This window comes from Bradyrhizobium sp. SZCCHNRI1009, assembly GCF_032487575.1.
Taxonomy (GTDB): Bacteria; Pseudomonadota; Alphaproteobacteria; order Rhizobiales; family Xanthobacteraceae; genus Bradyrhizobium.
The window spans coordinates 113,690-225,877 of the sequence record NZ_JAUEUL010000011.1; the positions used below are offsets into that span (position 1 = coordinate 113,690).

Below are 112,188 nucleotides of genomic sequence, written 5' to 3' on the forward strand. Positions count from 1 at the left end.
TTTGCCCGACCGGTACTGATCCGTACCAGCCCAGATATACGGCGAAGGCACACCGCGCCTGAAGTAGCCGAGCCCGTTGTACTGTTCGAGCAGCGTCAAGGTGCCGCCGATCGACCAGTCTTTCCAACGCGCCGCATACGGCGCGCAGTTAGCCAGTGAATCGACCGCGGCATCCTCCCAGCTCTTGAACGGGCCACGCCCGGCCGGAACGTGGATCGACACGCGGTCCCACAGATCGCCCTGGGCCAGCGACGCAGACCAGGACTGGCTACTCTCGCGCTCATGGATGACGGCGATGACGTACCAAGGGACGCCGGTCTGCGCCGAGACGACCTGATAGCGTGCCTCACTGGCGGCTAGGCGACGAACGACGGCAGAGAAATCGCGCGTCAACTTCACTTGCTGCCAACGCGCAAGATTGTGCGCCGTCAAGGCGGCGAGATCGATGGTCATGGGAGGCACCAAAAGAAAGAGCCGCCCTGGAGGGCGGCTATGATGAGGAAGAGACGAAAATCAGATGCGGAGTGACGCCCAAAAGCCCAGTCTAGACGGCCAACAAGACAGGCACTATGTTCAATTACAGATTGATTCGGTACTTGATTGCACCCGTGGGGCCCTGCATGCCCAGCGTTCTTGCGCCATGAGCCCGGTCGACAATAGCTATCTCGTGCGAGCAGCGCAGTACCTGCGCATGTCGTCGGAGAACCAACGCTACTCAACTCAAAACCAGCAAGATGCTATTGCACAATATGCCGAGCACCACGGTTACGAAGTAATCGCATCGTACGTTGACGCCGGCAAGAGCGGTCTCTCGCTTAAAGGCAGAGACGCTCTCAAGCAGTTGCTCAGCGACGCGCTTTCTACAAGCCGACCATTTGACGCGGTTCTAGTATTCGATGTGAGCCGGTGGGGGCGTTTTCAAAATCCCGATCAGGCCGCTCATTATGAATATCTATGCAGGCAGGCCGGTGTGCGTGTCGTCTATGTAACCGAACCCTTTGGAGAAGATGTCGCGCCCATAACGACCATCGTCAAGCACTTGAAGCGGGTGATGGCCAGCGAATACAGCCGCGAGCTCTCCGCAAGAGTCGTACGCGCCAAGCGCCAGCAGGCCGGGCTCGGATTCCGCCAGGGTGGATCGATCATCTACGGCTTTCGCAGGTTGCTAGTCGACCGTTCGCGCAATCCGAGGCAGATCCTGAATGCGGGCGAGGCAAAAGCTCTGGATTCTGACAAAGTGATTGTGGTGCCGGGTCCCGCAGAGGAATTGGTAGTCATCCGCCGCATATTCAGGCTCTATGTGCAGCATCACCTGACCTTCAGGGAGATAGCGGGGGACCTTTCGAAGTCAGGCGTCAAGGGCTACGGAGCGAAGCCGCTTTCAATCGGCACCATCCGCAACATCGTTTCCAATGGGCTCTGCATCGGGCAGATGACCTACTGCAAGACGACTGTTACGCTGCAGAGCCCGCCTCTGAAAACTCCTGAGGAATCGTGGATTCGGTTTCCGGCCTTTGCGCCCATTGTGCCTCTGGCACAATTCCAAAAAGCCCAAGAACTGCGTTCACGCTGTAAGAAGGGTTATTGGAGTGACGAGAAGATCATCAAGTCTTTGGAGAGTTTACTAGCGGAGAAAGGGCGCCTCTCCCAGGCGGTGATCAGTGGCCAAAAAGGCGGTCCATCTGCCGATACTGTTGTCAATCACTTCGGATCACTCGCCAAGGCTTATATGCTCGCCGGCTACGTCCCGCCGGAAAGACCTGCCTTCGGCATGAACGGAAGGCACTGGAGCGAGAAGGCGCTTCTCGAAGGCCTGCAGAAGATTTATGCTCGGTGCGGTGTTATTTCCATTCGCCTGATCGATGAACATCCCCAACTTCCGACGGCCGCCTATGTCCGCAAGTATTTCGGCTCATTGGCTGAGGCGACTAGGCGGGCGGGTCTGCCGGTACCCGATCATAGCGAACAACTCCGCCGAGCATGGCGAGTTCGCAAGGCGGCCGGTACCGACAATTATTTCGCGGGGGTGTGCTGGACGGATGCTGAGCTTCTCCAAGCGTTACGGCAACTGCATGAACAGCACGGCTATACTACCGCCAATCTAATCGATCAGAACGGCGCAACGCCAAGTGCCTACTATTATGCAAAGCGGTTCGGCTCGTTATCTAAGGCAAGAGCGTTGGCGCGGCTGCCTCTTCTGACAAAGTCGCAAATGGTGAGTGCAGGCCTCAAGAGGAAAAAGGAAGGAAAGCTGATCACGCGGGGTCAGCGTCATGCTGGACAGAGACCTAACCTCGGATACCGCTCAGATGAGATCCTGCGCGGATTAAAGGGCCTTGCGGAGAAATGGGGGGTGATCTCGTCCCGGCTCATCAACGAAGATCCCAATCTGCCTCATGCGGCGACCGTTGCCCATCACTTCGGAAAACTCTCCACCGCCTACCGGTTAGCAGGAATTGTCCGGCTAGAGGGAAAGCCCCTGCGGTTTGGGATGCCGCGCACCTGACTCGAACGTCTGAAATTATCCCGACTCGGATTGTGGCGAGGTTGGTTATTCGAGCGCCGTCGGTGGAACAGCCGACCTCCAATTCTCTATGGTCTACTCCTATCGACGCAACCACCGGCTGGTGTCGCGGCCGATCCAGCCTGAGCCTCGTGGCGCGTCCTGCGATTGATCCGCCAGTGGACCGGAGCTGGCATCTGCGGGCGGCACCGTTGGCTCGACCGGCGGCGGCCCAGACGCCGGCACCTCACTCGCGAGGGATGCAGCCTCATGCGGCGCTGCTCTTGCGGATGCGGGACTGGCGCCAATCTGAACGGCAATCGGACGTGGCGCGAAGAGATCACCTTGGGTGATCGCAGGCGCGCGTTCGCGTGCCAGAGCCCTCCATTCCTCCTCCGTCATCGACGACAAGCCGAGGTGGTCGGCAATCGCCATGTTGTAGACCCGGCAGTCGAGGAAATGGTTGTCCTGCGTCCCGCGCGGGCGCCATCCCCGGGTCATCCGGCCGCGCGAGCGGATTTCCGCGAGATATTCCGCCGTCACCTGCTTGAAATAGACCTCATCGAGAAACTTGCCGAAATGGCAGTAGCCGGGCGGATCGACCTCGCGCCCGGCCGATTTGCCCTCGCGTCGCAGATCTTCGTACCAGTGCCCTTTCAGCGACCAGGTGCCGACCGGCCAGAGCTTCACAAAGCCAAGCTTGCGGCCGTTGAGATCGATGTCCTTGACGCTCGGCGTGCCGATCGCCGGCAGGTGCCAGCCGTCGCGGCCGTCGACCGCATAGGCGTTGTGGCGCGTGGTGCACCAGAGATAGACGACATGCGAGCGGAAGCCGGAGTCGACGGCGAAGCCGTCAACCCGCCGCTTGCCACCGAAGGCATCGGGCCACTCGCGGTCATAGAGCTCCGCCAGCTTTAGGAAGGCGCCGGCATTGGCGTTGGTGGTGTCGCCTTCCAGCACATCGACGTAGACCACCCAGGACTCGCGGTTCGGCGCCCAGGCGACGACCTCGACATAGATGCCGTTCATCTGCACGTCGGCCGCGGCCGTCAGCATCAGGCCGCGCGGCGGGATGCGCCCGCGCGGATAGTCCTCGCGCCGCTCCATCAGGCGCACGTGATCGGGCGCATCGCCCTTGATCTCGAAGGCCTCGCCGAGCGTGAGGTTGTAGAAGGCCTTGAGCTTCGCCGGATCGCCCTGCGCGTTGAGCCAGCGCTCGGCGATCTTGTCCCAGGGCACGAAGGGGGAGGACATCGCGTCGATATGGTACGACGGAAACCGCCCCGGCCCCGGCGCGGTCGCGACCCACGCACCTGATCGCACCAGCTCGTTCTTCTCGTGTGCCTCGACGATCACCCCGCAGCACGGCGCAACATAGTGCGCCTGATAGGGATAGGCCTCGTTGAAGCGGAATTGCGGCCCGAACCGAAACGGAAACTGGCCGCCACAATGCCGGCAGGTTATGTGCCAATAGCGCTGATCGCCGGCATTGAACTGCTCGTCGATGTAGCAGGCGCCCTTGACCGTCGGCGTCGAGATGTTGACCTCTTTCCAGTCGCCGGTCGCGAGGAACGACTCGTAGCGCGCCTCGATCATGGTGTGCGGCGAGCCCTGGCCGTCGAGATCGGCGGGATATTCGCTCGCCTCGTCCTTGATGATCTTGCGCTTGGTCTTGGAGCGCAGATCAGCGGTCGAGTTGGCGATCGCCAGCGCCATCGAGCCGCCCGGATAGCGCTTCAGGTAGGTGGTCGAGCCCTCGCCCGACCGCGACACCTGCGGTTTGACCTTGGCCTTCAGCGCCGTCGACTGCTCGATCGCCGGATTGAGCTTGTCGGCGATGAAATCGGCCAGCGCGCCGTCCGTCGGCTGCACCAGCAGGATGCCGCCGCTCGGATCGGTGTCGATCGACGAGCCGACGATCGCGATCGCCATCACCGTGAAGCCGGTCTGCGCGCTCTTGCGAATCACCTCTTTGTTGACGGCTGAGTCCGGGCCGCTGTTGTTCAGCGGCTCGACCACGTAAGGCGTCAGCGCCGGGTCCCATTTCTCGTTGGCGCGCGGCCCGTCCGGCACGATTAGGTTCTGCGCGGCCCACTCCGCCGGCAGGACCTTGCGCGGCGGCGCGACGAGGGATCTGATCTCGGCGATGAACAGTGCGACGCCGGAGTTTTTGAAGTGCAGCATCGTCCGGCCTGGTTATGCCGGCTCGCCCGCCTCTCCCGGCTCGATCATTGATGGCTGCGCGGTCGCCTCGATCGCGCCCATCGCCTCGGCGATCGCCGCGCGCATGTCCCGCGCGACGTCCTTGAGCGCGGCACGCGCGCCCTGCGGTCCGTCCTTGACGACGGCAGCCGCCAGCACCTCGGCCGATGTCGGCAGCCGATCAACGATCCGGATAATGGCCTCGGCGGCCTGCATGCCGGCATCCCTCACCTCTGCGACCGGCACCAGCCGGCCGAGACGTTCCTCAAGGTCGAGGAATTTCAGATCGGCCGCATATTGCGCCGCGCGCGCCTGGTGATCGCGCAGCACCGGGGAAGCCGGTATCTCCCAAGCGTCGATTTCCGCGCGCGTCTCGGCGGCGCCTTCCTTGATCGCGTCGCCAACCTCGCCGACCGCCCGATCGAACTGCGCGAGGTTCACGAGCTTGGTGCCGTTCGGCCCCGGCCGCGCGTCGAGCCGGCCCTCGCCGACCAACGCATCGACCCGCTTGGCGATCGCCTGCCGCGACTTGCCCTTCTGCCGCGCGATCTCCGAGACGGACAGCCACAGCCCGGCATCAAGAGCGAGGAGCCCATCCATGCGTGTCAACCTGTCAACCGTGTCAACCCAGATTCCGACTTTTGCGGCTGGCGAAATTCCGGGGCGCGCTTGGGCCGTGCGCGGCCGGGGGGTGGGGAAGGACCCGCGCCCCCCTACGCATGACCGCCGAGGATCGCCGCGATCTCATGCTGCAGCCTGGCCGGCAGGATGGTCGCGACCGACTGCAGGAAGGTTTGCTTGGTCACGCCCGAGATCATCTCAGTCGGGATGAACAGGCCCGATCGCTGTCTCGCGATCGGAACACGGCCTGCGCCCGTGCGCTTGAAGACCTGGCCGCCGAGGTCGAGGGCGACCCGATGCGGAAAGCGTCCGCCCTTGATGAATGCGCCTGCAAACACCCGGCGATGATTCCACGGCGCGGCGGAGACGCCCTTGCGCGTCTCGCGCGCGCCGAAATACTTCAGCGACACATCGCCGCCGCGCGACTTGAGCGCGTAGGTCGAGCCGCTTGGCTTCTTCTTGACGGCTCGCACGATCACCGGGCGCTTCAATCCGGTCTGCGCCGTCAACGATCGCACGACGCGGGTTGCCGTCATGTCGCCGGTCCGGCGCACGGCACGGCCGATCGCCGCCGGCGCCTGCTGCTTGGCCAGCTTGAACAGTTCGGCCAGGTGCTCAACCTGCGAAGCGTCGATTTCGAGCGTCGAGAACGCCATCGCTATGACCTCTTGAGGCTTGCCCGCAGGCTTGCCAGCCGCTCGGCCGCCGCCGTGCGTAGCGCGCCCGAGCGGACGTCCTCGACCAACGTGCGCGACACAAAGGCGGCCGACTGAGCAGCGCCCTTGGCATCTCCACGCACGACAGCGGACACGCCGCGCACGATCGCTTGCTTGCGTTCATTGCAGCGGCAACCCATGGCATCCCCGGAATAGTAATCGCCACACCAGCGCCGGCTTAGCTCGCGGGTGATCACAAACGCTGTTGCTCGGTGCGAGAGCGCGCGGTGTGGCGATGTTCGAATTTGGTGGCGGCAGACTTGCGCAAAGCAAAAGCCCGATCTCATTGCGAGACCGGGCTTACAAAGCTCCGCTTCAGGCCGAGATATCGGCCTTGCGCATCGGATGTTCCGACTTGATCCCGTTGTCGCGGCAGAGTCCGCTATACCGGTTCAACCTGGTTCGCCGTCACGTGGACGCGAACCGTGCGCTGCATGATTTCAGTCAGTATGGTGAGTCGACCTTTGTCGTCAACATCCGCCACCCTGCCCCCGAAGCCGCCGAGCACGTCATCGAGCAGGAATTTCACATCCTGCCCAATCGTGGGCAACCACGACGGGGCCTCGCTCTTGCGCCTCCGCGCGAAAAACTTCTCACGCTCCCGCGTCTCGATCGCCTGGATCACCTGCATGCCGAGCGGCCGAACGACGGCAGCACGCTCTCCGAAGATCAAGAACGGGCTCGACTGCATGCCCGGCGCAGTTCGGATCAGCGGCAGCATGCGCCCGACGACATCCTCGGCGACGAACAGCATGCGCGGAAACAGCGGGAGCGCAACATCCGGCCGATCGAGCCGTTGCCCATAGGCTTTTGCCGAGACGCGCGCCGCACGAAAGATCGTCGGCAGATAGAACGGCACACGGCGGATGCGGAGATTGGCCTGCGCCGTCAACTCGCGCTTCGGCTCCGCGAGCAACACGAAATAGCACTGGTCTGGTCTCGGTTCGACACTGTCCGATTGCGCGCGCATCGCCATCCCCTATCTGAAATCCGCCAAGCCCTGATCGTCGACATCAGGCGACGCAGGAGGCCCGGTCGCGATGCGGCAAAGCTCGCCATTGACCTTCGGCGGCCACGGCCATGGCGCGCGAGAGCCCGCCCGGAAATGCCGGCGCACGACGCGCTCGGCGAAGAACGCCTTGACGAAGCCCTCCCAGGCGCCAGCCTGCTGGTGGTTCAGATCAATCCATTCCGCCGGCTTCGGCGCGCTGGCGAGCGCCAGCAACTGCGCCGTCACGCCGTGTGGAAAGCTGACCGACCCATCGCCGGCCCTGCGGTAGATCTTGCGAAACGCCTCGCTGCGTCCGACCAGGTCGTGCAGCGCCTGGATCGCCTTGGCCTCGGCGCTGTCACCGGGGTGAACCTTCGCAATCGGGGTGGCCTCAGCCTGCGTCAGCAGCTCCCATCGGCGCTCTTCGAGGTAGCGCCATCCCGCCGGAATCGTCTTGCGCCCGAGCCGCTGCAGATGGTCGAGGAACGGCCCGACGCCATCCAGCGCGGCTTTCTGGTGCGGCTCGCTCAGCGCAGCCGCGGCATAGGCGATGCGATGGCGATCGTCAGCGAACGCGGACGGCCAGCGCTGCTCGAATGCGGCGATGAACTTCGCGTTCCGGTCGCGTGCGCGCGCGTCTCTCTCCCGTTCAATAAGGGGACGTTCTAAGGGGTCGTTCTTGGTGCCCACGTATGTGTGGGCACCCGTGCCCACGCATGGCTGGGCACCCGGGTGCCCGCCTGGCTGGGCACCCCCCTGCCCACCCGTGGGCACCCCTGCCGCGTCGGATGCGCTGTCGGCCTCGCTGTCGTCATCGTCGACATCGGGTTCATCGTTCGGTTGGGATTGGTGATCGTCGCGATCGAGCACCACGCGATACATGTAGCTGTTCGACGGCTGGCCCGCTTCGTTGCTCCACGGAGGCCGCTTCTTCTCGACCCAGCCCGCGTCGACGAGCCGTTCGAGCGAACGCTGCACCGAGGCGCGCCCGCAGCCGAGCTGCGCCGCCATCTTGACCTGGCTGCGCCGGCACCATCCGGCTTTGTCGATGTGGCAACCGAGCAGAGCAAGCACCTGCAGGTCGCGCGGCTCCAGCGATCGATCGAAGATCGCGCCGGCCGGCATGATGGAAAGGCGAGGATGGCTCACTGCAGCTTGTCCTGCGTCCTGGAGAGAAGAAAACTCATGAGTGCCGGCCACTCATCTGTTCGAGTGCCGAAAACCCCGGCGGCGGATCGCCGAGCAGCGCGGAGACCGCGTCTTGCCTGGCGCGCGCGGCCGCGAGCTGGACGGACTCCGCCGACGGCACGAAAGGCTTCATCCGATCAGCAGGACGAGTGTTCGCCGAGAAGCCGGCGCCGTAATCACGCCAGCGCATCTTGACCGCTGTTTCAGTCCGGCCGATCGCAGCAGCGATCATGCGAAAGACTTGCGCTCGCGCGCTGCTGCACACGGCGCCATTGCTGCCCGGGCGGATCTCAGCATTCCAGATGCTCGCGGCTCGCGCGGCCTCGACTTCCGTCCAGGGCCGCGATGTGTGAGTAGCGTTCGGCTTGCGTTTGGTCATCATCATCGCCCTTGCAGGGCGGTTGGCGAGACGCATCACCCCCTGCTCCCACCTGATCATTCCGTGCATCGCAGGACGGCGTTCTGCCGTCCTGATCGATGCGCTCCTCGTCGCGCCAGTATTCCGTCCAGTAGACCGAGCGGCCGGCTTCCCATTCCTGCCGCGCGACCTTCACGATGTCGCAGCGGGCACATTGCTGCTCGGTCTTGTGGATGAAGCGGACCTTGTCGCCCCAGCGATGGCGCGGCGAATTCATGAGGCGATCCCGCGGCGATATTCGATGGGCAGGCCGATGAACTCAGCCATGCGAATGCCGGCGGCCATCCCTTCCGAGATGCCGCGATCGACATAGACGACCACGGCGTCGGCGAGATGCAGCCAGGCATGCCCGGCGTTGATGCCGTGCGCGCGTTCGCGAGCGTCGTTGTCGTCGAGTACGGCAGGTTGCGTGTAGAGCAGATGCGAGGCGAGCGGCGCCTCTCCGCGCAGCAGCGCATCCCGCACACAGGTCCGCGCATAGGCGACATTGTCCGCGACGTCGCCGGCATAGGGCGACTCGAGAATGACGCGGCGCATCTGGCGCGGCGTGAGCGTTTGATGGCGTGGAATTTCGGTCATGTCTCAAAGCCCGGCACGTTGCGCGGTGCGCCGCAGGAACGGCGGAATGTCCAGCGGGTGCGGCGCCGGAGGCATCCGGTCCTCATCGCGCGCTCGCGACGAGGCTTCGGACCGCGCCGGGACTTCTGCTGACACGTGCACCGGCACGTCTCCCGACGGCATCGGCTGCACCGTCATTGCCGGCGCCTGGTTGCCCCAAAGTGCCCAGCCCGGCCGCGCGCGACGGGCGTTGAACTCGACCTTCGGCACGTTCGGCCAGTGGAATTCGATGATCTCGTGCAGATTGTCGGGCTTCTCGCTGTGCGCTCCGACAGGCGCCGAGAAGGTGCTGCGGAAATGCGCCACAGCGGGCGGCACCACCTTGCCGCGCACGCCGACCAGGACGAGCTCATGTTCGCCGGTGAACCAGTAGCCGGGACCGCGCGCATTGCCGGCGCGTTGCTTGTTCCAGGCGAGATTGGTGACGTAGCGGAAGCCCTGCAGCTCCATCACCTTGATCGCGATCGCCAGATGCGGCCCCGTGGTCCATTTGAACAGGATGCAGTCATCGGCCAAACAAGCGAAGCGCTCGGCGCAGCGCGCGACGATCTCCTCCGGCGTGTGCGCATCCTCGGCGGTCTCGTAGTGCATCGAGGGATGGCGCTCGATCCCGGTCTCGCGCGACCAGGCCTCATGGTCCCATTCGAAGTCCTCGATCGCGACGCCGTATCTGTCCGGCAGCGCCTGGATCTTGCGGCCGAGATTCGTCTCGCGTTCGGCGCGCCGCTCCTTCTTGGCGTCGATCTTTTCCTTGCGGATCTCGCGGATGACCGGCGCCAGCGCTTTCTTGGTCTCCGGCGTCAACCTGCCCTCGGCATCCCGCGGCAGTGATGCGATGATCTCGGCTTGACGCTCGACCGGCTGCGCTGCAATTTCGGCCGCAGCGGCGACGGACACCCTGCCCTGTTCGACAGCCTGCGAGATCTCCGGCGCCGCATGCGCAATGACCGCACGGGCGCGGTCGATGCCGGCGACGTCCGATTGCGTCATCCTGGCCGCCTGCTCGCGGCTAATGTTCGCAATTTGCGAAGTTTCCGCCCCAGGCCGCCCCTGCCTCAGCGTGACCAGTCGGGCGCCGATCATGCGGCGCTGGTCGTCGGTCAGATGTCGGCGCCGAAAATTCTTGGACAGGACGTAGTCGAGCGGATTGCCGTCATTCTCGGGACGAAACTGCCTGAAAAGGACGCTGGTCTCCGGGTCGAGCTGCGTCAGCGGCAGCGGCTTGCCGTGCAAGTCGATCGCCCCCCAGCCGTCGCCGAGCGGCTCGCCGGTGGACATGATCCAGACCAGCGCGCGATAGCGGTTGCGGCCGTCGAGGATCGCGCCGTCGAGAATATCGATCCGATCGGCCAGCCCCGCGCTGCGGATGTCCTCCGCGAAGTCATAGAATTCCTGCCCCTCGATCAGCGGGAACAGGTCGGCATAGGGGTGAACGGACAACGTCACGGCTGCGCCTCCACCTGATCGATATGCAGCGTGATCGCGTCCGCCGTGACGGCCGTGAGCTTCTCGCCATGCGCCAGGCAAAAGGCGGCAAGCGTCGCGGCGACATGCGCCGGCACGAACACCGCGACACCCTGATGACCGAAGCCGGAGAGCGGGCCGCCCGGCGTCATCGCGCTCAACTCGCCACGCTCAATCAACGCATGGATCAGGCGGTTGGCATTGTTCGGATTGCAGCCGAGCTTGGCCGCAAGCAAGCGCCGGGACGGCATCACGCCATGCAAGGCCACGTGCTCGGTGATCGCTCGCAACGCTTCGGCCATCCGCGATGTCAAGTCGATGCCTGAGGGAATGACGATGTCGGTCAAAACGGCACCTCCTCCAATTGCCGCACCGGGCCGAGCGCCGCGACCAGATCGCGAACGATGCCGTCGAGCGGCGGGATCTCATCGCGCCGGAAACGATTGCTGCAATTCTGCTTGTGGGTGGCCCAGCGCAGATTGGCGCGGCGATTGTCGAGTGTCTGGCCGTTGATGTGGTCGACGTAGTGCGTCGCCATGAAGCGGTCTGAGCGCGGCTCGGACTCGATCATGATCTCGCGATGCATCCTCAACGTTGCGCGCGATGGCCCGACGTTGCGCTTGGCATATTTCTGCCAGGGCGTGCGCGAGCCCCAGGACACGTTCCAAATCGTTTCCGAAAGCCAGCGATGATCTTCGGCATCGACCAGGCACCAGATGTTGTCGCGCGCCGACAGCATGATCCGCCGCCACGGCGTCCAGCTCAGGTCGATCCGATCCGTCGTCTCGATCTCGATCCGCTGGCGCGCCTCGGCGATATCAGCGCGGATCATGAGGCTTTCCGCTTGTTCATGAAGTCCTGGAACAGCGGTGGCACATAGTCCTCAGCGAAGGATTGGCCGTCGGCCGTGCGCCACAGCCGCATCGATTGCCCGCCGACGCTGGCGATGATCTCGCCATTGACCGGGATCAGGAGTTGCAGCGCTTCGATCACCTGCTCGCGGCCGACACCATCCTGCGTCAGCCGCCGCACCTGCACGTGCAGCGGATGCTCGGCCGTCATGCCGAGCGCATGCATGTAGATGTCGTCGACCGACTCGGCCTCGGCCAGCTCGCTTGGATCCTTCTGCCGCCGCTTGATAATGCGGCGCATCGACTTGGTATCGTAGCCCTTGGCCTTTGCTTCGGCGAACAGCACCTTCTGCTCGTCCCTGAGATCGACGATTTCCTGCACCAGGCGCTCGATGCGCTCGATGTAGGATTTGAGCTCTTCTCGGGTTTCGGTGGTGGCGAGGTTGCTCATGCCGGCGCCTTCACCAGCAATGGGTCGGCGCGTTCGGCCGCCAGTTTGAACAAGCCGGCAATCCTCAGCGCGCGCTTCGGCGTCGTGGCGATGTCCGCCAACGTCCGGCCGTCGGCGCCGCGAATGCGGACCCGCACCGAAAGGTCGTCGCAGACCGACAGCTCCAACACATGTTGCAACGAACAGATCTGCTCGCGGTCGATTTCGGCTTCTGCGGCCCGCATGCCTCACCCTTCCCTGAGATTGCTTTCGAGCGCGGCCAGCCGCCGCGCCGTGTCGTTCTGCTGCTGACGGAGCCGCGCGATCTCGCGCACGCTGCGGACGCTCCTGGCCCAGGGCGCCTGCACGCCCTCGATCAAGGCGTCATGCACGCGGTCGCCGATGTCGGAGCGCAGCAGCCGCGCCAAAGCCTCGCCGCTCGGCGAGGTGTGGCCGCCGAGCCAACGCTCGGCCGTTGAGATGTCGCATCCGGTCCGCGCTACGATTTCGCGTGGACACTTGCGGCCGAAAATCCGCTTCAGCTCCAGCGCGACCGGCAAGAACCACCCGCATTCCTGCGGGATTCGACCCGCATCGGCGCGGTTTCGCCTTTTTGAGGCCGGCTCCAATGCTAGGCTATTGGCCATCGCGCTTCTCCTGCTCGGAGGGAGCGGGCTTGATGCCCCAGAGAGCCGGGGATGCCGCGAGGCCACGTTCTGCTAGCGCACGGGAGAAAATCAGGAACGTCGAATGGGGAAGGTTTCCTCGAGCGCGGGCGTTCGTAATCGGATTTTGGCGGCGATAGCCCGCAAGGAGCGCCGCTTTGCGGGTACCTCCCAGGGCATCGATAACTTCGGTCGCCGTCTGGAGCTGTTTGGGGGGCGAATCAAGCATGCCCTCAAAATAATACACACCACGTGTAAATTTCAAATCGTACGAACGGTTGTTATGCAATGTCGGGCATTTTGAGCATCTTCCCCAGCAAGATGGCAGACGAAATCGTTGAAATCGGCAGGCGGCTACGCCGCACACGCGAGGCCATGAAGCTCAACCAAGCGATGTTCTGTCGCTTGGTTGGCATTCAGCAGCAGGCCTGGAACAATTATGAACGGGGCACGCGACGGATCTCCCTCGACCAAGCCCTTCGTGTCTGCAAGGTTACTGGCGTCTCGCTCGATTGGATCTATCGCGGTCTCGCCGCAGGCCTTCCGGTCAACATCATCAACGGCCTGCAGGAACAGCTAGACGAAAAGAACTAATCCAACGCCGGAGGGCCTCCACACTGCGCACGAGTGGCGGGAGGGCCAGAGCGAGGCCAAAAAAGCCCGCCGTTGCAATAATTTCTTTCGCGCTTGGAAAGCTGAATCCAACGGATAAGACCGCAAGGATGTAGCTGTGCGCGATAGCAGCGCATACCGCGAAGAAGGCGCCGCAACCGGACCCAAATACCAGCGCCGTCAAAATGATGCCCGCCGAAAGAATCCATCCAGAAACGGATTCCAGCCCCGTGAGCCGGCCGAGACCAATGGCCGCCGGCACAAAGACAAATATCAGCGCGACCGTCGCCAATGCGGCCCTTCCTGCTGCTAAGGGAGGCGGCCCCCCGCGACGGCTTGCGCCAGAGGCAAAGGCTCCTGTCGCGGTAAGCGGCGCGTCCTGATCGCCCTCCCCAAACTGCACGGCCTCCATCCGGTCACGCACCAGGAAGTTCTCCAGAAGGTCTTGCGCCTGCGCAAGGGTTGCGCGCGCTTCATCAACGTTTTCAGGCAGTTGTACCGCAATCTGCATCGCAGATCGGCGCACATTGTCAGTTGTAGCAACCAACTTTTTCAGCATTTCCATATCCTCAAGCACAAATACACCTTGCGTGTAATTATCTAACCTTGTTACACACACCGTGTAATCCACAAGCAAGCGGCTTGAGATGAAAATTTTGACTACGTCGGGGCCTAATTTCATTTTTGATCGTGTCGACCTCGAACAACATCGATCACACGGGGATTGCGGGGATAGTTCGCAACAATCTAGGACTGGATTAATCAATTTGCGCTCGGCGGAATTTTTTCCTGCCGACGACCGCGCGAGTACGGCCGTCCGCGGCAAAGTTACCTTCCTGATCAACGGCCCATTGATGGGCACCGAGGCGCGGCGCCGCGCCGTACTCGAGAACATGGCCCGTGACCTCTACTCGGCGCGCGAATGTCGCGACGCAGGAGATTCACGGCGGCTGTTGCTGGCGAAAGGGCACAACCTCATCGACGTCCTTGTGCTGCACGCAGAGGCGATCGCTCTCGCGAGCACATGTCTTGCCAACCCGCACGCCGAGGTCACGGCGACCGACGTGGAGCAAGCCAGCACGCGCGGACGATAAGTCAATCCCACCCACCACATCGAGAGACAGCGATGCCGAAAAGCGCCTCCATCAAGAAGCCACGCTCAACAACCGAGACTGATGCGAAGATCGGCAGGCGCATTCGCATGCGCCGCCTCGAACTCGGCATGAGCCAGACCGATCTGGCGAACGCCGTCGGCGTCACGTTTCAGCAGATCCAGAAGTACGAGAAGGGCACCAACGGCATCCGCGGATCGCGGCTCGCCGCCATCGCCGCCGCGCTGCAGGTCGATCTTCCCTTCCTGTTCGCGGCCAAGGACGCCGCGCCGGACGATACCGTCGTCGACAAGTTCATCACCTCGCCGGAAGGCGTGCGCGTCGCCAAGGCGTTTGCTCAGATCCCCGAGAGCATCTGTTTGACGATCGTCAAGCTCGCGGAGTCGCTGGCGCAGGAACTCGTTCGATGAGGCGACGCTCTTTCGTCGCAGCCCAAGGCTGAGGTCGATGTCATCCACCCCCTACACTCAGCGTGCCATCGAGCGGGCCATCCGGGCTGCTCAGGCCTGTGGCTTACGCGTAGTGGGAGTTCGGACGGATGGAACGATCCTGACGGAAGGGCCGGAGGCGTTCACGGCTACACCGCCACACTTGACGGTAGTGGCCAAGCCCCGTGATGCTCGGGTGAAGTTGGGCGTCGGGTAAGCGCCTAGGCCGGATGCTTGATTGAGGGTGTGCCGGTGGGCAGGGATAGGATTCGGTATTTCCTTTACCTCAACGGCCGCTGGCGCTGGCGGCCGACCGCAGCCATGCGCAGGCTGGGGTTTGGCCTTGTGACCATGAGCCGCGGCGGCCCAGGTCGAGACGCTGAGGGCAACCCCGAGGCCAGCCTGGAGGACCGCCAGCGCGCGATCGAGCTCAATGCCGCCTGGGACCGCACGCGACGCGGAGAGGCGCCGGCGCCCGTCAGAGCCACGCTCACGACCTATCCCGAAGGCAGCGTAGGCGACGGCTACCAGCGCGCCATGGCGCTGCGGAAGGCCGAGCGGCTGAAAAAGGGCATCATCTGGACCAGCGAGCAGGAGAGCCGCGACGACTGGCCACGGGCTTGGAAATGGCTGGGACCGGCCTTCGGGGACTGCGACCCCAGGACCATCATTCCCGAGCACTTCCTGAGGATCGATCCCAGGACCGCCAAGGCAGCGGGGCTGGTCCCGGACATCGAGCGCGCCGTGTCTACAACCGAGCGACATCGTGCAGTCAAAGTCTGGCGCGCGCTGTGGAAGCGGATGGCCGCGATGCGCTATTGCGATCCGGGTGCCGATCCGTCGCTATCCTTTTCCAACACGGCACCGAATCCGCGTGATGCAATCTGGCATCGGCGCGAGGTGTTGATCGGCGTCCAGCGAGCCTGGCGCATGGGCTATTTCGGCCTAGCCGCCTGCATGGCGACCGCCTGGGATTCCATGTTGTCCCCCGTCGACGTGCGCCGAATCACGCCGGCCCAGGTGCGCAGTGACGTCGGAGGCGTCTGGTTTGCCCTGCCGCGCGCCAAGACCGGCAAGGCCGCCGCCGCAACGCTTTCGCCCTGGTCGGAGGCCGTTCTGCGCGCCTACCTCGCCAAGCTCGGCGAAGGCGTCGAACTCGCTCCCAACTCCCCGATCTTCAGGAACAGGTCCGGCGCGCCCTACTCCAAGGACACGCTCGGCGACGACTTCCGTAGCGTACGAGCGGCCCTCGATCCGGCCGACATGCGCCAGCTAGCCGACATGCGCCGATCAGGCGCCGTCGAGGGCGACGCCGGAGGCGGCTCGATCGCCGACCAGTCGAACAAGATGGCGAATACGGTCGGAGCCAACAACCGGCTGCGGAAGACCTACAACCCCACCAACATCGCCAGCGTGCGCCGCTTCGATGAAGCGCGGGCGATCGGGGCGAAGTTACTCCAGGAAAAGAGCGGCCGACCTAGCAAGAGGCTTTCTCTACCTGATCTTCTTCGACGCCAGCGCGAAAAATGATTCAACGAATCAGGGCGATGACGCCCCCGCGCTCTTCTGGGGCTCTGCGGCTTCGATTTGAGTCAACTTTCTCTTCAATCGGCTCAGCGAGCCAGCCAATTGATGCTTCCTCCAGCGCTCATCGAGACGCGTGTCGGTAAGATACTTTTCGAATATCCAAAGTGGGTCAATTCCATATTTCAAATGGGCCGTCGTTCCGTAGCACCTCTTCAGCGTCACGTATCCTAGCGTATGAAGAGTGTCCTGCGCTTCTTTCAACCACCCCATCGAGAGAAAATCGTCGATTAGAGCATCAAGGACCAGAATCGATGCTTTGGCGGTACTGATGGAATGAACGTCACTTCTTTTGAGATCGTTGATGTTCGAAAGTCGACTTCGAAAGCAGTCGAGGGGATGAAGCAACGCGATTGTCAGAGAGGCACCGTTGTCGGTACGAGGACCGGTAAGCGTAATGACATTGTTCTCCAACCGCGCGTGATCGACGCCCATTATTGAATGGAGAAAGTCCACGCGAATTTTTCGCTCACCGACAAACCCGATAACTTGTGCCGAGTTGGGCCCATGATCATCTGCATCGGGGAAATAAATCTTCGCGCTTCCAAGCTTTGCGGCGAAGTCTTCCGCTGTCCTGCGGGTCCCATAAAAGTCGACGTCCTCACTGGACATCGTATATATTTTCGCAATTTCTGGATTGTATTCGGAGTAATGCCGCGCCCAAAGAGCCATTGATTGGCCCCCGACAACAACGGCATTCGACTCCTTCACGAGCTCCAGTACCTGAGCAACCTCTTCTTCGGATAAATGGTCGGGATTCTCGTTCACTCAACGCGCATGAGCAGGTCGGCGACCGATAGAGCTGATGGTGAACTTACGAAGATTTAGCGCGTGAAAGAAATCATTCTTTATCGCGATCGCCTGCTCAGTAGCGTAACCTTGTTCGATGTAAAACTGGTCGAATTCACGCGAGAGATGCTTCTCGATCCGACGATCAAGAGCTTTCATGGATTCGACGCTGAATTTTGATGATGACATCGGAACCCTCGATCTCCGTTGCGGCTGACCGTAGCTACCAACATGGGAGCGGTCAATATGATCCCAAGCCCCCCAACAAATGATGAACGAAATTTCATGTTATTTTTCAATACATTAACAAAATGCATTGCCGCAATGCTACGAAGATATGAGAATCCGCCTGGTTGGCGAAGCTTTCAAGTCACACAAGCGTCGTTGCTGAAGCTCACGAAAGTGAACAGAACGCAAGCAGCCCAGAAGTGTCACAGCCATGGCCCTTGTGACACTTTGACTGAATTCGCTGTGGGGTAAGCCATTGAAACAATGGCGCGAGAGACGGGGCTCGAACCCGCGACCTCCGGCGTGACAGGCCGGCGCTCTAACCAACTGAGCTACTCCCGCGTGATCGCGAAATCCGCGGAGGAGTGCGACTTAAAGGGGCGATGTTTCGAAGTCAAGGACAATGAACCGAGAGCTGTGCGAAGTCATTGATGAGGGGTCCATGCAGCACGCCCGGTCTCCTTGTCTGGGCCGAGCAGCCGACGTCAATCGCTGCACGATGATGGGCCATCCCACGTCTCTCCCTCCGGACCTCGGCACCCCTGCCCCGCGGCCGTGGCGGTCGCTTCGCGAAGACGTCGCAGGCCGGATATGGCAAAATGGGCGCCAAGTCCGACCAGGCATACTTTCGACCGGGCATATTGAAATTTCCGGCCGCCGTCCCGGTCGAGGCGCACGGGCTGACCAGGAAGCGAGTGAGAGGAGATTCCTCGCGGACGCCGCCCACGAATCGCCCGGCACCTGTGCGAGCAAGCTGAGCTTCGAATCGCCGGAGGCGGTATCCTGCAGATGGAGCTCAATCCTGCCGTCGGCGAAGCGGTGCTGATCAACGCCGGCCGCGAAACGTCGTATTCCGCAGCACGGGAGCTGGCGGACGTTCTTTGATCAGAGCTGAAACCATTGATAACCTGCCGCTCCTGGTATCTGGCATGCAATAACTGATATATTAGTATACTGATACCTCCGGCAACCTCTCTCTCTCTCTCTCTCTCTCGTGGTGCCCATGTCCGACCCGCTTCGCAGCTATACCCACTCCGTCACCGAGCGCCTGCTCCGCTACGCCGTGATCGACACCCAGTCGGACCCGACGTCGCCGACCTGTCCTTCGACGCTCAAGCAGAAAAATCTTGGCCGGATGCTCGCAGCCGAGCTGCAGGCGATGGGGCTTTCGGACGCCCATCTGGACGACAACGGCTACGTCTACGCGACCATCCCCGCCACCACCGACAAGGCCGTGCCGGTGATCTGCTTCTGCTCGCATATGGACACGTCGCCCGACTGCTCCGGGGCCAACGTGAAGCCGCAGATCGTGCGCAACTACCAGGGCGGCGACATCGTGCTGCCGGCGGACCCGAGCCAGATCATCCGCGCGGCAGAGCATCCTGCATTGAAGGACCAGATCGGCAGCGACATCGTCACCACCGACGGCACGACCCTGCTGGGCGCCGACAACAAGGCCGGCATCGCCGAGATCATGGACGCGGCGCAATTCCTGATCAGCAATCCACAGATCAAGCACGGCACCATCAAGATCCTGTTCACGCCGGACGAGGAGATCGGCCGCGGCGTCGACAGGGTCGACCTGAAGAAGCTGGGCGCCGATTTCGGCTATACGATGGATGGCGAGACCGCCGGCAACATCGAGGACGAGACCTTCTCCGCCGACGGCGCCACCATCCTCATCAACGGCGTCAGCGCCCATCCCGGCTTTGCCAAGGGCAAGATGGAGCATGCGATCAAGATCGCGTCCGCAATCGTCGATCGGCTCCCGAAGGATGGCTGCTCGCCGGAGACGACGGAGGGCAAGGAAGGCTTCCTGCATCCGGTCGGGATCTCCGGCGCGCTCGAACAGGCGCGGCTCGACTTCATCGTGCGCGATTTCAGCGAGCAGGGCCTGCGGCAGAAGGAAGCGCTGCTCGAGGACATCGTCAGGGATGTCCTGAAGGACTATCCGCGCTCGACCTATCGGATGGAGGTCCGGCAGCAATACCGCAACATGAAGGAGGTCATCGACCGGCATCCGGAGATCGTGACCTATGCCGAGGAGGCGATCCGCCGCGCCGGACTGACGCCTGTCCGGACATCGATCCGCGGCGGCACCGACGGTTCGCGGCTGTCGTTCATGGGCCTGCCCTGCCCCAACATCTTCGCCGGCGAGCATGCCTTCCACTCGCGTCTCGAATGGGTCAGCGTCAAGGACATGGAGAAGGCGGCGCAGACCATCGTCCATCTGGCGATGATCTGGGAAGAGCGATCCTGAGTGCCGTCCGGTGCCGCGTCAGGCGCGGGCCGTCACCAGCCAGATCGAGCCCGACAGCGTGACGCTGCCGCCGTCCTGATGCTGAGCGAGCAGCTCGCGCACCGAGAGCCGCGCCGCATCGCGCGTCTCCGCCGGGTGCCCCTCCAGCGCGCGGCTGGCGGGACCGATCTCGAAGGCCGATTGCACCGCAGCGTCCAGCCCCTGCCCGCGCGCGATGTCGAACGACAGCGCGTGCGCCTGCAGCGCGACGTCGGTGAAGCCAGCTTCGCCGAGGATCCGCGTCACCCGCGCCTCGGATGCGAACGCGAACGGGCCCGGATCCTCCGGCGCCATCTCCGGCAGCTTCGGGACGTGACGATAGACCGCCTGCAGCGGCGCGATCATCCACGGATTGGCCTTCGGCTCGCGCCAGCAGGCGAACACGACCCGGCCGCCCGGCTTCAGCGCGCGGCGGATGTTGGCGAACGACGCCACCGGATCGGCAAAGAACATCACCCCGAACCGCGACACCAGCAGATCAAAGCTCGCCGGCGCGAACGGATGCACGGTGGCGTCGGCCAGCACGAACTCGGTAGCAGGTCCTGCCGGCGCCACGGCGCGCGCCCGCGCCAGCATCGGGGCGGAAATGTCGACGCCGAGCACATGCCCGCCCGGCGCGACCTGTCGGGCCAGCGCGATCGACAGGCCGCCGCAGCCACAGCCGATGTCGAGCACACGATCTCCCGGCTTGGCCGCGATGCGGTCGATCAGGATCTGCGACACCGGCGCGAGCAGGACGTCCTGCGCCTCCTGGCGATCGGACCAGCGCTGGCCGCCCGGGCCGTTCCAATAGGCGATCTGGTCGGCGTTGCGGTCGTCCCCTGCCGGCAATTGCATGATGTGCCCTGTCTGATCGAGGTCATTGCGAGAGCCGGCATCGCCGCATGCAGCCGCCCGTCCTGTCAAGGCACGAGGCCGCGATGCGCCCGACGAAGAACGTCGGCCGGTTCCTCGAAATATGATGGCGGGACTGTATCTGGTCTCGCTGTCTCTGGTCTCGCTCTTGCTTCGATCCTGCGCGTCAGGAGTCCCATGCGCTGTCTCATCGTTGCCGATCTTCACTACACGCTGCCGCAGTTCGACTGGCTGGTGGCGGCTGCCGATCATTTCGACGCAGTGGTTTTCGCCGGCGATGCGCTCGATCTCGCCTCGATCGTCGACATCCGCGCCCAGATCGTGGTCGTGAAGACCTATCTCGCGCTCCTGGCGGCCAAGACACGGGTCATGATCTGCTCCGGCAATCATGACCTGGAGGAGCGCAGCCCCGAGGGCGAGAAGATCGCGGCCTGGATCGGAACGGTCCGGGAGCTCGGCATCGCGGCCGACGGCGATAACCTCCTGATCGGCGACATCATGTTCTCGATCTGCCCGTGGTGGGACGGTCCCCTCGTCAAGGCCGCCATCGCGCGCCAGCTCGGTGCCGCCGCGACGCGCAACGCGGCCCGCTGGATCTGGGTGCATCATGCGCCGCCGGCCAACTCGCCGGTGAGCTGGGGCGGCAAGCGCTTCTTCGGCGATACCGAGCTCGAAGGCTTCATCGCGCGCCATCGGCCAACGATGGTGATCTCCGGCCACGTCCACCAGTCGCCCTTCATCACGAACGGATCCTGGTTCGATCGCGTCGGTGAGACCTGGGTCTTCAACACCGGACGGCAGCCCGGGCGCCCGCCGACCTACATGGTGCTCGACACCGATGCCCAGCGCGCGTTCTGGCTGTCGGCGGGGCAGGCCGAATGGATCGACCTCGCCGGACGGCTGGAGCGCCCGGCCCAGCCGGTGACAGCGGCGCCCGACTGGCTCAGAGCCGTGGATCGGATTCCAGATCCGTTCCTGGCGAGACCTGCTGCGGCGGCAGGTTGACCATGCTCTGCAGGACGTCGCCGACCATCGCGAGGTGCGTGCCATGGCCGGCATATTGCCGCTTGAGGTCGGCCAGATAGGTATTGGCGACATTGAGCCGCTGCGCCAGCATGCGCGCGATCGCCAGCGTCGCCTCGGGATTCTCGGTCAGGAAGCGCGGCGCATTGGGGATCTCATAGATCCGGCACTCGGCAAGCGCCCGCACGGTCGCCGTGTGCGGCTGCTCCAGCAGCAGCGACATCTCGCCGAACAGCGCACCCGGCTCGGAGACGACGGCCACCGTGGCCCCGGCCTTGACGACCTCCAGCCGCCCGTCCAGCAGGATGTAGAGATGCCCGGTGCTGTGGCCCTCCTCCAGCAGGTCGGAGCCAGCCGCGATGATGCGTTCGTGTCCGCCTGTGCAGTGACGCAGGAAGTCGGTCATCGTTTCGTCCGCGATGTTTCACCCCGCGCGAAGCTAGCCGAAGAAGAGCTGGTCACCACGCGAAATCGTTCTGACACTTCGTAGTGGCCGCCGAAAAGGATTCTAAACCCTGTCCCACGGCGACGTCCCGCAGCACCTACGCTTCACCACGAGGCTGCGGTATAGCCATCCTGCTACCTCTGACAGAGGTTCAAATGGGGGAATGGGTCGTCATGCAACAATGGGTCGTGGAGCTGATCGTCTCCTGGCTTCCCTTCATCTTCCTGATCGGGGTTTGGTTCTTGCTCAGCCGTCGCGGCGGATTGGGTCCCAGCGCGAAGGTGGTTCAGCTCTACGAGCAGCAGATCGATGAAACCAGACGTACGAACACGCTTCTGGAAAGGATCGCGGTCAGCCTGGAAAAACAGCGCCTGCCGCAATAGCCACCGCAATTCGAGCGTGCCTGCCGGCAGATCCGAGTGGTAGGCGGCGAGAGATTCGAACTCCCGACCCTCTCGGTGTAAACGAGATGCTCTAACCAGCTGAGCTAGCCGCCCTCACGTCGCGCTTCTTTACCCCCTGCCCGATCCGCAATCAACGCCGGAACCACGCAGCGGCAGCGAGAAACCGCCGCAGCGGGAACGGTGGGGCAGACTCCGCACGCTCGAAGTCAGTGGCTCGATCCCGCAAACGAAAACGGCGCCCCTTCGGGCGCCGTTTCCTTGTTCTGTTCGGTCGTCAGTGGGCGGTCAGGCCGCCGGCGGCTTCGTCGCCATCGGCCTTCACGGGCACCTTGGTGTCCTCTTCCCAGACGATCGGCACCGGCTTGCGGACCAGGGCCCGGGCGACGACGTCGTCCAGACGGGCGACCGGGATGATCTCCATGCCGCCCTTGATCGCATCGGAAATCTCCGTGAGATCCTTGGCGTTGTCCTCGGGGATCAGCACCGTCTTGATGCCGCCGCGGGCCGCAGCCAACAGCTTCTCCTTCAGACCGCCGATCGGCAGCACACGACCACGCAGGGTGATCTCGCCGGTCATCGCGACGTCGTGACGGACCGGGATGCCGGTCATCACCGAGATGATGGTCGTCGCCATCGCGACGCCCGCCGACGGTCCGTCCTTCGGGGTTGCTCCCTCCGGCACGTGGACGTGGATGTCACGCCGGTCGAACAGCGGCGGCTCGATGCCGTAGTTGATCGCCCTCGAGCGGACGAACGAGGCCGCCGCCGAGATCGACTCCTTCATGACGTCGCGCAAATTGCCCGTCACCGTCATCTTGCCCTTGCCGGGCATCATGACGCCTTCGATCGTCAGCAGCTCGCCACCGACATCGGTCCAGGCCAAGCCCGTCACGATGCCGACCTGATCGTCGCTCTCGATCTCGCCGAAGCGGTACTTCGGAACACCCAAGAATTCCTCGACGGTCTTCTCGGTGATCTTCACCGACTTCTTCTTGGACATCATGAGCTCCTTCACGGCCTTGCGGGCCAGTGTGGAAATCTCACGCTCCAGATTACGCACGCCCGCTTCGCGGGTGTAGCGCCGGATCACGAGCAGCAACGCGTCATCGTCGATCGACCACTCCTTCGAGTCCAGGCCGTGCTTCGAGATCGCGCTGGGGATCAGGTGCTTGCGGGCGATCTCGAGCTTTTCGGTCTCGGTGTAGCCCGCGATGCGGATGATCTCCATGCGGTCCATCAGCGGTCCGGGAATATTCAGCGTATTCGCGGTCGTGATGAACATCACGTTCGACAGGTCGTAGTCGACCTCCAGATAGTGATCGTTGAACGTCGTGTTCTGCTCGGGGTCCAGGACCTCCAGCAGCGCCGACGAGGGATCACCCCGGAAGTCCGAGCCCATCTTGTCGATCTCGTCCAGCAGGAAGAGCGGATTCGAGGTCTTGGCCTTGCGCATCGACTGGATGATCTTGCCGGGCATCGAGCCGATATAGGTCCGGCGATGACCGCGGATCTCCGCCTCGTCGCGCACGCCGCCCAGCGACACGCGAACGAACTCGCGCCCCGTGGCCTTCGCGATCGACTTGCCGAGCGAGGTCTTGCCGACGCCGGGAGGTCCGACCAGGCACAGGATCGGGCCGGTCAGCTTGTTGGCGCGCGACTGCACCGCCAGGTACTCGACGATGCGGTCCTTGACCTTCTCCAGCCCATAGTGATCCGCATCCAGAACCGCCTGAGCGGCCTCCAGATCCTTCTTCACCTTGGACTTCTTGTTCCACGGGATCGACAGCAGCCAATCCAGGTAGTTGCGCACGACGGTCGCTTCCGCGGACATCGGCGACATCTGGCGCAGCTTCTTCAGCTCGTGCTGGGCCTTCTCGCGCGCTTCCTTGGAGAGCTTGGTCTTGTTGATGCGCTCTTCCAGATCGGCGAGCTCGTCACGGCCGTCCTCGTCGCCCAGCTCCTTCTGAATGGCCTTCATCTGCTCATTCAGGTAGTACTCGCGCTGGGTCTTCTCCATCTGGCGCTTCACACGCGAGCGGATGCGCTTCTCGACCTGCAGCACCGAGATCTCGCTCTCCATCAGGCCCAGCACCTTCTCCAGGCGCGTGGTGACGGACAGCGTCTCCAGGATGCCCTGGCGATCCGCGATCTTGACGGCGAGATGCGAGGCGACGGTGTCGGCCAGCTTGCCGAAATCGGTGATCGACTGAACGACGCCGACGACCTCGGCCGAGATCTTCTTGTTCAGCTTCACATAGCTCTCGAAGTCCGACACGACGGAGCGGCCCAGCGCTTCGGCCTCGACCGACTTGGCGTCGGTGTCCTCGAGCGCAACGGCAGTGGCTTCGTAGTAGTCGGCGCGATCGGTGTACTTCTCGACGCGCGCGCGCTCCAGTCCTTCGACCAGCACCTTCACGGTGCCGTCGGGCAGCTTCAGGAGTTGCAGCACGCTGGCGAGCGTCCCGGTCTCGTAGATCGCATCCGGAGCTGGATCGTCGTCGGACGCGTTCTTCTGCGTCGCCAGCATCACCAGCGCGTCGTTCTTCATCACCTCTTCGAGGGCGCGGATGGATTTCTCGCGGCCGACGAACAGCGGAACGATGTTGTGCGGGAAGACGACGATGTCGCGGAGCGGCAGAACCGGATAGGCGTGGCTCTCGCCGTAAACGATGGTCGGCCGGGGTTTGGGGGTCGTCATGGCCTGTTCCTTTTGTTTAGCCCCCTTGCACGCAGTCCGCCATCGTGCGCAACCGCCACAAGGTGCGATCTGATCCGGACTTCACTGACGCGTCGATATCGCCCGCTTGTTTCGGATCGTTGTTGAGGCGAATCCCGGGATTGAGATTTGTATCGCCACGCGACATTAGGTGGCTATCGACCCGGGGGGTGTCAAGTATCGGTAAACACCCGCCAAAAATGGCTTTACGCGGCGGGACTCTGAAACGCTGCGATGCCGCGGACATGATGTCCGCGGCGATCGCCGATCTAATAAATCGAGGTCTTCTGTCTCTCGTACCAGCGCGCCTCACGCGCTGGCGCTGCTTTCCACCGCGCGATCGGACCGATCGGCGTAGATGTAGAGCGGACGGGCGGTGCCCTCGACCACTTCGCGCGAGATGACCACTTCCTCGACGCCCTCGAGACCCGGCAGGTCGAACATCGTCTCGAGCAGGATGCTCTCGAGGATCGACCGCAGACCACGCGCGCCGGTCTTGCGCTCGATGGCCTTGCGCGCCACCGCGCCCAGCGCCTCGTCGGCGAAGGTGAGCTCGATGTTCTCCATCTCGAACAGCCGCTGATACTGCTTCACCAGCGCGTTCTTGGGCTCGGTCAGGATCTTCTTGAGCGAGTTCTCGTCGAGGTCCTCGAGCGTCGCAACGACCGGCAGACGGCCGACGAACTCGGGGATCAGGCCGTACTTCAGGAGATCCTCAGGCTCGACGTGACGGAAGATCTCGCCGGTGCGGCGGTCTTCCGGCGCCAGAACCTGGGCGGCGAAGCCGATCGAGGTCGACCGGCCGCGCGCCGAGATGATCTTCTCGAGACCGGAAAACGCACCACCGCAGATGAACAGGATGTTGGTGGTGTCGACCTGCAGGAACTCCTGCTGCGGATGCTTGCGGCCGCCCTGCGGCGGAACCGACGCAACCGTGCCCTCCATGATCTTCAGCAGCGCCTGCTGGACTCCCTCGCCCGACACGTCGCGGGTGATCGAGGGATTGTCCGACTTGCGACTGATCTTGTCGATCTCGTCGATGTAGACAATGCCACGCTGCGCGCGCTCGACATTGTAGTCGGCCGCCTGCAAGAGCTTCAGGATGATGTTCTCGACGTCCTCACCGACATAGCCGGCCTCGGTCAGGGTCGTCGCATCCGCCATCGTGAACGGCACGTCCAGGATGCGGGCGAGCGTCTGCGCGAGCAGCGTCTTGCCCGATCCGGTCGGACCGATCAGCAGGATGTTCGACTTCGCGAGCTCGACGTCGGAGTGCTTGGTCTGGTGATTCAGCCGCTTGTAGTGGTTGTGGACGGCGACCGAGAGCACCTTCTTCGCGTGGTTCTGGCCGATGACGTAATCGTCCAGGACCTTGCAGATCTCCTTCGGGGTCGGAATCCCGTCGCGCGACTTGACCAGCGAGGACTTGTTCTCCTCGCGGATGATGTCCATGCAGAGTTCGACGCACTCGTCGCAGATGAAGACGGTTGGACCTGCGATCAGTTTGCGGACTTCGTGCTGGCTCTTGCCGCAGAACGAGCAATATAGCGTGTTCTTCGAGTCGCTCGTGCCGACCTTACTCATTCCTGTCTCCGTCCGCGGTTCGCTCTTGTCCGCTCGTTCGTTCCGATCCGGCACGGGCCGGACCAGACTGGTGAAAGAGCAAATTTCGTACCAAAATTAACACCTTGTTCTTCACCTGTCGTGCGCCCACGACCTACGCGAATCCCCCACGATCCATAACTGGACACTCTAGCCAATCATGCTGTCATCCGACTATCAAGAATTCGCTAATCGGAGCACAGACCCTAGACCGTGACATTACCGTGATTTTGGGGCTTGACACGGTAAGAGCACGCGAAATCAGCGGAGCGTTGCGTGTTTGCCACGCCTATTTGCCGGCCGCACGGCAAGGTTGCGACCCTTTTGGGACCCCACCTCAGTACCTTTGCCGGCCCGGGCCGACAAAGGTGATGCTGTGCGCTCCGAGGCGGGTCAAACGAACCCCGCCTCGTTTACGGAGGGCTCACTTGCCCATCGCCGCCGGATCTTCCGGCCGCTTGTCGAGAACCTTGTCGATCAGGCCGAACTCCTGGGCGGCTTCCGCCGTGAGGAATTTGTCGCGCTCCAGGGCGTCCTCGATCGCCTTGTAAGGCTGGCCGGTGTGCTTGACGTAGATCTCGTTGAGCCGCTTCTTCAGGTTCAGGATCTCCTGGGCGTGCAGCATGATATCGGTCGCCTGGCCCTGGAACCCGCCGGACGGCTGATGCACCATGATGCGCGAGTTCGGCAGCGAGAAGCGCATGTCCTTGTGGCCGGCACAGAGCAGCAACGAGCCCATCGAGGCCGCCTGGCCGGTGCACAGCGTCGACACCGCCGGACGGATGAATTGCATCGTGTCGTAGATCGCGAGGCCCGACGTCACCACGCCACCGGGCGAGTTGATGTACATCGCGATTTCCTTCTTCGGGTTCTCGGCCTCGAGGAACAGCAGCTGCGCGACGATCAGGGTCGCCATGCCGTCCTCGACCGGACCGGTCACGAAGATGATGCGCTCCTTCAGGAGGCGCGAGAAGATGTCGTAGGCGCGCTCACCGCGGTTGGTCTGTTCGACCACCATGGGCACAAGGTTCATATAGGTTTCGACGGGATCGCGCATGAATCACCCAAGGGTTGGACCAGCAGTTGAGACGACCGGCCGCCGCAGGTGAGGCTCATTCAACGAGCAGCGACGGACAGGTGTCCCGTGATGCAGAACTTCAAGACCGAGCCCACAGATATGGACCAATTTGCCGGTGACAAGACCGGGCCCCTGGCCAGCCGCGAGCGAGGTCGTTGCTCTGTTCAAGCTGATTCCCGCGGCGGCGGCCAGCACCCGAACCGGGCTGACCGGCGCTTTCGCCGGTCAACCTTAATCACGCGCTTATGTCGCGAACCCTACGATGGGCGGCCTTTTCAGGCAGCCTTGTCGCTGTCGTCGTCCTTGAACAGCTCGTCCTTGGAGACCTTCTTCTCGGTCACATTGGCGAGCTCGAGGATGAAGTCGACGACCTTGTCCTCGTAGATCGGCGCGCGCAGCTGCGCGAGCGCCTGCGGGTTGCTGCGATAGAAGTCCCAGACCTCCTTCTCGCGGCCCGGCATCGAGCGCGCACGCTCGATCACGGCGCGGCTGACCTCGTCGTCGGTCACGGTGATCTTGTTCTTCTCGCCGATCTCGGAGAGCACGAGGCCGAGGCGCACGCGGCGGTCGGCGATGGTGCGGTACTCCTCCTTCGCCTTGTCCTCGGTGGTGTTCTCGTCGGCGAAGGTCTTGCCGCTGGAATCCATCTCGGCCTTGACCGAGTTCCACATCAGGTTGAACTCCTCGTCGATCAACGACGGCGGCGCATCGAACTTATGGGTCTCGTCGAGACGGTCGAGCAGCGCGCGCTTGACGCGCTGGCGGGTCGCCTGGCTGAACTCGCCGGCGAGACGATCGCGCATCAGCTGCTTCAGCTTGTCGAGCGATTCCAGGCCGAGCGTCTTGGCGAACTCGTCGTCCACCACCTTGTCTTCCGGCGCCTCGATCGCGGTCGCCGTGGTCTCGAACTCCGCGGCCTTACCGGCGAGCTCGTTGTTCAGGTAGTTGGTCGGGAACGTGACCTTGAGCGTACGGGTCTCGCCGACGCCGATGCCGACCAGTTGGTCCTCGAAACCGGGGATGAAGGTGTTGGAGCCGATGACGACGTCGATGCCCTCGCCGGTGCCGCCCTCGAAGGCGACGCCGTCGATCGTGCCCTTGAAGTTGATCTTCACGCGGTCGCCGTTCTCGGCCTTCGCGCCATCGGCCTTGGCGGCGTAGCTACGGTTGGCATCGGCCAGGCGCTTGATCGCCTCGTCGACGTCGGCGTCGGTGATGTCGGCCACCGGCTTTTCGACCGAGAAGGTCTTGAAGTCGGCGAGCGCGATCGCCGGCACGACCTCGACGGCCACGGTGTAGGTCAGGTCGGACTCGCCAGCGAGGATCTTCTCGACCTCGGCTTCCTCGGTCGGCATCGTCACCTTGGGCTCGGTGGCCAGGCGGAAGCCGCGCTCGGTGAAGATCTGCGTGTTGGTGTCGCGGATGGTCTGGTCGATGGTCTCGGCCATGACCGACTTGCCGTAGATCTTCTTCAGATGCGCGACCGGCACCTTGCCGGGGCGGAAGCCGTTGATGCGGACCTTGTCCTTGAGATCGACCAGCTTGGCATCCGCCTTGGCGTCGAGATCCGCCGCCGGAACGCTGATCTGGAACTCGTGCTTCAAGCCTTCCGACAAGGTTTCTGTGACCTGCATGGCGTCAATCTTCTTCCGCTTCGGTCCGAACCCTTGCGATCCGGACACATCTGACTCAATTGTGGACGACGCGCGGCAAAGGGCCTTGCGTCGGTGGGATCGGCGGCCCCGCTTCTCTGTGCGAGAGAACGGGTTCGCCGGTAAAACTAGGGGCAAACGCCGGAGAAGCGCTTGGTGCGGGCGGAGGGACTCGAACCCCCACAACTTTCGTCACTGGAACCTAAATCCAGCGCGTCTACCAGTTCCGCCACGCCCGCGTGAACTGCATCGATAGCCCGGCCGCGGTGCCGCGGGCGGCGCGGCTTATACCACGCACGAAACCGTCCGCAGCAAAAAAATGGGCTGTCGAAAGCACCACCGGCAGGCCGATCGACCGTGTCGAACGCACAGATAAGGGAAAACAGCATGATCCGCATCCCCCTCATTGCACGATGTTTTGTCGCATGACGGAATCGTCGGAGGGGCTCAGCCGCCGCGCCCTGCTCGGCGGCCTCGCGGCAGCCGGCGCGGCCTCGTTTGCCCGCCCGGCGCGGGCCGCTCGCCGAATCTCGGTTTCGTTGAACGCTCGCGGCGAATCTCTCGTGCTGGCCCAGGGACGCGCGGCCAGCCCGCTCTGGCGGCTGGCAGCACCGGCCCCGGTGGTCCGGCTTGCCCGCGGCACGGCCCTGGATCTCGACCTTTCGAATGGCCTTACGATCCCCGCCGCGCTGTCCAGCCGCGGCCTCGCTTTGCCCGCCCCGCTGCTGGCGCAGGCGGAGATCGGCCCCGGCGGCCGGGCCACCATTCCAGCCCTGGCGTCGCGGGCCGGGACCGGCCTGCTCGACCTGCGGCTGCTGGCCGACGTCGTGGCGATCCGCCCGCTGCCTGTCATCGTCGATGAGGCCGCGACGGTAACTGTCGACCGCGACGAGGTTTTCCTGATCGAGGACTTCAGGCTCAAGGCCGACGGCACCGCGGTTGCGCCGGGAACCGAGGCGACGGACGCCGAGCTCCTCTACACCGTCAATGGGCAGACCCAGCCCGAGATCGCGCTGCGGACCCATGCGCGGGTCAGGCTGCGGTTCATCAATGGCTGTCAACGCGCTGTGATCGCGATCAAAATCGCCGACCTCGACGCCGTCCGCGTGATGGCCATCGACGGCCAGCCGGCCGAGCCTTTCCTGGCGCGAAACGGCGCGGTGGTGCTGCCGCCCGGCGGCCGGACCGACGTCTTCATCGACATGCCCGCCGCCAAGACGGCGCTGGCCGTGCTGCTGCACGACGGCAGCAATCCGCGTCCCCTCGCCCGGCTGATGGCGTCCAGCGAGCCGCCGCTCCGTGCCGCCCCACTGCCGCCGGCGCAGGCTTTGCCGTCGAACGGTTTGCCGGACAGACTGGACCTCAAGACGGCCGTTCGGGCCGAACTCGCGCTCGACGGCGCCGAGTGGCGACCACCCGCCCAGTTCAGCGCCACCGCCGAACCCGCCTTGCAGGCGAAGGCCGGCCGGGTGGTCGTGCTGGCTCTTACCAACAAGACCGCCGCCTCCCGTGTGGTCCATTTGCACGGCCAGCCGTTCCGGCTGCTCGACCAGCTCGACGACGGCTGGAAGCCCTATTGGCTCGACACGCTGGCACTGGAGGCCGGCCAGACCCAGCGCATTGCGTTCCTTGCCGAGCAGTCCGGCCGGTTCCTGGTCGAGAGCATGGCGACCAGCTGGGCAGCGCCGCGCCTGCTGCGATGGTATGAGATCCGGTGAGGAAACGAACCTGAGGGAACAGTCCCCATGACCATCGCTGCCATCACCGGGGTCACGGCGCGCGCCGTGATCACGCCCATGAAGCGCCCCTTGCGCAACGCGTTCGGCATCATCGACTCCGGACCGCTGGTGCTGATCGACGTCGCCACCGATCAGGGGGTTACCGGCCACTCCTACCTGTTCGCTTACACCAGGATCGCGTTGAAACCGCTACTGCATCTGGTCGAGGAGATCGGCCGCGAGCTCAATGGCCAGGCCCTGGTCCCGTTCGACCTGATGAAACTCATGGACGCCAAATTCCGCCTGCTCGGCTGGCAGGGCCTCGTCGGCATGGCCGTCTCGGGCCTCGACATGGCGTTCTGGGACGCGCTCGGTCAGCTCGCCGGCAAGCCCGTCGTCGAGCTGCTCGGCGGCACGGCGCGGCCGATTCCGGCCTATGACAGCTATGGCGTGCTCGATGCAAAGGACGACGAGCGCATCTTACGCGCCGCGCGCGACGAGCACGGCTTCCGCGCCATCAAGACCAAGGGCGGTCATGGCGATCTCGCGACCGACGAAGCGATGATCAAGGGCCTGCGCGCCCTGCTCGGCCCGGACATGGCGCTGATGCTCGACTTCAACCAGTCGCTCGATCCCCCGGAAGCCACGCGCAGAATCACGCGCCTTGCGGACTACGACCTGACCTGGATCGAGGAGCCGGTGCCGCAGGAGAATCTCTCCGGCCATGCCCGGGTGCGCGAGCGGTCGGAGATCCCGATCCAGGCCGGCGAGAACTGGTGGTTTCCGCGCGGCTTTGCCGAGGCAATCGCGGCCGGCGCGTCCGACTTCATCATGCCCGACCTGATGAAGGTCGGCGGCATCACCGGCTGGCTCAACGTCGCGGGTCAGGCCGATGCCGCCTCGATCCCGATGTCGAGCCACATCCTGCCCGAGGCGAGCGCGCATGTCCTGGCGGTGACGCCGACGGCACACTGGCTGGAGGTGCTGGACTTCGCCGGCGCCATTCTCGCCGAGCCGCTGCAGGTGATTGACGGCAAGGTGACGGCGAAGGGCCCGGGCCTCGGGCTCGCGTGGAACGAGAGCGCGGTGGCGAAGTATCAGGTCACGTGAGCCGACCAGCGTTAGCTAGACGGTCCGACGTCACCGCAACCACAACTGTCATTGCCCGGGTTGACCGAGCGATCCCGTACGCCGAGGCGGCCGTGATTGACTCGATGGGCCGCGGCGTACTGGATGCCCGCTGGAGCCTGTCATCGGGCTTGCCAAAGGCGAGACCCGGTGGCGGGCATGACAGTGTCTGCCGGGCGACGGCTCGCCCTGCTCAATACTCGATCCCGAACCGGTCATAGAGCCGCCGGAACACCGCGGGCAGCGTCTCCGTCAGGTCCTCGGCAATCAGCCCCGGCCCCGCCTCGTTGCCCGCCTCGCCATGCATCCAGACGCCGATGCAGGCGGCCTCGAACGCCGGCACACCCTGCGCCAGCATGCCGGCGATGATGCCGGCGAGCACGTCGCCGGCGCCGGCGGTGGCGAGCCAGGGCGGTGCGTTGGCGGCGATTGCGGCGCGGCCGTCGGGCGCGGCCACCGTCGTGTCGGCGCCCTTCAACAGCACCACGGCGCCGCAGCGCACCGCTGCCGCGCGGACGCGCTCCAGCTTGGAGCGGCCGGGATGCTTGTTGCTGAGATCGGAGAACAGCCGGGGGAACTCGCCCTCGTGCGGTGTCAGCACGATCTGCGCCTCGGCCATCGCCCTGAGCTGCTCGAACAGCCGCTCCGGCGCATCGGCGAAGCTCGTCAACGCGTCGGCATCGAGCACGAGGTGACGCTGCGCCGTGAGCGCGGTGTAGACGAGGTCGCGCGTGCGCTCGCTGACGCCGGTGCCGGGCCCGATGATGCAGGTGTTGTAGCGCTTGTCGCCGAGCAATTCGCCGAACGCGATCGCGGTGTCGGCGGCGCGCACCATCACCGCCGTCAGCGCCGCGGCATTGACCGCCAGCGCATCCCGCGGCGAGGCCAGCGTGACGAGGCCGGCGCCGGCCCGCAACGCGGCCCGCGCGGCCATCCGCGCCGCGCCCGTGGCGGTGACGTCGCCGGACATCGCCAGCACGTGCCCGCGGGCGTATTTGTGGCCGTCGATGCGTGGCACCGGAAAATGGCCCTGCCACAGCTCGGGATCGTTCTCGAAGGCCTGCGGCCTGATCTCCGCGAGCACCTGGGGAGCGATGCCGATGTCGGCGAGCCGGACGCGCCCGCAATGCTGGCGGCCCGGCAGCAGCAGATGCGCCGGCTTCTTGCGGAAGAAGGTCACCGTCTCGGTGGCGCGGACTGCGATGCCCATCACCGCGCCCGTGGTGCCGTTGATGCCGCTCGGCAGGTCGACCGCGAGCACCGGCGCGCCATTGCCGTTGATCGCTGCGATGACGTCATGAGGCTCGCCGGTGACGGGCCGGCTGAGGCCGGCGCCGAACAGCGCGTCGATGATCAGCGCCGGCCTGCCGATCGCCTGCGGCGTGAACGGCAGCACCGGAAACTTCCAGCCCTTGGCGGCGGAGGCCGCGTCGCCGTGCAACGCGTCGCGCTCGCACATCAGGATGACCGAGACGTCCCTGCCCTGCGCGGCGAGTTCGGCCGCGGCAACGAAGCCGTCGCCGCCATTGTTGCCCGGCCCGCAGACCACCACGATCGGCCCGGTCTCGACCAGGTCCATGGCCGCCTCGGCCACTGCCTGGCCGGCGCTCAGCATCAGCGAAAAGCCCGGCGTGCCGGCTGCGATCGTCAGCCGGTCGGCGCGCTCCATTTCGCTCGTGGTCAAGATTTCCATCGCCGCTCTCGTCCCCAGCCGCCGTCTAGCGCCGGCTGCGTGATATCGTCCCCATCGCGTCTCAGCGGGCGTCGGCGCCCCGTCCCGAGGAGCCGGCGCGCGCGAATCCCGCGCTTCCTATTGCCGCGCCGGCCCGCAACTTCCAAGGGCGCTGCGCGTCTGGCAAGACGCGACGAAACCCGGCATGTCGCCTTTTCCCTGGGCATTTCGGACAGCGCGCGTCTGGATCGTCGATGTCTGCACAACGTTTGATCTGTTTGCCTAATCTCAAGGCTCCGGTATTCTAGACGTTCCTTGAGGGAATCGTCAGGGCGCTCGTGAAATGCCTGATTATCGGCCCTATTTGGGCCCGTTAACGACTTGGCATAGACCCTGCTTTTGTGGAGCCACTTCGGCACGGGGCAAGTCGGGCAGTCAATCACCCGGCCTCCGCCGGAGAGTGTCGGGCCCGGTAGCGAAATGATCGAACGACCTGCGCGTGGGCGCAGCCTGACGATGACCCACCTGTTGTTTATAGCGGAATGCCCGGGAGGCGCTCAGTGAAGAAGATCGAAGCCATCATCAAGCCGTTCAAGCTCGACGAGGTGAAGGAGGCGCTTCAGGAAGTGGGACTTCAGGGCATCACCGTCACCGAAGCCAAGGGTTTTGGCCGGCAGAAGGGTCATGCCGAGCTGTACCGGGGCGCCGAATACATCGTCGATTTCCTGCCCAAGGTGAAGATCGAGATCGTGATCGGCGACGACCTGGTCGAGCGTGCGATCGAGGCGATCCGCCGCGCCGCCCAGACCGGCCGCATCGGCGACGGCAAGATCTTCGTGTCCAACATCGAGGAAGCGATCCGCATCCGAACCGGCGAATCCGGTCTGGACGCGATCTAGCCTGACCCGGGGCCTGGAACGGACCGTCCGCTCCGGGCCCTGCACAGAACGTTTGCTGCGCCAGCAGCCCTCACGGCAGCTCAGGCGTCCTCTGCGAGGCGCTTGCACGCGGCCGTTTTGGCGTTTCCGATATTGTCTTGGTCCCCGCGCGAGGCTAATGGAGCATGACCCGCGGACGCCGTCCCGCGCCGGGCCGTGACGTTATAAGCCAAGAGGGGTATTCATGAAGACCGCCAAGGACGTCTTGAAAGCAATCAAGGACAACGACGTCAAATATGTCGACCTCCGCTTCACCGACCCGCGGGGCAAGTGGCAGCACGTCACCTTCGACGTCAGCATGATCGACGAAGACATTTTTGCCGAAGGCACCATGTTCGACGGCTCCTCGATCGCCGGCTGGAAGGCGATCAACGAATCCGACATGTGCCTGATGCCCGACCCGGTCACCGCGACGATCGATCCGTTCTTCGCCGAAACCACCATGATCATCACCTGCGACGTGCTCGAGCCGACCACCGGCGAGCCGTACAATCGCGACCCCCGCGGCATCGCCAAGAAGGCCGAGGCGATGGTGAAGTCGATGGGCGTGGGCGACACCGTGTTCGTCGGCCCGGAGGCCGAGTTCTTCGTGTTCGACGACGTCCGCTACAGCTCCTCGCCCTACAACACCGGCTTCCGCCTCGACTCCTCCGAGCTGCCGATCAACTCGGACACCGAGTATGAGGGCGGTAATCTCGGCCACCGCATCCGCACCAAGGCCGGCTACTTCCCGGTGCCGCCGCAGGACTCGGTGCAGGACATGCGCTCGGAGATGCTCGGCGCGATGGCGCGCATGGGCGTCAAGGTCGAGAAGCACCATCACGAGGTCGCTTCCGCCCAGCACGAGCTCGGCATGAAGTTCGACACGCTGACCCTGATGGCCGACCAGATGCAGATCTACAAATACTGCATCCACCAGGTCGCGCACATCTACGGCAAGACCGCCACCTTCATGCCGAAGCCGGTCTATGGTGACAACGGCTCGGGCATGCACGTCCACCAGTCGATCTGGAAGGACGGCAAGCCGGTGTTCGCAGGCAACAAGTATTCCGACCTGTCGGAGACCTGCCTGTCCTACATCGCCGGCATCATCAAGCACGCCAAGGCGATCAACGCCTTCACCAACCCGTCGACCAACTCCTACAAGCGTCTGGTCCCGGGCTATGAGGCGCCGGTGCTGCTCGCCTACTCCGCGCGCAACCGCTCGGCCTCGTGCCGCATCCCCTACACTTCCTCGCCGAAGGCCAAGCGCGTCGAGGTCCGCTTCCCCGATCCGATGGCCAACCCCTATCTCGGCTTCGCCGCGATGCTGATGGCCGGCCTCGACGGCGTGAAGAACAAGCTCGATCCGGGCCCGGCGATGGACAAGGATCTCTACGACCTGCCGAAGGAAGAGCTGAAGCAGATCCCGACCGTCTGCGGCTCGCTCCGCGAGGCGCTCGAGAACCTCGACAAGGACCGCGCCTTCCTGAAGGCCGGCGGCGTGTTCGACGACGACTTCATCGACAGCTACATCGCGCTGAAGATGACCGAGGTCGAGCGCTTCGAAATGACCCCGCACCCGGTCGAGTTCGACATGTACTACTCGGGCTGATCGCCCGACACGATCGGCGGATCACGAAGGCGCCCCCTCGCGGGGCGCCTTTTTGTTTTGCCTCGTCTCAGGCCTCCTCGTTCCGAGACCGGCGGGGCCTCGTCCTTCGAGACGCTTGGCTTCGCCAAGCTCCTCAGGATGAGGGTGGAGATTTCACCCGGAACGTCTGCGTCTCTGCGAACCTCACAGCCTCTACTCTCCATGGACACGCCGGTCGGCGTGTTCATTGTCCATGTGCAGCGCCACCTTCGGTGCCCGACCCTCATGGTGAGGAGGCGCGCGCCCATCGGCGCATGAGGGCGAGTAACGGCCATTCGCGCGCCGTCTCGAACCATGAGGCCCGATCGTCAACCAGGCGCGCTTTGTCGCGGGAAGGCGTACGCGCCCTGATGAGCGCTCATCTCCGCAGATGTCGGCGGCTCCCAGATGCTTTCGATGAAGTCGAACATCGGCCGTGTGACGGTGAGCGAGAACGTTTCGTCCCGCGTCTCGTTGCGGGAGCTGACGCGCCGCCATCGTTCGTCGGCCGGAACGTCGAGGAAATGCAGCGTGACGTCGAACCCGGATTGCCGGGCCAGGGCAGCGAAGCTCGCCCGGCTGCTGGCGCGCAGAAACGACAGGTCGAGCACCGGCGCGACGCCGGCTTGCGCGCAGCTGATAGCCATGCGCCCGATCTGATGTTCGCAGCGCCCGACCCGCTCAGCGATCCAGTCGAAGCGCATCGGCTCGGGCTGATCGCTGGCGAACAGCTCCACCATCCATTCGTCGATGGAAAAATGAACCCCGTTGCAGCGCCTGACGAGGTCGCGGGCGTAAGTGGTCTTGCCGGCGCCGGTCGCGCCGCAAACGAGGTGGAATGTGCTGGTCATCGCTTCAGATCCTCCGGGGTTCCAGAAGATATATACCCGGATAAAATATGCCCCGTAAATATCACCCGGATAATATTTGCCGACGACCAACGCGGCCATGAAGGCGGCTGCGACCCGCGAGGTTGGAGAACGCCGCGCCCTGCCAGCCGGAAGTCGCCAGCCCGGCAAGACAATGCTAAAATTTATGGCAGCCATTCAGCCAGACGCACCTTGCCCCCATGCAGCTCAATCCCCTTCGCCATGCCGAGCGCGTCACGGGACGACGGCAATCGGCGCTGATCGACCTGTGGTCGACGGCCGGGTTTGCTGCTGCTGTCAGCGAGGTCACCGGGCCGCACCTCTACGAGTATGGCGAGCTGCCGGTCCCGACGGTGGCGATCACGCTGTACGACGTCCGGCGTCACGTCCTGATCGAGGATGGCACGGTCCGGCGCGATGCGCCGGTCAGCGCGGGGCGTTTCCGGATCGGCCAGCCCGGCTGCAGCGTGGTGGTCGATGCCGTGCCTGAGGTCCGTTCGGGCCAGCTGTTGCTGCTGTATCTCGGCGATGCCCTGCTGAAGGAGGTCGCGGCGTCGCGCGGCTCCGCAGCGCCGGTCACCCTGACGAACCAGGCCTGGGACACCGAAGATCCGATGCTCGAAGCGGCGGCGACGCGGTTGGTCGAGAGCTGCGGCGGCGGCGAAAGGCCAAGCCGGCTGCTCGCCGAACAGTTCGCCTACACGCTCGCGCTGCACGTCTCGGACCGCTACGCAGTGCAGCGCCCACCCGGACTGGAGCAGACGCCGCCCTTGGACGACCGGATGCGGGCGCGCGTCACCGAGTTCGTTCGCGCCGATCCCGGTGCGCCGGTCACGCTGGCCGCGATGGCGGAGGTGGCGGGGATGAGCCCGTCCTCCTTCCTCCGCAGCTTCAAGCAGGCGACCGGAACGACGCCGCATCGGTTCGTCGTCGAGCAGCGCGTGCTGGCCGCGCGCCGGCTGCTTTCGACCTCCGATCTGCCGATCGTCGAGATCGCATTGTCGCTCGGCTTCTCCTCGCAATCGCATTTCGGCGCCGCGTTCCGGGCGGTGACCGGCGAGAGTCCGGCCCGCTATCGCCGCATGCAGCGCGGCGGCCGGTGATTTCCTGACAAGGCTGCACGCAGCAGCGCCGATCCTGACGATTTTCTGACAGACACCGCCGGATCTTTTCGGCGAACTCTGCCGCGGATCGACCGTTCAACAAGAGCGGCGCATGGGAGGCGAGGATGTCGACAGCTGCAGACACGGTGGTGCCGATCGAGGATACGAGCCTCACCGGCTTCTACAATGGCATGACCACGGCCGAACGGCGCACCTTCTGGGCCTGCGCCACGGGCTGGGCGCTCGACGGCATGGACTTCATGATCTACCCGCTGGTGATCGGCACGATCATCGCGCTGTGGAAGGTTGACGCCGGCACCGCGGGCCTCGCCGGCACGGTGACGCTGCTCGCCTCGGCCTTCGGCGGCTGGGCGGCGGGCTATCTCGCCGACCGCATCGGCCGCGTCCGGACGCTGCAGTTCACCATCATCTGGTTCTCGCTGTTCTCGCTGCTGTGCGCGTTCGCGCAGAACTTCGAGCAATTGCTGGTGCTGCGAGCCCTGCTCGGACTCGGCTTCGGCGGTGAATGGGCGGCCGGCGCGGTGCTGATGGGCGAGACCATTCGCGCCCAGTATCGCGGCCGCGCCGTCGGCAGCGTGCAGTCCGGCTGGGCCGTCGGCTGGGGCCTCGCGGTGCTGGCGCAAGCCGCCTTGTTCTCGCTGCTGCCGGCCGATCAGGCGTGGCGGTGGATGTTCGCGATCGGGGCCTTGCCGGCGCTGCTGGTGCTGTATCTGCGCGCCTTTGTAAAGGAGCCGGAGGTCGCCGCCGCCGCCCGCGCCAAGGTCGCCGCCGCCGGCGACCGCCCCTCGATCCTGGAGATCTTCCAGGGACCAATCCTGAAGACCACCATTCTCGCCTCGCTGGTGGCGACCGGCTGCCAGGGCGGCTACTACGCGATCACCTTCTGGGTGCCGCGCTTCCTCACCACCGAGCGCAAGCTCTCGATCGTCAGCTCGACCGGCTATCTCGCCGCGCTCATCATCGGCTCGTTCATCGGCTATCTGGTCGGCGCCTGGTATGCGGATCGTTTCGGCCGGCGCAACCTGTTCCTGGTGTTCTCGCTCGGCGCCATGGTCGTGGTCGCCGCCTACACCCAGCTGCCGCTGTCGAACGAGCTGCTGTGGCTGCTCGGCTTTCCGCTCGGCTTCTTCGCCTCGGGCTATTTCTCCGGCATGGGCGCGTTCCTCACCGAGCTCTATCCGACGCGCTTGCGCGGCTCCGGCCAGGGCTTCTGCTACAATTTCGGCCGCGGCATCGGCGCGCTGTTTCCGTTCCTGGTCGGCTATCTCTCGCAGATGACCTCGCTCGCCACCGCGATCTGCCTGTTCGCTCTGTTCGCCTATGCGCTGTTCTTCGTCGCCGCCTATGCGCTGCCGGAGACGCGCGGCAAGGTGCTGCACGCCGATGCGTGAGATCGCACCCGACGCCGATCGGGCTCCCGCCTGCGCGGGGCCCGATCCGCATCCGCGCAGGGCCTCCCGCTTCATCGTGCCGCCAGGCGCGGTCGACACCCACGCCCATGTCATCGGGCTGCCGCCGCGCCATCCCTTCGTGGCCGCGCGCAGCTACACGCCGCCGGAGGCCACCGCGGCATCCTATCTGGCGATGCTCGATGCCACCGGCATGACCTATGGCGTGCTGGTCCAGGTCAGCGTCCACGGCACCGACAACAGCCTGATGATCGAGACGCTGGGCGCCAACCGCGAGCGGCTGCGCGGCATCGCGGTGATCCCGCTCGGCCTGCCGGACCGCGAGCTGGCGGCGTTGCAGCAGGCCGGCGTGGTCGGTTTGCGCCTCAACGTTCTCTACGGCGGCGGCATCGGCTTCGATCAGCTGCACGACTACGCCGCGCTCGCCCGCGAGCTCGGCTGGCACCTGCAGTTCCTGATCGACGCCGCCGACCTGCCGGCCCTGGCGCCGCGGCTGGAGGGGCTCGCGGTCCCGATCGTCATCGACCACTGGGGCCACTTCCCGGTGTCACGGGGCCTCGCCGATCCCGGCTTCCAGACGCTGGTCTCGCTGGTGCGCGACGGCGCCTGGGTCAAGCTGTCCGGCGCCTACCGCAACACGGTCGCCGGACCGCCCTATGCCGACACGGTCCCCTTCGTCCGCCGCCTCCACGCGGCCGCCCCCGACCGCTGCGTCTGGGGCTCCGACTGGCCGCACGTCGCGCACCGCGGCCACATGATGAACGTCGGCGAGCTGCTCGACCTCTTGGCCGACTGGGTGCCCGATGCCGCCGCCCGCAACCGCGTCCTCGCCGATAACGCCCAGCGGCTGTACGGGTTTCCGCCGAGCGGAGGCAGACACTCATCGTGATCGATCAATGGTGGTGACGATCACCGGTCTCAGCCGGCGCCGAGGGATGACTCCGATTACTTCGCAGCGAAATTGACTCCGATCTCGGTCACCACGGGCGCGAGCTTCAGCAGCGCCGGATTGTCGGACGACACCTTCACGCCGTCCCCCGAGAGCGCACGTGGCGTATCCTTCTCGGTGCCGAACCGCACCGTCACCGAGCAGCCGCCCGGCAGCATGCGCCCGAGGGCGCCGTTCTTGAAGTCGGTGACATAGCCGCCATAGTCCCAGCCGAAGCCCGCGACGACGAAAGGCTTGCCGTTGGCCTTCTGGACCGCAGCGAGGCTCGCGCCGATCGAAATGCCGGCCACGGTCCAGCGGCTGGTCTTGGCGGTGTCGCGAAGGGTCAGTCCGGACACCGTGGCGGTCTTGTCTTCGATGAAGGCGACTTCGATGCGGCGGTCCATCGCGCGGGGAAACAGCACGAGGCCCTTGTAGGTCTCCCCCTCCGCCCCCGGCAGATCCTCGATCACGGCTTCACTGCCATAGCGCTGCTTCAGGCTCTTCGCCGTGTCGGTCGCGGCCGCGGGCAGCGCGCAGGTGATCGGCCCTTCGGTCGGCGGCGCGGTCTGAGCAGAAGCAGGACTGGCAACAGCCAGCGCAAGGACGGTGGTCAAGACATGGCGCATCAATGAACCCTTGTGAGACTGCGAAACAACGCGGCCGGCATCGTTAGGTCTGTTTCGCCGCATCTCGGGTTCAGGCCGACGTCACGACGACTGCCGCCGCTTCCTCACGGCATCCCCGAACGCCTCGAACAGCTTGCGGTTGATCGGGTTCTTCTGCGGATCGTATTCGGCGTGCCATTGCACGCCCAATGCGAAGCTCGGCGCGTCGGCGATACGGATCGCCTCGATGGTGCCGTCCTCGGCGATGCCCTCGATGACGACGCGGTCGCCCGGCTCGAGGATGCCCTGGCCGTGCAGCGAATTCACCTTGATGCTCTCGCAGCCGAGGATGCCGGCGAAGGCGCCGCCCGGGGTCAGCCGCACCTCGTGGCGGTCGGCGAAGATGACGGTCGGATCGGGATGGATCTCGCCATTCTCCAGCCGGGGCATGCGATGGTTCATGCGGCCGGGAATCTCGCGGATCTCCGGATGCAGCGAGCCGCCGAAGGCGACGTTCATCTCCTGGAGGCCGCGGCAGATGCCGAACAGCGGGATGCCTCGGGAGACGCAAGCCTCCGTCAACTGCAGCGCGACCTCGTCGCGATGGATGTCGTAGGGCTCGTGCTTGAGACTGGGCTCGGTGTTGAAGCGGGTCGGGTGCACGTTGGCACGGGCGCCGGTCAGGACCACGCCATCGACGACATCGAGCAGCGCGGCGATGTCGGTGATCTCGGGAACGCCGGCAAACATCAGCGGCAGCGCGCCTGCGACCTCGGCCACGGCGCTCAGGTTGCGTTCGCCCACCATCTGCACGGTGAACCTGTTCTCGACGCGATGGCTGTTGCCGATCACGCCGACGACCGGACGCTTCATGGCCCTCGTTTCTCTCCCTGGGAGCCCAGGCTCGATCTCCAATGAGCCCGGAGGCACAGACCATGCCTCGACAAATCATGCCTGTGTCGCAAAGCCGGATCAACATATGGCGGCGCGGGTCGCCAATGCCAATTCCGGACAACCCCGCAAGCGCCCCGCCGCAACCCCATCCCAAGCCTGCGCTTGATCCGCCAGCCGTTTTCGCCAATGTGTGGGGCCGATCAGCACAGAGGACGCCCCATGACCGCCCCCGCCGACCCGCGCCTCCAGGCCCGCAGCGACCTGGCCTGGGCCATCGCCGTGGGCGGCATCGGGGTGATCCTGTTCATGGCCGCGCTCGCCTTCAGCTGGTATTACGCTGCGGCGCTGTTCCTGCTGTTCTCCGGCATGCTGCTCGGTGTCGCGCTCAACGCGATGACCAGCCTGCTCGGCCGCGTGCTGCCCTGGCCGCACCCGGCGCGGCTCGTCATCGTCTGCGTGGCGCTCGCGGCCGTGCTCGTCGGCATCGTCTTCCTGGGCGGCACCACCATCGCGGAGCAGGCCAAGGTGCTGAGCGATACGATCAAGTCGCAGCTCGGCAACATCAAGGGCTTCCTCGACCGCAACGGCATCGACACCAGCTTCTTCGACTTCAACGCTGCGAACACGGCCACTGCCGCGCCTGATGGCGGCTCGACCACACCGACCCAGACGCCGTCCCATGGCCTGCCGGGCGGCCTGCCCTCGCCAAGCGCGCTGGCCTCCTCCGGCGGCGCCATCGTCAGCCAGACCTTCAAGCTGCTGCTCGGCACCGTCAGCGCCGTCGGCAACTTCTTCATCGTGTTGTTCTTAGGATTGGCCTTCGCGGCCCAGCCGGCGGTCTACCGCAGCGGATTGCTGTTCCTGGCGCCGGCGAAGTACCGCGACCAGGCCACCGTGATCGTCGACCGCATCAGCTACACGCTGGAGCGCTGGCTGATCGCCCAGATCACGACGATGTTCGCGGTCTTCCTGGTCACCTGGATCGGCCTTGCCATCATCGGCGTGCAGAGCTCGTTCATCCTGGGCATCCAGGCCGGCCTGCTGGCGTTCATTCCAACCGTCGGCGCGATCATCGCCGGCGTCATCGTGGTGCTGGCGAGCCTTGCCTCCGGCTGGGTCGCTGCGGTCAGCGCCTTCGTGCTGTTCCTCGGCGTGCACGCGATGGAGAGCTATGTGCTGACGCCGCTGATCCAGCGCCAGGCGCTGGACATCCCGCCGGCCACGCTGTTCGCGTTCCAGATCCTGCTCGGCATCGTGTTCGGCGTGTGGGGTCTGACCCTGGCGCTGCCGCTGATGGCGATCGCCAAGGTCATGATCGATTATTTCAAGAGCGACCACCGCACCGAGGACGCCGCCGCCGCGATCTGAGACGTCGGCCGGGAGCGATCGGTCATACGGCCCCTGCTCCGCTATCGCATGCGAGACGGAGCGTCCTGATGACCCGTCGAGTCGCCCGCTACGAACTCCTTAAGCCTGGCTTCCGACGGGCGACCCAGCCTGCCCAGGAAGGCATCCAGTTGCGGCTTCAATTTCGACACCACGAACTTGGAGCCTTCCGGCGTGAGGTGAATGATGTCCCAGATGATCGGCGTTTCCGGATCAATCTTCGTTGGACAATTCCTCACGCTGCAGATGGCATCGAGCACCGAAACGTACTGAACGCCAGGATGAGCGCGCGCGATGTCCCGGAGAACGTCGTCGGCCTTGAACGATGCCTCCACGGGCGTGAGCGCGTTGCCCACCGGCAGATGCGTCCGTTCGTATTTGAACAGGGTCTCAGCCAGCGGCGCCGGGAATTCCAGCGACGGCCCGAGCAACAGAACCGGAACGCCCGCGTCTTCCGCCTCCTTCAGCAACGCACCAAGATAGGTGTCGAAGCGCGGCGCGCCCGATCGGCCATAGGCTTCCACGTACCAGCGCCAATTGCCCGAAATGATCACCGCCGCGGGAGTCCGCGCCTTGATCTGCTCGCGCAGCAGACGATTGGCGTCATTGCAGTTTCGCGAAAACCCCTGCTGCAACTCGACAAAGGGAGCGCACGCAGCCGTGGTGAGCTGCATCAGTTGATAGTTGTCCGCTGGAAGGTAGTCACGCAGCCCCCAGGAATAATGGGCAGCGATGCTGTCTCCGGCGAGCAGAATGTTGCGCTTGTCTGCCACGGGCGTGAGACACGCGCCGAAATCGTAGCTCGACAACGGTTCTTCGGGCCCCAGAAAGCAGCTGTGCGTCCGGTAGAACGGGGTCACAGTCTGGGCATTGTAGCGCAGCATCCGCTCCTGCGACGGCGGGAAACGTCCTGCATAGCCCTCGTGCATGACGCCGTGCACCCCGACCGCAAGCAGGACGACGGCCGTGGCGGCAGTCAATCCTGAGACCCGCAGGCCGTTCCAGGTCATGCGCGCCCGGATGGGCCGCTCCACCGCAACATGGGACACGTACGCAAGCAGCACGACCGACGCCAGCAACGCCACCGTCCCGACATTCGAACTTGCGACGTCGAGCGGGAGTGCCGCCCTCCCGAGAACAAACACCGGCCAATGCCAGAGATAGAGCGAGTACGACAGCCGCCCCACAAGCGCCCCCGCATCCTCGAACGGAAGCCGGGGCCGGCCCTCCTCCCGATTGAAGGCGATGATGGAGAGAGCCGCGCCGAGACAAGGGATGAGGGCATGCAGCCCCGGAAAGCGGGTCTCGGACCGGAACATGACCACCGGAATCACGACGAGCGCCAGGCCGACCACCCCAAAGACGCAGCGCGCCACGAACCTGACCGGCGACCAGCGATGGAGAAAAAAGGCGACGCTTCCGATCAGGAATTCCCAGGCGCGCAGAGGAGCAAGGTAGAACGCGGCGGAGGCCGAATTCTTGATCAGGAGCTCGTCGAGAATACACAGCGCCAGCGTGCCGGATATGACGAGAGAGAGCGAGGACTTCGACGCCGGATCGCGAAAGAGCTTGCTCCAGACCCACGTGATGACCGGAAACAAGAAGTAGAATTGCTCTTCGACGGACAGTGACCAGGTATGAATCAGAACCTTGCCCATCGTCGGGAGATCGAAGTAACCGGTCTCCATCCAGAAGAACACGTTCGACGAAAACAGCAGCGTCGATATCGCGCTTCCGAAGAAGGTTCGGTAGTCGCCCGGCGGCACCAGGAAATAGCCGACGATCCCCGTCACGCCGATCATCAGGTAAAGCGCCGGCAGCAGGCGCCTTGCCCTGCGCTCGTAGAACGCCAGGAACGAGAACGAGTCGGAGGCAAGTCCCGCCCAGATCAACCGGGAGATCACGTAGCCAGAGATGACGAAGAAGACGTCGACGCCGACGAAGCCGCCGCCGAATCCCGGCAGCTCATAGTGAAATCCGATCACCGAAATGACGGCGAACGCGCGCAGACAATCGATGTCCGCGCGATACTCCAAACGCCCCGAAACGCTCACACTGACAACCCGCATCGGCGAGGCCAACTTGGCCTACCGGGCTACCGGTGACACGCATGGAAACGAAACTCAACATTCAGAAACAATCATTGGAACTAAGCATGACATGGTGTGACCAAGTCGCCGCACTCCAGCGCGCCAAAGCCTATTGAACAGCCTTTTCGTGGCTGATGACCGAATTTCGGTGCGTGAACCGAACGTAGGCGAGACGGCGAACGATCGCCGCTTCAAAGCCACCATTGCGCCGTAATTCACGTCCGAACGCAGCCAGAACACTTCCCAAACTATCAACTAAGAAGTCTAGCCGGCCGGCATCGCGGTCTCGACGAGCTTGGCCCAATAGCTGATGCCGTGCGGGATCACGTCATCGTTGAAATCATATTCGGGGTGATGCACGCCGGCGCCATCGCCGATGCCCATGAAGACGAACGCGCCGGGCCGCGCCTGCAGCATGTAGGCGAAGTCCTCGCCGCCGAGCCGGGGCGGCATGTCGGTGATGACCTGATCCGGCCCGACGACGCTGCGCGCCACGTCGGCGGCGAACGCGGTCTGCTCCGCATGGTTGATGACGACCGGATACCCCCATTCGTAATCGATCTCCGCCTCGACGCCCATGCCGCTCGCGAGCGCCGTCACGAGGCCCTTGAAGCGCTCGTCCATCAAACGGCGGATGTCCTCGTCGAGCGTGCGCACGGTGCCGCCGATGATCGCGGTCTGCGGAATGATGTTGTCGGCAGTCGTCCCCGCGTGGAAGCGCGTGATCGACAGCACCGCGCTCTCGACCGGATCGACGTTGCGCGCCACGATCGTCTGCAGCGCGGTCACGATCTGCGCACCGGCGATGATCGGATCGACGCATTTGTTCGGCCGCGCGGCATGGCCGCCGAGGCCTTTCAGGCGCACCTCGAAGGTGTCGGCGGCGGCCATCACCGCGCCGGTGCGCGTCGCGACGGTCCCGAGCGGAAGACCCGGCGCGTTGTGCAGGCCATAGACCTCCTCGATGCCGAAGCGCTCCATCAGGCCGTCCTCGACCATCGCACGGCCACCGGCCCCGCCCTCCTCGGCCGGCTGAAAGATGACGATGGCGGTGCCGGCGAAGTTGCGCGTCTCGGCGAGATAGCGCGCCGCGCCCAGCAGCATCGCGGTGTGGCCGTCATGGCCGCAGGCGTGCATCCGGCCCGGAATGGTGGACTTGTGCGGGAGGTCGCCGACCTCCTGCAGCGGCAGCGCATCCATGTCGGCGCGCAGGCCGATGACACGCTGCGACGGCTCGCGCCCGCGGATGACGCCGACCACGCCGGTCCTGCCGATACCGGCGACGACCTCATCGACGCCGAACGACCTCAACAGCTCGGCAACGCGCGCGGCCGTCCGATGCACCTCGTAGAGCAGTTCGGGATGCTGGTGGAAGTCGCGGCGCCAGACCTTGGCGTCTTCGGCGAGCTCGGCGGCGCGGTTGATGATCGGCATGACGGAGTTCCGGAAAATGAGAGCACGCCGTGGCGACGTGCGTGTCATCTCATTGCATGTCGCGCGACGGCAAAACACAAGCCACATTCGCTCATGCGATGCTGCGCAGGCTGCATTGCCGCGGTGATGCGGCCGTTCAAAAACGCCTGAGCTGATCCGCTTAGGATCGAAGGCCGCGCAGCTCGCGCGCGAGATTGCTCCGCGCCTTCCGGTCGAGCGCGGCGGCAAAGCCCGCATCCGGATAGATCACGGGGCGGCTTCCGAAGCGCTCCAGCACCGCCGCGCGCCCGGCGCGGTAGGCGTCGTCCGGCACATCAGCATATTCGCGCCGGATCGCATCGGCATAGGCGTCGTAGCTGGCCTCGTCGCTGCCGAGAATGGCGAGATCGATCGAGACGAGCAGCGCGCCCAGCCGATCGCCGGGCGCGACATCGTGGGTGCGGGTCAGCCGGATCAGGCGTCCGACCTCGTCGCGCAGATCGGCCGCGACATGACGCTCGGCAAGGACGGCGCTCTGCTCCTCATTGTCGGACCGCGTCGGATCATACACGACGTCGTGCCACCAGATCGCGAGCGTCAGGATCTCGCGGTCGCGGACGTTGAGGTCGGCAACGCGAGCGAGCTCGGCCAGGCAGTCCTGGATGTGGCGAAGATCATGGTAGTGCCGTCCCGCCGCGGAGTAGGCTTCGACCAGATCGTCATGCGTCATGGTGGCGTTCCGTCGGCAGCAGCGGCTACGCGGTGCTCAGCCGGCCGAGGTCAGCACCGTCTCGGTGTGCTCGACATCCGGAGGGCTGGCGAAATACTGCCCGACCAGGCCGCGCCATTCGGTGAAGTTCTCCGAGCCACGGAAATCGACCGTGTGGCTCTCGAGCGTCTCCCACTTCACCATCAGGCGGTAGCGTTGCGGCTTCTCGATCGACTTGTGCAGCTCGAAGCCGTGAAAGCCCTTGGAGCGGCCGAACGCGGCGCGTGCTTTGGCCACCGCGGCCTCGAAATCCTTCTCCGTGCCCGGCTTGACGTCGATCTGGGCGATTTCCGTGATCATGCTCTGTCGGCCTCCCCTGGTGTGGGCCGCTTGTCTAGCCCAGACCTCGGGAGAGCGAAAGCCGCGCCTCAGCTCGACAATACCGCCTGTTCCGACTGCGGCAGGCTGGCAGAAGCGGCGGCGCGCTGGCGGCGGTAGCGGTCGAGCGACAGCGGCAGCTCCTCCGACGCTTCGACCCGGTTGCGACCGGAGCGCTTGGCCTTGTAGAGCGCGGTATCGGCGGCCGCGAGCAGCACGTCGAGTTCGGTCCCGCCCGGCCCGCCGGCGACGCCGATGCTGACGGTGGTGTCCACCGGCTGGTCCTCGCGCACCACCCCGGAGGCCGCGAACGCCTCGCGGACACGCTCGGCGGCGACCATGGCCTCTTCGATGGAACAGGGCAGAAGGGCTGCGAACTCCTCGCCGCCGATCCGGCCCGAGAGATCGGTGAGGCGCAGATTGTTGACCACGACGTCTGCGAAGATCTTCAGGACCTCGTCGCCCTCGGCGTGGCCGAAGCGGTCGTTGATCGACTTGAAATGATCGATGTCGAAGATCAGCACGCTGACCGGCCGCTGCTCGCGCGCCTCGCGCTCGATCAGTTGCGCGCAGGACTCGGCAAAGCCGCGCCGATTGAGCAGGCCCGTCAGCGGGTCGGTGGTCGCCGCGCGCTTGTGGGCGCTGACGATGCGCTCCGACACCAGCATGAAGATCACGAACACGGTGCCGACAGCGTAGAGCACGAGCTCGATCGAGAAGATCGTGACCCAGGCCCCGGCGAAGGCGCCGTCGGACTCGCGCAGCATGTTGCCGAGCAGGATCGGCAGCATCAGGACGAAGCCGTGCATCACCGGCACGATCAGCGCCGGCCAGCGCTTGTGCAGAGACCGCCGCCGCTCCTGCCACAGCTCGGCCGCGGTGAGCATGGCATAGATCACGACGATCGCGGCGCCGATCGTCAGCCGCAGCGCCTGCGCCGAGGGATCGAGCAGCATGCCGCTGGCGATCCAGACGATGGCGCCGAGCACGAGTCCGGGCACGCTCGGCCGCTTGCCATGAAACACGCGCGCGGCGTTCCACACCATGGCGGTGGCGATCAGGCCGATCGAGCTCAGGAACAGCGACACCACCTCGCCATAGAGCTCCCCGATCAACGTCCACAGCGCGATCGCGACCGCGCCGAGGACATAGGCCGCGCCCCACCAGCGCAGCGCCGGCGTGTTCTCCTGCCGTCCGAAGTGCAGCAACATGGCGCCAAGCAGCGCCGCGACCATGGTCGCTACGATGTCGAGCGTCATGCTGTCGAGTGCCATCCGTCACCTCGGTTGCTGCGGCGGCGCGGAGACTTTGGTTAGCGCGGCCTTGTCGCGATCAACCTAGCGAGCGGTCTGTTCGAAAGAGGTTTGCCTGGGATACCAAGTTTTCTCGAAAAGCTCGGCACAACTCGTCGGCAAATTGCTGCGCAAAATGCTGCAAACAGGATTCAAAACCGATCGCGCCAGGCACCATGCGCGCCCGCCTTGATTGCACGAAATGCAGCTCATTATTGAGAGTTGCGGAACTGAGCATGTGGAATCAATCGTTTCCCGCTCCGCACCGAACACTCATGGAAACGATAAGAAACCTTCTCAAATTTGAGATCATCTCTCCCTACCACGGCGCGACAGCAGCGCGATCGGTCGCATGCGATGGGGACGAGAATGTCTTTCGACGACGATTCATACGACAGCCAGGCCGCACCAAATCATCCGTCGCGCGATCCGCAAGCAACCCAGGGCGTCGATCGCCGCACGCTGCTGCGCAATGCCATGGGCGTCTCGGCGCTCGGCCTCGGTGCCAGCCTGTTGCCGGGCCAGGCCGCGCACGCGCATTGGCGCATGCACCACCATCATCACCACGTCACCACCAGCTTCGCGCTCGCCGTCCTCCCCGATACGCAGTTCTACTCGCGCTATGCGACCTCCGAGGAAGGCCAGGCCTATCAGCGGCAATATGGCAGCACGCCCTATCCGGCGCAGACCCAGTTCATTGTCGACAACGCCGCGAAATATCACATCCCATTCACGATCCATCTCGGCGACGTCGTCGACCAGTCCAGGCATCCGCAGCAATGGGCCGTCGCCGACGCCGCAATGAAGCTGCTGGAGAATGCCGGCCGGCCGTATTCGGTGCTGGCCGGCAATCACGACGTGCTGTCGGCGCTGGAGTTCGAGAGCGCGGCGAGCCAGAGCGCGGGCACCGATGCGCAGCGCGGTTCATCGGAGCCGTATCTGTCCTGGTTTCCGGCCAGCCGCGCGGCGAAGCAGCGGACCTTCCTGGAGCGGCATCCGAGCGGCTGGCACGAGGCGCATGTGTTCCACGCCTGCGGCGTCAGCTTCATGGTGCTGTCGCTGTCGTGGCGTGCCTCGGACGACGCCGTCGCCTGGGCGCGCAGCATGATCGCGCGGCACCCGATGCTGCCGGTCATCCTCGCCAACCACCAGTTGCTCAACATCGCCAATGACGGCACGAGCCCGCTCGAGGTCGCCTACGGTCAATACCTCTGGGAGAAGCTGATCCGCAGCAACGACCAGATCTTCATGACGCTCAACGGCCACTATCATGGCGGCGCGCTGCTGACGAAGATCAACGACTTCCATAACCCCGTGCACCAGATGGTGGTCGACTATCAGATGGCCTATCAGGGCGGCAACGGCCTGATGCGGCTCTACGAGTTCGACTTCACGGCCAACAAGATCGACGTCGCCTCGTTCTCGCCTTGGGTGGTCGAGAAGCCGAAGGACAGTCTCAAGCAGTTCGACCGCGCCTGGCTGACGGAGGACAACCACGAGTTCTCGATTGCCATCGACTTCCGCCGGCGTTTTTCACGCTTCACCAATTTCTGCCATCTGCCGGCCTTCGCCGGCACGCCGATCCTGCCGCGGGTGAAGCAGGATCTCTATGCCAACTACACCGAGGCGCCGGAGCCGGTGGTGGTGCCGCCCGCGAACGAACAGGACTATCCGCTGATCGCCGAGACAACAGCGCATTGGCGGATCGCGTCGTCGGCGATCGGCAAGGCGGTGGCCGCCGGCACCGCGCTGTCGGACCTCACCGCCGCCAACCCAATGCAGCGCGCATCGCTCGCCGGTGCCGCGGAGGTCGCCGATGTGGCCTTCACCGCCGACAAGCACCGCCTGTCGTCAGCGCCGGGGAGCGTTCAGTTCCTCAACACCACCAAGCAAGGCGCCGGCCGCTTCAGCTGGTTCACGACGGCGGCCAACGCGCCGATCAATGCCGCGACCTTCGCATCCGGCTACACGGTCGAGGCCTTCATCAAGATCGATCCGAACTGGAAGGCGGCCGATCATGCCTGGTGCAACATACTCACCCGCTTCGGCAACCGCGGCTGGCTGCCGGGCTATGCCGGCGGCGACCCGGAATCGCCGCCGATCCTGTTCGCGATCTCCAACCTCCGCGAGGTGCAGTGGGAGATCGTGCCGTCGAGCTCGACCAGGCAGCCGCAGACCGACTGGTCCGGCGAGATCATGCTCGACACCTGGTATCACCTCGCCATCGTCAACGACCCCACCGATAACTCCACCGTGCTCTACATCGAGGGCGCGCCGGTCGTGCGCAGCGTGATCGGCGGCAACGGCATCGCGAGCGTCGCAGCGTCCCAGCCCTGGGCGCTCGGCTGCGGCTGGTGGGACCGCGCGCCGTCCGATGGCTTCATCGGCAGCATCGGCGAGGTCCGCGTGGTGTCGAAGCCGCTGGCGCCGAGCCAATGGCTGACCGCGCGCCGCGCCAGCGCCTGATCACACAACCTCCAAGCAAAACGGGCGCCCGCGAGGGCGCCCGTTCGTATTGGGTGCTGACGGATCCGGCCGCAGCCGGACCCAGGAGATCAGCGCTTCGAGAACTGGAAGGAGCGGCGGGCCTTGGCCTTGCCGTACTTCTTACGCTCGACGACGCGCGAGTCGCGGGTCAGGAAGCCGCCCTTCTTGAGGACGCTGCGCAGCTCCGGCTCGAAATTGGTCAGAGCCTTGGACAGGCCGTGACGCACCGCGCCGGCCTGGCCGGACAGACCGCCGCCGGCGACCGTGCAGATCACGTCGTACTGGCCCTTGCGGGCGGCGACGACCATCGGCTGCTCGATCATCATGCGCAGCACCGGACGGGCGAAGTAGACCTCGATGTCGCGGGTGTTGACGGTGACCTTGCCGGAGCCCGGCTTGATCCAGACGCGGGCGACCGCGTCCTTGCGCTTGCCGGTGGCATAGGCGCGGCCGAACTTGTCGACCTTCTTCTCATACTTCGGAGCGTCCGGGGCCGTGACGGCGCCCTTGAGCTGCGACAGCTGATCGAGAGACTGGATGCTTTCGGCCATCTTATGCGGCCCTCGTGTTCTTGCGGTTCAACTTGGCGATGTCGATCTTCTCGGGGTTCTGCGCCTCGTGCGGATGATCAGGTCCGCCATAGACACGCAGATTGCCCATCTGCACGCGGCCGAGCGGGCCGCGCGGGATCATGCGCTCGATGGCCTTCTCGATCACGCGCTCGGGGAAGCGGCCCTCGAGGATCTGGCGCGCGGTGCGCTCCTTGACGTGGCCGACATAGCCGGTGTGCTTGTAGTACGTCTTCTGCTCGCGCTTGCGGCCGGTCAGCACGGCATGCGCGGCATTGACGATGATGACGTTGTCGCCGCAATCGACGTGCGGGGTATAGATCGGGAGGTGCTTGCCGCGCAGCCGCATCGCGACCAGCGTGGCGAGACGACCGACGACCAGACCCTTGGCGTCGATCACGACCCACTTCTTCTGGACCTCGGCCGGCTTTGCCGAAAAGGTTTTCATGAGAGATATCCGTGACAGGGAGAATGCGGCGCGGGTGACGCGCCGAACTGGTCGCAGCTTCTAGAGAAGCGGCCTGCATTCGTCAACGCCATCCACGCGAAATTAATACAATAAAAACAGCTACTTACAAATATGGTGCAATAATACCCTAAAAAACCCTACGCATTCGGAATGGAATAGGTCGCCGTGACATGGGCGATCGGATCAGGCGATTCCCCTGACAACAGCGTAACTTCGCCGACCGCTAGCCGCTTGCCGAGCTTGAGCAGCCGCGCCTCCGCCAGCACGTCGGCGCCGGCCCCGCCCTTGCGCAGGAAGTTGATGTTGAGATTCGTGGTCACGGCGAGCCCGACCGGGCCGATCGCCGACAAGAGCACCACGTACATCGCGAAATCGGCCAGCGCCATCAGCGTCGGCCCGGAGACGGTGCCGCCGGGGCGCAACATGCGCTCGTTGAAGCGCTGGCGCATCCGGCAGCTCTTGCCATCGGCGCTCTCGATCGAAATGTCGCCGCCGGTGCGGAACGCCTGGGGAAATTCCGCGTGCAGGAACGCTTCCAGCTCCGCGATGGTCATCTTCGCCGTCATGTCTCCCCCTGCTCTCGTCGTCGCTCATCTGTTACATTAGCTGCATCGACGCGCCCATATGGAAATCGCAATGTCCGCCCCTGCCCTCGCCGACGCCGCCGATACGCCGATTTTGTTGCGCGAGATGGCGGGCGCCGTCGCCGTGCTCACGCTCAACCGCCCGGCACAGCGCAACAGCCTGTCGGAGCCGCTGATCGCAGAGCTGCATCAGGCCCTGGCCGAGATCGGCGCCGACAAGGCCGTGCGCGCCGTGGTGATCGCAGCAAATGGCCCGGCGTTCTGCGCCGGCCATGACCTCAAGGAACTCACCGCGCATCGCGGCGACGCCGACCGCGGCCGCGCCTTCTTCGCCAAACTGATGAATGCCTGCAGTGCGATGATGCAGGCGATCGTGCATCTGCCGAAGCCCGTTGTCGCGTCCGTGCAGGGCATCGCCACCGCCGCCGGCTGCCAACTGGTCGCGAGCTGCGATCTCGCCGTCGCCTCCGAGCGCGCCTCGTTCGCTACGCCCGGCGTCGACATCGGCCTGTTCTGCTCGACGCCGATGGTGGCGCTGTCGCGCAACGTGCCCCGCAAGCAGGCGATGGAGATGCTGCTGACCGGCGAGCCGGTTCCCGCCCCGCGCGCCCGCGAATTGGGCCTCGTCAACCGCGTGGTCACGGCCGGCACGGAGCGCGACACCGCGATTGCGCTGGCACAACAAGTGGCGCGCAAATCGGCCTATACGATCAAGCTCGGCAAGGAGGCATTCTACCGCCAGGCCGAGATGAGCCTTGCCGACGCCTATCGCTATGCGGCAGAGGTGATGACGCAGAACATGCTCGCCCGCGACGCGGAGGAAGGCATCGGCGCCTTCATCGAAAAGCGGACGCCGACGTGGCGGGATGAGTGAGCACCGACGCTCTCTCCGCCGTCATCGCGAGCGCAGCGCCGCGATCCAGAGTCCCACCCGAGCCCCTGGATTGCTTCGTCGCTGTCGCTCCTCGCAATGACGGTTTCAGCAACTTCGTCATTCCGGGGCGATGCGAAGCATCGAACCCGGAATCTCGAATTGGTCGAACTCAGCTCGAGATTCCGGGTTCGCCCTCCGGGCGCCCTGGAATGACGGCAACTAATAGAAGCGCGAGCCCATGAATCACGACACCTACCCCGACGACTACATCCGCGGCATTCTCAACGGTGTGAAGGTGATCGCGATGGTCGGCGCCTCGCCGTCCGAGATCCGGCCGAGCTTCTTCGCCTTCAAATATCTGGTGCAACGCGGCTACGACATGATCCCGGTGAATCCCGGCCATGTCGGCAAGAGCCTGATGGGCCGCCCCTTCGTCGCCTCGCTCGCCGACATCGGCCGCCCGATCGACATGGTCGACATCTTCCGGAGCTCGCAGCACATCATGCCCGTCGTCGACGAGGCGCTGAAGCTCTCACCCTTGCCGAAGGTGATCTGGATGCAGCTCGGCGCGCGTGACGATGCGGCGGCCGAGAAGGCCGAGGCTGCCGGGCTGAAGGTCGTGATGAACCGATGCCCCAAGATCGAGTATGGCCGGCTGTCGTCGGAGATCTCGTGGATGGGCGTCAACTCCCGCACCATCAGCGCCAAGCGCGCGCCAATCCCGACCCAGGGCATGCGGCTGTCGCTGAACCGCACCAGCGTCGGCGGCGGCGCGACGGCCGCGGCCGACCGCGCCGCGAAGGACAGAAGCGATCCTACCTGACGCATCTGCGAAAGGAACGTGTCGCGACGACGGCGCGACACAGCAGCGCATTTCAAATCGGAGCGATCGGCGACGGCAGCCTTGACGCCATCCTGGCCGCTGGCAAATGTCCTCCGCCGGGATGACGCGGAGGCGCACGATGCGCGCTATCGACACCGTCCCCCATCATCGATCCCTGCGCCAGCTGGCGCCGGCGCGCAACGGATCAAGCCAAGAGGAAACACCATGACCGAACGTCCCCCGGGATTTGCCACCCTCGCCATTCACGCCGGCGCCCAGCCCGACCCGACCACGGGCGCGCGGGCGACGCCGATCTACCAGACCACGTCCTTCGTGTTCAACGATGCCGACCACGCCGCCTCGCTGTTCGGGCTGCAGGCGTTCGGCAACATCTACACCCGCATCGGCAACCCGACCAACGCCGTGCTGGAGGAGCGCGTCGCCGCGCTCGAGGGCGGCACCGCCGCGCTGGCCGTTGCCTCGGGCCATGCCGCGCAGGTCGTGGCGCTGCAGCAGTTGCTGGCCCCGGGCGACGAATTCATTGCCGCGCGAAAACTCTATGGCGGCTCGATCAACCAGTTCACGCACGCGTTCAAGAGTTTCGGCTGGAACGTGGTGTGGGCCGACACCGATGACGTCGCGAGCTTCGAGGCCGCGGTCTCGCCGCGCACCAAGGCGATCTTCATCGAGTCGCTCGCCAATCCCGGCGGCACCATCACCGACATCGAGGCGGTCGCGCAGGTCGCGCGCAAGGCGGGCGTGCCGCTGATCGTCGACAATACCTTGGCCTCGCCCTACCTGATCCGCCCGATCGATCACGGCGCCGACATCGTGCTGCACTCGCTGACCAAGTTCCTCGGCGGCCACGGCAACTCGATCGGCGGCGTCATCGTCGATGCCGGCACCTTCGACTGGGCCGGCGGTGGCGACAAATATCCGATGCTGACGCAGCCGCGTCCCGAATATCACGGCATCCGCCTGCACGAGACGTTCGGCAATTTCGCCTTCGCGATCGCCTGCCGCGTGCTGGGCCTGCGCGATCTCGGCCCCGCGCTGTCGCCGTTCAACGCCTTCATGATCCTGACGGGCATCGAGACGCTGCCGCTGCGCATGCAGAAGCACTGCGACAACGCCAAGGCGGTCGCCGAATATCTCAGCAGGCATCCCGCCGTGGCGTCGGTGAGTTACGCCGGCCTGCCCGAGGACAAGTATCACACGCTCGCCCGCAAATACTGCCCGAAAGGCGCCGGCGCCGTGTTCACCTTCTCGCTCAAGGGTGGCTACGATGCCGGGGTCAAGCTCGTGTCGAACCTGAAGCTGTTCTCGCATCTCGCCAATGTCGGCGACACCCGCTCGCTGGTGATCCACCCGGCCTCGACCACCCACAGCCAGCTCGACGATGCCGCCAAGATCAAGGCCGGCGCCGGCCCCGACATCGTCCGCATCTCCGTCGGCATCGAGGACAAGGAAGACCTGATCGCCGACCTCGAGCAGGCGCTGAGCGCGTAGGCGTGTCGGCAGCTGCGCTGAACGTGCGGCGATCTCAGACGCGAGTTGCACACGCATATCGCCATCGACGTCATGCCCGGGGCTTGACGAACGGCTGAGACCGAGATGGCGATCCGGGCCTCGAAAACAAAGAGAGCGCGACAGGCCTCCCCTGGCCTTCCGCGCTCTCTTTCGTCCCACGGTCATGCCGTTGCCGGCGTCTCGGACCGCGCCCTCGTTAACTCCGGATCTAGCTCAGCAGCACCAGCAGGCTCGCCTGCGCGGGGCTCGTCAGCGGAAGCGCGGCGGTCGCGATCGACCGGCGCGCCGTCAGCGCCTGGCGACAGGCGGCGACCTCGTCGGCGATGGCAAGATGCGGTTGCGACGCTTCAGTCCTGGACAGCAGCCTGAGACGTGCGGACGCCGACATCACGATGACCGACATGCGCGAACCCTTCTGGTCTGACACTCTGATGGAAATGCAGCAGAGATTTTCATCCCGGACGCAGACAGTGCTGGTTTGCGTCCAGCCGGCCTTCAAAATCGCCGGCACCCGTAACCTTGCACCCGCAGAACTTAACAAAAGCTGAAAAAGCCCGTCCTTCTACGGGTGATTGCAGCCCCGTTCCGCGCGCTGGAAGGTTTTCGTTAACCATACAGGGCCCATCCTGCCGGCCATGGAATCGCTCCGGTGCAGCCAACAGCACCGATGTCGCATGGCATCACGCCGGCCGTCCCGGAGCTGCAAGGAGAGCAGAATGCGAACGTTGGTGATCATGATGCTGCTGGCGGCCATCGCGGCGAATGGCGTCGTGCTCGCAGCCGACCTGCCGGCCGTCCACGACAAGCTCGTCCACTACAAGGCCCGCCGCGCCGTCAAGGCGCCGCCCACAATCGTCGTCGTCAAGGACCAGGACTCGCTGATCTCCCCGATGTGGCCCTCCACGCCGCTGCTGCTCGGCCGCCAGGAGCTGCCCGGCTATTACGGCCGCGCCTTCTCCTACGACTATCAGGGCCCCTATTACGGCGGCGAGGGCTACACCAATTACATGTTCCGCCTGCCTTATACCTGCGGCGTGTACGGGTATTGTTGAGGCGCCGAGCCCCCCTCAAATCCGCTTCTGCCAACAGCAAAGCTCTTCCGGCGCAGCTCCGCTTCGCCTAGAAGTTGCTCATGGAGCATTCTGCCTTCCATCCAGAGGACAAGGCGCGGTCGCTGATCGACCGGCAATTGCTGGCGTGCGGATGGCTGATCCAATCCAAGGATGAACTGAACCTCGGCGCGGGCATCGGCGTCGCCGTGCGCGAGTTCCAGACCGATTCCGGCCCGGTCGATTATGGCCTGTTCGTAGGCCGCAAGCTCTGCGGCGTGATTGAGGCCAAGCCGGCGGGCACCACCCTCTCCGGCTTTGCCGAGCAGGCCTCACGCTATATCGCCAGCGTGCCCAAGCATCTGGTCCGCGCCGAAGGGCAGGTTCGCTTCGAATACGTGGCCTCCGGCACCGAGACCCTGTTTCGCGACCACGCCGACCCCGACCCGGCCTCCCGCCGGGTGTTCGCCTTCCACCGTCCGGAGACGCTGGAGCGCTGGCTCAAGGAGCCCGCCACCTTGCGCGGGCGACTCCAGGCGATGCCGCCGGTCATCACCGACGGCTTACGCGCCTGCCAGAGTGACGCGATCTCGGCGCTCGAAGCCTCGATGCGGCAGAACCGCGCCCGAGCGCTGGTGCAGATGGCGACCGGCGCCGGCAAGACCTTCACGGCCTGCACCCTGTCCTACCGCCTGCTCGCCCATGCCGGCTTCCGCCGCATCCTGTTCCTCGCCGACCGGGCCAACCTCGTGCGCCAGACCCGCGACGAATATCTCGCCTTTCGCCCGCCCGGCACCGGCCGCTCCTTCTCCGAAATCTACAACGTGCAGAAACTCGGCGCCGCCGGCCTCGACAAGGACGCTCAGGTCGTCATCGCCACCATCCAGCGGGTCTATTCGGTCCTGACCGGCAAGGAGCTGGCCGAGGAGGAGGAAGAGGCCTCCTCGTTTGAAACCGCCCGCGCGGACACCGAGCGCCTCGTCGCCTACAACCCGGCGATCCCGATCGAGAGCTTCGACCTCGTCATCACCGACGAATGCCACCGCTCGATCTACGGCACCTGGCGCCAGGTGCTGGACTATTTCGACGCCTTCATCGTCGGCCTCACCGCGACGCCGGCGCTGCACACCCTCGGCTTCTTCGGCCGCAACCTGGTCGCGCAATACCCGTTCGAGCGCTCTGTGGTCGACGGCGTCAATGTCGGCTTCGACGTCTTCCGCATCAGGACCGAAATCGGCGAGCGCGGCAGCACGGTGAAATCCGGCTATGAGATCCCGGTGCGCGACAAGCGCACCCGCGCCCAGCGCTACGAGACGCTGGATGCCGACTTCACCTACACGGCCGCCCAGCTCGACCGCACGGTGCTCGCCACCAACCAGATCCGCACCGTGCTGGACGCCTACCGCAACGCGCTGTTCACCGAGCTGTTTCCCGGCCGCACCGAGGTGCCGAAGACCCTGATCTTCGCCAAGGACGATCACCACGCCGAGGAGATCACGACCATCGTCCGCGACGTCTTCGGCAAGGGCAACGACTTCGCCAAGAAGATCACCTACAAGACCGACGGCGCCGACCCGGAAGGCCTGATCCGCGCCTTCCGCAACGACTACAATCCGCGCATCGCCGTCACCGTCGACATGATCGCAACCGGAACCGACATCAGGCCGCTGGAGGTCGTGATCTTCCTGCGCGACGTCAAGTCCGAGCTGTATTTCGAGCAGATGAAGGGCCGCGGCGCCCGCATCATCTCGCCTGACAAGCTGCGCGAGGTCACGCCCGACGCCGACGCCAAGACGCGCTTCGTGCTGATCGATGCCGTCGGGGTCACCGAGAGCCTGAAGAGCGTGTCGCAGCCGCTGGAGCGGCAGCGCGCGGTCTCGTTCGACCGGCTGATCGACGACATCGCCGCCGGCCGCCGCGACGACGACGCCTTCGCCACCCTGGCCGGCCGGCTCGCCGCGCTCGACCGCCGCATCGGCGACAAGGATCGCGCGGCGATCGCCAAGGCCTCCGGCGGCCTCGACCTCCACGGCCTCGCCAGCCGCCTGCTCGATGCCATCGATCCCGACGTGCTGGCCACGCGCGTCTCGCCCGAGGCGCCCGAGCCGGAGCAACAGAAGGTGCGCGACACCGCCAAGGACGAGGCCGCCGCCGTGTTCGACGATCCGGCGCTGCGGCGCCTGTTGAAGGAGGTCAAGGCCGCCGCCGACATCCGCATCGACACCATCTCGGTCGACGCCGTCGTCTCCTCCGGCTGGGACGAAAAGAAGGCCACCGACACCATCGCCCGCTTCCAGCGCTTCCTGGCCGAGCGCCGCGACGAGCTGACCGCGCTGCAGATCCTGTATCATTTGCCCTACGCCCAACGCCGCCTGACCTACGAGGCCGTCGACGAGCTGCGCGAGGCGCTGAAACGCCCGCCCTGGCTGCTGGAACCGCCGGACATCTGGCGCGCCTACAAGCGGCTCGCCGCCGACAAGGTCCGCGGCACTCCCGCCGGCACGCTGGCTGACATCGTCATGCTGGTGCGCTATGCCATCGGCGAGGCCGAGTCGCTGGAACCACTGTCTTCGCTCGTCGCCGGCCGCTTCAACCTCTGGCTCGGCCGCGAGGAGAAGGCGGGGCGCAGCTACAGCGACGCGCAACGCAACTGGCTGATGGCGATCCGCGACCATCTCGCTGTCAACATCGAGGTCAGGCCCGAGGATTTGATGGAAGCCCCCGAATTCACCGCCCGCGGCGGCATCATCCGGGCCCGCGCGCTGTTCGGCGCACGGCTGCCCGCGCTGCTGGATGAGATTACGGACGCGCTGGTGGCGTGATGGATGTAACGACTTCCATAACCGCAGTCGGCACTCCTAGCGGAGAAGTCCGACGGGAATTGCCGGAGAGTTGGTCTTGGATCCCGCTCGGTGAAATCGTCGAAATTCACGACCACCGCCGTCGCCCAATCAAGGCACAGGACAGACAGACGCGGATTCAAGGAAAATCCTCGGCTGAGCTATTTCCCTATTACGGTGCAACAGGCCAAGTCGGTCTGATCGACGGATTTCTGTTCGACTTTCCTGCAATTCTTCTGGGCGAGGATGGTGCACCATTTCTGGATCGTCAGCGAGCGAAAGCTTACGCGGTCGAGGGCAACTACTGGGTGAATAATCACGCCCACATCTTGACACCAAAAGGCTCCGTGCTTGCTCGATGGCTTCTTCATTCACTCAACTTCGTAGATTATGAACCGCATGTCGGTGGGACGACACGCTTAAAGCTAACCAAGGGCGATCTTGAGCAAATTCCCATTCCTCTCGCTCCGCTCCCCGAACAGCGTCGCATTGTCGCGCGCATCGATGAGCTGTTTGCCGAGATCGCTGCAGGCGAAGCCGCACTCGCCGACGCGCGCAAGGGCCTCGAAACCTTCCGCCGCGCGCTGCTGAAGGCGGCGGTCACGGGTGAATTGACCAGGGATTGGCGAACGAACCAACCAACATCGGAATCCGGCGACGATGTTCTCAAGCGGATCGGGAAGAACGCTGCATCCAATGGCCGCAAGCGTCGGATAGCGAGTGCGGCCCAACTGGACACCTCCGATCTGCCGACCCTTCCCGAGACGTGGTCGTGGGCGCAATTGGGAGAACTCGGCGAAATCGTTGGAGGCATCACAGTAGATAAGAAGAGAAAGCCGGAAACTGCTGTAACGGTACCCTATCTGCGAGTCGCCAACGTCCAGCGCGGACACATCGACCTTTCGGAAGTAAAGTCGATCGTTGTAGAGCGGACTTCCGCTGAGCGACTGCGGCTACAGGAAGGTGACTTGCTCCTCAACGAGGGCGGGGATCGAGACAAGATTGGGCGGGGCTGGGTGTGGGATGGAAGCATTCCGGACATGATTCACCAGAACCACGTTTTTCGCGTCCGTCTCAACGACAAAGCTCTAAATTCCTACTTCGTATCTCACTACGCAAACGAGCTCGGACGCCGCTTTTTTGTCGAGCAAGGGAAGCAGACTACGAACTTGGCCTCAATCAGCCTTAGCAAGGTGATGACACTTCCTGTTCCGGTTCCTCCGCCTGCCGAGACAGAGGAAATTGTCCGTCGTGTCTCCGAGGCATTGTCAATCGCCGACGACACTCTCGCTCAACTCGACGCCGAAGCCGCCGACGCTGCACGCCTGGAACAGGCGATCCTCAAGTCCGCCTTCGAAGGCAGACTGGTGCCGCAGGACCCCGCCGACGAGCCGGCCAGCGCGCTGCTGGCGCGGATTGCGCCGCCAACGAGCGGATCGAAAGGGAAGCGCCGTGGCCGAAAAGCCTAAGACGTCGCCCTATCGCGGCTCCAATAAGCATAAGAACCGCCCAGCGAACGGCCGCAAGGGAACGCTCTGTCCAGAGTGGACCCATAAGACTCCTGACGGCGGCTATGGCAACGACCCATTCAACCACAATTGGCTCAAAACAGTTGCTCATCAATTGTTTGAAGAAAGCAAACCCGACCCCGACGGCTCTGGAAAGCGTTACGCAACGCTGCGCGGCATCGCCTTTGCCTCGCAAAAAACCGATGACGGCACGTGGCACGGCTATCCCGAGCCTTGGAACAAGGTCCCGTCGGAGTTGAAGGACAATTGGCTGCAGCAAGGTAAGGTGACGAAACGAGAACTAAAGCGCTATAGTGGTGTTTCCGAGCAGAATGTGAGCTGGGCACTGGATAGCGACGATGAGTGATTTCCAGGAATTCGGTGATCCCGACCGGTTCGCGATCGCGATCCGGTGGACACGCGATTCAGAGCCGCGCGAGCGCCGGCCTGCGGCGCATGGCTGGTCCATGGGAGACCTGAAGCTGACTGTCGCCGGCAACGTACTGACGCACAACAGGCGCGGCAAGGGCCATCAAGGCCATGTCGGCTGGTACCTGTCTCCGTTCTTGGACTGGCTCGCATCGAACTGGGTCGATTTGCTGCAGGAGGAAGATTTCAGCTGGAACGAGCGCAGCGGAGCGCCTGCGGTCGCCACTTGTCGGCGTGCGCTGAACAGATTGATCGGCGCAACGGATTCAAAGGGTCGACAGCAATACAAGGACATCCAGGACTGGTACTTGCGGCATGCGATGCGCAGCGCTTCGGAGGGCGGCTTGTTCCCCGACCTGTTCATCCGTCGCTATGCCGACGACATCGAACTATCCTGGTCGTCGGACCCACCGGTGTTTGCCCCCGAAGGCTTTGCCTTCGTGGCAGAACCCGGGGTCGCTCGCTTCGCCGTCGAAGATGTCGCCCGGCCACTGCTGGGAGCGCTCGACTGGGCCGCAACCAATCCACCCGCCGCACTCGAGGGCCGCGATGTAGAAAGGTGGAAGGCACTCTCGACCAAGATTTCGGCGCTCGGCAAGATCGAGGCAAGCGAGTTCGAACGCGCTTACGTCAACGCGCATATTTTGGACGAAGCGAGAGCCTGCCTGGAACGGATCGGGCGAACCGAGTTGATTCAGGAGCATTTCACGCCTGAGCAACCGTTTCTGACGGAGTTCTCACCCGCGGTTGCGATGTTCGGTGGGGTCAGCCCGAGCCTCGGTTCGAGCGACATCGCACATCTTTGCCAAATCCTCGCCGATCATTCTCCCGGACAGGACACGGCCGGCCTGTCGGCGCTGGTCACGGGGCGGCAAAATGCTCCGCTGGGCGTTCCGCATCAGGACGGCTATTCGTTCGCCGAAGACCTGCTGGGCGAGCTGAGCCTGCCATCCGATCAGGATTGGATCGACATCCGAACGATCGTCAAAGATCTCGGCATTGAGGTCGTTGAGCGGGATCTCGAAACCAACAGCATTCGTGGCGTCGCGCTTGCCGGCGCAACCGTCAGCCCGACGATCCTGATCAATACGAAGCACATCTACAACACGGAAGAAAACGGCAAGCGCTTCACTTTGGCGCATGAGCTCTGTCATGTCATCTATGATCGGACGCGCGCGCGCCGGGTCACCCATGTCAGCGGGCCATGGGCCCCGCCCGGAATCGAGCGCCGGGCGAATGCCTTCGCCGCCTACATGCTCATGCCGAGAGAATTGGTGATGCGCGAATGGCAGCACGCCAAGATCGATCGCGAGTTCGTGTCGACATTGGCCCGACGCCTACACGTCAACGAGTCCGCCCTGATCGAGCACATCTACAATCTCGATTTGATCGACGAGCTCGATCGAGAGCGGCTGCGCACCGAATTCAAGACCCATTAGGCCACCTCACGTCATGAACCCGCAAACCCTCGTCGCCAAGGTCTGGAATTTCGCGCATGTCCTGCGCGACCAGGGCGTCTCCTACCAGGCCTATATCAGCCAGATTTCCTATCTCCTGTTCCTCAAGATGGACGAGGAGCGCGTCGAGCTGGTGGGCGAAGCCTCGATGCTGCCGAAGGGCGCGCATTGGAGCGACATCAAGGACCTCGCCGGCGAGGAGCTGAGCGCCACCTACGCCAAGCTGCTGGAGACGCTGTCGCGCCAGGGCGGCATCATCGGCGCGATCTTTCTGAAAGCGCAGAACGAAATCCAGGACCCGGCGAAGCTGAGGCGGCTGGTCGGCCTGATCGACGGCGAGACCTGGCTCGGCCTGTCCGTCGACGTCAAGGGCAGCATCTATGAGGGGCTGCTCGCCCGCAACGCCGAGGACGTCAAATCCGGCGCCGGACAGTATTTCACGCCGCGCCCCCTGATCGAGGCGATCGTCGAGGTGGTCGATCCCAAGCCGCAGCAGACCATCCACGATCCCGCCTGCGGCACCGCCGGCTTCCTGCTCGCCGCCTGGGATCACATGAAGAAGCACGCCAGCGCGCGCGACCGCGGCGTCTATTCGGCGCTGAAGAACAAGTTCTCCGGCGTCGACATCGTCCCCGAGGTGGTGCGCCTCGCCGCGATGAACCTCTATCTGCACGGCATCACCGGCGTCGAGTCGATCGTCGAGGCCAAGGACGCCCTGCTCGGCGCCGGCGGCAGGACCTATGACGTGATCCTGACCAACCCGCCGTTCGGCAAGAAGCAGAGCTACCGCATCGTCCGCGACGACGGCGAGATCGACAGCGAGCGCGACGATTACGACCGGCAGGACTTCTTCGTCACCACCTCGAACAAGCAGCTCAACTTCCTGCAGCATATCATGACCGTCCTGAGCGCCAACGGCGAGGCCGCCGTGGTGCTGCCGGACAATGTGCTGTTCGAAGGCGGCGCCGGCGAAACCATCCGCCGCCGTCTCCTGCAGAACTTCGATTTTCATACCCTGCTGCGGCTCCCGACCGGCATCTTCTACAAGCAGGGCGTCAAGGCCAACGTGCTGTTCTTCGACAAGCGTCCGCCCTCCGAACAGGCCGCGACCAAGGAGCTGTGGATCTACGACCTCCGCACCAACCAGCGCTTCACCTTGAAGGAGCGGCCGATGGTGCGCGCCGATCTCGACGATTTCGTCGCCTGCTATCATCCGGGCGCCAGGGCCAAGCGCGTCGAAACCGAGAAGTTCAAGCGCTACCCGCTCGCCAGCCTGCTCGCCCGCGACAAGGTCAATCTCGACATCTTCTGGCTCAAGGACAATACGCTGGATGATCCCGACCTGCTGCCGCCGCCCGACGAGGTCGCGGCCGAAGTGGTCGAGAGCCTGCAGACCGCGCTGGACCGCTTCCGCAGCGTCGCGAAAGCGCTTGGGGAGCCTGGGGCAGCCTGATCGGACCTCTCCGTCAGTTGAGATCCGCAGATAGACCAGTCGTCCCGGCGCCGATGCCCGTCGTGCCAAAGTGCCGCAGCAGAGCCCTTGCCAACTTCGGCAAATCAGCATATTCTTCGTTTGTTCCTGTCCAGCGAGGGGCGCTTCCGGATCGTCCAGTTGCGTAGGATTGGGAATGCGGTGGACGTGGCGGGCCGTGCGTGGACGAAAGTCTGCGCGGACGAGCGGTCGGTCATGGACGGCGAAATCGCGTGGTCCTGGCGCCCCGGTGCTGGCGCCAAGTCTTGTGTCGGTGCTTTCAGCATCGCGCGAGGTGACGGGGGCAAGACAGCCGGTCCCCGGGGAGATCGCGTATAAGCGTTAAAACCATCGCGCGGGGAAGGCCGGGTGTTTCCAGGCCGTACCTGTGGTGACCGCCGCGTGCTTTTTTCTTTGCACGCGGGCCATGGGTGCCGGCCAGGCATCCGGCCTTCCCCGCGCCCTCGCGTTTTTCGGGGGTGAGTTGATCGGCATAGCTCGGCGCACAAGCGCGCGAGGATGAGAGTTCATGTCTTCACGGTCGGCGCGCGAGCGCAGCACGATGGCGGACGACGAAGTCACAAATGTCTCCACGTCATTGCGAGGCGCAGCGACGACGCAATCCAGAATCGTGGGCGGGACTTCGGATTGCTTCCCTCGCAACGACGGAGAAGAGGCCGTGCCCCTACCCCGCCTGCCCCGCAGCCACCGCCGCTTGCGGCACCGCGACCGCAGCCACGCGCCGCGGCGACAGGCGTTCGGCCTGCAGCACGGCGAGCGTCAACACGATGATGGCCGTGCCCTGATGCAGCAGCGCCAGCGAGATCGGCACCAGCGCGAGCAGGGTGAGAATGCCGAGCACCGCCTGCATCAGGATCGCCGCCAGCAGCCGGTGCGCGCCGCGCACGACGTTGCGGCCGGCGCCGGCACGCATCACGTCGAAGGCGTGCCACGCCGCCAGCGCCAACAACGTGTAGGCGGTCATGCGATGCATGAACTGCACCGTCAAATCGTTCTCGAACAGATTGATCCACCACGGCGAATGGATCCACAGATGGGCCGCCTTCGGGATCAGGCCGCCGTCGATCTCGGGCCAGGTGTTGTAGACGAGGCCGGCGCGCAGGCCCGCGACCAGCGCCCCGAGATAGAGCTGCACGAAGGTGATTCCGACCAGCACCCAGGCCGTCAGCCGCAGCCGCGCCGGCACTTCGGCCTCCTCGCGCGGCGCGAGCCGCCGCAGGGTCCAGACGATCGACGCGTAGATCAGCAGCGCCAGCGCGAGATGCGTCGCCAGCCGGACCGGCGCCACCTCGGTGCGCTCGGTGAGGCCCGATGCCACCATCCACCAGCCGACCGCGCCCTGCAGCGCGCCGAGGCCGAAGATCAGCCACAGCCTGCGGCCGAGCGGCCCGGAGACCGCGCCACGCCACAGGAACCACAGGAACGGCAGCAAATAGACCATGCCGATGACGCGGCCGAGCAGCCGGTGGCTCCATTCCCACCAGAAGATGGTCTTGAACTCGTGCAGGGTCATGCCGGCGTTCATCTGCCGGTACTGCGGAATGGTCTTGTAGGCCGCGAAGGCGTCGCTCCAGGCCTGCTCCGTCAGCGGCGGCAGGGTGCCGGTGACCGGCTTCCATTCGACGATCGACAGCCCGGATTCGGTCAGCCGTGTCGCGCCGCCGACCAGCACCATCAGCGCGATCAGGCCGGCCACGACGAGGAGCCAGATGCGGATCGCGGCGAGATCTGTCGTGCGGGGAACCGTGGTCATGGATGTTGAACGCTCGATTGAACCGGGGCTGACAGGCCCTTATAATCCCGACCAAATCGCGCGCAAGCCGCGCCGCCCCCAGCCGAGGCTGACAATCCCGTCATGACGATCCGCACCCGCAAACTGATCGGCGCCGTCGCGCTGCTCCTGCTCGCCTTCGCCTGGTCGATGATGGGCATGGTGATGGCGCAATTTCCCCTGATCGCCAATTCCGGCTGGCTGCAGGCGGTGTATTACGTCGTCGTCGGCATGGGCTGGGTGCTGCCGGCGATGCCGATCGTCAGTTGGATGCTGCGCCCCGATCGGGAGCAGCAGCAGGGCTGATCAGCCGAGATCGAGCTTCGACGGCTGCGCGACTTTCTCCCGCGGCAGGGTCACCCCGGCCATCAGCACCTTCAGGGCGCGCAGCGAGCGTGAGCGGCCGTCCCAGGCGATGCGCGGCAGCATGTGCAGATGGGTGCGGCCCTCGCTCTGCACGACGCCTGACATCGCCGAGGCCGCGCTGACGAAACCCGCCTGCTCCGCGAGCACGACATCGCTGCGGCGGAACGAGGAGCGGTCGCCGAACGGATACGCCATGTGCCGGACCGGGCGGCGCAGCGCCGTCTCCAGCACCGCCCTGCCCATCGTGATCTCGCGCTGGGCGTCGGCATCCCTGAGATTGGCGAGCACGGGATAATGCACGGTGGCACTGCCGATCGTGACGTTGGGGTCGGCGGCGAGCCGGGCGATGTCGGCCCAGTCCATCGCGGACTCGCGGCTCAGCGCGGTGAGATCGACCGAGTGGCGCGAGCAGAGGTCGCGGATCGCGATCGACAACTCGGCTGGCGGCAGCTTGCGCAGCCACGCCGAAAGATACGCGAACAGCTCGTATTTTTCCGCCGGCGTAAACACGTTGAAGCGCTGCTCACGATGATCGATCACGAGGCTGATGCGGGCCTCGCGCGCGATCACGGCCTCCAGCGCCAGCCACCAGGCTTCGCCGAGCCCGTCAGGAAAGGCCGAGGGCACGTAGACGGTGAACGGCACGCCGTGGTGGGCGAGCACCGGATAGGCGTGCTTGATCAGGTCCTTCGCGGCGCCGTCGAAGCTCAGGCAGGCGAAGCGACGGCTGTCGGGCAGCCGGACCGACCGGTCGCAGGCCTCGTCGAGCGAGACGATCTCGTAGCCCCAGCGCTTCAGCGCCCGGATCACCTTGTCGAGGAAGACGGGCGTGATCTCCGCGCATGTCAGCGGCTGGAACGCGCCCTTGCGCCGCGGCCGCACCCGCTCGAACCGCAGCACGGCACCGGCGCCGGCCGCGGCTCGCGAGGCGAGCAGCGTGCGACCGCTGAAATAGGCCAGCTCGAGCCGGGCGCTGCGCAGCCACCTGTTGTCCGACGACAATTCCCGCGCCCCTTCCGAAAATCCCACTTGAAACCAGACCGTCTGCGCCCACCTGATGCGGACAGACCATGGCGCGATCGCGTCATGATCACCGCCATCCGATGACAGCGATCATCCGCCGTCAAGATCGCGTGGCCGCTGCCGATTTGAACAGGTCTTTGTTTGCGTCATTCCCGATTTGGGACGAAGTCATTGCCATTACCTTTTGTTGAGACTTCTTTGCGAGGGTCTCCCGACGTCAAGCAACAAAATTCCACGACAACGCGAGCTGCGCGATGACCATGGCCGCCGTGATCGAGAGCCGGACGGCGCAGGCGCCCGCGCGGCGGCTGCCGTCGGGGCTCGCGCGGGTCGACATCGTGTCCGATCTGGCGGCCGCCGAGCCGGTCTGGCGCGCGCTCGAAGATCCCGCCCATGTCTCGACGCCGTACCAGCGCTTCGACCTGCTCGGCGCATGGCAGCGCGACGTTGGCGCGCGCGAGCATGCGACGCCGTTCATCGTCATCGGGCGTGATGCCGAGCAACGTCCGCTGCTGCTGTTGCCCCTGACTTTGCGGCACGCTTGCGGCATGCGCATCGCCAGCTTCATGGGCGGCAAGCATACGACCTTCAACATGCCACTGATGGATGGCGAATTCGCCGCGCGCGCCGGCGCCGGCGATCTCGACGTCCTGCTCGCAGGGCTGCGCGACCGCGGCGGTGTCGACGTGCTCGCCTTGACGCAGCAGCCGCAGCGCTGGGGCGATGTCGCCAATCCGCTGGCGCAATGGCCGCACCAGCCGTCGGTGAACGACTGCCCGGTGCTGCTGATGCCGCCGGGCGCCGCGCCGACGGCGCTGCTGTCGAATTCATTCCGCAAGCGGCTCAAGAGCAAGGAAAAGAAGCTGCAGGCGCTGCCCGGCTATCGCTACATGGTCGCGGGCAGCGACGCCGAGATTGCCGAGCTGCTCGACTGGTTCTTCCGCACCAAGCCGATCCGCATGGCCGAGCAGAAGCTTCCGAACGTGTTCGCGCAAGCAGGTGTCGAGGCCTTCGTGCGCAGCGCCTGCATGGCCAAGCTCGGCTGCGGACATCGCGCCATCGATATCCATGCGCTGCGCTGCGATGCCGAGATCATCGCGCTGTTTGCCGGCGTCGCCGACGGGGCGCGCTTCTCGATGATGTTCAACACCTATACGCTATCGGAGAATGCGCGCTGGAGCCCCGGGCTGATCCTGATGCGCTCGATCATCGATCACTACGCGCAACAGGATTTTCGCGCCCTCGATCTCGGCATCGGATCGGACGACTACAAGCGGATGTTCTGCAAGGACGACGAGCCGATCTTCGACAGCTTCATGCCGTTGACCGCGCGGGGCCGCGTTGCCGCAACGACGATGGCTGCGGTCAGCCGGGCCAAGCATGCCGTCAAGCACAGCCCTGCCCTGCTCCGTCTGGCGCAGCGCCTGCGCGGCGCGCTGCAATCGCGTGGCGGCGTCGCCAAGGCCAACGAGAACGAGAAGGCCGAAGACTAGGCGGCGACGCCGCGCGGCCCCGGCTGGTTGCGGTTCGCGCCTCCGCCCGGTGCCTTCAGCATCGTGACGGCACCGAAGCCGACCTCGCGCAGCTGCTCGCTCATCTGGCTGCGCGCCTCGGCGGCCATGATGGGATCGGGCACGACGACGGCGCGCGCGCCCGCGGTCAACAGCTCGGCCGGCAGGTCGGAGGCATTGCCGGCGTCGAGCAGGACGTGGTCGTAGACCCGCAGCAGCGCGTCGATGGCGAGCGCGAGCCGCGGCGATTGCAGTTGGCTGCGGTCCGCGCCCGGGCGGCCGGCGTTGACGATGTGCAGCCGCGAGGTCTGGTCCTTGGTGATGATGGACGCGAACGACGCCTCGCCCAGCATCAGCTCGATCAGGCCGGGCGCGGCCGGATCGACCGAGACGCCTGCAAGCAATTGCGGGCTGCCGGCGAGGTCGACCAGCACCACGCGCGCCTGCGCCGCCATGGTGCGGGCGATCGCGAGCGCGGTGGACGTGACGGCATCGCCGCCGGCCGTGCCGAGCACGGTGACCTTGCGGGCGCCCTCGCCCGCGGCGAGCAGATCGGATGCGAGCTGCTCGAGCTCGTTCATCGGCGCTGGCTTGATCGGCTCGGCCGACGGCGCCTCGGCCGCCTGCATGGCCGTGACGGGCGGCGGTACGAAAGCCGGATGCGTGGCCTCAACCGGCGCCGGCGTCGAAGGTGGTGCAACAGCCGGCGATGCGGAAACCGTCCGCGGGGCGATCATCGGCTCGACCCGCGCCGCGAGCACCATGACGTCGGCCATGCTGCCCATGGCCGGGGCGGTGGGGCCCGCCGCGCGCGGCGCCGTGAGGCGCAGCAGCTCTCCGGTGATGACCACGCCTGAGGTCAGCATCAGGGTCGCCAGCGTCGCGATCAGCACGATCGGCAGCTTCTTCGGATAGGCCGGCGTATTCGACACCACCGCCCGCGAGATGATCCGTCCATCCGCCGGCGGCGTGTCGAGCGTTTCGCGGGTGTTCGCCTCGCGGTATTTGGCGAGATACGATTCCAGCAGGTCGCGCTGCGATTTGGCATCGCGCTCCAGCGCCCTCAGCTGGACATCGAGGCCATTGGTGGAGGTGGCCTGCTTCTTGGCCTGCTCGAGGCTCTGGCTCAGCATCTGCACCCGCCCGTCGGCGATGCGCGCGTCGCTGTCGAGCGAGCGGGAGATCTTGCCGGCCTCGTCACGGATCTGGCGGTCGAGATCAGCCAGTTGCGCCTTCAGTTCCTTGATGCGCGGATGATTGTCGAGCAGTGTCGACGACTGCTCGGCGAGCTGCGCGCGCAGGCTCACGCGCTGCTCCGACAAGCGGCGCATCAGCTCCGAATTGAGCACCTCGGATGCCTCGATCGGCTGGCCGCTCTGCAGCATCTCGCGGATCAGCCGCGCCTTGGTCTCGGCGTCCGATTTCAAGGCGCGGGCATTATTGAGCTGGGTGTTGACCTCGCCCATCTGCTGGTTGGACAACGAGGTGTTGTTGGTCCCCATGAACGAATTCGACTTGGCGCGGAACTCCTCGACCCGGGATTCCGCTTCCTCGACCTTCTTGCGCAGCCCCTCGATCTCCCCGGCCAGCCACTGGCTGGCCGACTTCGCCTGCGCCTGGCGGGCGTTCTGCTGAACCACGAGATAGCCGTCCGCGATCGAATTCGCGACCTGTGCCGCGAGCGCCGGATCCTGCGACTGGAACTCGACGACGAGGACGCGCGATTTGTCGACGGCGTAGACCGTCAGGCGCTCGTAATAGGCATCCATGACGCGCTCGTCCGGCGTCATGGCAAGCGGATCCTTCACGAGCCCGACCATCGCCAAGACCGACTTCAGCGGCGACACGCCGCGCAGGACTGGATCGAACTCGGGCAGCTCACCAAGCTTGTTCTTCCTGATGATGTCGCGCGCCAGATCGCGCGACAGCACCAGTTGCACCTGGCTGGTGACCGCTTCGGGATCGAGTGCTGTTCGCTCCTCGGTGCGCTCGCCGTTCGGCCGCACGAACACGTTTTCGCGGCCGTCGATCAGGATCCGCGCTTCGGACTTGTAGCGCGGCGTAATCATGTTGACCGCGGTGATCGACAGAACGAGAGCGAGCAGCGTCGGCAAAAGAATGAAGCCGCGCTTTCGTGCCAAGGCGCGGCCGACCAGCCGGAGATCGAGATCGCCGGCCGGGCCCGGCTCGGCCGACGATGGCGAGCCTGTCACGGGTCGGACGGAAGCTCCGTCAACCTGTGTCGTCTTGCCGGCACGCCAGAACGCCAACCGCATCATCCACTCCCGCGAGACCTACGCCACGCCGCTACCATACGTGGTACAATTACACTCCATTAAGGTTGCTGACGGGTTAACCTGAGCGCCTGCAACCTCGCCCTATCCAACAATCGTCATCCATCGCCATATGCTGCTCGCAACAAGTAGGCTTGCGCCAGATCGCCACAACGCTGGAGCGAACCTGCCTGGCAACGACGACGAGTGAGACTTTGTTAACCATCAAGCCTCTATCGAGGTTGGAGCCATCAATATTCAGCGACGAGAGGCGCCCGTGCTTCCTCTATCCGCCAGTCGTCAGATCAGCTCGCGCAGTGACGCCTGGCAAAACCACGCGCAGGCCGAAGGCGCGGGCGAGTTCGACATGGCACCGTCGCAGACCAAACCTCTCAAAATCCTTCACGCCGTCAGAGCTCCCGTCGGCGGCATCTTTCGTCACATCCTCGACCTTGCCAACGGTCAGGTGGATCACGGGCATGACGTCGGCATCATTGCGGACAGCCTGACCGGCGGCGAACGCGCTGATGCCGCGCTGGCCCAGATCACCCCCCGCCTGACACTTGGTGTCCATCGCATTCCCATTCATCGCGAGCCCTGGCCGAGCGACATTCTAGCACTGACCCGGTTCCACCGCCTCTCCCGCGCGCTCGCCCCCGACGTGCTGCACGGCCACGGCGCCAAGGCCGGCGCGTTCGTCCGCCTGCTGCCGCATCGGCCAGGAACGATCCGTATCTACACGCCTCACGGCGGCTCGCTCCACTACCCGCTCGACACGCTCAAAGGTGCGCTGTACGGCCGGCTTGAACGTGCGCTGATGAACCGGACAGATCTCTTCCTGTTCGAGAGCGCCTTCGCCCGCGACACGTATGAGCGCATGATCGGCCATCCCAGGGGATTGGTGAATTGCGTCTTCAACGGCGTCACTGCAGGCGAATTCGACCCGGTCACGCCGGCTCAGGACCAGACCGACCTGGCCTATGTCGGCGAGTTCAGGCACATCAAGGGTACGGATCTGCTGATCGACGCCGTCGCGCAGTTGCGCTCCCGTGGTCGGCCGCTGACGCTGACGTTGGGCGGCGACGGCGAAGAGATGTCGAAGCTCAAGGCTCAGGTCGAACGCCTCGGTCTTGCGGCGGCGGTGCGCTTCATCGGCCATGTGAAGGCCCGCGATGGATTTTCCAAAGGACGCCTGCTCGTCGTTCCCTCGCGTGGCGATTCCATGCCTTATGTCGTGATCGAGGCGGGTGCAGCCGGGGTTCCGATGATCGCGGCCAGAGTCGGCGGCATCCCCGAGATCTTCGGACCGCATAACGACGCGCTGTTCATGCCGGGCAACGCGACCGCGCTGGCCGACGCCATCGTGGCCGCGCTGGACGATCCCGCCACCGCGCAGCTCCGCGCAAAGGCGCTGCGCGAGCGCGTCTTCCAGCATTTCTCGCAGAAGGCGATGGTCGAGGGCGTGCTCGACAGCTACCGCGAGGCGTTTACCAAGACCTGACGTCATTTACCATCGCTAACCGTTTCTTCCGATTTGGCCCGTAATCCCGCCGGTAGGGAATTTCCCCCGGCGCTATCAGCGCTTACATGACCACAAATACTAACAAACATAATCCGGGCTTGTACGACTGTGGAACCGATCAACGCTCGCTCGATGTTGGATGCTGCTGCGGCCACGGCCGCATCGACGGCCGCGGCAGGCAAGCCGGCCGTTGAACGGCGTCGCCGCCTGTCGCCGGCGGCCCTGGCAGTTGCCAATCAGAAGGTTCACCGCGCCTATTCTCCGATCGTCCTCGCCGGGATCGTCCGCATCACCGATTTCGTGCTGTTGAGCGTCGTCGGCAGCGCCGTCTATTTCGGCTACGTGGTTCCGCTCAGCGGCTTCCATTGGGAGTATCTCGTTGCCATCGTCGGCCTCGCCGTGAGCGCGGTGGTGTGCTTCCAGGCCGCCGACATCTACCAGATCCAGGTCTTCCGCGCCCAAGTTCGGCAGATGACCCGGATGGTCTCGTCCTACTGCTTTGTGTTCCTGCTGTTCATCGGACTGTCCTTCTTCGCCAAGATCGGCAGCGAGGTCTCCCGTCTCTGGCTCGCCGCGTTCTTCTTCGTCGGACTCGGCGCGTTGATCGCGAGCCGCGTCGTGCTGCGCAACCTGATCCGCAGCTGGGCCCGACAAGGCCGCCTCGATCGACGGACCATCATCGTCGGCTCCGACCAGAGCGGCGAAGATCTGGTGCGTGCGCTGAAGGCGCAGGACGACTCCGAGATCGAGATCCTCGGCGTGTTCGACGACCGCAACGATTCCCGTTCGCTCGAGACCTGCGCCGGCGCGCCGAAGCTCGGCAAGGTCGATGATATCGTGGAGTTCGCGCGCCGAACCCGCGTCGACCTGGTGCTGTTCGCGCTGCCGATCTCGGCCGAGACCCGCATCCTGGACATGCTGAAGAAGCTGTGGGTGCTGCCGGTCGACATCCGCCTGTCGGCCCATACCAACAAATTGCGTTTCCGCCCGCGCTCCTATTCCTATCTCGGTGCGGTCCCGACGCTCGACGTGTTCGAGGCGCCGATCACCGACTGGGATCTGGTGATGAAGATGCTGTTCGACCGACTGGTCGGCGGCCTCATCCTGCTGCTCGCACTGCCGGTGATGGCGCTGGTCGCGCTCGCGATCAAGCTCGACAGCCCGGGACCGGTGCTGTTCCGGCAGAAGCGGTTCGGCTTCAACAACGAGCGCATCGACGTGTTCAAGTTCCGGTCGCTCTATCACCACCAGGCTGATCCCACGGCGTCCAAGGTCGTCACCAAGAACGATCCGCGCGTGACCCGCGTCGGCCGCTTCATCCGCAAGACCAGCCTCGATGAGCTGCCGCAGCTGTTCAACGTGGTGTTCAAGGGCAACCTGTCGCTGGTCGGCCCGCGGCCCCACGCGGTTCAGGGCAAGCTGCAGAACCGGATGTTCGACGAGGCCGTCGACGGCTATTTCGCGCGCCACCGCGTGAAGCCCGGCATCACCGGATGGGCGCAGATCAACGGCTGGCGCGGCGAGATCGACAACCAGGAGAAGATCCAGAAGCGAGTCGAGTTCGACCTCTACTACATCGAGAACTGGTCCGTGCTGTTCGACGTCTACATCCTGCTCAAGACGCCGCTGGCGTTGATGACCAAGAGCGAGAACGCCTATTGATTGCGGGGATCCGGAGCGGACCCACGTCCGCTTCGCGCGTGTGTCCGGCCGATCCCGCCCTGCGTTGCGTATGAGTGTGAGTTCGCGATGGCCATGACGGCGGCAGCCGGAGAGTTCGCGTCCAGACCGATGGCCCCGCCCGGCGTCGTCGCCCTGCAGCGTGCGCTGGTCTGGTTGGTCGGCGCCTCCGGCGCCATCGTGTTCATCGAACCGAGCCCCTACGAGCTCGTGACGCTCGCGTCCGCCGCGGTGTTCATTGCGACCGGCATGAGGCTGCGCCTCGTCTTCGTGCCGCTCCTGCTGCTGCTGGTCCTGGTCAATCTCGGCTACACGATCAGCGCCATACCGCTGCTCGACGATTCCAAGATCTCGACCTGGATCGCCACCTCCTGGTACATGGCGTTCACGGCCATCTTCATCGCCATGCTCATTTCGGACGACACCGAAGCGCGGCTCGACATGCTCCGGCGCGGCCTCGTCATGGGCGGCGCGATCGCAGCCCTTGCAGGTGTCGCCGGCTACTTCCATCTGGTGCCCGGCGGATACGATCTCCTCACCTTGTATGGCCGCGCGCGTGGTACGTTCAAGGACCCGAACGTTCTCGGCGCATTCCTGATCCTGCCGGCGCTGCTGGCGCTGCAGAATGTCGTCACCGCCCGCTTCGCAGCGACGCTGCGCGCCACCTTCTCCCTCGGCGTGATGGCGCTCGCCATCCTGCTCGCCTTCTCGCGCGCGGCCTGGGGCGGCCTCGTTCTCACGGCGGCCTTCATGCTGGCGCTGATGGTACTGACCAGCACCTCGCCCCGCGAGCGCTCCCGCATCATCGTCATGACGCTCGCGGCTGCCGTGGCCGGCCTCGTCCTGATGGGCGTACTGCTCTCGATCGATTCCATCGCCGACATGTTCAAGCAGCGGGCGAGCTTCGACCAGAGCTACGACGAAGGCCGGTTCGGCCGGTTCGGCCGCCACATCCTCGGCGCCGACATGGCGCTCGACCTGCCGTTCGGGATCGGGCCGCTGCAATTCCACAACTACTTCCCCGAGGACACCCACAACTCCTATCTGAACGCCTTCATGTCCGGCGGCTGGCTCTCCGGCATCTGCTATCCCGCCCTCGTGTTCACCACCGTCATCCTCGGCTTCCGCTATCTGTTCGCGCGCGTGCCGTGGCAACCCACCTACATCGCAGTCTTCGCAGCCTTCCTCGGCACTGTCGGCGAAAGCTTCATCATCGACACCGATCACTGGCGGCATTTCTTCCTGATGCTCGGCACGATGTGGGGCATGATCGCCGCGACCCGTGCCCACCAGGTCGAGGCGAACCGGCTCGCCGGGATCGAAAGCACATCGCAGCTTCCTAATCCTCCGCCGTGAACGTCAGGCCGGCGTGGTCGACCAGCCGCTTGATCAAGCTGTCGCCGAGCGCGGCGCCGGGCGTCCAGAAACCGCCCTTCACAGCGGCACCATCGCGCAGCAGACCGATGGCGCATTCGCTGATCATCTTCGCCGTCAGGCCGTAGCCGGGATCGCCCTTCCCTTTCACCGACGCGCAAACGCGCCGTCCCTCGGGAGACACTGCGACATAGAGCAGGTCGAAGTATCCGTTGTCCCGCATCTCCTTCGAGGGCCCCTCGCCGACCTTGGGCGCATTCGGGCCGGTCTTCTCGGCATTTGCCGCCATGACCAACTTGGCGTTGGCTTGGCCCTGCTCTCCGTCGCCCGTCAGCACCATTTCGTCGTAGACAAAGTCCTGCCCATACGGAAAACCCATCAGCATGTTGGCACGATGGACGTTGCGTGTGTTGACCAGCGCCATTGCAAACGGCGCGGCCCAGGACCGGAAATCCTCCTCATAGAGCGGTCGGTTGGCCGGTGGCTGCTTCGGACCGGTGAATCCCGGCGTCAGCGCGAACGGGTCCTTCATGATCGCAACAAGGCTCAAATCGGCGGTCAATGCCGCCGCTGTCGCCTTGGCGCTCGCCGAAGTGCCGCCCGAGAGCGAGCCGCTCATGCCGCGAATGCGCGCCTTTACGCGCGGCTGTGGCGCACCTAGCACCCGCTTTGCCTGCTGCTGCACGAACAGTGCGCCGAGCTCGAACGGCACGGAGTCGAAGCCACACGAGAACAGGATTCTTGCGCCGCTGTGCTCCGCCTCACCTTGATGCTTCTCGATCATCTGCCGCATCCACAGCGGCTCGCCACAGAGGTCGACATAATCAATCCCCGCAGCGACGCACGCCGCGAGCACATCGGCCCCGTAGAGCTGATAGGGTCCGACCGTGGTCAACAGCAGTCTAGCCTGATCGACCATCGTGCGAATGGAGCCGGGGTCGCTGGAATCGGCCACCATCAGCGGCAGATCAGGCGGCGCTCCGACCGCGTCACGCACCTTGGCGAGCTTGTCGCGGCTGCGCCCGGCCATCGCCCAGGTTAACTTGGCTTCGCCGCGATCGCGCGTGGCGAGATATTCGGCCACGAGTTGGCCGGTGAAGCCGGTTGCACCATAAACGACGATGTCGAATTTAGCCGACGTCATCGTGGCTCTCTGGACCAATGCGGATGTGTTCCACCGCTCCTAGTCCTCCACCGCGAACGTCAGGCCGGCATGGTCGACCAGCCGCTTGATCAGGCTGTCCTGGAGCGCCGCGCCCGGAGTCCAGAAACCGCCCTTCACGCCAGCTCCGTCGCGCAACAGGCCGACGGCACATTCGCTGATCATCTTCGAGGTCGAGCCGTAGCCGGGATCGCGGTTGCCCTTCACGGATGCGCGGACCTGGCGGCCGTCGGGGGCGATCGCGACAAAAAGAAGATTGTAGTAGCCGTTCTCGCGCTCTTCCTTGGAAGGCCCCTCGCCCGGCTTCGGCGCGTTCGGGCCGGTCTTCTCGGCATTGGCGGCCATCACCTTCTTGGCGTTGGCCTCGCCCTTCTCGCCCGGACCGGTCAGCACCATCTCGTCATAGACGAAGTCCTGGCCGTACGGGAAACCCATCAGCATGTTGGAGCGGTGGACGTTGCGGGTGTTGATCAGCGCCATCATGAACGGCGCCGTCCAGGACTGCAGATCCTCCTCATAGACGGGCTTGTTGCCTGACGGCTGCTTCGGCCCCTTGAAGCCGGGCGTCAGGGCGAACGCGTCCTTGAGGATCGCTACCAGGCTCAAATCCTTGGCGACCGCATCGAATGTCGCCTTGGCGCTGGCCGCCGTCCCGCCCGACAAGGTCCCGCTCATGCCACGGACGCGGCCCTTCACGCGCGCGACCGGCGCGCCGAGCACGCGTCTCGCCTGCTGCTGCACGAAGTAGACGCCGAGCTCGAACGGTACGGAATCGAAGCCGCAGGAGAACACGATGCGCGCGCCGCTCTTCTCGGCGGTCGCCTGATGCTTGTCGATCATCTGCCGCATCCACACCGGCTCGCCACAGAGATCGACGTAGTCGGTGCCGGTTTCGGCGCAGGCGGCGACGAGCTCGTTGCCGTAGAGCTGATACGGACCGACGGTGGTCAGCACGAGCTTCGTCTGCGCCACCATCGCCTGCAGCGACGCCGGATCGGAGGCGTCGGCGGCAATGAGAGGCGTGTCGGTGGGCGCGCCGATCTCGTCCCGCACGGAAGCGAGCTTGTCCAGGCTCCGGCCGGCCATCGCCCAGTGCAGCGAGGCGTCGCCGCGATATTGCGTGGCGAGATATTCAGCCACGAGCTTGCCCGTGAAGCCGGTGGCGCCGTAGACGACGAGATCGAATTTCGGTGAGGTCATTGGTGTTCCCTGGAGATCAGCTGCAAATCAGTTGCGCCGTCATTGCGAGCGAAGCGAAGCAATCCAGGGCTGCGGACAGGACTCTGGATTGCTTCGCTTCGCTCGCAATGACGGCGGATGTGGTTCTATTTCTTTCCATAAGACACGCTCATGCCGGCGCGGACGTCGTTCTGAATGCCGTAAGGGGCGATCGGGTAGCGCAAGCCATTCCTGGCGAGCTGCTTCATGCCGGCGATCGCCTTGGCGAGATCGGACGGCTTCAGCGCCATCAGCATCTCCTCGTCCGGCACGCCGCCATAGCGGCGCTCGGCGAAGCAGGGCAGCGACAGGCTCGGCTCGCCGGTCTTCAGCGCGCGGCCCCAGGAATCGGCGCAGGCGGTCTCGCCGACGACGCCCCATTCGAACTTCTTGTAGCCGACATATTGCAGGCCGTTGATCAGGATGATCATCTGTCCCGGCGTCGCATAGACGAGGCAGATGTCCGGCGGATCCAGCCGGCCGCTCGCCAGCGGGCTCACGGCCATCGCCTGGTAGCGGCCGAACGGCACCACGTCGAGCGCCTCCTGCCGCTTGCGCGCATCCTCCGCCGTGCCGTGCCAGACGCCGACATAGTTCGCGCCGTCGAGCCAGGCCTCGTCCTGCGGGCCGAGCCCGATCACCGCGCGGCACTGCGCGCCGACCAGATCATCTCCGGTGATGCCGACGGTCCAGCCGAGCCGCGACGCCATGCTGACGATCTGGTCGGTGGTGTGCACCGCGTTGGGACGGCGGATCTTCTCGATCGCTTCCATGTCCTCGACGCGGGCGAACATCTTGATGCCGATCACGGTCGTCTTCAGCCGCAGCAGGCTGTTGAGATCGGCGACCATGGCCGCCAGGTCCAGCCTGTCTGCCGCGTTCGGCTGTTGCATGTGGCGTTCCCTCCCTGCCGCACCGGGCGTCCGCGCCGCGTGTGGTTCGGCTTCGGGCGGCTTGTTAGACCGTCGCACCTGATGATGCCAGTATTTCCGCCGTCCGGGCTCACCCGCCATACCGTGATCCTTCTCGATATCGCGGGAATCACTTATGAATTTTCGATCCTCGGACAGGACCAGACGATGACCCGCAGCGACCGGAAGGAAGGCGCCGAGAGCGCAACGGCCGGCCCCGGCGGAACGCCCGCGCTGTCGCCCGCCGCGCTCTACGAGGCGGGACTGCATCACCTCGGCGGAGGACGTCTGCTCGATGCCCAGATGTGCTGCGAGCAGGCGCTGGCCGCCGACCCGACCCATGCCGACAGCCTTGCGCTGATGGGCATTATTGCGCTGCAAACCGGTCAGCACGACCATGCCGTGGCGTGGTTCTCGCGCGCGATCCGGCAGACGCCGAAGATCGACTATCTCACCAGCCTGGGCTTCACCCTGAAGCAGATGGGCCGGCTCGACGACGCCCTCGCGGTGTTCGACAAGGCGATCCAGCTCAAGCCCGACGACGCCGAGCTGTGGAAGCACATGGGCGGCGTACTGCTGGCGCTCGACCGCGGCGCCGAGGCGTTGTTGAGCTATCAGCACGCGCTGACGATCGATCCTTCGCATCATGAGGCCGCGTTCCAGAGCGGCCTGCTGCTGCATCAGCAGCAGCGCTATGAGGAAGCCGCCCAGGCCTTCACGATCTGCCTGACTCAGCGGCCGGGCGACCTGCAGTCGCTGCAGATGCGCGCCCGATGCTTCCGCGAGCTCAAACGCTACGACGCGTATCTCGCCGATTGCGAACGCGCGCATGCGCTGGCGCCAGCCGAGGCGATGGTCTGCAACAATCTCGGCGATGCATTCGTCTGTCTCGGCCGCAGCGCGGAGGCGCTGCCGTGGTTCGACCAGGCGCTGAGCCTGCGCCCGAACTTCGTCGAGGTGCTGCTGAACAAGGGCTTTGCGCTGCTTCAATTGCTGCGCTTCGAGGACGCCGCGGCCGTCTACCGGCAGATCCTCGTGCTCGAGCCGAGTCACGCCAAGGCGGCCTGGCAGCTTGCCCATGTCGAGCTGCAATGTGGCGACTACGCCGCTGGCTGGGCACGGCGCGAAGCGCGCTGGAACATGCCGGATTTCTCGCCCGAATATCCGCGCTTTGCGGAGCCGAAATGGCTGGGCAAAGAGGATATCGCCGGGAAGACCGTCCTGATCGAGGAGGACGAGGGTTTCGGCGACACCATCCAGTTCGCGCGCTACCTGCCGATGCTCGCCGCGCGCGGCGCCAGGGTGATCCTGGTGGTCCGCGAGGCGCTGCGGCCGCTGCTGGCCGGTGTCGAAGGCGTGTCGCAATGTCTTGCGTACGCGCCGGAGCTGCAGCGACCCGCCTTCGACATGCATTGCCCGGTGATGAGCCTGCCGCTCGCTTTCGGCACCACGCTCGCCACCATCCCGCCCGCTGGCTATCTGCCGCCGCTCCCGGCCGAGCGCATCGCGGCCTGGGAGCAGCGGCTGGGGTCGCATGACCGGCTGCGCGTCGGGCTGGTCTGGTCCGGCAACCCGCACCAGGGCAATGACCGCAACCGCTCGATGCCGCTGTCGACCTTGCTGCCGCTGCTCGATGTCGACGCTGATTTCATCAGCCTGCAAAAGGAGCTGCGGCCCGCGGACAGGACGATGCTGGCGCAGCAGAGCGGCATCCGCGACCTCACCGCCGAGCTGACCGACTTCGTCGAGACGGCCGCCCTGATCTCCTGCCTCGACGTCGTCGTCACCGTCTGCACCAGCGTCGCGCATCTCGCCGCGACGCTCGGACGGCCGACCTGGATCATGCTGCCCTACCTGGCCGACTGGCGCTGGCTCAGGGATCGCGACGACAGCCCGTGGTATCCGAGCGCGCGCCTGTTCCGGCAGGATTCGAGCTGTCGCTACGAGCCGGTCGTCGCGCGCGTGCGCGGCGAGCTGGCAGCGAAAGCGGCGGGCTTCGGCACAACAACCGCCTAGGCCGGCCCGGGAAACAGATCGTCGATGCGGCCGCGGAGGCGGTAGGCCACGAGCCCGACCCATTCGCGCACGGCGATGTCGGCGCGGCGCAGGCCGAGCAGCGAGATGCCGTCGAAATCCAGCACGCGGCCGACGCGCCAGTCCACCGGATAGGGCTCGACCGGAAAGCCCGCTTTTCGGAACAGCCCGACCGAGCGCGGCATGTGATACGCGGAGGTCACCAGCAGCCAGCGTTCGCCCGGCTTCGGGGAGATCATCGCCTTGGAGAAGATCGCATTCTCGTAGGTGTTGCGCGACTGCCGCTCCAGCAGCAGCCGCTCCCTGGGCACGCCGAGGCTGAGCAGGATCTCGGCGCCGACATCGGCCTCCTTGGCCTCGGTCGCGATCAGATTGGCGCTGCCGCCGGTGAACAGGATGCGTGCAGTCGGGTAGCGCCGCGCCAGCGCGGCCGCCTGGATCACCCGGTCCGCGCCCGCCACCGTCACCGGCATGCCGTACATTGCCGACAGATCGGAATCGACCGGACCGCCGAGCACGATGATGCCGTCCGGCGCACCGTTCGCCGGATCCCATTTCGGAAACCGGCTCTCCAGCGGATACAGCATCAGGCTGCCGAGCGGCGTCAGGCCGACGATCGCCAGTAGCAGCATGGCCGAGACGACCAGCCTGCGCCCCAGCACGGCAAACCGGGTCAGCATCAGGATGGCACCGAGCAGGCCCAGCGCGATCATGAAATTGGTCGGCAGTGCCAGCAGGCCGAGCGTCTTCGACAGCACAAAGAACATTGCGAGCTCCGGCGCGGGGTGAAGTGCCACGGCCGCCCTCATACACGACAGCCGCCATGCGTTGCCATCTCTCTGCGAACGCCATGTGATGCGCTATGCTCAGGCTCGAACCGGCAATAACGAGAGCATCATGGCCCACCATCATCTGCACGCCAGCCCCGAGACCTGCCATTGGGGCTTCTTCGAATCCCGGCTGAAGCCGGTGCTCACGGTTGACAGCGGTGACGAGGTCACGATCGATTCGATCAGCGGCGGACCCGACGTGGTGCCGGATACCAGCAAGTTCCACGTGCCGCCGGAGCTGTTCGACGTCCACGCCCGCAGCGAGCGCATGGTGCCCGGCCACATCCTGACCGGGCCGATCGCGGTCAACGGCGCCGAAATCGGCGACGTGCTCGAGGTCGACATTCTCGACGTCCAGCTGCGCCAGGACTGGGGCTATAATTTCATCCGCCCGCTGGCCGGCACCCTGCCCGACGATTTCCACGAGAGCCGGCTGATGAACATCCCGCTCGACAAGGAACGGATGGTCGGCAAGCTGCCGTGGGGGCTCGAGCTGCCGCTGGCGCCGTTCTTCGGCGTGATGGGTGTGGCGCCGCCGCCCGCCTGGGGCCGCATCACCTCGCTGATCCCGCGCGCGATGGGCGGCAATCTCGACAACAAGGAGCTCGGTGCCGGCGCCAAGCTGTATCTGCCGGTGTTCGTGCCGGGCGCGCTGTTCTCCTGCGGCGACGGCCATGGCGTGCAGGGCGACGGCGAGGTCTGCGTCACGGCGATCGAGACCGCGCTGCAGGGCCGCTTCCGCCTCACCGTGCGCAAGGATCTCAAGTTCGACTATCCACGCGCCGAGACCGCCACGCACTACATGACGATGGCGATGGACCCCGATCTCGACCAATGCGCGGTGCGGGCACTGCGCGACATGATCGTGCTGCTCGGCGAGAAGCGCAACCTGTCGCGCGAGGACGCCTACACGCTGTGCAGCCTCGCCGCCGACCTGCGGGTGACCCAGACCGTCAACGGCTCCAAGGGCATTCATTGCATGATCGCGAAGGCCGTCGTGCACGGGTGAGGTTTGTGTCGGGCACGCTGGCGCGGCTCGCCCCGCTGCCGTCGCCCGGCTCGACCGGGCGACCCATTATCCAGAGGCAGGCGTAAGTCCTCGACAGGCCGCGGCGTACTGGATCCCCCGCGTTCGCGGGGATGACGACCGAATTTGAAGTGCAACCCTCGTTCACTCCAAGAGACACGATCTATCATCCTCGCGCGCCGCTCGCGCCGAGTCATGCCATCATCTCACCCTCTCAAAAGTCGGAGGGCGCAGGGAAGGCCAGGCGCCGGCTGGCGCCTGCGGCCCGCCTGCGAGAAAAATGCAGGCGGCAGGTACCACAGGTGCAGCCGAGAACGCCCGGCCTTCCCTGCGCGATGGTGTTCACGCTTATACGCAGTCTGCCTGGTGCGCCGGGCTTGTTGGCCACCATTGCCCGCGCGGCGCGCAAGCGCCGTCGCGAACGTGACACCAGCGTCGGGCTGTCAGCACGCTGCGACTTCACGTCCGCGCCGAGCCGTTCGTCCGCGCATCCTCGCGGATACGCTGCGGCTCCATCGCGGCCATCGCTCCCCGCCTCGCGTGTCGTGACGATCGCGCGCAACGCCCCTTCCGAGTGAGGCGGGATGGCGGCACTAAAGCACAGTTTCCGGAAAAGCGAAAGTGTTATTTCTGGAATGACGAATTTTCTCGCACCGACCGGAAAAGCCGCGAGCGACCGTCCGCCTCTTCAGCCGACAATTCCGCCAGGGCTCCCCGATCAGGTGCCCCGCGGCACGGCGGCGGTTGAAGAAACCATCGGACACCGCGGCCCACGCGAATCTTCCCGGCCCGTGCTTCCCGTACCATTCCGGGCCCGGACTCGCCGAGCGGGCGGAGAGTCACCGCCGCGACCAGCCCGATTCGTCATATTTCCATAAAATTCAATATCTTAACCAGTTATCCCCAAGCCGCTGTACAACCAATCCGATTCCTAATAGAGTCTAAAAAGTTACTTTTCTGTACATCGGTTACGGACTAGCTTTTAGGCATGGCGACGGAAAAAGCCGAAACTGACCGCATCCCCGTAACCCTAGCCCTGGCAACCATCGGCTATCTCGAAAAGCTCGTGAAACAGGGAACCCACGGCACCAGCGTTCCGGGTGTCTGCAGAACGTTGATTGAAGAAGGCATCCGGCTCGCCATCAAGGATGGGCTGCTGTCGATTCGCGACAACGGACGGGCGTAAGCTAGGGACACGCAGCGCGGACAACAGTTTCGGTGCAGCCGTCGGCCAGGACGATCCAGGACGGATCAAACTTGGAAGCGACAACAATGCCCGCCGAACGACAGACACTCCCCACCTGGACCGAGGAACGGCTCCAGGCCCTGAAGCAGCACTTTGAGGCCGGGCTGACCTGCCGAGAGATCGCCGCCGAGCTCGGCGTCAGCCGCAACGCCGTGATCGGCAAGATCTCCCGCCTGGCGCTGACGCGCGACAATGGCGGCGACACCAGGCGCGTGGTTCGCGCCGAGACGACACGCGATGGCGCCCGCCGTCCCGTGCCGAAGCTGCGCCGCCGCATCCTGCGCGCGGTCCAGAACGATCCGCCGCCGATCGTTGTCGAGGAGCCGGTCGGCACGGTCGAGAACGGCTGCTCGCTGTTCGAACTCTCCAAGGAGCGCTGCCGCTGGCCGATCTCCACCCCCGGCGCCGACGATTTCTGCTTCTGCGGCTCCAAGCCGATCGAGGGCCTGCCCTATTGCCCGAGCCACACGCGGATGGCGTACCGGGTGGCGTCGTCGAGGTAAAACTCAGCGGCCGACTAATTAGTTGAAAGTCGTGTCTCGCCGCACGGACGGTGCACCCTCTCCCCTTGTGGGAGAGGGTGGATTCGATGCGTAGCATCGAATCCGGGTGAGGGGTCTCTCTCCATACGGGCGGCGATTCTGTGGATACAACCCCTCACCCAAGTGAGCACGACGCTGATATCAGCGTAGCCCTCTCCCACAAGGGGAGAGGGCGCAATCACTGGCACCGTCGAGGCGTGCGTACGCCAACCCTACCCCAGCTTCCAGCCCGCCTCCTGCGCGAAGCGCTGGAAGAACTCCGGCTCGTAGGCCTGCTCCGGCGACTGCCGGACGCGCATGTCGAGCAGCTTGGCGTCCTCGCCGACGAGGATGCGCCACTGGTCGGCCTTGACGCCGTCGAGGATGATCTTCGCGGCCTGCGCCGCCGTCGTCGGCGCGTCTTCGAGGAAGCTGCGGGCGCGCTCGCGGGCGGCGGCCTGGATGTCCTGGTCGCTCATGGCGGAGACATCGATGCCCATGCCCTTCATGCGCTGGCGCGCTAGCCCGATCTCGGTCTCGCTGAGCTCGTCGGACTCGGTGCCGCTCTGCACCTTGCGCGAGTTCGACACGATCGAGGTGCCGATATGGCCGGGCATCACGACCGAGCATTTGATGTGCGGCGCGTTGAGGCGGAGGTCGTTGATCAGCGCTTCGGTAAATCCCTTCACCGCGAACTTTGCGGCGCTGTAGGCGGTGTGCGAAACACCCATGCCGACCGAGGCCCAGAAGCCGTTGACGCTCGAGGTGTTGACGATATGAGCCTCGTCCGCCTTCAGCAGCATCGGCAGGAAGGTGCGGACGCCGAGATAGACGCCGCCCCAGCAGATGTTGAAGGTGCGCTCCCATTGCTCTCTTGAATTGGTGAACAGGCTGCCGCCGCCGCCGATGCCGGCATTGTTGAACAGCAGCTGGATCTTGTCGGTGGCCTGCTGCTCGGCGAGCTCATCGCGAAAACGCTGGAGCTGCGCCTCGATCGAGACGTCGGCGACATGGGTGGTGACGCGCAGGCCCTGCGGCAGCTTCTCGGCCTCGCACAGCCGCTTGGTTTCGGCCATCGCCTCGGTCGAGACGTCGCACATGGCGACGTTGCAGCCTTCGGCGACGAGCTGGCGCGCGAGCTCGCGGCCCATGCCCGTGCCGCCCCCGGTGATCACGGCGATCCTGCCGGCGAAATCCTTCATCGGATGATCTTCCTTCCCTGCTGCGGGACGGCCATGCCGCCCCGGCGACTTGCTCGTTCTCTTCGTGGAACGCGTTTGCGAGCTTAGGACGTTTCGCCGGCCTGACCAGAGGGGATGTCGGAGATTTGCGTTGCAGCGCATGCAACGAAGATTTCAGCTTGGGGTTGAACCTTCTCGAGGGGCGTCCGACTTATTCCACGGGGAGGCAGGCTCGAGGAGGTTCGCATGGCGTACCAACAGGGGCACTGGCAGGACGAAGGCTGGCGCGACACGATGGTCGATCCCGCGGGATCGGACGACGGCGCCTATGTGACGGGGTGGACGATCAGCGGGCTCGCCGTGATCGGCACCATCGTCGCGGTCTGGCTGCTCGGGATCTGAGAGCAGCGCGACGAATTCTCATGCAATAGGACGCCATGCAAAGCGTGGCCTCTGAGCCCTGCTGCGTTCTGCGCTCTCATCCGTCATTGCGAGCGCAGCGCAGCAATCCAGCGCTGTGGACGGGACACTGGATTGCTTCGTCGCTGCGCTCCTTGCAATGACGTTGAGAGAGCCGACTGTTTCCCAGAGAGCCTGGCGCCCCCCAAGACGTCGGCATTCACGCCCGGGATCTGGCAGCCGCGTTTCGCGAAGGCGCGCGGCTGACCGTCTGGGGGTCCCGCCCGGCCGAACTCATTGCATACAATTGCAGTCGATTGATCAATTAATAGGCTAATGATTGCCGTGTCACGCTACTGCCCAGTTTGCAGTCAGCCACAAAACACCAAAACTTCAGTGACTTAGCTCCTCGGCCGCGCTGAAAGCCGCTGGCACAAAGCTTGCGATCGCTCCCGTTCGAGGCTCCGCCGTGTGGCGGTGAAGCCGAGATGACAGCGCGGGCGGATCGACCCGCCGAGGGAGCTCACCAATGGACTTTGGCAGGATTTCACGACGGCATCTGTTGCAGGGTGGCGCGGCGCTGACGCTCGGCGCGGCCGCGGGCCTGCGGCCGGCCTTCGCCGCGGAGACAACGATCGGCTTCATCTATGTCGGCTCGCGCGACGACTACGGCTACAACCAGGCGCATGCGCAGGGTGCGGCGGCGCTGAAGAAGCTGCCCGGGCTGAAGGTGATCGAAGAGGAGAAGGTGCCGGAGACCGACGCGGTCGAGAAGACGATCGAGTCCATGATCAATCTCGACGGCGCCACGCTGCTGTTTCCGACCTCGTTCGGCTACTACAATCCGCACATGATCAAGATGGCGGCGAAGTACCCGAAGCTGCGCTTCGAGCACTGCGGCGGCCTCTGGAGCGAGAAGGACCCGAAGAACGCTGGCTCCTATTTCGGCTATATCGACGAGGCGCAGTACATCGCCGGCATCGTCGCGGGCTACACCTCCAAGAGCGGCAAGCTCGGCTTCGTCGCCGCCAAGCCGATCCCACAGGTCCTGCGCAACATCAACGCCTTCACGCTCGGCGCGCAGCTTGCCAATCCCAAGGCCACCACGCAGGTGATCTTCACCGGCGATTGGTCGATGCCGGTCAAGGAGGCCGAGGCGACCAACAGCCTGATCGACCAGGGCGTCGACGTCCTGACCTGCCATGTCGACGGTCCGAAGACAATGGTCGAGAACGCCGCGCGCCGCGGCGCGTTCGTCACCGGCTATCACGTCAACCAGTCGCCGCTGGCGCCGAAGGCCTATCTGACGGGCGCCGAGTGGAATTGGGAAGCGCTGTATCCGAAGTTCGTCAAGATGCTCCAGGCCGGCGAGAGCATTCCGAACTTCTATCGCGGCGGCCTCAAGGAAGAGGTGGTCAAGATCTCGGCGTATGGCGAGGCGGTGTCCGAGCAGGCGCGCAAGCACGCCGACGAGATCAAGAGCAAGTTCCTCGGCGAGGGCTATACGATCTTCAAGGGCCCGATCAAGGACAACAAGGGCAACACCGTGATCACCGCCGGCACCGAGCGCGGCCAGAAGGATCCGGAGCTCGAGAAGATGGACTATCTGGTCGAGGGCGTGATCGGAGCGACGTCGTGACCACGGAGGCGGCCGATCCGGTTGATGCGGCCGCCATCGCGCCGGCCGCCGACGCAGGCTTCCTGCAACGCCATGGCGCGAGCATTGAATACATCCTCATCCCGGGCGCGGCGCTGGTCGCCGCGCTCCTGGTGTTCGGCATCTTCGTCGCGCTGTTCGGCAAGAACCCGCTCGACCTCTACTGGTACATGTATTACGGCGCCTTCGGCACCTGGTTCTCCTGGCAGAACACGCTGACGCGCGCGGCTCCCTTGATCCTCACCGCGCTGTGCACCGCCCTGCCCGCTCAGCTTGGCATGGTGATCATCGGCGGCGAGGGCGCGCTGCTGATCGGCGCGCTGTCGGCAACCTCGGCGGCGCTGGCATTGCAGGGCATGCCGCCGCTCGTCGTGCAGATCGCGATGGTGATCGCGGGCATGACCGGCGGCGGATTGTGGATCCTGCTGTCGGGCGGCTTGCGCCAGTATCGCGGCGTCAACGAGACCATCTCCAGCCTGCTGCTGGTCTACATCGCGCTCGCGATCCTCAACCATCTCGTCGAGGGCCCGATGCGTGACCCGGCGAGCCTCAACAAGCCGTCGACGCGCGAGATCGGCGCCGCCAACATGATCGGCAGCATCCCAGGCACCGACGTGCATTGGGGCCTGGTGTTCGGGCTGATCGCGGCAATCGCGTCCTACGTGCTGATCTATCACACCACATTCGGCTTCGCCGCGCGCGTCGCCGGCGGCAACATCCGGGCCGCCAAGATCGTTGGCCTCTCCGTGGGCAAATTGATCCTGACGGTCTGCTTCCTCGCCGGCGCCTGCGCTGGCCTGGCCGGCATGGTCGAGGTCGCCGCGGTCCAGGGGCGCACCAATGCCAATCTCGCCGTCGGCTACGGCTTCACAGGCATCCTCGTCGCCTTCCTCGCGCGGCAGAATCCACTGGCAATCATTCCGGTCGCGATCCTGCTCGGCGGCATCAATGCCTCGGGCGGCCTCTTGCAGCGAAGGCTCGGCCTGCCCGACGCCTCGGTGCTGGTGCTGCAGGGCATCATCTTCATCTCGGTGCTGGCGAGCGACGCGCTCTATGGCCGCATCGGTGTCCTCAAGGGAAAGTCCTGATCCATGGCTGACGGCAATATCGGGCTCTGGACCGTGCCGCTGGCGGTGCTCGGCGGCGCCATCCGCGTCTCCACGCCGTTCCTGTTCGTGAGCCTAGGGGAATGCATCACCGAGCGCTCCGGTCGCATCAATCTCGGCCTTGAGGGCACGCTGGTGATGGGCGCGATGAGCGCCTATGGCATCTCCTATCTCACGGGATCGCCGTGGGCAGGCGTGCTCGCCGCCGGCCTCACCGGCGCGCTGCTCGGCGCCCTGCATGCCGGCATCTGCTCGCTGCCGCGCGTCAACGACGTCGCGGTGGGAATCTCCTTGATGCTGTTCGGCACCGGGCTCGCCTTCTTCCTCGGCAAGCCGCTGATCGAGCCGACGGCGGCGCGGCTTCCGGCGATCGATTTCGGCTGGTGGAGCGACGTGCCGCAGGTGCGCGCGACCTTGCGCATCAACGTCCTCTTCCTGCTCGGCGTCGTGCTCGCGCCGCTGTTGCTGTGGGCATTCCGAACCACCCGCTGGGGCCTGCTGATCCGTACCGCCGGCGAGAGCGCCGACGCGGCGCGGGCGATGGGTCATTCGGTGCTGATGATCCGGCTGCGCGCCACCATGGCCGGCGGCTTCCTCGCCGGCATCGGCGGCTCGTTCCTGTCGCTGTTCTATCCCGGCAGCTGGAACGAGGGCCTCTCCTCGGGCCAAGGCATCACCGCCGTGGCGCTCGTGATTTTCGCGCGCTGGGACCCGATGCTGTGCCTGTGGGCCTCGCTCGCCTTCGGCGGTGCCGCAGCGCTCGGACCGGCGCTGCAATCGGTCGGCGTCACCTCCGGCTATCATCTGTTCAACGCCGCGCCGTACATCCTGACGCTCTTGATCATGATCATCACCTGCTCGCCGAAACGCACCCTGAGCGGCGCGCCGGCCGAGCTGTCCATCACCCGCTGATTTCAGAGGTCCACCATGACCGCGCGCACCATCCGCTCCGAGCCCTATGCATGGCCGTACAACGGCGATCTCAGGCCAGAGAACACCGCCCTGATCGTGATCGACATGCAGACCGATTTCTGCGGCGTCGGCGGCTATGTCGACAAGATGGGCTATGATCTGTCGCTGACGCGCGCGCCGATCGAGCCGATCAAGACCCTGCTCAGCGTGATGCGCGCGCAGGGCTTCTGCATCATACACACCCGCGAAGGCCACCGCACCGACCTGTCCGACCTGCCCGCCAACAAGCGCTGGCGCTCGCAGCAGATCGGCGCCGGCATCGGTGATCCCGGCCCGTGCGGCCGCATCCTGGTGCGCGGCGAGCCAGGCTGGGAGATCATCCCCGAGCTGGCGCCGCTACCTGGCGAGATCGTCATCGACAAGCCCGGCAAGGGCTCGTTCTGCGCCACCGACCTCGAGCTGATCCTGCGCCTGAAGGGCATCCAGAACATCGTGCTGACCGGCATCACCACCGACGTCTGCGTCCACACCACGATGCGCGAGGCCAACGACCGCGGCTTCGAATGCGTGCTGCTGTCGGACTGCTGCGGTGCCACCGACAAGGGCAACCACGATCACGCGCTGAAGATGATCAAGATGCAGGGCGGCGTGTTCGGCGCGGTCGCGACCTCCGCGGCGCTGATCGAGGCGCTGTCGTGATCGGCGACGATCCGACGCCATCAGGCGCGTTCGGCGTCGAGGCCATCGCGATGACGATGCGCTTCGGCGCGTTCACCGCGCTCGACAATGTCGAGCTGAAGGTCAGGCCTGGCTCGTTCCACGCGCTGCTCGGCGAGAACGGCGCCGGCAAGTCGACGCTGGTCAAATGCATCATGGGCTACTACCGCCCGACCGAGGGCGACGTGCTGATCGCCGAGCGCGAGCGCGCCATCAACAATCCCAGGGACGCGCACGCGCTCGGCCTCGGGATGGTCTATCAACACTTCACCCTGGTGCCGGCGATGACGGTCGCGGAAAACCTGGTGCTGGCGCGCGACGACGTGCCGGCGGTGGTCAACTGGGCGAAGGAGAAGAAGGAGCTGGAGGCCTTCCTGGCGCGGATGCCGTTCCGCGTGCCGCTCGACGCCAAGGTCTCCGACATCTCCGCGGGCGAACGGCAGAAATGCGAGATCCTCAAGCAGCTCTATCTCAAGCGCCGCTTCCTGATCCTGGACGAGCCGACCTCGGTGCTGACGCCGGGCGAGGCCGACGAGGTTCTGGGCATGCTGCGCAAGATGGTCGAGGCCGGCGAGCTGACCATCCTGATGATCACGCATAAATTCCGCGAGGTGATGGCGTTCGCAGACGACGTCACCATCCTCCGGCGCGGCAAGCTCGCCGGCCGCGGCAAGGTCACCGAACTGACGCCCGACGACATGGCACGGATGATGATCGGCGCCGAGCAGCTCACGGTGCAGCCGTCGCGCACCGGCGAGGCCGGCAACGTCAGGCTCGAGGTTGAGAAGCTGGTGGCGCGCGACGATTCCGGCGGCCTCGCTGTGCACAGCCTGTCGCTCACCGTGCGCGCCGGCGAGATCGTCGGCATTGCCGGGGTCTCCGGCAACGGCCAGCGCCAATTGGTCGAGGTGCTCGCCGGCCAGCGCGAGGCCGAGAGCGGCGCAATCCGGGTCTCCGGCGAGGCCTATGTGGCGAGCCGCGAGGAGATGCGCCGGCACAAGATGTCGCTGCTGCCGGAGGAGCCGCTGAAGAACGCCTGCGTCGGCGGCATGAGCGTCGCCGACAACATCGCGCTGCGTGAGTTCGACCGCGCGCCGTTCGCCCGCGGCGGCTGGTGGCTGAACAAGGCTGCCTTCCGCCAGGGCGCGACAACCAAGATCAACCGCTACAAGATCAAGACCCGCACGCCGGATACGCCGATCTCGGCACTGTCGGGCGGCAACGTGCAGCGCGCCGTGCTCGCGCGCGAGCTCGGTCACGACGTCGAGGTGCTGATCGCCGCCAATCCCTGCTTCGGCCTCGACTTCGCGGCGGTGGCGCAGATCCACGCCGAGATCATGGCCGCGCGCAATCGCGGCGCCGCCGTGCTATTGGTCAGCGAGGATCTCGACGAGCTGCTGGAGCTGTCGGACCGCTTGGTCGTGATGTTCCACGGCCAGCTGGTCTACGAGACCCGCGGCAGCGATGCTGATCTCACCGAAATCGGCCGCCACATGGCGGGGCATTGAGGCCGACGTCGACTGCGCCGGACAACGAAACAAGCCGGCTGCCGCGCGGTTAACGGCGAACCCGGCTCTCACCGCGTCATTGCGAGCGCAGTGTTTAGCCCGGAGACATAGCTTACACCTGTTCGGGGACATGGTTGACACTTTTGGGGTCACGCAAATCGATCGCTGCGATCTGATGAGCGGCAAAGAAAACTCCGAATTTTCCGTCTTGGCTGAGTGGACGAATAGCGAGTCGCTCACCGCGAAAGGCTTGAGGGACTTTCCAGAGCCGTCCCTCGAAACTGACATAGGCCTTCGTGCTCGACACGGAACGGACGATCTCCCCCTCGTCGTAGTCCACCGTCGGAAGGCGATCCGGCATGGTGCGTTGGCTGGGCCGATAGCGGCTTGCCGGCACATTGAAGTCGAGAGCCTCATGGGGGCGGTCGAGATTGTAGACGGCTCGCCATTCGTCGAGTGCCCGCTGGACATCGGGAAGGTCCCTGTAACGCTTGAAGGCAAAGACCTCGGCCTTCAGGCTGCGGTGGAAGCGTTCGTTCTTGCCGCGGCTCTGGGGATGATAGGGCCGGCTATGGATCGTTCGAACGCCGAGCTTCAGCAGCCAGACCGTCAACGCGGTCCAGGGGTCTTCGAGAGTAAAGCCCCAGGGGCCACCGTTGTCGACGAACATCGCATCCGGCAGTCCATAGCGGCGGAACGTCGTCTCCAAATGTCCTTTGACCGTAGAGCCGCGCTCATTGTCGCAGGCCGCCAGGCACAAGGAAAAGCGCGAGTGATCGTCCAGCGCGGTGAGCGGATGACAAGACACACCGTTCTCCAGCGCACTGTGTCCCTTGAAGTCCATCTGCCACAGCTGATTGGGCGCATCCTTCTCGAACCGCGTGTAGGGCTGCCCGGGCGTGCCGCCAGGCTCCGTCACCCGATCGTAGCGGCGCAGGATGTTATGCACGGTGGAGATCGCCGGGACAGCTTGCCCATCGCGATCGAGACGATGCGCGAGCTTGCGCGCGCCCCAGGCCGGGTGAGCATCGCGCAACGCGACAATCTGCTGCTCAGTCGCAGCTGCGGTGCGCTCCGGACTTCGATGCGGCCGCCGCGACCGGTCCGCCAGCGTCGTATCGCCGGCGTCAGACCGCTCGATCCATTTGTAGCCGGTCTGGGGGCTGATGCCGAACCGCCGACACAGCTGCCGCCGGTTGGCTCCCTCCTGCTTGGCAAGCATCACAAACTCTCGTCGCTGGTCCATGACAGACACCTCTCGCCACGGCATCGCTCGCCCCTTTGCTTGACGAATCGAGCCAATTTTGAGGTGTCAACCATGTCTCCGAACACCTGTCAGCCATGTCCCCGGGCTGAACACTGCGCTCGCAATGACGGTGGAGGGAGTTGGGCCCGCTCAGCGGGACATTGCGCCACACCAGGGGTAAACGACCTCAAGCTGTTGACGACTAATTCATCCCGCTGAGGTAACATCGCGGCGAGTGCGTGCTGGTTGCGGCCGCCTGGCCGTCCTGGCGACATTTTCCTTATCTCGTTTCAATCCCTTGCTCGACAGGTCGATCTCATGAAGGCCTATTTCATCGGTGGCGGCATCGGTTCGCTCTCCGGCGCAGCATTCATGATCCGCGACGGCGGCGTCTCCGGATCGGACATCACCATTTTCGAAAAGCGCCTGCCCTATGGCGGCAGCCTCGACGGCGCGCGTCTTCCGGACGGCTCCTACTCGATGCGCGGCGGGCGCATGCTGACGACCGAGCAATACGAATGCACCTGGGACCTGCTGTCGACCATTCCCTGCGAAACCGACGCTCAGCAGACCATCCTCCAGGAGACCGTGGCGTTCAACAAGCTCCACGTCACCCACGCGCAGGCGCGGCTGGTCGATGGCAACCGGCACAAGGTCGACGTCTCCACCATGGGCTTCTCGATGCAGGACCGCATCGAGATGACCAGGCTCACCGAGGCCTCGGAGGAGAAGCTCGGCAAGTCCTTGATCTCGGACTGGCTGTCGCCGCCGTTCTTCACGACGAACTTCTGGTACATGTGGCAGACGACCTTCGCCTTCCAGCCCTGGCACAGCGCGGTCGAGTTCAGGCGCTATCTGCGCCGCTTCATCAACGAATTCCCGATGATGGATACGCTCGGCGGCGTCAAGCGGACGGTGCACAACCAGAATGACTCGATCGTCAAGCCGCTGATGCGCTGGCTGAAAGGCCACGGTGTCAACTTCGTCGGCGGCGCCGACGTCACTGACATCGCGCTCGTCACCGAGAACGGCAAGCATCGCGCCACGCGCCTCGATCTGGAACATGACTTCGTCGGCCGCAGCATCGATCTCGCGGCGGATGACCTCGTGTTCTACACCGCCGGCTCGATGACGGACGCGACCAGCCTCGGCAGCCACGACAGTCCGCCCAAGCAGCTCACCAAGGAGGACAGCCAAGGCTGGACTCTCTGGGAGAAGCTCGCACAGGGCCGCCCGGAATTCGGCAATCCGGCCGCGTTCAACTCATCGGTTCCGGAGTCGAGCTTCGAATCTTTCACGGTCACCTGCCGCAATGCGCGCTTCTTCGACGCGATGCAGACTTTCACCGGCAACGTCGCCGGCACCGGCGGGCTCGTCACGTTCAAGGATTCGAACTGGCGGATGTCGATCGTGCTCTACACCCAGCCGTACTTTCCGGACCAGCCCGGCACCATCAAGATCTTCTGGGGCTATGGGCTCTACCCCGATCGCGTCGGCAATTTCGTGGGGAAGCCGATGTCCGAGTGCAGCGGCGCCGAAATCCTGAAGGAGCTGTGCGGGCATCTGCGCTTTCCGCTCAACGTGTTCGACGAGGCGACCTGCGTGCCGTGCTGGATGCCCTACATCATGAGCATGTTCATGCCGCGCAGCTATGGCGACCGGCCGTTGCCGGTGCCGCTCACCTCGCAGAATCTCGCCTTCATCGGCCAATATGTCGAGCTGCCCGAGGATGCCGTGTTCACGATCGAATATTCGGTGCGCGCGGCCATGCATGCGGTCTATCAGCTCTTGAAGATCGACCGCGCCATTCCGCCGGTCACACCGTATGACAAATCGCTGAAAATGCTGCTGCAGTCGGTGGTGAAATCATTCGCTTGACGGACCACGCGAGATCGTGATCACCGCGCGCCGCAGCGCTTGACCTGGATCAGTTCCGCGAGGGAACACGGCAGCTAAGCCCCGGATCGTAACACACGATCCGGGTGAACCATCATGAAGGCGTATTTCATCGGCAGCGGCATCGGCGCATTGGCCGGCGCGGCATTCCTGATCCGCGACGGCGGCGTCGCGGGCAGCGACATCACGATCTACGAGAAGCACCTGCCCTATGGCGGCAGTCTCGATGGCGCGCGGCTGCCCGACGGCTCCTATTCGCTGCGCGGCGGCCGCATGCTGACGACCGATCACTACGAGTGCACGTGGGACCTGCTCTCCACCATCCCCGATGCCAGCGATCCCCGCCGCACCGTGCGCGACGAGACGATTGCCTTCAACAAGGCCCATGTCGCGCATTCGCAGGCGCGCCTCGTCGATCGCAACCGGCACAAGATCGACGTCTCCACCATGGGCTTCACCATGCAGGACCGGCTCGAACTGGTGCGGCTGACCGAGGCCTCCGAGGAGAAGCTCGGCAACTCCCGCATCACCGACTGGCTGTCGCCGCCGTTCTTCACCACGAATTTCTGGTTCATGTGGCAGACGACGTTCGCGTTCCAGCCCTGGCACAGCGCGGTCGAGTTCAAGCGCTATCTGCATCGCTTCATGAACGAGTTTCCTCGCATCGAGACGCTGGCCGGCGTCAAGCGCACCGTGTTCAACCAGTATGATGCGATCGTGGTGCCGCTCGTCAAATGGCTGGAAGGCCACGGCGTGAATTTCGCCGGCGGCGTCGATGTCACCGACATGGAGATCGCGACGGAAGCCGGCAAGCATTTGGTCAAGCGCCTCACGCTGGATCGCAGCGGAAAGCCGGAGACGGTCGCGCTGTCGAGCGACGATCTCGTCTTCCTGCAGAACGGCTCGATGACGGACGCGACCAGCCTGGGCACGCAGGATGCGCCGCCGCCGCGGCTCACCAAGCAGGACAGCCAGGGCTGGACGCTGTGGGAGACAATCGCGAAGGGCCGCCCCGAATTCGGCAATCCCGCCGCGTTCAACTCATCGATCCCGGAATCCTGCTGGGAGTCGTTCACCGTCACCTGCCGCAATCCGCGGTTCTTCGACGCGATGGAAGCGTTCAGCGGCAACGCCGCGGGCACCGGCGGGCTCGTCACCTTCACCGAGTCGAACTGGCTGATGTCGGTCGTGCTGTATCACCAGCCGCATTTCGCCGGCCAGCCCGCCGACGTACAGGTGTTCTGGGGCTATGCACTGCATCCCGACCGCATCGGCAATTTCGTCGGCAAGGCGATGGCCGATTGCGGCGGCGCCGACATCCTCAAAGAATTGTGCGGCCACCTCAACTTCGACCTTGCGGTGTTCGACCAGGCGACCTGCGTGCCATGCCGCCTGCCCTACATCACCAGCATGTTCATGCCGCGCAACAAGGCCGACCGGCCGCTGCCGGTGCCGGCGAATTCGAAGAACCTCGCCTTCGTCAGCCAGTTCGTCGAGATCCCCGACGACGTCGTGTTCACGGTGGAATATTCAGTGCGTGCCGCGCAGATGGCGGTCTATCAGTTGCTCGGTATCACCAGGGCGATTCCACCGATCACGCGGCACGACAAGTCGTTCCGCGTGCTGATCGAGACGATGGAGAAGGCCTTCGCCTGACGCCTCTCGCATCCGCAAAAACGAACGCGCCCGGATCAGGCTCGATCCGGGCGCGCTTTCCGTCTCGCGAGGCACAGATGGCGCCTCCATGCGTCTTGCGTGAGTTGTCAGTAGCCGAGCAGCGCGAGACCAACCCAGCTGACGGCAAACAGCGATACGACCGAGGTTGCAGCGGCAAAAACGGACAGCGAAACTTTCAAAGTCCTGAGGACCATACGCGCCTCCTTCAACGACAATGAACAGCACATCGAGGTGAACCCCGATGTCAGTCTGAAATTTCCTGGAACCGGCTCCACAACGAGCCGAACACAGGTTTGGTGCGCGCCTGCGCGCAAAGGTTCAATGTCAGGGTGTGGGGCCCTGATCGAGCGGCTTGATCGTTAACGGAGACGGTCGCTCGTGGTTCCCGGATGGGAACTGGAACCGCTCCAAAGGAGGCCGCTCTCCCCCTCAGAGCCCCCTTCCTGGCGGAACTCAAGGTTGAGAAGGCTCCTGGCTGCAGGTTTTAGGATGGATCCGGCCGCCGGGCGCTATTTCAGCGGCAGGAACAGGTCCGCAGCCGTCTCGTGCTCGGGAACCTCCGGGAAGAAATTCAGCCGCTGGCAATAGATCGGGAAGTCGCGCGCCTCCTCGCCGCTGGCTGGAAGCCAGTCGCGATAGAGGAACAGCGCGGCGGGCTCCAGATTGTGGGTGTTGCCGACGACGCGCAGCACGGCGCAGCGTCCTCCGGGGATCACGCCGGCTCTGATCGTCGCGTCGTCCGTCTCGACCGGCTGATCGGTCCCGACACAGAGATCCACGCTGTAGTCGGCAGGCGAAGCGGGGCGCCGCTCGGAGCGCCAGACCGTGAAGGTCGGATGGGTCCTGGGGTGCAGGCCGGCCGCCTTGCGCCAGGCGATGAAGCGCTGGATGGTCGCGCCGAGCGTCGCCGGGTCGCCGCGATGCTCCATGATCGCCACCGGCGTGGCCGGCACCTCGCGAATCGTCACGTCGTCAGGGGTATAGGTCGTCCGCATCAGCTTGCTCCTCGCATCGTCGAGAGGCCCGAAGGCCGCAAGCCACGGCTCCCAGTCGGGAGATTTCCGGAACGATGACGGCGATTGCCCGAACCGTTGCCGAAAGGCGCGGGCGAAGGCGTCCGGCGCATCGTAGCCGGCCTCCATCGCGACCTCGGTGACGCTTTGGGCATCGCTGTAGGCCAGCTGATAGGACGCCCGCTTCATGCGGGTGAGCTGGATGTAGCGATGCACTGATAGACCGAAGGTCGCCGTGAACTGCCGGTGGAAATGATATTTCGAGTAGGCTGCGATGCTGCTCAGCGCGTCCAGATCGAGATCATCCTCCAGATGCCGGTCGATATGATCCAGCACCCGCTGCATCCGCGCATGGTAGTTTCGCAGCGCCGCCTTCATCGTTCCTTGCTCCGTGGCGGCATCAGCTAAGCGCAGGCGGACATGACGCGCTCGACCGATCTTGCGGCTTTGTCACGGGGTTCAGTGATCAAGACCGCCTTTCACGGATCGACGGCCGTCACTGTCCAGAACGAGGCGGGCACCATGACGCCCGCGCCTCTGGCGTAGCGCGCCAGCGCCTTCCTCACGGCGGCCGTCGCGGCCTCCGTTGCCTCGGACGGCTGCCCCGCCACCGCACGGCCGGCGGGCCCGATCGCGAGCGCCGTCTGCACCGCGCTGTCGAGGCCGGCGCCCGCGCCGACGTCGAGTGCGATGTCGTGACGCTCCAGCCGGATGCGGCGCAGCCCGGCATCGGTCATCACCTTCTCGATCCACTCGGGAGCGCCGAATGCGAAATCGTCCGGCGCGTGCGGCGGCAATCCCGGCAGCTTCGGCACGTGGTCATACGCCGCCTGCAACGGCTCCAGCGCCCACGGGTTGTCGCGCAGTTCGCCCCAGCAGGCGAACGCGACGCGCCCTTCCGAATGCAGCGCATTGCGGATGTTGAGCACGGCGCGCACCGGATTGGCGAAGTACATGACGCCGAGCCGCGAGATCACGAGATCGGCGCTGGCGGCCTTGAAGTGGTGCACCATGGCGTCGCCCTGCACGAAGCTCACCGGCGCCTCGGCCGGGGCGAGTTCGTGGGCCGCGGTCAGCATGGCCGCGGAGACGTCGAGGCCGAGCACGCTGCCGCCGGGGCCGACCTTCTCGGCCGCCGCGATCAAGGTCGCGCCGCAGCCGCAGCCGATGTCCAGCACCCGCTCGCCCGCCTGGATCGCCGCGCGCTCCAGCAACGCCTCCTGCACCGGCGCCAGCATCGCATCGATCTCGGCGCGGCGCGCGACCCAGCGCCCGCCGCCCGCACCGTTCCAGAAGGCGATCTGCTCGGCGTTCTCGAAATGCCCAAAGGAGGTGTCGGCGATGGCGGCGTCCATGCGGGAAATCTCGACAACAAAGGTCACAAATGAAACGAGCCGGCTCGATCAGCGTCCAGCAGGCCCTGTTCGGGAGTTTAGGGGGCGGTCTAAGGCTTGAAAAGCCGGTCTCACGGACGAAGCGGGTCGCGGCAGGGACACGCTGAAGCGGATCGCCGATGTCGAATGTGCGGGGTGTCAAATCTGCCGATTTGAGAAAAATGGTCGGAGCGGCGGGATTCGAACCCACGACCCTTAGTCCCCCAAGCGCTGGTAATACATTGAAATTACAGCGCTATCCGGGAAACCGCAAGGTCCGCGCATTTTTGATTTCATTGAGCTTTCCGCTTCGAATGGAAACCAGAGCTACCTACCCCACCGCGCTGCGCCGCGCGGAAATCCCGAGCAACATTGACGACCCGAAAAATGTAGCGCATACGCTACACATGCCCGCCATTAAGAGAACCGACGAATTTTTCAGTTGAATCAAAGGACTGCGGGATTGCCCGAGCAAAAGTGAAGATCCTGGCTCGGATTGATCGCCTTGCCCTTGGCAACCCGGGCGATGTCGCACCGGTTGGCGAGGGCGTCAGGGAAATGAGGAAACACTACGGCCCGGGTTATCGGGTCTATTTCGTTCACCGGGGCGAAGAAGTCGTAGTTCTGCTCTGTGGCGGCGACAAAGCATCGCAAAGCGCGGACGTCGCGGAGGCCAAGAAATTGGCGGCCAATTTGGAGGACTGAGCTGTGACCAAAATCAAACCGTACGACGCGGCCGATTATCTCGATAGCCCCGAGACGATTGCCGCCTACTTCACTGAAGCACTGGAATCCGGCGATCCCTCTCTCATCACGACGGCGATCGGCGCCGTCGCTCGCGCCAAGGGTATGAGCGAGATCGCGGAAAGGGCTGGCCTGTCGCGCGAAAATCTCTATCGGTCGCTCGGTGGGCAAGCAAAGCCGGAATTCAGCACTATCCTCAAGGTGCTTCAAGCTATGGAAATTAGCCTGATCGCCCAGCCGACCGAAAACCGAGCGGCCTGAGAAACTTGATTCGGGCGGTCGATTCCATACCTCTTGTTACTCAGGAACACAGCTACGGAATAACTCTTCCAGAAGGAGGCTCCCGGCGCGCATGACGGCTTGGTGTTGACGGTCGCGATCGCGCCGTGGATGGCGACGAATTCAAACACGGTCACCCACGAAGAACTGAGGTTGTGAGGGCGGTTAGGTTGCGCCAGGTGTGACTACCCAACCATACTTGCTTGCCATGGCAGCGAGAGCTTCCTTCAACCGCTTGAAGCGTCCATCATTGTCGATGGTCGGATGGCACTCAATTTGACAATGCGCCGGATTGTCGGGGTCGCCATTTGGATCGTCTTTTATAGGGCGATGGATAGCGTCGACTGAATGTTCGCCCGTCTGCTTACCCTTTTTATCGTAGATCGGAATTTTGCAGCTCTGCCGAACCTCACCAGCTACGAGCTTTGCTACACCCTGCTCAGTGGATTTACGTGCTTCGCGCGCATCCTTCCGGATGGATGACATGTCCACTGATGGCTTTCTTTCCCGATCACCGAAAGCAGACGCGGAGAACGTCACTCTGCCGCCTACAGCCCTGTACTCGCCTTCGCGAACAGATCTGTAGAGATCGTCAGTGTCAGGAACCAGCATCGGGCACCACTGGCAACTAGTGGTTCAACCAGATCCAGAGAGACGTCAAACTCCAGTCATCCCGAAGAGGGCCAGAGTCCATCTCAGTTTCGATGTCTGTGCCCCATACCTTGATGTATTCGGCGCCGCTTTCTCCGAAGTAGAGCGTTATTTTTTTGGTGCCATGCCACCACTCGAAAACAATTTCGTTGTTTTCGCTCAGTGTGATGTGAGGACTGCTCCACGAGCCGAGTTTCAGAGCGCGAGCGAAAACACAGCCAAGAAAATAAAGCGCCGAGCCTTCGACTGAGTCAGCAACCGGTTCTGCCGCGCTCGCCACCAACTCGGTGATCTTTGACACCTCAGACTTTAAAGGCTCGCTGACGAACACGCGATCCAATTCGTTGGCCGCGTCCGACACGCCCCCGCTTCCGAATGCGCGATAGTCGCTTGGTCCCGCCCATCTGACTGCTACCATCACTGGATCGCCTTTCGGATTTTATCGGTAATACAAGCTTCGAATATGACGTCTTTCTCGAGTCCGAATTTTTCAAGTATTGACCAGACCTCGTCGTCGCGCTCGACGATTCGATTCGCAAATAAGTCTATATCAAGCAGCAGGTGGGAGCCATTCGCGTCAGCCTGACCACTTGCAACGTTTAGGATCGCGCGAGCGTCTTGAAGAATCTTGGGCATTCCTAGTTGCAACTGCACAAAAACCGCATCTGCCGTAACTGGTAGGTTATCCGGAACGACTGGATAGACCGACAAATAGTCCTGGAGGGCAACCTCTGCAGTGGGCGTAGGAATTTTATTGATCACACGCACTGCTACCCGGCTGAAACTCTGCGCGTTGACCACTCGCTGAAACACCTGCCAGTGACGCCGTGCCTCATTTCGAAAGGAATCCCAATCGGTGTAGGGTGGCAGGTGGCTATATGAAAACCCAACGCGTTGGAGCTGAAGGATCCGGTCTTGTGCACCGTTATGAAGGCGCCAACCGACTTGCTCTGGGGTATTCATAAATCCGGTAGCGGCCTCGGGCGTCGCAGCCTGAAATCCGAACATCAAATGTTGAATGGGATGCCGGATCGGAAACTCCTCTGCGAGAGCGTCCGCCACGCTGGTTAGCTGGTCTAGTGTGATGGCATCGGGATTCGCAACCCGAACGTCAATCAGCGCCTCTGCGATAGGCGCGCGCTCATAGTGAGGTCGGACAAATTCGGTCATCAACGCTCTAATATAGGCTCAAGCCGGCGTTTGGCGAATCACCAGAAAGGATTACTTAAGGAAGGTTAGAAAGCGTAAACGCACCCGGCCGGTAAACCAGTTACCCTGGCTGTTTCCGGATGCCCTGAAATCCGGCTAAGTGATGGTCGGAGCGGCGGGATTCGAACCCACGACCCCTAGTCCCCCAGACTAGTGCGCTAACCGGGCTGCGCCACGCTCCGATGGCCGTTCCTGTAGCCGTGATCCGAGCCCGATGCAAGGCACGGCGGGTGGGTTTCCTTGGGGGGGGGCACGGGGTTGCCAGATTGAACGGAGACCGGGGACCCTCACCCCCAACCCCTCCCCGCAAGGGGGAGGGAGCGCAGCCGACCTGCGGCTCTCGGGGTGGGTTACAACGCGGGATCACCGGCCGTGCTCGGCGAATTCTCAGTGACGCGCGCTGCGCCCCTCAGACGTCCTTCATCGCGCGGTCGAGCAGCGCGCGGCAGTCGAGCAGGTCCTTGAGCACGCCCTGGAGCTTGTCACGCTCCTCCGGCTTCATCCCGGCGCGGGTGGGCGGGCCGACGCGGAAGGTGTCGAGGATGTCGTCCTCGGTGTCGACGAAGCGGAAGTCGATGCCCTCCTCGTCGGAAGCCTCCTCCTCCTCGTCCTCCGATTCGACCTCGGCCTCGCCGATCGGCTCCTCTTCCATCATCGCCTGGCCGAGGGTCTCCTCCATCGCGCCGAACGAGACCGCGGCGGAGCTGTCGGCCAGTCCCTGGACCGACTTGACGCCGTGCTCCTTGAGGATCCGCTGCACCCCCTTGATGGTGTAGCCTTCGCCGTACAGCAGGCGGCGGATGCCCTTGAGCAAATCGACGTCGTCGGGCCGGTAATAGCGCCGGCCGCCGCTTCGCTTCATCGGCTTGATCTGGGCGAACCGCGTCTCCCAAAACCGCAGCACGTGCTGCGGGATGTCGAGCTCCTGCGCGACCTCGCTGATCGTCCGAAACGCATCCGGCGCCTTGTCCAAATGCCCGTTCCCCTTCGACCGTGCTGCCAAGAAAGTGGGAGACTACGCTGATTCGACTGGACGAACTGCACGCGGGACGAAGGTAACGCGTCGATACGGCCTCGCCGGACGATGCGGCGGGCTAGCCCGGCCCTATTCCGGCTCGGCGCCGAACTCGGCGCTGGCCTCGCCGTTCATCTTGCCGTTGCCCTGCTGGCCGTTGATGCGCTGCTTGAGGATCGCGGACGGCTTGAACACCATGACCCGCCGCGGCGAGATCGGCACTTCCGTGCCCGTCTTCGGGTTACGTCCGATGCGCTGACCCTTCTTGCGCACCATGAACGACCCGAACGACGATAGCTTGACCGTCTCGCCGCGCTCGAGGCAGTCGGTGATCTCCTTCAAGACCAGCTCGACGAACGCAGACGACTCCGTCCGCGACAGCCCCACCTTCTGGTAGACTGCCTCGCAGAGATCGACGCGTGTGACTGTTTTTCCGGTTCCCGCCATCGCCTGCCCCAAACTCTCGGCGAATAATTCGCTCCGGAAATTAAGAGGTTAAGCGGCGGTGGTCAACAGCAGCGTGAATAGAAGTACGGGCCCTCATGCCGATCTAAGGCGTAATCCCGCCGCGCGGCAGGCTCACCAGCGCACCAAAGCCGAGCCCCAGGTGAAGCCGCCACCCATCGCCTCCAGCAGAACCACGTCGCCCTTCTTGATGCGACCGTCCTTGACGGCCACGTCGAGCGCCAGAGGGATCGAGGCAGCGGAGGTATTTCCATGCCGATCGACCGTCAACACCACCTTCTCCGGCGCGATGTGCAGCTTGTGCGCCGAAGCATCGATGATTCGCTTGTTGGCCTGGTGCGGCACGAACCAGTCGATGGTCTCGGCCGACAGGCCGGTGGCATCGAAGGCGTCGACGATCACGTCGGTGATCATGCCGACCGCGTGCTTGAACACCTCGCGGCCTTCCATCCGCAGATGCCCGACGGTCTGGGTCGAGGACGGTCCGCCATCGACATAGAGCTTGGCCTTGTGGCGACCATCGGACCGCAGGTGAGTCGTGAGCACGCCGCGATCGGCCGAGGTCCCCCCCTGCTCCTGAGCGTCGAGGACCAGCGCGCCGGCGCCGTCGCCGAACAGCACGCAAGTGGTGCGGTCGTTCCAGTCGAGGATGCGCGAGAAGGTCTCGGCGCCGATCACCAGCGCGCGCTTGAACTGGCGGCTGCGCAGGAAGTTATCCGCGGTCGCGAGCGCATAGACGAAGCCCGAGCACACCGCCTGCAGGTCGAACGCCGCGCCATGATGGATGCCGAGGCCGTTCTGCACCGCCACGGCCGTCGCCGGAAAGGTGTTGTCCGGGGTCGAGGTGCCCAACACGATCAGATCGATTGACTGCGGATCGACATCGGCCGCGGCCAGCGCGGCACGGGCCGCGTTGATCGCGAGATGCGAGGTGAATTCGCCGTCGGCTGCGACGTGGCGCTCACGAATGCCGGTGCGCTGCACGATCCACTCGTCGGAGGTCTCGATGCGGCTTGCCAGCTCGGCATTGGTCACGACCCGCTGCGGGAGGTAGGAGCCACAGCCGAGCACGACCGAACGAATTGTCACGAGACAGCCTCCTGGGCGACGGGTTCGGACGCCGGTGCGCCGCCGTCGGGATTGAGTGTTTGATTGATCTTGGTCAGGAGATCGTAGCGGGCCATCTCATAGCCAACCCTGACCGCCGAGGCAAAGCCCTCGGCATCGGTTCCGCCGTGGCTCTTGACCACCATCCCCTTGAGCCCGAGCACCACGCTGCCGTTGGATTTGCGCGGGTCGAGCCGGGCCCGCAGGGCGGCGAACGCGCCGCGTGCCAACACGTAGCCGACCCGGGCCAGCAGACTGGCCTGGATCGCGCCGCGCAGGAAATCCGTGACCTGGCGCACCGTGCCCTCGGCCGTCTTCAGCGCGATGTTGCCGCTGAAGCCCTCGGTCACGACCACGTCGGCGGCGCCCTTGCCGATGCCGTCGCCCTCGACGAAGCCGATATAGTCGAGCTGCGGCAGGTTCATCGCACGGAGCTGCTCGGCCGCCTCGCGGATCTCCTCATGGCCCTTGATCTCCTCGACACCGATGTTGAGGAGGCCGACGGTCGGCCTGGGCTTGTTGAACAGCACGCTCGCCAGCGCGCCGCCCATCACTGCCAGCGCGACGAGGTGGTGGGCGTCGCCGCCGATCGTCGCGCCGAGGTCGAGCACCACCGATTCGCCGCGCGCAGTCGGCCAGATCGCGGCGAGAGCCGGCCGGTCGATCCCGTCCAGCGTGCGCAGGCAGAAGCGCGCCATCGCCACCAGCGCGCCGGTGTTGCCTGCGGACACGGCGACGTCGGCCTCTCCCTTCTTCACCGCCTCGAGCGCGAGCCACATCGACGACGTCTTGCGGCCGCGCCGGAGCGCCTGGCTCGGCTTGTCCTCCATGCTGACGGCGACATCGGTGTGAACGACGCGCGAGACTGCCTTCAGCCGCGGATGCCGGTCGAGTTCGGGAACGATCTTGGCACTGTCGCCGAACAGCAGAAACTCCGCATCCGGATGGCGGCTCAGCGCGATCGCGGCACCGGGGATGACGACGGCCGCGCCGAAATCCCCGCCCATGGCGTCCAGCGCGATTCGAACCTTTTGAGGCATGACGTCCCGGAAACCTGATCTCGAGCTTTGTCTCGTCTTGGCCGTGATTTGGTTGGCCGTGTTTGGCGGTCGTTCAGAGGCATTGCGCGGCCGATGGACAGGCCAGAGGCCGTCCGGGCCTTTTCGTCGCACCCCGACCCGGGCGCGACAATAGCGTCTCTCCGTGTCGAAACAACCTCCCGGGAGCGATGCATTTTGCAACCGCCGCGCCGGTCCGGGACCGGTAGCGCCCCGTCTTTTCGTTCGAAATCAGCGGCTTGAGAGAATTTTGACAAGCTTTGTGACAGGATCGCGCGGCAGCGGCCTGCACAATTGCGCGTCAATCCTCACCCGTTTTCTTCGCTTTGACCGCGCCCGGCCCGACGGCATCTGCCGGCTTCAGCGCCTTCAGCGCGGCGAAGGGATGGTCCGCCGGATCGGAGGCCTCGGCGGGCTGCTCGAACACCGCGCCCGGTTTGCGCGGATACGGATCGATCCCCAGGAACAGCGCGTCGGCGGCGAGCCGGCCGAGGTCGATCTGCCCACCGACGATCGGCTCGGGCGGATCGGCCGTCTCGACCTCGCTGTTCGGGTCGTCCTCGACCAGGTCGGCAAGCTCCGGAATCTGCTCCGGCGGGGCAAACATCTGGTCGATCGGCTCGTCGATCTCGGTCTCGATCGGATCGAGCGTGACGACGCAGGTCTGGCCGATCCGGGCGCGCACCCGGCCCTCGACATGCACCTTGCCGTCACGCTTCAGGGCCACGTCGAACGAGGCTTTGGCCGAAAGCACCTCGCGCAGATCGGCGATCTCTGCCAACGCCCGGCGCGTGGCCGGATCGGCCTCGATCTCGCGATGCAGGCCGGCGTCCGGGATTTGCGCCACGATCACCGGCGGCGCGCGCCAGGGGTCCTTGGAAGGGTCTCGCGCCGGTTCGCGCGACGTGTCTCTGTCTCTGGTCATGTCGCTAGTCCTGCTGAACCGGCCGCGGGAAGCTCCAGCCGGCGCCGAGCAGCCTGTTGTCGTCGAGGGCGGCGAGGTCGGCCGCCACCCGGGCCGCATAGGCGGCAAGTCCGGCCGCGCTGTCGGGATGCTCGCCGTTCAAGATATTCTTCTGCAGCGCCTCCGCCAGCCGGGCCTCGCTCTCCGACCAGGCCAGATCATAGGCGGCGGTGCGGCCATAGAACGCCTCGCCGAACTTCTGCATGCGCTTCGGAACGGTCAGATCACCCACCCCCATCTCGCGGAGATTGTCGTCCATGTCGTCGCAGAACCGGTCGAACAGGGCCTGCGACAGCGCCGACCCCACCCCGCGCAGCCGCCGCAGCACCAGCCAGAGGTGCAGAATCAGCAGATCGAACCGTCCTTCCACCGTGTCAGGGACATTCAAGTGTCTATAAAACAACGGGTCTCGGGTTTGTGCCACGATCGCGCCATAGATCGGCTCGATGGTCCCGCGCGGGGACGGTCGGGATTTCCTGAGATGGTTGAATGGCCAGAGCATGACGGTTCCGCGGTCGAGTTTCCCTGACCCTGTTCAGGGGCATGTTGCAATCCGCAAGTTTGCCCGGTACGTCAACGCCCTGCCCGACGCAAGGGGACGGGATCCGATCTGAAGAAGATGACCCAGACAATGCGAACGACTGCCCGCCTGCTCACCCGTGGCCTGAGCCCCCGTCTGCGCACCCTTGGTGCGATCGCGCTGACCTGTCTGGCGCTCGGCGCCTGCACCGGCGAGCAGTTCCAGAAGGGCTACATCATGCCGCCGGGCGCGCTGGAGCAGATCCCGATCGGCGCCAGCCAGGACCAGGTGCTGATCGTGATGGGCACGCCATCGACGGTGGCGACGCTCGACGGCGAGGTGTTCTACTACATCTCGCAGCGCGCCGAGCGCCCGGTCGCCTTCATGAACCAGAAGGTGGTCGATCAGCGCGTCATCGCGATCTATTTCGACAAGAACCGCCAGGTCCGCCGGCTCGCCAATTACGGCATGAAGGACGGCAAGATCTTCGACTTCGTCAGCCGCACCACGCCGACCTCCGGCCAGGAGCTCAGCTACCTGACGCCGCTGTTCAAGCTGCTCAGCTTCAACTGATCTCGACCCGATCGCCGCAGTCCGGAATATGATTCCGGGCGACGGCACAAAGCCGGACCGCTGCGCTGATTGGCGCAGCCCGTGCGCAATTCGCCGGCTTGCTCTGGCGCTGCAATCTTCCCTACCCTGCTGGAAAACATCAGCAGGGAGGAATCATTGGCTCATCGCATCGCGCTGTCGCGCCGCAAGCTCTTGTCCGGCGCCGCGGCGCTGTCCACCGCCGCCATCCTGCCGCGCGCGAGTCTCGCCGACTGGCGCCCGACCGAGACGATCAAGCTGATCGTGCCCGCTGCGCCCGGCGGCAGCACCGACGTCATGGGCCGGCTGCTCGCGGCGCATCTGCAGACCGCCTGGGGACAGTCGGCCGTGGTCGAGAATCGCTCCGGCGGTGGCGGCACGATCGGCGCCGCCGAGGTCGCGCGCAACACCAAGGGCGACGGCCATACGGTCCTGATCGGCAACCCCGGTCCGAACGCGATCGCCTATTCGATCTTCCGCAACCTCGTTTACAAGCCGGATCAGTTGCAGGCGGTCTCCAACATGATCCGCATCCCCAACATCGTCTCGGCGCATCCCTCCACCGGCATCAAGTCGATTCCCGAGCTGATCGCCTACCTCAAGGCCAATCCCGATAAGCTCAACTACGCCTCGTCCGGCGTCGGCCAGAGCCCGCATCTCACCGGCGCATGGTTCCTGCAGCTCACCGGGCTGAAGATGACGCACATCCCGTTCCGCGGCGCCGGCCCGGCGCTGCAGGCTGCGCTGGCGGGCGACGTCCAGATCCTGTTCGACAATCTGTTTCCATCGCTGCCGCAGGTCCAGGAGGGCAAGCTCACCGGCCTTTGCGTAACCACACCGGAGCGCAGCGCCAATGCGCCGGAGCTGCCGACGATGCGCGAGAGCGCGCCGGAGCTCGCCAAGTTCGACGTGTCGTCCTGGTTCGGCGTATTCCTGCCCAAGGCCTGCCCGCCGGAGATCGTCAGCGCGCTCAACCTGCAGGTCAAGGCGATGCTGGAGCGCGAGGACATCGCCAAGAACATCGCGGCCATGGGCGCGCGGGCGGACTACGGCACGCCGCAGCAGTTCGGCGACTTCGTCCAGGCCGAGACAGCCAAATTCGCCTCGATCATCCAGAAGGAAGGCCTGCAGATGGATGTGCAGTAGCCCTCGGAGCCCGGCCGGCCACGTCGCAGCGGAGTATCGCAACACGGCTCGTGGTGTAACGGCACCTTAAGCGGGATGGTGCGATAGATGGTGGCCGCGCGCCTTTGATCTGGTCCTGAGATACCGTCAAGCGGATGCCTGGCCGACCACCTTCGCGTGGATGCGGTCCGAGCACCGTCCGAGGGGCAGGCGCCGGCGATGTCCATCGCATGAGCCGTGCCTTGCCCAACGACGTCCTCCACCAACTCGAAGACATTCTCGCCAGCCGCTACGTCTCGCGGCGCGCGGAGATTCTGGAGCGCGTCACCGACCTGTTCGTCTTCGGTTCGGGCAAGTTCAACGAAGAGCATGTCGATCTGTTCGACCACGTGCTGTTCAAGCTGCTCGACAACGTCGCCATTGCGGCGCGGGCGCAGCTCGGCAGCCGGCTCGCGGGGCTGCCCGACGCACCGCTACGCCTGCTCCGACTGCTCGCGAGCGACGAGACGATCGCGGTGGCAGGTCCCGTGCTGCGCCAGAGCGATCGGCTCGACGAGGAGACCCTGGTCGCGACCGCGCAGACCCGGGGCCAGGAGCATCTGCTCGCGATCTCCGACCGCAAGATCCTGACCGAGTCCGTCACCGATGTTCTGGTCGATCGCGGCAATCAGGCCGTGGTGTCGAACACCGCCAACAATGGCGGCGCGCGCTTTTCCGATCACGGCTTCTCCGGCCTGGTGACGAAGGCGTCCGACGATCCCAACCTCGCCTTGAAACTCTGGAGCCGGCCCGACAGTCCGCGCGAGGTGCTGGTGCGGCTGTTCGTCGAAGCCTCCGACGCGGTGCGCAGCCAGCTCGCCAGCGCCGACGCGGCGCGCGCCGAGATCGTCGAACGCGCCGTTGCGCAGGCATCGGACCAACTGCAGGCGGCAGCGCGGACGCGCTCGGCCGATTTCGTCACCGCCAAGGACTATGTCGAGCTGCTGCACGCGACCGGCCAGCTCCACGAGGCGCAACTGCACGGTTTCGCCAAGGAAGGCAGCTTCGACAAGGTCACGCTGGCGCTGGCGCTGATGTGCAAGCTGCCGCTCGACGTGGTCGAGCGCGCCTTCGTGCGCAAGCAGCCGGACCAGCTCCTGGTGCTCGCCAAGGCGCTGGACCTGTCCTGGGTCACGACCACGACGCTACTGTTCATGCAGGCCAACGCGAGCGGCAGCGCGCGCCCGCAGCTCGATCAGCATCTGGCGAGCTTCTCGCAGATGCAGCCGCGAACCGCTCAGAGCACGTTGCAGTCGTATCGCACGCGGCAGCGCGCAGCCGATTAGCAAACAACACAGTCTCATGAAAAACCCCGCGGCTCACGCCGCGGGGTCTTTATTCGTCAGGACAATTGCTCCGCTCAGTGCGCGAGGATCGCCAGCAGCAGCAAGGCCACGATGTTGGTGATCTTGATCATCGGGTTCACCGCGGGGCCCGCCGTGTCCTTGTAGGGATCGCCGACCGTATCACCCGTCACGGCCGCCTTGTGGGCGT

General features: G+C 64.8%; 108 protein-coding genes and 4 tRNA genes (2 of these 112 only partly in view). 49 read left to right on the plus strand and 63 right to left on the minus strand.

All coding sequences use genetic code 11. From position 1 onward, the window contains the following. Positions 1–453, minus strand: partial view of a hypothetical protein gene (locus QX010_RS20070; protein WP_316181400.1) — the 5' portion only. It extends 249 nt beyond the left edge of the window; only the first 453 of its 702 coding nucleotides appear in the window; its start codon is at positions 451–453; the stop codon falls past the left edge of the window. A gap of 187 nt (positions 454–640) precedes the next feature. Between QX010_RS20070 and QX010_RS20075 the strand changes: the two genes are divergently transcribed. Further along, on the plus strand, positions 641–2,506 hold the full coding sequence (locus QX010_RS20075) for a recombinase family protein (protein ID WP_316181402.1): 1,866 nt from the start codon (positions 641–643) through the stop codon (positions 2,504–2,506). A gap of 99 nt (positions 2,507–2,605) precedes the next feature. Here QX010_RS20075 and QX010_RS20080 read toward each other — a convergent pair whose 3' ends face one another. The 15 genes from QX010_RS20080 to QX010_RS20150 form a co-directional block, all read right to left on the minus strand. Then, entirely contained in the window at positions 2,606–4,687 is a 2,082-nt protein-coding gene (locus QX010_RS20080) for a phage terminase large subunit family protein (RefSeq protein ID WP_316181404.1), read from the minus strand. Between the two features lie 12 nt (positions 4,688–4,699). After that, positions 4,700–5,305, minus strand: a complete 606-nt coding sequence (locus tag QX010_RS20085) for a hypothetical protein (protein WP_316181405.1) — start codon at positions 5,303–5,305, stop codon at positions 4,700–4,702. 113 nt (positions 5,306–5,418) lie between these two features. Further along, positions 5,419–5,982, minus strand: a complete 564-nt coding sequence (locus tag QX010_RS20090) for a hypothetical protein (RefSeq protein WP_316181406.1) — start codon at positions 5,980–5,982, stop codon at positions 5,419–5,421. Between the two features lie 2 nt (positions 5,983–5,984). Next, positions 5,985–6,239, minus strand: coding sequence for a hypothetical protein (locus QX010_RS20095; protein WP_316181407.1), 255 nt, complete (start codon positions 6,237–6,239; stop codon positions 5,985–5,987). 185 nt (positions 6,240–6,424) lie between these two features. Then, a complete protein-coding gene (locus QX010_RS20100; RefSeq protein WP_316181409.1) occupies positions 6,425–7,018 on the minus strand; it encodes a hypothetical protein in 594 nt (197 codons plus the stop codon). A 3-nt stretch (positions 7,019–7,021) separates the two neighbouring features. Continuing rightward, positions 7,022–8,182, minus strand: coding sequence for a helix-turn-helix domain-containing protein (locus QX010_RS20105; RefSeq protein ID WP_316181411.1), 1,161 nt, complete (start codon positions 8,180–8,182; stop codon positions 7,022–7,024). Positions 8,183–8,216: 34 nt separating this feature from the next. Continuing rightward, positions 8,217–8,453, minus strand: a complete 237-nt coding sequence (locus QX010_RS20110) for a hypothetical protein (RefSeq protein WP_316181413.1) — start codon at positions 8,451–8,453, stop codon at positions 8,217–8,219. 58 nt (positions 8,454–8,511) lie between these two features. Continuing rightward, positions 8,512–8,856 carry a hypothetical protein gene (locus QX010_RS20115; RefSeq protein WP_316181415.1) on the minus strand — a complete coding sequence of 115 codons (345 nt, stop codon included), beginning with the start codon at positions 8,854–8,856 and terminating at the stop codon, positions 8,512–8,514. Further along, entirely contained in the window at positions 8,853–9,218 is a 366-nt protein-coding gene (locus QX010_RS20120) for a hypothetical protein (RefSeq protein ID WP_316181416.1), read from the minus strand. Before QX010_RS20120 ends, QX010_RS20115 begins: the two co-directional genes overlap by 4 nt. A 3-nt stretch (positions 9,219–9,221) precedes the next feature. Continuing rightward, positions 9,222–10,703, minus strand: a complete 1,482-nt coding sequence (locus QX010_RS20125) for an MT-A70 family methyltransferase (RefSeq protein ID WP_316181418.1) — start codon at positions 10,701–10,703, stop codon at positions 9,222–9,224. Continuing rightward, positions 10,700–11,068 (minus strand): ABC transporter permease, encoded by a 369-nt coding sequence (locus tag QX010_RS20130; protein ID WP_316181420.1) that lies wholly within the window; start codon positions 11,066–11,068, stop codon positions 10,700–10,702. The genes QX010_RS20125 and QX010_RS20130 overlap by 4 nt, the downstream gene beginning before the upstream one ends. Then, the gene (locus QX010_RS20135) at positions 11,065–11,553 is read right to left on the minus strand and encodes an HNH endonuclease (RefSeq protein WP_316181422.1); all 489 of its coding nucleotides are present in this window, start codon (positions 11,551–11,553) and stop codon (positions 11,065–11,067) included. The genes QX010_RS20130 and QX010_RS20135 overlap by 4 nt, the downstream gene beginning before the upstream one ends. Next, on the minus strand, positions 11,550–12,023 hold the full coding sequence (locus QX010_RS20140; RefSeq protein ID WP_316181424.1) for a DUF2312 domain-containing protein: 474 nt from the start codon (positions 12,021–12,023) through the stop codon (positions 11,550–11,552). Before QX010_RS20140 ends, QX010_RS20135 begins: the two co-directional genes overlap by 4 nt. Continuing rightward, positions 12,020–12,247 (minus strand): hypothetical protein, encoded by a 228-nt coding sequence (locus tag QX010_RS20145; RefSeq protein WP_316181426.1) that lies wholly within the window; start codon positions 12,245–12,247, stop codon positions 12,020–12,022. Before QX010_RS20145 ends, QX010_RS20140 begins: the two co-directional genes overlap by 4 nt. A 3-nt stretch (positions 12,248–12,250) precedes the next feature. Beyond that, positions 12,251–12,562, minus strand: a complete 312-nt coding sequence (locus QX010_RS20150; protein ID WP_315759174.1) for a hypothetical protein — start codon at positions 12,560–12,562, stop codon at positions 12,251–12,253. 393 nt (positions 12,563–12,955) lie between these two features. Between QX010_RS20150 and QX010_RS20155 the strand changes: the two genes are divergently transcribed. Next, positions 12,956–13,261, plus strand: a complete 306-nt coding sequence (locus QX010_RS20155; RefSeq protein ID WP_315759176.1) for a helix-turn-helix transcriptional regulator — start codon at positions 12,956–12,958, stop codon at positions 13,259–13,261. Here QX010_RS20155 and QX010_RS20160 read toward each other — a convergent pair. Then, positions 13,224–13,961: a hypothetical protein gene (locus QX010_RS20160; RefSeq protein WP_316181428.1), complete on the minus strand. Its 738-nt coding sequence runs from the start codon at positions 13,959–13,961 to the stop codon at positions 13,224–13,226. The two genes, QX010_RS20155 and QX010_RS20160, sit on opposite strands and share 38 nt — an antisense overlap. Before the next feature lie 85 nt (positions 13,962–14,046). Here QX010_RS20160 and QX010_RS20165 point away from each other — a divergent pair, with 85 nt between their 5' ends. The 3 genes from QX010_RS20165 (at position 14,047) to QX010_RS20175 (ending at position 16,349) form a co-directional block, all read left to right on the plus strand. Then, positions 14,047–14,373 carry a hypothetical protein gene (locus tag QX010_RS20165; protein ID WP_316181430.1) on the plus strand — a complete coding sequence of 109 codons (327 nt, stop codon included), beginning with the start codon at positions 14,047–14,049 and terminating at the stop codon, positions 14,371–14,373. A 32-nt stretch (positions 14,374–14,405) separates the two neighbouring features. After that, positions 14,406–14,801, plus strand: coding sequence for a helix-turn-helix transcriptional regulator (locus QX010_RS20170; RefSeq protein WP_315759179.1), 396 nt, complete (start codon positions 14,406–14,408; stop codon positions 14,799–14,801). A gap of 252 nt (positions 14,802–15,053) precedes the next feature. Then, the gene (locus tag QX010_RS20175; protein ID WP_316181432.1) at positions 15,054–16,349 is read left to right on the plus strand and encodes a hypothetical protein; all 1,296 of its coding nucleotides are present in this window, start codon (positions 15,054–15,056) and stop codon (positions 16,347–16,349) included. A gap of 9 nt (positions 16,350–16,358) precedes the next feature. On the opposite strand, the gene QX010_RS20180 is transcribed toward QX010_RS20175, so the two are convergent. The 3 genes from QX010_RS20180 to QX010_RS20190 form a co-directional block, all read right to left on the minus strand. Then, positions 16,359–17,171: a hypothetical protein gene (locus tag QX010_RS20180; protein ID WP_316181434.1), complete on the minus strand. Its 813-nt coding sequence runs from the start codon at positions 17,169–17,171 to the stop codon at positions 16,359–16,361. Next, the gene (locus QX010_RS20185; RefSeq protein ID WP_315759182.1) at positions 17,172–17,381 is read right to left on the minus strand and encodes a hypothetical protein; all 210 of its coding nucleotides are present in this window, start codon (positions 17,379–17,381) and stop codon (positions 17,172–17,174) included. A 304-nt stretch (positions 17,382–17,685) separates the two neighbouring features. Continuing rightward, positions 17,686–17,762, minus strand: a tRNA-Asp gene (locus tag QX010_RS20190). A gap of 661 nt (positions 17,763–18,423) precedes the next feature. Here QX010_RS20190 and pepT point away from each other — a divergent pair. Then, positions 18,424–19,680 carry a peptidase T gene (gene pepT / locus QX010_RS20195; protein ID WP_316181436.1) on the plus strand — a complete coding sequence of 419 codons (1,257 nt, stop codon included), beginning with the start codon at positions 18,424–18,426 and terminating at the stop codon, positions 19,678–19,680. Between the two features lie 18 nt (positions 19,681–19,698). Here pepT and QX010_RS20200 read toward each other — a convergent pair whose 3' ends face one another. After that, positions 19,699–20,556 (minus strand): class I SAM-dependent methyltransferase, encoded by an 858-nt coding sequence (locus QX010_RS20200; protein ID WP_316181439.1) that lies wholly within the window; start codon positions 20,554–20,556, stop codon positions 19,699–19,701. Positions 20,557–20,751: 195 nt separating this feature from the next. On the opposite strand from QX010_RS20200, the gene QX010_RS20205 reads away from it, so the two are divergent. Next, positions 20,752–21,579, plus strand: coding sequence for a metallophosphoesterase (locus QX010_RS20205; protein WP_316181441.1), 828 nt, complete (start codon positions 20,752–20,754; stop codon positions 21,577–21,579). Here the strand turns inward: QX010_RS20205 and QX010_RS20210 are convergent. Further along, a complete protein-coding gene (locus tag QX010_RS20210; protein WP_316181443.1) occupies positions 21,518–22,003 on the minus strand; it encodes a cyclic nucleotide-binding domain-containing protein in 486 nt (161 codons plus the stop codon). The genes QX010_RS20205 and QX010_RS20210 overlap by 62 nt on opposite strands. Positions 22,004–22,197: 194 nt before the next feature. On the opposite strand from QX010_RS20210, the gene QX010_RS20215 reads away from it, so the two are divergent. After that, a complete protein-coding gene (locus tag QX010_RS20215) occupies positions 22,198–22,425 on the plus strand; it encodes a hypothetical protein (protein WP_315799689.1) in 228 nt (75 codons plus the stop codon). 37 nt (positions 22,426–22,462) lie between these two features. Here QX010_RS20215 and QX010_RS20220 read toward each other — a convergent pair. The 6 genes from QX010_RS20220 to QX010_RS20245 form a co-directional block, all read right to left on the minus strand. Beyond that, positions 22,463–22,539 (minus strand) — tRNA-Val (locus tag QX010_RS20220). Between the two features lie 181 nt (positions 22,540–22,720). Further along, positions 22,721–25,144 (minus strand): endopeptidase La, encoded by a 2,424-nt coding sequence (lon, locus tag QX010_RS20225; protein ID WP_006611021.1) that lies wholly within the window; start codon positions 25,142–25,144, stop codon positions 22,721–22,723. A gap of 327 nt (positions 25,145–25,471) precedes the next feature. Further along, complete coding sequence (clpX, locus tag QX010_RS20230; RefSeq protein ID WP_012044595.1) at positions 25,472–26,746, minus strand: ATP-dependent Clp protease ATP-binding subunit ClpX; 1,275 nt, start codon at positions 26,744–26,746, stop codon at positions 25,472–25,474. Between the two features lie 442 nt (positions 26,747–27,188). Continuing rightward, complete coding sequence (locus QX010_RS20235; RefSeq protein ID WP_172109612.1) at positions 27,189–27,821, minus strand: ATP-dependent Clp protease proteolytic subunit; 633 nt, start codon at positions 27,819–27,821, stop codon at positions 27,189–27,191. Positions 27,822–28,117: 296 nt separating this feature from the next. Continuing rightward, a complete protein-coding gene (gene tig, locus QX010_RS20240) occupies positions 28,118–29,476 on the minus strand; it encodes a trigger factor (RefSeq protein WP_315799688.1) in 1,359 nt (452 codons plus the stop codon). A gap of 172 nt (positions 29,477–29,648) precedes the next feature. Beyond that, positions 29,649–29,733 (minus strand) — tRNA-Leu (locus tag QX010_RS20245). Positions 29,734–29,907: 174 nt separating this feature from the next. On the opposite strand from QX010_RS20245, the gene QX010_RS20250 reads away from it, so the two are divergent. After that, positions 29,908–31,212 carry a multicopper oxidase domain-containing protein gene (locus QX010_RS20250; RefSeq protein ID WP_316181563.1) on the plus strand — a complete coding sequence of 435 codons (1,305 nt, stop codon included), beginning with the start codon at positions 29,908–29,910 and terminating at the stop codon, positions 31,210–31,212. A gap of 27 nt (positions 31,213–31,239) precedes the next feature. Beyond that, entirely contained in the window at positions 31,240–32,322 is a 1,083-nt protein-coding gene (locus QX010_RS20255; protein WP_315799687.1) for an enolase C-terminal domain-like protein, read from the plus strand. 211 nt (positions 32,323–32,533) lie between these two features. Here the strand turns inward: QX010_RS20255 and QX010_RS20260 are convergent, their stop codons facing one another. Further along, positions 32,534–34,033 (minus strand): NAD(P)H-hydrate dehydratase, encoded by a 1,500-nt coding sequence (locus tag QX010_RS20260; protein WP_315799686.1) that lies wholly within the window; start codon positions 34,031–34,033, stop codon positions 32,534–32,536. A 539-nt stretch (positions 34,034–34,572) separates the two neighbouring features. Between QX010_RS20260 and QX010_RS20265 the strand changes: the two genes are divergently transcribed. Both QX010_RS20265 and glnA read left to right on the plus strand, forming a co-directional pair. Beyond that, positions 34,573–34,911 carry a P-II family nitrogen regulator gene (locus QX010_RS20265; protein ID WP_009027873.1) on the plus strand — a complete coding sequence of 113 codons (339 nt, stop codon included), beginning with the start codon at positions 34,573–34,575 and terminating at the stop codon, positions 34,909–34,911. Positions 34,912–35,134: 223 nt separating this feature from the next. After that, positions 35,135–36,544 carry a type I glutamate--ammonia ligase gene (gene glnA, locus QX010_RS20270; protein WP_316181446.1) on the plus strand — a complete coding sequence of 470 codons (1,410 nt, stop codon included), beginning with the start codon at positions 35,135–35,137 and terminating at the stop codon, positions 36,542–36,544. A gap of 347 nt (positions 36,545–36,891) precedes the next feature. Here the strand turns inward: glnA and QX010_RS20275 are convergent, their stop codons facing one another. After that, the gene (locus QX010_RS20275) at positions 36,892–37,512 is read right to left on the minus strand and encodes an ATP-binding protein (RefSeq protein WP_316181448.1); all 621 of its coding nucleotides are present in this window, start codon (positions 37,510–37,512) and stop codon (positions 36,892–36,894) included. A 119-nt stretch (positions 37,513–37,631) separates the two neighbouring features. Here QX010_RS20275 and QX010_RS20280 point away from each other — a divergent pair, with 119 nt between their 5' ends. The 3 genes from QX010_RS20280 to QX010_RS20290 all read left to right on the plus strand — a co-directional run bounded on the left by QX010_RS20280 (position 37,632) and on the right by QX010_RS20290 (position 40,853). Beyond that, positions 37,632–38,534: a helix-turn-helix domain-containing protein gene (locus tag QX010_RS20280; protein WP_316181450.1), complete on the plus strand. Its 903-nt coding sequence runs from the start codon at positions 37,632–37,634 to the stop codon at positions 38,532–38,534. A gap of 125 nt (positions 38,535–38,659) precedes the next feature. Beyond that, positions 38,660–39,946 (plus strand): MFS transporter, encoded by a 1,287-nt coding sequence (locus tag QX010_RS20285; protein WP_315799683.1) that lies wholly within the window; start codon positions 38,660–38,662, stop codon positions 39,944–39,946. Further along, entirely contained in the window at positions 39,939–40,853 is a 915-nt protein-coding gene (locus tag QX010_RS20290) for an amidohydrolase family protein (RefSeq protein WP_316181452.1), read from the plus strand. Before QX010_RS20285 ends, QX010_RS20290 begins: the two co-directional genes overlap by 8 nt. A gap of 56 nt (positions 40,854–40,909) precedes the next feature. Here QX010_RS20290 and QX010_RS20295 read toward each other — a convergent pair whose 3' ends face one another. Further along, the gene (locus tag QX010_RS20295; RefSeq protein WP_315799681.1) at positions 40,910–41,521 is read right to left on the minus strand and encodes a hypothetical protein; all 612 of its coding nucleotides are present in this window, start codon (positions 41,519–41,521) and stop codon (positions 40,910–40,912) included. Between the two features lie 81 nt (positions 41,522–41,602). Then, positions 41,603–42,373 carry a gamma-glutamyl-gamma-aminobutyrate hydrolase family protein gene (locus tag QX010_RS20300; RefSeq protein WP_315799680.1) on the minus strand — a complete coding sequence of 257 codons (771 nt, stop codon included), beginning with the start codon at positions 42,371–42,373 and terminating at the stop codon, positions 41,603–41,605. A 240-nt stretch (positions 42,374–42,613) separates the two neighbouring features. On the opposite strand from QX010_RS20300, the gene QX010_RS20305 reads away from it, so the two are divergent. Continuing rightward, the gene (locus tag QX010_RS20305) at positions 42,614–43,762 is read left to right on the plus strand and encodes an AI-2E family transporter (RefSeq protein WP_315799679.1); all 1,149 of its coding nucleotides are present in this window, start codon (positions 42,614–42,616) and stop codon (positions 43,760–43,762) included. Between the two features lie 41 nt (positions 43,763–43,803). On the opposite strand, the gene QX010_RS20310 is transcribed toward QX010_RS20305, so the two are convergent. The 5 genes from QX010_RS20310 to QX010_RS20330 form a co-directional block, all read right to left on the minus strand. After that, complete coding sequence (locus tag QX010_RS20310; protein ID WP_316181455.1) at positions 43,804–45,861, minus strand: acyltransferase family protein; 2,058 nt, start codon at positions 45,859–45,861, stop codon at positions 43,804–43,806. A 273-nt stretch (positions 45,862–46,134) separates the two neighbouring features. Beyond that, complete coding sequence (locus tag QX010_RS20315; protein ID WP_315799678.1) at positions 46,135–47,304, minus strand: M20 aminoacylase family protein; 1,170 nt, start codon at positions 47,302–47,304, stop codon at positions 46,135–46,137. Between the two features lie 160 nt (positions 47,305–47,464). Further along, complete coding sequence (locus QX010_RS20320; RefSeq protein ID WP_316181457.1) at positions 47,465–48,013, minus strand: phosphohydrolase; 549 nt, start codon at positions 48,011–48,013, stop codon at positions 47,465–47,467. A 36-nt stretch (positions 48,014–48,049) separates the two neighbouring features. Next, on the minus strand, positions 48,050–48,352 hold the full coding sequence (locus tag QX010_RS20325; protein WP_315799676.1) for an antibiotic biosynthesis monooxygenase family protein: 303 nt from the start codon (positions 48,350–48,352) through the stop codon (positions 48,050–48,052). 68 nt (positions 48,353–48,420) lie between these two features. Further along, positions 48,421–49,644: a GGDEF domain-containing protein gene (locus tag QX010_RS20330; protein ID WP_316181459.1), complete on the minus strand. Its 1,224-nt coding sequence runs from the start codon at positions 49,642–49,644 to the stop codon at positions 48,421–48,423. Positions 49,645–50,031: 387 nt separating this feature from the next. Here QX010_RS20330 and QX010_RS20335 point away from each other — a divergent pair, with 387 nt between their 5' ends. Further along, positions 50,032–52,128 (plus strand): LamG-like jellyroll fold domain-containing protein, encoded by a 2,097-nt coding sequence (locus QX010_RS20335; protein ID WP_316181461.1) that lies wholly within the window; start codon positions 50,032–50,034, stop codon positions 52,126–52,128. An 89-nt stretch (positions 52,129–52,217) separates the two neighbouring features. On the opposite strand, the gene rpsI is transcribed toward QX010_RS20335, so the two are convergent. From rpsI to QX010_RS20350, 3 genes are all read right to left on the minus strand, one after another. Continuing rightward, on the minus strand, positions 52,218–52,700 hold the full coding sequence (gene rpsI / locus QX010_RS20340; protein ID WP_006611043.1) for a 30S ribosomal protein S9: 483 nt from the start codon (positions 52,698–52,700) through the stop codon (positions 52,218–52,220). Between the two features lies 1 nt (position 52,701). Next, a complete protein-coding gene (gene rplM, locus QX010_RS20345) occupies positions 52,702–53,166 on the minus strand; it encodes a 50S ribosomal protein L13 (protein WP_315799673.1) in 465 nt (154 codons plus the stop codon). Positions 53,167–53,324: 158 nt separating this feature from the next. After that, positions 53,325–53,753 carry a PaaI family thioesterase gene (locus QX010_RS20350; protein ID WP_316181468.1) on the minus strand — a complete coding sequence of 143 codons (429 nt, stop codon included), beginning with the start codon at positions 53,751–53,753 and terminating at the stop codon, positions 53,325–53,327. 70 nt (positions 53,754–53,823) lie between these two features. On the opposite strand from QX010_RS20350, the gene QX010_RS20355 reads away from it, so the two are divergent. The 3 genes from QX010_RS20355 (at position 53,824) to QX010_RS20365 (ending at position 56,977) form a co-directional block, all read left to right on the plus strand. After that, positions 53,824–54,645, plus strand: coding sequence for an enoyl-CoA hydratase (locus QX010_RS20355; protein WP_315799671.1), 822 nt, complete (start codon positions 53,824–53,826; stop codon positions 54,643–54,645). A gap of 238 nt (positions 54,646–54,883) precedes the next feature. Continuing rightward, complete coding sequence (locus QX010_RS20360; RefSeq protein ID WP_315799670.1) at positions 54,884–55,468, plus strand: CoA-binding protein; 585 nt, start codon at positions 54,884–54,886, stop codon at positions 55,466–55,468. 225 nt (positions 55,469–55,693) lie between these two features. Beyond that, entirely contained in the window at positions 55,694–56,977 is a 1,284-nt protein-coding gene (locus tag QX010_RS20365) for an O-acetylhomoserine aminocarboxypropyltransferase (protein WP_316181470.1), read from the plus strand. 229 nt (positions 56,978–57,206) lie between these two features. On the opposite strand, the gene QX010_RS20370 is transcribed toward QX010_RS20365, so the two are convergent. Further along, positions 57,207–57,401, minus strand: coding sequence for a hypothetical protein (locus QX010_RS20370; protein ID WP_315799668.1), 195 nt, complete (start codon positions 57,399–57,401; stop codon positions 57,207–57,209). 313 nt (positions 57,402–57,714) lie between these two features. On the opposite strand from QX010_RS20370, the gene QX010_RS20375 reads away from it, so the two are divergent. The 6 genes from QX010_RS20375 to QX010_RS20400 all read left to right on the plus strand — a co-directional run bounded on the left by QX010_RS20375 (position 57,715) and on the right by QX010_RS20400 (position 65,734). Then, entirely contained in the window at positions 57,715–58,050 is a 336-nt protein-coding gene (locus QX010_RS20375) for a hypothetical protein (protein WP_316181472.1), read from the plus strand. An 80-nt stretch (positions 58,051–58,130) separates the two neighbouring features. Then, positions 58,131–60,869 (plus strand): DEAD/DEAH box helicase family protein, encoded by a 2,739-nt coding sequence (locus QX010_RS20380; RefSeq protein WP_316181474.1) that lies wholly within the window; start codon positions 58,131–58,133, stop codon positions 60,867–60,869. Then, positions 60,869–62,356, plus strand: coding sequence for a restriction endonuclease subunit S (locus tag QX010_RS20385; RefSeq protein WP_316181476.1), 1,488 nt, complete (start codon positions 60,869–60,871; stop codon positions 62,354–62,356). Before QX010_RS20380 ends, QX010_RS20385 begins: the two co-directional genes overlap by 1 nt. Then, the gene (locus QX010_RS20390; RefSeq protein ID WP_316181478.1) at positions 62,340–62,762 is read left to right on the plus strand and encodes a hypothetical protein; all 423 of its coding nucleotides are present in this window, start codon (positions 62,340–62,342) and stop codon (positions 62,760–62,762) included. The genes QX010_RS20385 and QX010_RS20390 overlap by 17 nt, the downstream gene beginning before the upstream one ends. Beyond that, positions 62,755–64,263, plus strand: coding sequence for an ImmA/IrrE family metallo-endopeptidase (locus QX010_RS20395; protein WP_316181479.1), 1,509 nt, complete (start codon positions 62,755–62,757; stop codon positions 64,261–64,263). The genes QX010_RS20390 and QX010_RS20395 overlap by 8 nt, the downstream gene beginning before the upstream one ends. Positions 64,264–64,276: 13 nt before the next feature. Further along, entirely contained in the window at positions 64,277–65,734 is a 1,458-nt protein-coding gene (locus QX010_RS20400) for a class I SAM-dependent DNA methyltransferase (protein ID WP_316181481.1), read from the plus strand. Between the two features lie 703 nt (positions 65,735–66,437). Here QX010_RS20400 and QX010_RS20405 read toward each other — a convergent pair. Then, the gene (locus QX010_RS20405) at positions 66,438–67,526 is read right to left on the minus strand and encodes a COX15/CtaA family protein (protein WP_316181483.1); all 1,089 of its coding nucleotides are present in this window, start codon (positions 67,524–67,526) and stop codon (positions 66,438–66,440) included. 102 nt (positions 67,527–67,628) lie between these two features. Between QX010_RS20405 and QX010_RS20410 the strand changes: the two genes are divergently transcribed. Then, positions 67,629–67,850, plus strand: coding sequence for a DUF2842 domain-containing protein (locus QX010_RS20410; protein WP_315799662.1), 222 nt, complete (start codon positions 67,629–67,631; stop codon positions 67,848–67,850). On the opposite strand, the gene QX010_RS20415 is transcribed toward QX010_RS20410, so the two are convergent. Next, on the minus strand, positions 67,851–68,912 hold the full coding sequence (locus QX010_RS20415; protein ID WP_316181485.1) for a polysaccharide deacetylase family protein: 1,062 nt from the start codon (positions 68,910–68,912) through the stop codon (positions 67,851–67,853). Between the two features lie 275 nt (positions 68,913–69,187). On the opposite strand from QX010_RS20415, the gene QX010_RS20420 reads away from it, so the two are divergent. After that, on the plus strand, positions 69,188–70,426 hold the full coding sequence (locus QX010_RS20420) for a GNAT family N-acetyltransferase (RefSeq protein WP_316181487.1): 1,239 nt from the start codon (positions 69,188–69,190) through the stop codon (positions 70,424–70,426). On the opposite strand, the gene QX010_RS20425 is transcribed toward QX010_RS20420, so the two are convergent. Then, on the minus strand, positions 70,423–72,720 hold the full coding sequence (locus tag QX010_RS20425; RefSeq protein WP_316181488.1) for a lipopolysaccharide biosynthesis protein: 2,298 nt from the start codon (positions 72,718–72,720) through the stop codon (positions 70,423–70,425). The genes QX010_RS20420 and QX010_RS20425 overlap by 4 nt on opposite strands. Positions 72,721–73,084: 364 nt before the next feature. Between QX010_RS20425 and QX010_RS20430 the strand changes: the two genes are divergently transcribed. The 3 genes from QX010_RS20430 (at position 73,085) to QX010_RS20440 (ending at position 77,275) form a co-directional block, all read left to right on the plus strand. Further along, positions 73,085–74,218 (plus strand): glycosyltransferase family 4 protein, encoded by a 1,134-nt coding sequence (locus QX010_RS20430; RefSeq protein ID WP_316181490.1) that lies wholly within the window; start codon positions 73,085–73,087, stop codon positions 74,216–74,218. A gap of 153 nt (positions 74,219–74,371) precedes the next feature. Next, positions 74,372–75,901, plus strand: coding sequence for an undecaprenyl-phosphate glucose phosphotransferase (locus tag QX010_RS20435; RefSeq protein WP_316181492.1), 1,530 nt, complete (start codon positions 74,372–74,374; stop codon positions 75,899–75,901). Between the two features lie 87 nt (positions 75,902–75,988). Next, a complete protein-coding gene (locus QX010_RS20440; RefSeq protein WP_316181495.1) occupies positions 75,989–77,275 on the plus strand; it encodes an O-antigen ligase family protein in 1,287 nt (428 codons plus the stop codon). Here QX010_RS20440 and QX010_RS20445 read toward each other — a convergent pair. The 3 genes from QX010_RS20445 to QX010_RS20455 form a co-directional block, all read right to left on the minus strand. Next, a complete protein-coding gene (locus QX010_RS20445) occupies positions 77,259–78,437 on the minus strand; it encodes a saccharopine dehydrogenase family protein (RefSeq protein ID WP_316181497.1) in 1,179 nt (392 codons plus the stop codon). The two genes, QX010_RS20440 and QX010_RS20445, sit on opposite strands and share 17 nt — an antisense overlap. 39 nt (positions 78,438–78,476) lie before the next feature. Beyond that, on the minus strand, positions 78,477–79,655 hold the full coding sequence (locus QX010_RS20450) for a saccharopine dehydrogenase family protein (RefSeq protein WP_316181499.1): 1,179 nt from the start codon (positions 79,653–79,655) through the stop codon (positions 78,477–78,479). A gap of 125 nt (positions 79,656–79,780) precedes the next feature. Next, positions 79,781–80,566: a DUF169 domain-containing protein gene (locus tag QX010_RS20455; protein ID WP_316181501.1), complete on the minus strand. Its 786-nt coding sequence runs from the start codon at positions 80,564–80,566 to the stop codon at positions 79,781–79,783. Between the two features lie 186 nt (positions 80,567–80,752). Between QX010_RS20455 and QX010_RS20460 the strand changes: the two genes are divergently transcribed. Beyond that, a complete protein-coding gene (locus tag QX010_RS20460; RefSeq protein ID WP_316181503.1) occupies positions 80,753–82,600 on the plus strand; it encodes a tetratricopeptide repeat protein in 1,848 nt (615 codons plus the stop codon). Here the strand turns inward: QX010_RS20460 and QX010_RS20465 are convergent. After that, the gene (locus QX010_RS20465; RefSeq protein ID WP_316181565.1) at positions 82,597–83,385 is read right to left on the minus strand and encodes a YdcF family protein; all 789 of its coding nucleotides are present in this window, start codon (positions 83,383–83,385) and stop codon (positions 82,597–82,599) included. The genes QX010_RS20460 and QX010_RS20465 overlap by 4 nt on opposite strands. Positions 83,386–83,515: 130 nt before the next feature. Between QX010_RS20465 and QX010_RS20470 the strand changes: the two genes are divergently transcribed. From QX010_RS20470 to QX010_RS20480, 3 genes are all read left to right on the plus strand, one after another. Further along, the gene (locus QX010_RS20470) at positions 83,516–84,457 is read left to right on the plus strand and encodes an acetamidase/formamidase family protein (protein ID WP_316181504.1); all 942 of its coding nucleotides are present in this window, start codon (positions 83,516–83,518) and stop codon (positions 84,455–84,457) included. Between the two features lie 1,006 nt (positions 84,458–85,463). Beyond that, complete coding sequence (locus QX010_RS20475; RefSeq protein ID WP_006614936.1) at positions 85,464–85,661, plus strand: hypothetical protein; 198 nt, start codon at positions 85,464–85,466, stop codon at positions 85,659–85,661. A gap of 86 nt (positions 85,662–85,747) precedes the next feature. Further along, positions 85,748–86,224 (plus strand): GcrA family cell cycle regulator, encoded by a 477-nt coding sequence (locus QX010_RS20480; RefSeq protein ID WP_315799652.1) that lies wholly within the window; start codon positions 85,748–85,750, stop codon positions 86,222–86,224. 251 nt (positions 86,225–86,475) lie between these two features. Here the strand turns inward: QX010_RS20480 and QX010_RS20485 are convergent, their stop codons facing one another. After that, complete coding sequence (locus tag QX010_RS20485) at positions 86,476–87,444, minus strand: SDR family NAD(P)-dependent oxidoreductase (RefSeq protein ID WP_316181505.1); 969 nt, start codon at positions 87,442–87,444, stop codon at positions 86,476–86,478. Positions 87,445–87,669: 225 nt separating this feature from the next. Between QX010_RS20485 and QX010_RS20490 the strand changes: the two genes are divergently transcribed. The 6 genes from QX010_RS20490 to QX010_RS20515 all read left to right on the plus strand — a co-directional run bounded on the left by QX010_RS20490 (position 87,670) and on the right by QX010_RS20515 (position 93,722). Then, positions 87,670–87,825, plus strand: coding sequence for a hypothetical protein (locus tag QX010_RS20490; protein ID WP_315711478.1), 156 nt, complete (start codon positions 87,670–87,672; stop codon positions 87,823–87,825). Positions 87,826–88,351: 526 nt separating this feature from the next. Next, entirely contained in the window at positions 88,352–89,461 is a 1,110-nt protein-coding gene (locus tag QX010_RS20495; RefSeq protein WP_315740200.1) for a BMP family ABC transporter substrate-binding protein, read from the plus strand. Beyond that, a complete protein-coding gene (locus QX010_RS20500; protein ID WP_316181507.1) occupies positions 89,458–90,567 on the plus strand; it encodes an ABC transporter permease in 1,110 nt (369 codons plus the stop codon). Before QX010_RS20495 ends, QX010_RS20500 begins: the two co-directional genes overlap by 4 nt. A gap of 3 nt (positions 90,568–90,570) precedes the next feature. Next, complete coding sequence (locus QX010_RS20505; RefSeq protein WP_316181509.1) at positions 90,571–91,497, plus strand: ABC transporter permease; 927 nt, start codon at positions 90,571–90,573, stop codon at positions 91,495–91,497. Positions 91,498–91,512: 15 nt separating this feature from the next. Next, positions 91,513–92,196 (plus strand): isochorismatase family cysteine hydrolase, encoded by a 684-nt coding sequence (locus tag QX010_RS20510; RefSeq protein ID WP_316181510.1) that lies wholly within the window; start codon positions 91,513–91,515, stop codon positions 92,194–92,196. 50 nt (positions 92,197–92,246) lie between these two features. After that, the gene (locus QX010_RS20515; RefSeq protein WP_316181567.1) at positions 92,247–93,722 is read left to right on the plus strand and encodes an ABC transporter ATP-binding protein; all 1,476 of its coding nucleotides are present in this window, start codon (positions 92,247–92,249) and stop codon (positions 93,720–93,722) included. 112 nt (positions 93,723–93,834) lie between these two features. On the opposite strand, the gene QX010_RS20520 is transcribed toward QX010_RS20515, so the two are convergent. Further along, positions 93,835–94,992: an IS481 family transposase gene (locus QX010_RS20520; RefSeq protein WP_315800828.1), complete on the minus strand. Its 1,158-nt coding sequence runs from the start codon at positions 94,990–94,992 to the stop codon at positions 93,835–93,837. A 258-nt stretch (positions 94,993–95,250) separates the two neighbouring features. Between QX010_RS20520 and QX010_RS20525 the strand changes: the two genes are divergently transcribed. Both QX010_RS20525 and QX010_RS20530 read left to right on the plus strand, forming a co-directional pair. Next, a complete protein-coding gene (locus QX010_RS20525) occupies positions 95,251–96,846 on the plus strand; it encodes an oleate hydratase (protein WP_316181569.1) in 1,596 nt (531 codons plus the stop codon). A gap of 114 nt (positions 96,847–96,960) precedes the next feature. Continuing rightward, positions 96,961–98,520 carry an oleate hydratase gene (locus QX010_RS20530; protein ID WP_316181511.1) on the plus strand — a complete coding sequence of 520 codons (1,560 nt, stop codon included), beginning with the start codon at positions 96,961–96,963 and terminating at the stop codon, positions 98,518–98,520. A 530-nt stretch (positions 98,521–99,050) separates the two neighbouring features. Here the strand turns inward: QX010_RS20530 and QX010_RS20535 are convergent. Both QX010_RS20535 and QX010_RS20540 read right to left on the minus strand, forming a co-directional pair. Beyond that, positions 99,051–99,932, minus strand: coding sequence for an AraC family transcriptional regulator (locus QX010_RS20535; RefSeq protein ID WP_316181513.1), 882 nt, complete (start codon positions 99,930–99,932; stop codon positions 99,051–99,053). 101 nt (positions 99,933–100,033) lie between these two features. Further along, the gene (locus QX010_RS20540) at positions 100,034–100,909 is read right to left on the minus strand and encodes a class I SAM-dependent methyltransferase (RefSeq protein ID WP_316181514.1); all 876 of its coding nucleotides are present in this window, start codon (positions 100,907–100,909) and stop codon (positions 100,034–100,036) included. Between the two features lie 158 nt (positions 100,910–101,067). On the opposite strand from QX010_RS20540, the gene QX010_RS20545 reads away from it, so the two are divergent. Genes QX010_RS20545 through QX010_RS20555 form a run of 3 tightly spaced genes read left to right on the plus strand, consistent with a single transcriptional unit; the run spans position 101,068 to position 101,932 of the window. Beyond that, complete coding sequence (locus tag QX010_RS20545) at positions 101,068–101,373, plus strand: hypothetical protein (protein ID WP_316181516.1); 306 nt, start codon at positions 101,068–101,070, stop codon at positions 101,371–101,373. Between the two features lie 31 nt (positions 101,374–101,404). Further along, the gene (locus tag QX010_RS20550; RefSeq protein ID WP_410051966.1) at positions 101,405–101,632 is read left to right on the plus strand and encodes a type II toxin-antitoxin system RelE/ParE family toxin; all 228 of its coding nucleotides are present in this window, start codon (positions 101,405–101,407) and stop codon (positions 101,630–101,632) included. Between the two features lie 3 nt (positions 101,633–101,635). Continuing rightward, complete coding sequence (locus QX010_RS20555) at positions 101,636–101,932, plus strand: addiction module antidote protein (protein WP_316181517.1); 297 nt, start codon at positions 101,636–101,638, stop codon at positions 101,930–101,932. Between the two features lie 183 nt (positions 101,933–102,115). Here the strand turns inward: QX010_RS20555 and QX010_RS20560 are convergent, their stop codons facing one another. The 10 genes from QX010_RS20560 to QX010_RS20605 all read right to left on the minus strand — a co-directional run bounded on the left by QX010_RS20560 (position 102,116) and on the right by QX010_RS20605 (position 108,921). Beyond that, the gene (locus tag QX010_RS20560; RefSeq protein WP_316181519.1) at positions 102,116–102,562 is read right to left on the minus strand and encodes a hypothetical protein; all 447 of its coding nucleotides are present in this window, start codon (positions 102,560–102,562) and stop codon (positions 102,116–102,118) included. A 16-nt stretch (positions 102,563–102,578) separates the two neighbouring features. After that, a complete protein-coding gene (locus QX010_RS20565) occupies positions 102,579–102,962 on the minus strand; it encodes a hypothetical protein (protein WP_316181521.1) in 384 nt (127 codons plus the stop codon). A 56-nt stretch (positions 102,963–103,018) separates the two neighbouring features. Next, entirely contained in the window at positions 103,019–103,771 is a 753-nt protein-coding gene (locus tag QX010_RS20570) for a TIGR04255 family protein (protein WP_316181522.1), read from the minus strand. Positions 103,772–103,914: 143 nt separating this feature from the next. Continuing rightward, a tRNA-Pro gene (locus tag QX010_RS20575) sits at positions 103,915–103,992 on the minus strand. Positions 103,993–104,219: 227 nt separating this feature from the next. Beyond that, positions 104,220–104,783, minus strand: a complete 564-nt coding sequence (locus QX010_RS20580) for a MerR family transcriptional regulator (RefSeq protein ID WP_315805816.1) — start codon at positions 104,781–104,783, stop codon at positions 104,220–104,222. A gap of 132 nt (positions 104,784–104,915) precedes the next feature. Beyond that, positions 104,916–105,272, minus strand: coding sequence for an integration host factor subunit alpha (locus tag QX010_RS20585; protein WP_315740211.1), 357 nt, complete (start codon positions 105,270–105,272; stop codon positions 104,916–104,918). Between the two features lie 132 nt (positions 105,273–105,404). Then, on the minus strand, positions 105,405–106,379 hold the full coding sequence (locus tag QX010_RS20590) for a beta-ketoacyl-ACP synthase III (RefSeq protein WP_315805817.1): 975 nt from the start codon (positions 106,377–106,379) through the stop codon (positions 105,405–105,407). Further along, positions 106,376–107,437 carry a phosphate acyltransferase PlsX gene (gene plsX, locus QX010_RS20595; protein ID WP_316181524.1) on the minus strand — a complete coding sequence of 354 codons (1,062 nt, stop codon included), beginning with the start codon at positions 107,435–107,437 and terminating at the stop codon, positions 106,376–106,378. The genes QX010_RS20590 and plsX overlap by 4 nt, the downstream gene beginning before the upstream one ends. Before the next feature lie 319 nt (positions 107,438–107,756). Then, complete coding sequence (locus tag QX010_RS20600; RefSeq protein WP_316181527.1) at positions 107,757–108,380, minus strand: DUF177 domain-containing protein; 624 nt, start codon at positions 108,378–108,380, stop codon at positions 107,757–107,759. 4 nt (positions 108,381–108,384) lie between these two features. Further along, positions 108,385–108,921 carry a ubiquinol-cytochrome C chaperone family protein gene (locus tag QX010_RS20605; RefSeq protein ID WP_315805820.1) on the minus strand — a complete coding sequence of 179 codons (537 nt, stop codon included), beginning with the start codon at positions 108,919–108,921 and terminating at the stop codon, positions 108,385–108,387. 129 nt (positions 108,922–109,050) lie between these two features. Between QX010_RS20605 and QX010_RS20610 the strand changes: the two genes are divergently transcribed. From QX010_RS20610 to QX010_RS20620, 3 genes are all read left to right on the plus strand, one after another. Further along, positions 109,051–109,512, plus strand: coding sequence for an outer membrane protein assembly factor BamE (locus QX010_RS20610; protein WP_315805821.1), 462 nt, complete (start codon positions 109,051–109,053; stop codon positions 109,510–109,512). Between the two features lie 156 nt (positions 109,513–109,668). Then, positions 109,669–110,676 carry a tripartite tricarboxylate transporter substrate binding protein gene (locus tag QX010_RS20615; protein WP_316181529.1) on the plus strand — a complete coding sequence of 336 codons (1,008 nt, stop codon included), beginning with the start codon at positions 109,669–109,671 and terminating at the stop codon, positions 110,674–110,676. A 221-nt stretch (positions 110,677–110,897) separates the two neighbouring features. Then, entirely contained in the window at positions 110,898–111,980 is a 1,083-nt protein-coding gene (locus QX010_RS20620; protein ID WP_315805844.1) for a DUF2336 domain-containing protein, read from the plus strand. A gap of 74 nt (positions 111,981–112,054) precedes the next feature. On the opposite strand, the gene QX010_RS20625 is transcribed toward QX010_RS20620, so the two are convergent. Next, positions 112,055–112,188, minus strand: partial view of a sodium-translocating pyrophosphatase gene (locus QX010_RS20625; RefSeq protein WP_316181531.1) — the 3' portion only. 1,987 nt of this gene lie beyond the right edge of the window; only the last 134 of its 2,121 coding nucleotides appear in the window; its start codon lies off the right edge, out of view; its stop codon occupies positions 112,055–112,057.

What these genes read in the sequence shown, in the direction of transcription:
- QX010_RS20075 (WP_316181402.1), top strand. Translation starts at nt 641, where the DNA reads ATGAGCCCGGTCGACAATAGCTATCTCGTGCGAGCAGCGCAGTACCTG.
- QX010_RS20080 (WP_316181404.1), bottom strand. Translation starts at nt 4,687, where the DNA reads ATGCTGCACTTCAAAAACTCCGGCGTCGCACTGTTCATCGCCGAGATC.
- QX010_RS20085 (WP_316181405.1), bottom strand. Translation starts at nt 5,305, where the DNA reads ATGGATGGGCTCCTCGCTCTTGATGCCGGGCTGTGGCTGTCCGTCTCG.
- QX010_RS20090 (WP_316181406.1), bottom strand. Translation starts at nt 5,982, where the DNA reads ATGGCGTTCTCGACGCTCGAAATCGACGCTTCGCAGGTTGAGCACCTG.
- QX010_RS20100 (WP_316181409.1), bottom strand. Translation starts at nt 7,018, where the DNA reads ATGGCGATGCGCGCGCAATCGGACAGTGTCGAACCGAGACCAGACCAG.
- QX010_RS20110 (WP_316181413.1), bottom strand. Translation starts at nt 8,453, where the DNA reads ATGATCGCTGCTGCGATCGGCCGGACTGAAACAGCGGTCAAGATGCGC.
- QX010_RS20115 (WP_316181415.1), bottom strand. Translation starts at nt 8,856, where the DNA reads ATGAATTCGCCGCGCCATCGCTGGGGCGACAAGGTCCGCTTCATCCAC.
- QX010_RS20120 (WP_316181416.1), bottom strand. Translation starts at nt 9,218, where the DNA reads ATGACCGAAATTCCACGCCATCAAACGCTCACGCCGCGCCAGATGCGC.
- QX010_RS20135 (WP_316181422.1), bottom strand. Translation starts at nt 11,553, where the DNA reads ATGATCCGCGCTGATATCGCCGAGGCGCGCCAGCGGATCGAGATCGAG.
- QX010_RS20140 (WP_316181424.1), bottom strand. Translation starts at nt 12,023, where the DNA reads ATGAGCAACCTCGCCACCACCGAAACCCGAGAAGAGCTCAAATCCTAC.
- QX010_RS20145 (WP_316181426.1), bottom strand. Translation starts at nt 12,247, where the DNA reads ATGCGGGCCGCAGAAGCCGAAATCGACCGCGAGCAGATCTGTTCGTTG.
- QX010_RS20155 (WP_315759176.1), top strand. Translation starts at nt 12,956, where the DNA reads ATGTCGGGCATTTTGAGCATCTTCCCCAGCAAGATGGCAGACGAAATC.
- QX010_RS20160 (WP_316181428.1), bottom strand. Translation starts at nt 13,961, where the DNA reads ATGAAATTAGGCCCCGACGTAGTCAAAATTTTCATCTCAAGCCGCTTG.
- QX010_RS20170 (WP_315759179.1), top strand. Translation starts at nt 14,406, where the DNA reads ATGCCGAAAAGCGCCTCCATCAAGAAGCCACGCTCAACAACCGAGACT.
- QX010_RS20185 (WP_315759182.1), bottom strand. Translation starts at nt 17,381, where the DNA reads ATGTCATCATCAAAATTCAGCGTCGAATCCATGAAAGCTCTTGATCGT.
- pepT (WP_316181436.1), top strand. Translation starts at nt 18,424, where the DNA reads ATGTCCGACCCGCTTCGCAGCTATACCCACTCCGTCACCGAGCGCCTG.
- QX010_RS20200 (WP_316181439.1), bottom strand. Translation starts at nt 20,556, where the DNA reads ATGCAATTGCCGGCAGGGGACGACCGCAACGCCGACCAGATCGCCTAT.
- QX010_RS20205 (WP_316181441.1), top strand. Translation starts at nt 20,752, where the DNA reads ATGCGCTGTCTCATCGTTGCCGATCTTCACTACACGCTGCCGCAGTTC.
- QX010_RS20210 (WP_316181443.1), bottom strand. Translation starts at nt 22,003, where the DNA reads ATGACCGACTTCCTGCGTCACTGCACAGGCGGACACGAACGCATCATC.
- QX010_RS20215 (WP_315799689.1), top strand. Translation starts at nt 22,198, where the DNA reads ATGGGGGAATGGGTCGTCATGCAACAATGGGTCGTGGAGCTGATCGTC.
- lon (WP_006611021.1), bottom strand. Translation starts at nt 25,144, where the DNA reads ATGACGACCCCCAAACCCCGGCCGACCATCGTTTACGGCGAGAGCCAC.
- clpX (WP_012044595.1), bottom strand. Translation starts at nt 26,746, where the DNA reads ATGAGTAAGGTCGGCACGAGCGACTCGAAGAACACGCTATATTGCTCG.
- QX010_RS20235 (WP_172109612.1), bottom strand. Translation starts at nt 27,821, where the DNA reads ATGCGCGATCCCGTCGAAACCTATATGAACCTTGTGCCCATGGTGGTC.
- tig (WP_315799688.1), bottom strand. Translation starts at nt 29,476, where the DNA reads ATGCAGGTCACAGAAACCTTGTCGGAAGGCTTGAAGCACGAGTTCCAG.
- QX010_RS20250 (WP_316181563.1), top strand. Translation starts at nt 29,908, where the DNA reads ATGTTTTGTCGCATGACGGAATCGTCGGAGGGGCTCAGCCGCCGCGCC.
- QX010_RS20255 (WP_315799687.1), top strand. Translation starts at nt 31,240, where the DNA reads ATGACCATCGCTGCCATCACCGGGGTCACGGCGCGCGCCGTGATCACG.
- QX010_RS20260 (WP_315799686.1), bottom strand. Translation starts at nt 34,033, where the DNA reads ATGGAAATCTTGACCACGAGCGAAATGGAGCGCGCCGACCGGCTGACG.
- glnA (WP_316181446.1), top strand. Translation starts at nt 35,135, where the DNA reads ATGAAGACCGCCAAGGACGTCTTGAAAGCAATCAAGGACAACGACGTC.
- QX010_RS20275 (WP_316181448.1), bottom strand. Translation starts at nt 37,512, where the DNA reads ATGGCCGCGTTGGTCGTCGGCAAATATTATCCGGGTGATATTTACGGG.
- QX010_RS20280 (WP_316181450.1), top strand. Translation starts at nt 37,632, where the DNA reads ATGCAGCTCAATCCCCTTCGCCATGCCGAGCGCGTCACGGGACGACGG.
- QX010_RS20285 (WP_315799683.1), top strand. Translation starts at nt 38,660, where the DNA reads ATGTCGACAGCTGCAGACACGGTGGTGCCGATCGAGGATACGAGCCTC.
- QX010_RS20290 (WP_316181452.1), top strand. Translation starts at nt 39,939, where the DNA reads ATGCGTGAGATCGCACCCGACGCCGATCGGGCTCCCGCCTGCGCGGGG.
- QX010_RS20295 (WP_315799681.1), bottom strand. Translation starts at nt 41,521, where the DNA reads ATGCGCCATGTCTTGACCACCGTCCTTGCGCTGGCTGTTGCCAGTCCT.
- QX010_RS20300 (WP_315799680.1), bottom strand. Translation starts at nt 42,373, where the DNA reads ATGAAGCGTCCGGTCGTCGGCGTGATCGGCAACAGCCATCGCGTCGAG.
- QX010_RS20305 (WP_315799679.1), top strand. Translation starts at nt 42,614, where the DNA reads ATGACCGCCCCCGCCGACCCGCGCCTCCAGGCCCGCAGCGACCTGGCC.
- QX010_RS20315 (WP_315799678.1), bottom strand. Translation starts at nt 47,304, where the DNA reads ATGCCGATCATCAACCGCGCCGCCGAGCTCGCCGAAGACGCCAAGGTC.
- QX010_RS20320 (WP_316181457.1), bottom strand. Translation starts at nt 48,013, where the DNA reads ATGACGCATGACGATCTGGTCGAAGCCTACTCCGCGGCGGGACGGCAC.
- QX010_RS20325 (WP_315799676.1), bottom strand. Translation starts at nt 48,352, where the DNA reads ATGATCACGGAAATCGCCCAGATCGACGTCAAGCCGGGCACGGAGAAG.
- QX010_RS20330 (WP_316181459.1), bottom strand. Translation starts at nt 49,644, where the DNA reads ATGGCACTCGACAGCATGACGCTCGACATCGTAGCGACCATGGTCGCG.
- QX010_RS20335 (WP_316181461.1), top strand. Translation starts at nt 50,032, where the DNA reads ATGTCTTTCGACGACGATTCATACGACAGCCAGGCCGCACCAAATCAT.
- rpsI (WP_006611043.1), bottom strand. Translation starts at nt 52,700, where the DNA reads ATGGCCGAAAGCATCCAGTCTCTCGATCAGCTGTCGCAGCTCAAGGGC.
- rplM (WP_315799673.1), bottom strand. Translation starts at nt 53,166, where the DNA reads ATGAAAACCTTTTCGGCAAAGCCGGCCGAGGTCCAGAAGAAGTGGGTC.
- QX010_RS20350 (WP_316181468.1), bottom strand. Translation starts at nt 53,753, where the DNA reads ATGACGGCGAAGATGACCATCGCGGAGCTGGAAGCGTTCCTGCACGCG.
- QX010_RS20355 (WP_315799671.1), top strand. Translation starts at nt 53,824, where the DNA reads ATGTCCGCCCCTGCCCTCGCCGACGCCGCCGATACGCCGATTTTGTTG.
- QX010_RS20360 (WP_315799670.1), top strand. Translation starts at nt 54,884, where the DNA reads ATGAATCACGACACCTACCCCGACGACTACATCCGCGGCATTCTCAAC.
- QX010_RS20365 (WP_316181470.1), top strand. Translation starts at nt 55,694, where the DNA reads ATGACCGAACGTCCCCCGGGATTTGCCACCCTCGCCATTCACGCCGGC.
- QX010_RS20370 (WP_315799668.1), bottom strand. Translation starts at nt 57,401, where the DNA reads ATGTCGGTCATCGTGATGTCGGCGTCCGCACGTCTCAGGCTGCTGTCC.
- QX010_RS20375 (WP_316181472.1), top strand. Translation starts at nt 57,715, where the DNA reads ATGCGAACGTTGGTGATCATGATGCTGCTGGCGGCCATCGCGGCGAAT.
- QX010_RS20380 (WP_316181474.1), top strand. Translation starts at nt 58,131, where the DNA reads ATGGAGCATTCTGCCTTCCATCCAGAGGACAAGGCGCGGTCGCTGATC.
- QX010_RS20385 (WP_316181476.1), top strand. Translation starts at nt 60,869, where the DNA reads ATGGATGTAACGACTTCCATAACCGCAGTCGGCACTCCTAGCGGAGAA.
- QX010_RS20395 (WP_316181479.1), top strand. Translation starts at nt 62,755, where the DNA reads ATGAGTGATTTCCAGGAATTCGGTGATCCCGACCGGTTCGCGATCGCG.
- QX010_RS20400 (WP_316181481.1), top strand. Translation starts at nt 64,277, where the DNA reads ATGAACCCGCAAACCCTCGTCGCCAAGGTCTGGAATTTCGCGCATGTC.
- QX010_RS20405 (WP_316181483.1), bottom strand. Translation starts at nt 67,526, where the DNA reads ATGACCACGGTTCCCCGCACGACAGATCTCGCCGCGATCCGCATCTGG.
- QX010_RS20410 (WP_315799662.1), top strand. Translation starts at nt 67,629, where the DNA reads ATGACGATCCGCACCCGCAAACTGATCGGCGCCGTCGCGCTGCTCCTG.
- QX010_RS20420 (WP_316181487.1), top strand. Translation starts at nt 69,188, where the DNA reads ATGACCATGGCCGCCGTGATCGAGAGCCGGACGGCGCAGGCGCCCGCG.
- QX010_RS20425 (WP_316181488.1), bottom strand. Translation starts at nt 72,720, where the DNA reads ATGCGGTTGGCGTTCTGGCGTGCCGGCAAGACGACACAGGTTGACGGA.
- QX010_RS20430 (WP_316181490.1), top strand. Translation starts at nt 73,085, where the DNA reads ATGGCACCGTCGCAGACCAAACCTCTCAAAATCCTTCACGCCGTCAGA.
- QX010_RS20435 (WP_316181492.1), top strand. Translation starts at nt 74,372, where the DNA reads ATGTTGGATGCTGCTGCGGCCACGGCCGCATCGACGGCCGCGGCAGGC.
- QX010_RS20440 (WP_316181495.1), top strand. Translation starts at nt 75,989, where the DNA reads ATGGCCATGACGGCGGCAGCCGGAGAGTTCGCGTCCAGACCGATGGCC.
- QX010_RS20445 (WP_316181497.1), bottom strand. Translation starts at nt 78,437, where the DNA reads ATGACGTCGGCTAAATTCGACATCGTCGTTTATGGTGCAACCGGCTTC.
- QX010_RS20450 (WP_316181499.1), bottom strand. Translation starts at nt 79,655, where the DNA reads ATGACCTCACCGAAATTCGATCTCGTCGTCTACGGCGCCACCGGCTTC.
- QX010_RS20455 (WP_316181501.1), bottom strand. Translation starts at nt 80,566, where the DNA reads ATGCAACAGCCGAACGCGGCAGACAGGCTGGACCTGGCGGCCATGGTC.
- QX010_RS20460 (WP_316181503.1), top strand. Translation starts at nt 80,753, where the DNA reads ATGACCCGCAGCGACCGGAAGGAAGGCGCCGAGAGCGCAACGGCCGGC.
- QX010_RS20465 (WP_316181565.1), bottom strand. Translation starts at nt 83,385, where the DNA reads ATGTTCTTTGTGCTGTCGAAGACGCTCGGCCTGCTGGCACTGCCGACC.
- QX010_RS20470 (WP_316181504.1), top strand. Translation starts at nt 83,516, where the DNA reads ATGGCCCACCATCATCTGCACGCCAGCCCCGAGACCTGCCATTGGGGC.
- QX010_RS20475 (WP_006614936.1), top strand. Translation starts at nt 85,464, where the DNA reads ATGGCGACGGAAAAAGCCGAAACTGACCGCATCCCCGTAACCCTAGCC.
- QX010_RS20480 (WP_315799652.1), top strand. Translation starts at nt 85,748, where the DNA reads ATGCCCGCCGAACGACAGACACTCCCCACCTGGACCGAGGAACGGCTC.
- QX010_RS20485 (WP_316181505.1), bottom strand. Translation starts at nt 87,444, where the DNA reads ATGAAGGATTTCGCCGGCAGGATCGCCGTGATCACCGGGGGCGGCACG.
- QX010_RS20490 (WP_315711478.1), top strand. Translation starts at nt 87,670, where the DNA reads ATGGCGTACCAACAGGGGCACTGGCAGGACGAAGGCTGGCGCGACACG.
- QX010_RS20495 (WP_315740200.1), top strand. Translation starts at nt 88,352, where the DNA reads ATGGACTTTGGCAGGATTTCACGACGGCATCTGTTGCAGGGTGGCGCG.
- QX010_RS20505 (WP_316181509.1), top strand. Translation starts at nt 90,571, where the DNA reads ATGGCTGACGGCAATATCGGGCTCTGGACCGTGCCGCTGGCGGTGCTC.
- QX010_RS20510 (WP_316181510.1), top strand. Translation starts at nt 91,513, where the DNA reads ATGACCGCGCGCACCATCCGCTCCGAGCCCTATGCATGGCCGTACAAC.
- QX010_RS20515 (WP_316181567.1), top strand. Translation starts at nt 92,247, where the DNA reads ATGACGATGCGCTTCGGCGCGTTCACCGCGCTCGACAATGTCGAGCTG.
- QX010_RS20520 (WP_315800828.1), bottom strand. Translation starts at nt 94,992, where the DNA reads ATGCCGTGGCGAGAGGTGTCTGTCATGGACCAGCGACGAGAGTTTGTG.
- QX010_RS20530 (WP_316181511.1), top strand. Translation starts at nt 96,961, where the DNA reads ATGAAGGCGTATTTCATCGGCAGCGGCATCGGCGCATTGGCCGGCGCG.
- QX010_RS20535 (WP_316181513.1), bottom strand. Translation starts at nt 99,932, where the DNA reads ATGAAGGCGGCGCTGCGAAACTACCATGCGCGGATGCAGCGGGTGCTG.
- QX010_RS20540 (WP_316181514.1), bottom strand. Translation starts at nt 100,909, where the DNA reads ATGGACGCCGCCATCGCCGACACCTCCTTTGGGCATTTCGAGAACGCC.
- QX010_RS20545 (WP_316181516.1), top strand. Translation starts at nt 101,068, where the DNA reads ATGTCGAATGTGCGGGGTGTCAAATCTGCCGATTTGAGAAAAATGGTC.
- QX010_RS20560 (WP_316181519.1), bottom strand. Translation starts at nt 102,562, where the DNA reads ATGCTGGTTCCTGACACTGACGATCTCTACAGATCTGTTCGCGAAGGC.
- QX010_RS20570 (WP_316181522.1), bottom strand. Translation starts at nt 103,771, where the DNA reads ATGACCGAATTTGTCCGACCTCACTATGAGCGCGCGCCTATCGCAGAG.
- QX010_RS20585 (WP_315740211.1), bottom strand. Translation starts at nt 105,272, where the DNA reads ATGGCGGGAACCGGAAAAACAGTCACACGCGTCGATCTCTGCGAGGCA.
- plsX (WP_316181524.1), bottom strand. Translation starts at nt 107,437, where the DNA reads ATGCCTCAAAAGGTTCGAATCGCGCTGGACGCCATGGGCGGGGATTTC.
- QX010_RS20600 (WP_316181527.1), bottom strand. Translation starts at nt 108,380, where the DNA reads ATGACCAGAGACAGAGACACGTCGCGCGAACCGGCGCGAGACCCTTCC.
- QX010_RS20605 (WP_315805820.1), bottom strand. Translation starts at nt 108,921, where the DNA reads ATGCTCTGGCCATTCAACCATCTCAGGAAATCCCGACCGTCCCCGCGC.
- QX010_RS20610 (WP_315805821.1), top strand. Translation starts at nt 109,051, where the DNA reads ATGCGAACGACTGCCCGCCTGCTCACCCGTGGCCTGAGCCCCCGTCTG.